Annotated in this window: 79 protein-coding genes and 3 pseudogenes; 29 read left to right on the forward strand and 53 right to left on the reverse strand. The window is 60.7% G+C overall.

Translation table 11 applies throughout. The features are described 5' to 3' along the window. Positions 1–332: 332 nt before the first annotated feature. From JQ600_RS31075 to JQ600_RS31100, 6 genes are all read right to left on the reverse strand, one after another. Positions 333–1,451 (reverse strand): cobalamin-independent methionine synthase II family protein, encoded by a 1,119-nt coding sequence (locus tag JQ600_RS31075; protein WP_212390917.1) that lies wholly within the window; start codon positions 1,449–1,451, stop codon positions 333–335. 24 nt (positions 1,452–1,475) lie between these two features. Then, positions 1,476–2,189: an ABC transporter ATP-binding protein gene (locus JQ600_RS31080; protein WP_212263991.1), complete on the reverse strand. Its 714-nt coding sequence runs from the start codon at positions 2,187–2,189 to the stop codon at positions 1,476–1,478. Beyond that, on the reverse strand, positions 2,182–2,934 hold the full coding sequence (locus tag JQ600_RS31085; protein WP_212263990.1) for an ABC transporter ATP-binding protein: 753 nt from the start codon (positions 2,932–2,934) through the stop codon (positions 2,182–2,184). The genes JQ600_RS31080 and JQ600_RS31085 overlap by 8 nt, the downstream gene beginning before the upstream one ends. After that, the gene (locus JQ600_RS31090; protein ID WP_212263989.1) at positions 2,931–3,962 is read right to left on the reverse strand and encodes a branched-chain amino acid ABC transporter permease; all 1,032 of its coding nucleotides are present in this window, start codon (positions 3,960–3,962) and stop codon (positions 2,931–2,933) included. Before JQ600_RS31090 ends, JQ600_RS31085 begins: the two co-directional genes overlap by 4 nt. A gap of 6 nt (positions 3,963–3,968) precedes the next feature. Next, on the reverse strand, positions 3,969–4,838 hold the full coding sequence (locus JQ600_RS31095; RefSeq protein ID WP_212263988.1) for a branched-chain amino acid ABC transporter permease: 870 nt from the start codon (positions 4,836–4,838) through the stop codon (positions 3,969–3,971). A 201-nt stretch (positions 4,839–5,039) separates the two neighbouring features. Then, on the reverse strand, positions 5,040–6,212 hold the full coding sequence (locus JQ600_RS31100) for an ABC transporter substrate-binding protein (RefSeq protein ID WP_212263987.1): 1,173 nt from the start codon (positions 6,210–6,212) through the stop codon (positions 5,040–5,042). A gap of 373 nt (positions 6,213–6,585) precedes the next feature. On the opposite strand from JQ600_RS31100, the gene JQ600_RS31105 reads away from it, so the two are divergent. The 5 genes and pseudogenes from JQ600_RS31105 to JQ600_RS31125 all read left to right on the forward strand — a co-directional run bounded on the left by JQ600_RS31105 (position 6,586) and on the right by JQ600_RS31125 (position 11,784). After that, positions 6,586–6,864: a hypothetical protein gene (locus JQ600_RS31105; RefSeq protein ID WP_212263986.1), complete on the forward strand. Its 279-nt coding sequence runs from the start codon at positions 6,586–6,588 to the stop codon at positions 6,862–6,864. A 185-nt stretch (positions 6,865–7,049) separates the two neighbouring features. After that, positions 7,050–8,183, forward strand: a pseudogene (locus JQ600_RS31110) (glycosyltransferase family 4 protein); the annotation flags it as partial. A 129-nt stretch (positions 8,184–8,312) separates the two neighbouring features. Then, positions 8,313–9,464: pseudogene (locus JQ600_RS31115) on the forward strand (glycosyltransferase family 4 protein); the annotation flags it as partial. 149 nt (positions 9,465–9,613) lie between these two features. Further along, positions 9,614–10,564, forward strand: coding sequence for an NAD(P)-dependent oxidoreductase (locus tag JQ600_RS31120; protein ID WP_212390918.1), 951 nt, complete (start codon positions 9,614–9,616; stop codon positions 10,562–10,564). After that, positions 10,561–11,784: a glycosyltransferase family 4 protein gene (locus JQ600_RS31125; protein ID WP_212390919.1), complete on the forward strand. Its 1,224-nt coding sequence runs from the start codon at positions 10,561–10,563 to the stop codon at positions 11,782–11,784. The genes JQ600_RS31120 and JQ600_RS31125 overlap by 4 nt, the downstream gene beginning before the upstream one ends. 29 nt (positions 11,785–11,813) lie before the next feature. Here JQ600_RS31125 and JQ600_RS31130 read toward each other — a convergent pair whose 3' ends face one another. The 3 genes from JQ600_RS31130 to JQ600_RS31140 are packed head-to-tail and all read right to left on the reverse strand — an operon-like array spanning position 11,814 to position 14,356. Then, positions 11,814–12,668, reverse strand: a complete 855-nt coding sequence (locus JQ600_RS31130; protein WP_212490257.1) for a class I SAM-dependent methyltransferase — start codon at positions 12,666–12,668, stop codon at positions 11,814–11,816. After that, the gene (locus tag JQ600_RS31135) at positions 12,658–13,227 is read right to left on the reverse strand and encodes a DapH/DapD/GlmU-related protein (RefSeq protein WP_212390921.1); all 570 of its coding nucleotides are present in this window, start codon (positions 13,225–13,227) and stop codon (positions 12,658–12,660) included. The genes JQ600_RS31130 and JQ600_RS31135 overlap by 11 nt, the downstream gene beginning before the upstream one ends. A 40-nt stretch (positions 13,228–13,267) precedes the next feature. Further along, entirely contained in the window at positions 13,268–14,356 is a 1,089-nt protein-coding gene (locus JQ600_RS31140) for a glycosyltransferase (RefSeq protein WP_212390922.1), read from the reverse strand. 185 nt (positions 14,357–14,541) lie between these two features. Between JQ600_RS31140 and JQ600_RS31145 the strand changes: the two genes are divergently transcribed. Next, positions 14,542–15,267, forward strand: coding sequence for a bifunctional 2-polyprenyl-6-hydroxyphenol methylase/3-demethylubiquinol 3-O-methyltransferase UbiG (locus JQ600_RS31145; RefSeq protein ID WP_212390923.1), 726 nt, complete (start codon positions 14,542–14,544; stop codon positions 15,265–15,267). A 2-nt stretch (positions 15,268–15,269) separates the two neighbouring features. Here JQ600_RS31145 and JQ600_RS31150 read toward each other — a convergent pair whose 3' ends face one another. From JQ600_RS31150 to JQ600_RS31175, 6 genes are all read right to left on the reverse strand, one after another. Next, positions 15,270–16,667 carry a hypothetical protein gene (locus JQ600_RS31150; protein ID WP_212390924.1) on the reverse strand — a complete coding sequence of 466 codons (1,398 nt, stop codon included), beginning with the start codon at positions 16,665–16,667 and terminating at the stop codon, positions 15,270–15,272. Positions 16,668–16,786: 119 nt separating this feature from the next. Continuing rightward, on the reverse strand, positions 16,787–18,625 hold the full coding sequence (asnB, locus tag JQ600_RS31155; RefSeq protein ID WP_212390925.1) for an asparagine synthase (glutamine-hydrolyzing): 1,839 nt from the start codon (positions 18,623–18,625) through the stop codon (positions 16,787–16,789). 3 nt (positions 18,626–18,628) lie between these two features. After that, positions 18,629–20,173 carry a lipopolysaccharide biosynthesis protein gene (locus JQ600_RS31160; RefSeq protein ID WP_212390926.1) on the reverse strand — a complete coding sequence of 515 codons (1,545 nt, stop codon included), beginning with the start codon at positions 20,171–20,173 and terminating at the stop codon, positions 18,629–18,631. Between the two features lie 52 nt (positions 20,174–20,225). Further along, the gene (locus tag JQ600_RS31165; protein WP_212390927.1) at positions 20,226–21,326 is read right to left on the reverse strand and encodes a DegT/DnrJ/EryC1/StrS aminotransferase family protein; all 1,101 of its coding nucleotides are present in this window, start codon (positions 21,324–21,326) and stop codon (positions 20,226–20,228) included. Between the two features lie 31 nt (positions 21,327–21,357). Continuing rightward, positions 21,358–21,822, reverse strand: a complete 465-nt coding sequence (locus tag JQ600_RS31170; RefSeq protein WP_212263976.1) for an acyltransferase — start codon at positions 21,820–21,822, stop codon at positions 21,358–21,360. Next, positions 21,819–22,880 carry a Gfo/Idh/MocA family protein gene (locus JQ600_RS31175; protein ID WP_212263975.1) on the reverse strand — a complete coding sequence of 354 codons (1,062 nt, stop codon included), beginning with the start codon at positions 22,878–22,880 and terminating at the stop codon, positions 21,819–21,821. The genes JQ600_RS31170 and JQ600_RS31175 overlap by 4 nt, the downstream gene beginning before the upstream one ends. A gap of 480 nt (positions 22,881–23,360) precedes the next feature. Here JQ600_RS31175 and JQ600_RS31180 point away from each other — a divergent pair, with 480 nt between their 5' ends. Continuing rightward, positions 23,361–24,269 carry an epimerase gene (locus JQ600_RS31180; RefSeq protein ID WP_312011086.1) on the forward strand — a complete coding sequence of 303 codons (909 nt, stop codon included), beginning with the start codon at positions 23,361–23,363 and terminating at the stop codon, positions 24,267–24,269. Positions 24,270–24,392: 123 nt separating this feature from the next. Here the strand turns inward: JQ600_RS31180 and purU are convergent, their stop codons facing one another. Beyond that, on the reverse strand, positions 24,393–25,256 hold the full coding sequence (gene purU, locus JQ600_RS31185; RefSeq protein ID WP_212390928.1) for a formyltetrahydrofolate deformylase: 864 nt from the start codon (positions 25,254–25,256) through the stop codon (positions 24,393–24,395). Between the two features lie 141 nt (positions 25,257–25,397). On the opposite strand from purU, the gene JQ600_RS31190 reads away from it, so the two are divergent. Continuing rightward, positions 25,398–26,249 carry a uroporphyrinogen-III synthase gene (locus tag JQ600_RS31190; protein WP_212390929.1) on the forward strand — a complete coding sequence of 284 codons (852 nt, stop codon included), beginning with the start codon at positions 25,398–25,400 and terminating at the stop codon, positions 26,247–26,249. 3 nt (positions 26,250–26,252) lie between these two features. Here the strand turns inward: JQ600_RS31190 and JQ600_RS31195 are convergent, their stop codons facing one another. The 3 genes from JQ600_RS31195 to JQ600_RS31205 form a co-directional block, all read right to left on the reverse strand. Continuing rightward, on the reverse strand, positions 26,253–27,209 hold the full coding sequence (locus tag JQ600_RS31195; RefSeq protein WP_283814750.1) for a GDP-L-fucose synthase: 957 nt from the start codon (positions 27,207–27,209) through the stop codon (positions 26,253–26,255). Continuing rightward, the gene (gene gmd, locus JQ600_RS31200) at positions 27,190–28,275 is read right to left on the reverse strand and encodes a GDP-mannose 4,6-dehydratase (protein WP_212263972.1); all 1,086 of its coding nucleotides are present in this window, start codon (positions 28,273–28,275) and stop codon (positions 27,190–27,192) included. Before gmd ends, JQ600_RS31195 begins: the two co-directional genes overlap by 20 nt. Before the next feature lie 306 nt (positions 28,276–28,581). Then, positions 28,582–29,256, reverse strand: coding sequence for a Crp/Fnr family transcriptional regulator (locus JQ600_RS31205; RefSeq protein WP_212263971.1), 675 nt, complete (start codon positions 29,254–29,256; stop codon positions 28,582–28,584). Positions 29,257–29,675: 419 nt separating this feature from the next. On the opposite strand from JQ600_RS31205, the gene JQ600_RS31210 reads away from it, so the two are divergent. From JQ600_RS31210 to JQ600_RS31250, 9 genes are all read left to right on the forward strand, one after another. After that, complete coding sequence (locus tag JQ600_RS31210; RefSeq protein WP_212263970.1) at positions 29,676–30,491, forward strand: ABC transporter ATP-binding protein; 816 nt, start codon at positions 29,676–29,678, stop codon at positions 30,489–30,491. After that, positions 30,488–32,419, forward strand: a complete 1,932-nt coding sequence (locus tag JQ600_RS31215; protein ID WP_212263969.1) for a long-chain fatty acid--CoA ligase — start codon at positions 30,488–30,490, stop codon at positions 32,417–32,419. The genes JQ600_RS31210 and JQ600_RS31215 overlap by 4 nt, the downstream gene beginning before the upstream one ends. Positions 32,420–32,687: 268 nt before the next feature. Beyond that, positions 32,688–33,581, forward strand: coding sequence for a branched-chain amino acid ABC transporter permease (locus JQ600_RS31220; protein WP_212263968.1), 894 nt, complete (start codon positions 32,688–32,690; stop codon positions 33,579–33,581). A gap of 6 nt (positions 33,582–33,587) precedes the next feature. After that, a complete protein-coding gene (locus JQ600_RS31225; RefSeq protein ID WP_212210107.1) occupies positions 33,588–34,661 on the forward strand; it encodes a branched-chain amino acid ABC transporter permease in 1,074 nt (357 codons plus the stop codon). A 55-nt stretch (positions 34,662–34,716) separates the two neighbouring features. Continuing rightward, positions 34,717–35,997 carry an ABC transporter substrate-binding protein gene (locus JQ600_RS31230; protein WP_212390930.1) on the forward strand — a complete coding sequence of 427 codons (1,281 nt, stop codon included), beginning with the start codon at positions 34,717–34,719 and terminating at the stop codon, positions 35,995–35,997. A 174-nt stretch (positions 35,998–36,171) separates the two neighbouring features. Continuing rightward, positions 36,172–37,011, forward strand: coding sequence for an ABC transporter ATP-binding protein (locus tag JQ600_RS31235; RefSeq protein WP_212390931.1), 840 nt, complete (start codon positions 36,172–36,174; stop codon positions 37,009–37,011). Positions 37,012–37,116: 105 nt separating this feature from the next. Continuing rightward, a complete protein-coding gene (locus JQ600_RS31240; RefSeq protein ID WP_212390932.1) occupies positions 37,117–38,343 on the forward strand; it encodes a phenylacetate--CoA ligase family protein in 1,227 nt (408 codons plus the stop codon). A gap of 399 nt (positions 38,344–38,742) precedes the next feature. Beyond that, positions 38,743–39,069 carry a hypothetical protein gene (locus tag JQ600_RS31245; RefSeq protein WP_212263964.1) on the forward strand — a complete coding sequence of 109 codons (327 nt, stop codon included), beginning with the start codon at positions 38,743–38,745 and terminating at the stop codon, positions 39,067–39,069. A 319-nt stretch (positions 39,070–39,388) separates the two neighbouring features. Beyond that, positions 39,389–40,582, forward strand: a complete 1,194-nt coding sequence (locus JQ600_RS31250) for a CaiB/BaiF CoA-transferase family protein (RefSeq protein ID WP_212390933.1) — start codon at positions 39,389–39,391, stop codon at positions 40,580–40,582. An 81-nt stretch (positions 40,583–40,663) separates the two neighbouring features. Here JQ600_RS31250 and JQ600_RS31255 read toward each other — a convergent pair whose 3' ends face one another. From JQ600_RS31255 to JQ600_RS31275, 5 genes are all read right to left on the reverse strand, one after another. Then, the gene (locus JQ600_RS31255; protein ID WP_211997455.1) at positions 40,664–41,485 is read right to left on the reverse strand and encodes an outer membrane protein; all 822 of its coding nucleotides are present in this window, start codon (positions 41,483–41,485) and stop codon (positions 40,664–40,666) included. Between the two features lie 158 nt (positions 41,486–41,643). Next, positions 41,644–43,161, reverse strand: coding sequence for a tripartite tricarboxylate transporter permease (locus tag JQ600_RS31260; RefSeq protein WP_212263962.1), 1,518 nt, complete (start codon positions 43,159–43,161; stop codon positions 41,644–41,646). A gap of 18 nt (positions 43,162–43,179) precedes the next feature. Then, the gene (locus JQ600_RS31265; RefSeq protein WP_212263961.1) at positions 43,180–43,722 is read right to left on the reverse strand and encodes a tripartite tricarboxylate transporter TctB family protein; all 543 of its coding nucleotides are present in this window, start codon (positions 43,720–43,722) and stop codon (positions 43,180–43,182) included. A 164-nt stretch (positions 43,723–43,886) separates the two neighbouring features. Then, positions 43,887–44,981 carry an S-methyl-5-thioribose-1-phosphate isomerase gene (gene mtnA, locus JQ600_RS31270; protein WP_212390934.1) on the reverse strand — a complete coding sequence of 365 codons (1,095 nt, stop codon included), beginning with the start codon at positions 44,979–44,981 and terminating at the stop codon, positions 43,887–43,889. Beyond that, positions 44,978–45,853 (reverse strand): S-methyl-5'-thioadenosine phosphorylase, encoded by an 876-nt coding sequence (locus JQ600_RS31275; RefSeq protein ID WP_212390935.1) that lies wholly within the window; start codon positions 45,851–45,853, stop codon positions 44,978–44,980. The genes mtnA and JQ600_RS31275 overlap by 4 nt, the downstream gene beginning before the upstream one ends. Before the next feature lie 162 nt (positions 45,854–46,015). Here JQ600_RS31275 and JQ600_RS31280 point away from each other — a divergent pair, with 162 nt between their 5' ends. Then, a complete protein-coding gene (locus JQ600_RS31280; protein WP_212390936.1) occupies positions 46,016–46,666 on the forward strand; it encodes a class II aldolase/adducin family protein in 651 nt (216 codons plus the stop codon). Positions 46,667–46,681: 15 nt separating this feature from the next. Here JQ600_RS31280 and JQ600_RS31285 read toward each other — a convergent pair whose 3' ends face one another. The 3 genes from JQ600_RS31285 to JQ600_RS31295 form a co-directional block, all read right to left on the reverse strand. Beyond that, positions 46,682–47,629, reverse strand: a complete 948-nt coding sequence (locus JQ600_RS31285) for a tripartite tricarboxylate transporter substrate binding protein (RefSeq protein ID WP_212264009.1) — start codon at positions 47,627–47,629, stop codon at positions 46,682–46,684. 224 nt (positions 47,630–47,853) lie between these two features. Then, complete coding sequence (locus JQ600_RS31290) at positions 47,854–48,651, reverse strand: enoyl-CoA hydratase/isomerase family protein (protein ID WP_211997449.1); 798 nt, start codon at positions 48,649–48,651, stop codon at positions 47,854–47,856. 37 nt (positions 48,652–48,688) lie between these two features. Beyond that, a complete protein-coding gene (locus tag JQ600_RS31295) occupies positions 48,689–49,888 on the reverse strand; it encodes an alanine--glyoxylate aminotransferase family protein (protein ID WP_212390937.1) in 1,200 nt (399 codons plus the stop codon). Between the two features lie 180 nt (positions 49,889–50,068). On the opposite strand from JQ600_RS31295, the gene JQ600_RS31300 reads away from it, so the two are divergent. The 3 genes from JQ600_RS31300 to JQ600_RS31310 all read left to right on the forward strand — a co-directional run bounded on the left by JQ600_RS31300 (position 50,069) and on the right by JQ600_RS31310 (position 55,599). Next, positions 50,069–53,080: an FAD-binding and (Fe-S)-binding domain-containing protein gene (locus JQ600_RS31300; protein ID WP_212490265.1), complete on the forward strand. Its 3,012-nt coding sequence runs from the start codon at positions 50,069–50,071 to the stop codon at positions 53,078–53,080. Continuing rightward, positions 53,073–53,501: a heme-binding protein gene (locus tag JQ600_RS31305; protein WP_212263955.1), complete on the forward strand. Its 429-nt coding sequence runs from the start codon at positions 53,073–53,075 to the stop codon at positions 53,499–53,501. Before JQ600_RS31300 ends, JQ600_RS31305 begins: the two co-directional genes overlap by 8 nt. A gap of 433 nt (positions 53,502–53,934) precedes the next feature. After that, the gene (locus JQ600_RS31310; RefSeq protein WP_212390938.1) at positions 53,935–55,599 is read left to right on the forward strand and encodes an Ig-like domain repeat protein; all 1,665 of its coding nucleotides are present in this window, start codon (positions 53,935–53,937) and stop codon (positions 55,597–55,599) included. Between the two features lie 52 nt (positions 55,600–55,651). Here JQ600_RS31310 and JQ600_RS31315 read toward each other — a convergent pair whose 3' ends face one another. The 6 genes from JQ600_RS31315 to JQ600_RS31340 all read right to left on the reverse strand — a co-directional run bounded on the left by JQ600_RS31315 (position 55,652) and on the right by JQ600_RS31340 (position 63,829). After that, positions 55,652–56,434 (reverse strand): enoyl-CoA hydratase/isomerase family protein, encoded by a 783-nt coding sequence (locus JQ600_RS31315; protein ID WP_212390939.1) that lies wholly within the window; start codon positions 56,432–56,434, stop codon positions 55,652–55,654. Between the two features lie 71 nt (positions 56,435–56,505). Continuing rightward, positions 56,506–58,599, reverse strand: coding sequence for a molybdopterin oxidoreductase family protein (locus tag JQ600_RS31320; RefSeq protein WP_212390940.1), 2,094 nt, complete (start codon positions 58,597–58,599; stop codon positions 56,506–56,508). 172 nt (positions 58,600–58,771) lie between these two features. Continuing rightward, on the reverse strand, positions 58,772–59,332 hold the full coding sequence (locus JQ600_RS31325) for an Isoquinoline 1-oxidoreductase subunit (RefSeq protein ID WP_409410688.1): 561 nt from the start codon (positions 59,330–59,332) through the stop codon (positions 58,772–58,774). Between the two features lie 79 nt (positions 59,333–59,411). Beyond that, positions 59,412–59,936 carry a (2Fe-2S)-binding protein gene (locus JQ600_RS31330; RefSeq protein WP_212390942.1) on the reverse strand — a complete coding sequence of 175 codons (525 nt, stop codon included), beginning with the start codon at positions 59,934–59,936 and terminating at the stop codon, positions 59,412–59,414. Further along, complete coding sequence (locus JQ600_RS31335; protein WP_212490258.1) at positions 59,933–62,707, reverse strand: xanthine dehydrogenase family protein molybdopterin-binding subunit; 2,775 nt, start codon at positions 62,705–62,707, stop codon at positions 59,933–59,935. The genes JQ600_RS31330 and JQ600_RS31335 overlap by 4 nt, the downstream gene beginning before the upstream one ends. Positions 62,708–62,737: 30 nt before the next feature. After that, positions 62,738–63,829 (reverse strand): hypothetical protein, encoded by a 1,092-nt coding sequence (locus JQ600_RS31340; protein WP_212390944.1) that lies wholly within the window; start codon positions 63,827–63,829, stop codon positions 62,738–62,740. A 312-nt stretch (positions 63,830–64,141) separates the two neighbouring features. On the opposite strand from JQ600_RS31340, the gene JQ600_RS31345 reads away from it, so the two are divergent. The 5 genes from JQ600_RS31345 to JQ600_RS31365 are packed head-to-tail and all read left to right on the forward strand — an operon-like array spanning position 64,142 to position 69,167. Continuing rightward, complete coding sequence (locus JQ600_RS31345) at positions 64,142–65,116, forward strand: tripartite tricarboxylate transporter substrate binding protein (protein WP_212390945.1); 975 nt, start codon at positions 64,142–64,144, stop codon at positions 65,114–65,116. Between the two features lie 27 nt (positions 65,117–65,143). Beyond that, positions 65,144–65,614, forward strand: a complete 471-nt coding sequence (locus tag JQ600_RS31350) for a (2Fe-2S)-binding protein (RefSeq protein WP_212390946.1) — start codon at positions 65,144–65,146, stop codon at positions 65,612–65,614. Beyond that, entirely contained in the window at positions 65,611–67,752 is a 2,142-nt protein-coding gene (locus tag JQ600_RS31355) for a molybdopterin cofactor-binding domain-containing protein (protein WP_212390947.1), read from the forward strand. Before JQ600_RS31350 ends, JQ600_RS31355 begins: the two co-directional genes overlap by 4 nt. Further along, entirely contained in the window at positions 67,749–68,456 is a 708-nt protein-coding gene (locus JQ600_RS31360) for a substrate-binding domain-containing protein (protein WP_212263943.1), read from the forward strand. The genes JQ600_RS31355 and JQ600_RS31360 overlap by 4 nt, the downstream gene beginning before the upstream one ends. 24 nt (positions 68,457–68,480) lie before the next feature. Continuing rightward, positions 68,481–69,167: a cyclase family protein gene (locus tag JQ600_RS31365; protein WP_212490259.1), complete on the forward strand. Its 687-nt coding sequence runs from the start codon at positions 68,481–68,483 to the stop codon at positions 69,165–69,167. A gap of 46 nt (positions 69,168–69,213) precedes the next feature. Here the strand turns inward: JQ600_RS31365 and JQ600_RS31370 are convergent, their stop codons facing one another. The 7 genes from JQ600_RS31370 to JQ600_RS31400 form a co-directional block, all read right to left on the reverse strand. Continuing rightward, on the reverse strand, positions 69,214–69,948 hold the full coding sequence (locus JQ600_RS31370) for a Crp/Fnr family transcriptional regulator (protein WP_212263941.1): 735 nt from the start codon (positions 69,946–69,948) through the stop codon (positions 69,214–69,216). A gap of 183 nt (positions 69,949–70,131) precedes the next feature. Further along, positions 70,132–71,196, reverse strand: a complete 1,065-nt coding sequence (locus JQ600_RS31375; protein WP_212490260.1) for a tripartite tricarboxylate transporter substrate binding protein — start codon at positions 71,194–71,196, stop codon at positions 70,132–70,134. Positions 71,197–71,424: 228 nt separating this feature from the next. Next, positions 71,425–72,264 (reverse strand): phosphodiesterase, encoded by an 840-nt coding sequence (locus tag JQ600_RS31380; protein ID WP_212390950.1) that lies wholly within the window; start codon positions 72,262–72,264, stop codon positions 71,425–71,427. Between the two features lie 8 nt (positions 72,265–72,272). After that, on the reverse strand, positions 72,273–73,334 hold the full coding sequence (locus JQ600_RS31385; RefSeq protein WP_212263938.1) for an ABC transporter ATP-binding protein: 1,062 nt from the start codon (positions 73,332–73,334) through the stop codon (positions 72,273–72,275). Further along, positions 73,331–74,116 carry an ABC transporter permease gene (locus JQ600_RS31390; protein WP_212263937.1) on the reverse strand — a complete coding sequence of 262 codons (786 nt, stop codon included), beginning with the start codon at positions 74,114–74,116 and terminating at the stop codon, positions 73,331–73,333. Before JQ600_RS31390 ends, JQ600_RS31385 begins: the two co-directional genes overlap by 4 nt. 3 nt (positions 74,117–74,119) lie before the next feature. Beyond that, on the reverse strand, positions 74,120–74,935 hold the full coding sequence (locus JQ600_RS31395) for an ABC transporter permease (RefSeq protein WP_212263936.1): 816 nt from the start codon (positions 74,933–74,935) through the stop codon (positions 74,120–74,122). A 128-nt stretch (positions 74,936–75,063) separates the two neighbouring features. Further along, entirely contained in the window at positions 75,064–76,071 is a 1,008-nt protein-coding gene (locus JQ600_RS31400; protein ID WP_212390951.1) for an ABC transporter substrate-binding protein, read from the reverse strand. 187 nt (positions 76,072–76,258) lie between these two features. Here JQ600_RS31400 and JQ600_RS31405 point away from each other — a divergent pair, with 187 nt between their 5' ends. Next, positions 76,259–77,410 (forward strand): zinc-binding dehydrogenase, encoded by a 1,152-nt coding sequence (locus JQ600_RS31405; protein WP_212390952.1) that lies wholly within the window; start codon positions 76,259–76,261, stop codon positions 77,408–77,410. 26 nt (positions 77,411–77,436) lie between these two features. Here JQ600_RS31405 and JQ600_RS31410 read toward each other — a convergent pair whose 3' ends face one another. The 3 genes from JQ600_RS31410 to JQ600_RS31420 are packed head-to-tail and all read right to left on the reverse strand — an operon-like array spanning position 77,437 to position 81,190. Next, positions 77,437–79,830 carry a xanthine dehydrogenase family protein molybdopterin-binding subunit gene (locus JQ600_RS31410; RefSeq protein WP_212390953.1) on the reverse strand — a complete coding sequence of 798 codons (2,394 nt, stop codon included), beginning with the start codon at positions 79,828–79,830 and terminating at the stop codon, positions 77,437–77,439. Continuing rightward, positions 79,827–80,309, reverse strand: a complete 483-nt coding sequence (locus JQ600_RS31415; RefSeq protein WP_212390954.1) for a (2Fe-2S)-binding protein — start codon at positions 80,307–80,309, stop codon at positions 79,827–79,829. The genes JQ600_RS31410 and JQ600_RS31415 overlap by 4 nt, the downstream gene beginning before the upstream one ends. Beyond that, positions 80,306–81,190 (reverse strand): xanthine dehydrogenase family protein subunit M, encoded by an 885-nt coding sequence (locus JQ600_RS31420; protein ID WP_212490261.1) that lies wholly within the window; start codon positions 81,188–81,190, stop codon positions 80,306–80,308. Before JQ600_RS31420 ends, JQ600_RS31415 begins: the two co-directional genes overlap by 4 nt. A gap of 184 nt (positions 81,191–81,374) precedes the next feature. Here JQ600_RS31420 and JQ600_RS31425 point away from each other — a divergent pair, with 184 nt between their 5' ends. Then, entirely contained in the window at positions 81,375–82,475 is a 1,101-nt protein-coding gene (locus JQ600_RS31425) for an LLM class flavin-dependent oxidoreductase (protein ID WP_212390955.1), read from the forward strand. Between the two features lie 23 nt (positions 82,476–82,498). Next, positions 82,499–83,374, forward strand: coding sequence for a polysaccharide deacetylase family protein (locus JQ600_RS31430; protein ID WP_212390956.1), 876 nt, complete (start codon positions 82,499–82,501; stop codon positions 83,372–83,374). An 8-nt stretch (positions 83,375–83,382) separates the two neighbouring features. Here the strand turns inward: JQ600_RS31430 and JQ600_RS31435 are convergent, their stop codons facing one another. The 10 genes and pseudogenes from JQ600_RS31435 to JQ600_RS31480 form a co-directional block, all read right to left on the reverse strand. Further along, positions 83,383–84,069: a TetR/AcrR family transcriptional regulator gene (locus tag JQ600_RS31435; protein WP_212390957.1), complete on the reverse strand. Its 687-nt coding sequence runs from the start codon at positions 84,067–84,069 to the stop codon at positions 83,383–83,385. Beyond that, positions 84,069–84,620, reverse strand: coding sequence for a flavin reductase family protein (locus tag JQ600_RS31440; protein WP_212390958.1), 552 nt, complete (start codon positions 84,618–84,620; stop codon positions 84,069–84,071). The genes JQ600_RS31435 and JQ600_RS31440 overlap by 1 nt, the downstream gene beginning before the upstream one ends. Positions 84,621–84,627: 7 nt before the next feature. Then, entirely contained in the window at positions 84,628–85,854 is a 1,227-nt protein-coding gene (locus JQ600_RS31445; protein WP_249133251.1) for an acyl-CoA dehydrogenase family protein, read from the reverse strand. A gap of 247 nt (positions 85,855–86,101) precedes the next feature. Then, positions 86,102–86,530: a GNAT family N-acetyltransferase gene (locus tag JQ600_RS31450; RefSeq protein ID WP_212490262.1), complete on the reverse strand. Its 429-nt coding sequence runs from the start codon at positions 86,528–86,530 to the stop codon at positions 86,102–86,104. Between the two features lie 544 nt (positions 86,531–87,074). After that, positions 87,075–87,674: pseudogene (locus tag JQ600_RS37475) on the reverse strand (phage terminase large subunit); the annotation flags it as partial. Further along, positions 87,595–87,840, reverse strand: coding sequence for a hypothetical protein (locus JQ600_RS31460; protein ID WP_249136180.1), 246 nt, complete (start codon positions 87,838–87,840; stop codon positions 87,595–87,597). The pseudogene JQ600_RS37475 and the gene JQ600_RS31460, both read right to left, overlap by 80 nt. Positions 87,841–87,848: 8 nt before the next feature. Further along, a complete protein-coding gene (locus tag JQ600_RS31465) occupies positions 87,849–88,013 on the reverse strand; it encodes a hypothetical protein (protein WP_212390961.1) in 165 nt (54 codons plus the stop codon). A gap of 515 nt (positions 88,014–88,528) precedes the next feature. Further along, a complete protein-coding gene (locus JQ600_RS31470; protein WP_212490264.1) occupies positions 88,529–89,590 on the reverse strand; it encodes a hypothetical protein in 1,062 nt (353 codons plus the stop codon). Next, positions 89,490–90,101, reverse strand: coding sequence for a hypothetical protein (locus JQ600_RS31475; protein ID WP_212390963.1), 612 nt, complete (start codon positions 90,099–90,101; stop codon positions 89,490–89,492). Before JQ600_RS31475 ends, JQ600_RS31470 begins: the two co-directional genes overlap by 101 nt. Positions 90,102–90,113: 12 nt before the next feature. Beyond that, positions 90,114–90,545 carry a hypothetical protein gene (locus JQ600_RS31480; protein WP_212263921.1) on the reverse strand — a complete coding sequence of 144 codons (432 nt, stop codon included), beginning with the start codon at positions 90,543–90,545 and terminating at the stop codon, positions 90,114–90,116. Between the last annotated feature and the right edge of the window lie 574 nt (positions 90,546–91,119).

The raw sequence follows: 91,119 nt of genomic DNA on the forward strand, positions 1-91,119 counted from the left end.
CGTGTGCACTTTGTTTTGTGCAAACCGCACGCGAGACCGCGGGTGCAGCGCGCACCCGGTCTTCCCTGCGCCCTCTGTTTGAAGAGGGCGGGAAGTTTCTGGCAAAGCTCGGGCGCAATGCGCCGCGAGAACGTCAAGGTGCGTTTAGTGCACGGTGCAACAAAAAGCACGGCCGTCGTCCCGGACTTGACCCGGGACCCATACGCCGCGGCAGTTATTGTCAAAGAAGGTCTCTAACGCCAGCGTTCTCACCGATAGGCCGCGGCGTATGGGTCCCGGCTCAAGGCCGGGACGACGGGTTGAGAGAGCCGGGACGACGCGGAGTTATGAACCTACTTCCCCCACACCTCGTTGGCGACATCGACCGCGAGCTTCAGCTTGGCCCACTGCTCTTCCTCGGACAGGATGTTGCCTTCCTCGGTCGAGGCAAAGCCGCATTGCGGCGATACCGCGAGCTGCTCGAGCGGCGCGAATTTTGCCGCCTCCAACAGCCGGCGCTTGATGTCTTCCTTGTTCTCGAGCTCGCCGAACTTCGAGGTAATGACGCCGACCACGACCACCTTGTTGCCCTTCGGCAGATAACGCAGCGGCTCGAAGCCGCCGGCGCGGTCGGAATCATATTCCAGGAAATAGCCGTCGTAATTGGTGCCGGCCAGCATGGTCTCCGCCACCGGCTCGTAGCCGCCGGAGGAAATCCAGGTGGAGCGGAAATTGCCGCGGCAGACATGGGTGGTGACGATCATGTCGGCCGGCCGCTCGGCCAGCGCGTAGTTGATGACGCGGGCATAGATCTCCTGCAGGCCGTCGGGATTGTCGCCGCGCTCGCGCGCCTTCTGCAACTCGTCCGGCGAGCACAGATAGGCCCACACGGTGTCGTCGAACTGCAGATAGCGGCAGCCGGCGTCGTAGAACGCCTTCACCGCCTTGCGGTAGGTCTTGCCGAGATCCTCGAAGAAGGTTTCCAGATCGGGATAGACGTCCTTGGAGATCGCCTTGCGGCCGCCGCGGAAATGCAGCACCGCGGGCGACGGGATCGTCATCTTCGCGGTGACATGCGCGGTGTCGCAATGCTTCTTCAGGAACTTGAAGTGATCGAGCATCGGATGGTTGTCGGGGAAGTCGAGCTTGCCGATGACGCGGATGGCGTCATGCCGGGTCTGGACGCCGGCGAACTGGATGCCCTGATCAGGGTGGTACAATTCGCAGCCGGTCAAATGGCTCAGAAAATCGAAATGCCACCAGGAGCGGCGGAACTCGCCGTCGGTCGCGAGCTTGAGGCCGAGCGAGGCCTGCTTGTGCACGACCTTTTCGATTTCCATGTCCTCGGCCTTGCGCAGGTCCTCGGCCGTAATCTCACCCTTCTCCAGTTTTGCGCGCGCCTCCTTGATGCGCTGCGGCCGCAACAGGCTGCCGACCTCGTCGGCACGGAACGGGGCTTTGGTTCGCTGCATGGTCTTACTCCCAAAGAAAGAAATCTAATGTGCGGCGCCGGCGACGCCGAGATAGCGTTCGAGCACCGCGGGATCGGCCTTCAACGCGCTGGAAGCCGCATCATGCACGATCGCGCCGCGTTCCAATATCACAACCCGGTCGGCCAACCCCAGAATCTTTTGGGCATTCTGCTCGACAATAATCGAGCAGATGCCCCCGGCGCGGGTAATGGTGCCGAGCGCCCGCAGCAGCTCCTCGACGATGATGGGCGCCAGCCCCTCGGTCGGCTCGTCCAGCAGCAGCACCTTCGGATTGAGCGTCAGCGCCCGGCCGATCGCCAGCATCTGCTGCTCGCCGCCGGAGAGCTGGTTGCCGAAATTACTGCGGCGTTCCTTCAGCCGCGGAAACATTTCGTAAACCCTGTCGACGGTCCATGGGCCGGGCTGGGCCACCGCGGTCATGTTCTCTTCCACCGTCAGCGAGCGGAAGATGTTGCGCTCCTGCGGCACCCAGCCGATCCCGGCCCGCGCCCGCTGGTCCGGCCGCATCGGCGTGATATCCACCCCGCCAAGCGCGACGGTGCCGCCGAAACGGCGCGTGATCCCGACGATCGAGTTGATCAGCGTCGTCTTGCCGGTGCCGTTACGCCCCAGCAGCGCCAGCACCTGGCCTTCGCCCAGCGTCAGCGACATGCCGGGCAGCACCACCGCCTCGCCGTAGCCGGCGCGAAGGCCGTTGATGGCTAGAAGATCAGACATCGGCGGCCTCGCCGAGATAGACCGCCTTGACCTGGGGATCGCGCGCCACCTCGTCCGGCGGACCCTCGACCAGCATGGCGCCGTTGACCAGCACCGAAATCCGGTCGGCGAACGAAAACACCAGATCCATGTCGTGCTCGATCAGAAGGACCGTAACGTCGCGCGGCAGGGCTGCGACCGCCGCCAGAATATCGTGGCGCTCGCTCTCGGGCACGCCGGCGGCGGGCTCGTCGAGCAACAGCACCCGCGGCTTGGTCGCGATCGCGACCGCGATCTCGAGCAGGCGCTGCTTGCCGTAGGGCAGCGTCGCGGTGAGCTCGTTCATGACGTCGAGCAGGTGAAAGCGCGACAGCGTCTCGGCGACCTCCTGGTTGACGTCGTCGCGCGTCCCCATCCGCCGCCACCAGTCGCCGCCGCGGCCGAGCCGTTCGGACACCGCAAGCCCGATGGTCTCCAGCGGCGTCAAATCGGCATAGAGCTGGTTGATCTGGAAGGTGCGCGACAAGCCGCGCAGCACCCGCTTGTGCACAGGCAGATCGGTGATGTCGCTGCCTTCGAGCAGGATGCGCCCGGCATTTGGCTGCAGCACGCCGGTGAGCAGGTTGATGACCGTGGTCTTGCCGGCGCCGTTCGGCCCGATCAGGGCATGGCGTGCGCCCTGCTCGACCCGCAGCGACAGATCGCGCGTGACCCGCAGGCCGCCGAATGATTTTTCCAGTCCTTTGGTTTCCAGCGCGATCGTCATGGCGCGTCACTTTCGGGAACGGCAACGACGGCTTTGCGCCCGGCGATTTTCCGGATCACGAGGTTCGGCAGCCACAACGCCCAGCGATGCATGCGGTCACGGCCGACCAGCACGATCACGACCAGCACGAGGCCGATCCAGAACAGCCAGTATTGCGGCGTGATGGTGGAGAAGAATTCCTGCAGCATCTTGAAGACAACCGCGCCGATCAGGCCGCCATAAAGATAGCCGGTGCCGCCGAGCACCAGCACCAGCATCAGATCGGCCGATTTTTCGAACGCGAACACGTCGAGCGAGGCCAGCGCCGTGGTCTGGGTGAACAGCGCGCCGGCAATGCCGGCGTAGAACGCGGCCAGCGTATAGATCGCGATCAGGCGGCGGTTGACCGGCACGCCGATGGCGGACGCCCGCAGCGGATTGTTCTTGATCGCGCGCAGCGACAGGCCGAATGGCGAGTTCACCACCCGGCGCGCGAGCAGGAACAGCAGGAACAGCACGATCAGCGAATAGAAGAAGCCGGTCTTGCCGAACATGTCGAAGGCGAACAGGCCAAGGATCGGCGCCATCTCGATGCCCTGCAGGCCGTCGGTGCCGCCAGTGATGTTGGAGAAACGCTCACCCAGCGCCTCCAGCAGCAACGCGATCCCGAGCGTCACCATCAACCGCGTCAGGTCGACGCCGCGGATCACCAGGAAACTGGTGAGAAAGCCGAGCACCATGGCGACGAGGCCGGCCGCGACCAATGCAATCACCGGTTCGGTGATGATGCCATGGAGCGCCAGCAGCCCGGCGCAATAGGCACCGACGCCGAAGAAAGCGGCATGGCCGAGCGACACGATACCGGCATAGCCAAGGATCAGATCGAGCGACAGCGCGAACAGTGCCAGTCGCAGGATGTCCGTCATGATCAGATAGCGCGACGGAAACAGGAATGCGCAGGCCAGCACCAGAACCCAGAACGCGATTTCGCCTCCGCGCCAGCGGGAGCGGGCCATGGCATGAGACGAGACTTCGGGAAGCGCGTTCATATCGGCTCACCGCGCCGCGGTGCGGCCGAACAGACCGTTCGGGCGCCAGATCAGGATCACGATCATGATGGTGTAGATGACGAATGGACCCATCTTGGGCACGTAATATTTGCCGGCGACGTCGCCGATGCCGAGCAGCAGCGAAGCCAGAAACGGCCCGGTGATGCTGGAGGAGCCACCGACGGTGACCACGATCAAAAAGTAGATCATGAACTTGAGCGGAAAATACGGATCGAGGCCAAGAATTTCGGCGCTGAGCGCGCCGCCCAGACCGGCAAGCCCGCAACCGAAGGCGAAGGTAAAGGCAAACACCTGCGGCACGTTGATGCCGAGGCCGCTGGCGGCACGGGGATCATCGACCGCCGCGCGCAAACGGCTGCCAAACCGGGTTTTCGCCAGGATCAATTGCAGCCCAACCGTGAGCAGGCCGCAGATCACGATGATCATCAGCCGGTAGCGGCCGATGCCGACGCCGAAGAAATCGAACTGGCCCTCGAGCGCCGCCGGCAGCTTGATGAAGATGCGCGACGATCCCATGATGTAATCGACCGCCGCCACCGACATGAAGGTGAGGCCGATCGTGAACAGCACCTGGTCGAGATGGCTTCGTGTGTAGAGATGGCGGTAGAGCGTGCGCTCCAGCGCCACGCCGATCACGGCGCTGACGACGAAGGCGAGCGGCAGCGCCGCAAAGAACGGCCAGCCGGAATTGTTGACCAGAACGGCGCAAACGTAGCCGCCGGTCATCGCGAACGCGCCATGGGCGAGATTGACGAAGTTCATCAGCCCCAGCGTCACGGCCAGCCCGCAGGCCAGCACGAACAGCAGCATGCCGTAGGCGACGCCGTCGAACAGGATGGTGAAGAGCGTGGTCATGAGATGGGCTTAGCCGAGATTAGCGACACGAAAGTAATTACACCGTCATGGCCGGGCTTGTCCCGGCCATCCACGTCTTCCTTTCGCTCGCCGAAGAAAGACGTGGATGCCCGGCACAAGGCCGGGCATGACGCAGAGCGAGAGCGGACGCGCGCCCCACGATGCGCAATTGCGCATCGGAGGATGACGCCGAAGCCGGCGTCACTTCTTCGTCTTGCCGGAATCCTTGACCGCCTCGAAGGTCGCGAATTCGACGTTGTAGAGTTCACCGTCGACCTTCTCTACCTTGCGGATGTAGATGTTCTGCACGATGTCGCGGGTTTCCGGATCGATCGAGATCGGGCCGCGTGGGCTCTCCCACTTCATGCCCTTCATCGCCTCGATCAGCCCATCGCCGTCGGTCTTGCCGCCGGTCTTCTTCAGCGCCTCATAGATAAGATGGATGCCGTCATAGCCGCCCACCGCCATGAAGCCCGGGCGCTGGTTATAGGCCTTCTTGTAGGCTGCGACGAAATCCTTGTTCATCGCCGACGGATGCGCGGCGGAATACAGATGCGCGGTGACGGTGCCGAGCGCCGCATCGCCCATGCCGTTGAGCAGATCGTCATCCATCACGTCGCCGGGGCCGATCACCTTGATGCCCGCCTTGTCGAGGCCGCGCTCGGCATATTGCTTCATGAAGTTGCCGCCCTGCCCTGCCGGCACGAACACGAACACGGCATCCGGCTTGGCATCCTTCATGCGCTGCAGGAACGGCGCGAAGTCCGGATTTTGCAGGGGCACCTTGACCTCTTCGACGATCTCGCCGCCGCCGGCGGTGAAGTTCTGCTTGAAGAAGTTCAGCGCATCGTTGCCGGGCGCGTAGTCGGAGGTCAGCGTCGCGACCTTCTTGATGCCGTTCTTGGCGGCCCAATCACCGATGATCGTCGACGATTGCGCCAGCGTAAAGCTGGTGCGCACGATATAGGGCGAACGCTCGGTGATGATCGAGGTGCCCGCCGCCATCACGATTTCCGGGACCTTGGCCTGGGTCGCCAGCGGCGCCGCGGCAAGGGCTGCCGGCGTCACGCCGAAGCCGGCGATGAAACTGACCTTGTCGTTGACGATCAACTCCTGGGCGAGGCGCTTGGTGTTGTCGGGGACCGCGCCGTCATCCTTCAGAATGACCTCAATCTTCCTGCCGGCGACGGTGTCGCCCTTCTGCTGCATGTAGAGTTTGACGGCGTTGTCGATCTGCTTGCCGGTCGAGGCCTGCCCGCCGGTCATCGGCAGGATCAGGCCGATCTTGACGGCGTCCTGCGCCTTGGCGGGTATAACAGCCAGCACACCGGCGACGGCGCCTGCAGCCAGCAGCAATTGACGACGAATAGACATGAATTTTCTCCCCCTGATCGGTCTTGTGCCTTGAGCCGAGTCCCCGGCCCTTGCCTCACCATAACCCAAATTTTCGGCCGGGTAGCGCCACGACATGGCGTCTCACCGCGGCTTGTTGTCAATCGGACGAAGGGCGCGTTTCCTTGGACGGGCACGTTCCCCGGCGGCGTCCCTGCGTCAGGTCGCTGGCAGTATTATAACACCGCCCCCGCTTCGAGACCCGCCGGCCGGCCCGACCGTCTCCGACCTTCGTTCCATTTGTACATTTGTACAAATAAAATGTTGGTGTCAACAAATAAGGGCAAGTCCTGCCCTGCCGTAAGGCGGCCTCAAATCCATCATCCTTAAAGGTCTAAGTTGTAACCTGCCGCCCATGTCGATCCCAGCCCGCCATATCCTTGTCCTCGTTGCCGTCGCGTTCGCGGCCTGCTCCCTGAGCGGCTGCGGGACCATCAACGAAAAAATTTCGGCCGGGGTCAGCGACGCCATTCCGGCCTGGGCCGGAGGCGTGCCGGCGGACGCGCCACCGCGGCCGGGCACCGCGAAGTACGACGAGTTCATGAGGGAACGCGAACGGAAACGCCTGCAGCCCGCCGCAGAACGCGGCGAGGAAGCAAAGCCTGCTTCATCCTCGCAGGACACAATTCGCTAACGAGACGATAAATACCATCTGCGAACCTTGGCAACAATGATGGCGTGATCCCTTCAGTTCGAAGCCCGAACGGCGTAGGGTGGCACGGCATTTCGACGCCCACGGCATCGATGTCCATTTCAATGTGGTATCAGCCCGAATGGGTGCGGGACCGCTCTAACAGCAGATCAAACGATGTGAGTTGCATGGCTTTCGCAACGACTACCGCGCGCCCGCGCTTGTTATACGTGGTAAACGAAGACTTCGCGTTTTTGCTCAACCGGCTGCCGATGGCGAGAGCTGCGCGCGCCGCAGGCTATGAAGTGCACGTGGCTACGCGCGTCGACAAAGGCGCAACAGCCATAGAAGCAGAGGGCTTCACGCTTCATCGGATCCCATTCCGCCGAGGCGGATTATCTCCATTTGCTGCAATACCGACCATCGCTGCGCTTCGACGGCTTGAAAGCAAGATCAGGCCGCAGATCGTTCATCACTCCGGTTTGCAATGCTGCGTGTATGGATCGATTGCAGCTTTGGGAAGAAGAATCCCGCTTGTTAACGCAATCACCGGCCTGGGCTACATCTTTACCTCGGTGACTTGGCGAACACGGCTTCTGAAACGAAGCATGGCTACTCTCCTTCCCTGGCTCTTCAACAGGGAGCAAAGCGTTGTTCTCGTCCAGAATCCCGACGATCTGTCCGCTCTCGAAAGCCTTGGAATAGAGCACGGTCGAACTGTCCTGATCCCCGGATCCGGCGTCGACACTGATGTGTTGCAGCCACTGCCGGAGCCGAGTGGCCCAATTACAATGGGGTTCGCCGGGCGCTTGTTAACCGACAAAGGAATTCGGGCGCTGGTAGCCGCCCACGGCATCTTGCGAGAACAAGGTCACGATATAAACCTGATCATTGCCGGTAATCCCGATCCAGCCAACCCCGCCTCGGTCCAGGTTGAAGAAGCGCAGGAATGGAGCCAGCGGCCGGGAATCACCTGGCTTGGGCACATCGACGATATCGTCTCGCTTTGGCAGCGTTGCCATTTTGCCGTCTTGCCATCGCATCGAGAAGGCCTGCCGATGAGTCTGCTGGAAGCGGCAGCCTGCGGCAGAGCGATGATTGCTACCGACGCTCCCGGCTGCCGCGAAGTTGTCATCCATGATCAGACCGGCGTCCTGGTGCCTATCGAGGATCCATTGGCACTTGCTGCGGCGATCCTTGGCCTGGCGAACTCGTCCCAGCTTCGCGACCGTTACGGACAAGCTGCGAGAAAGCTCGTCGTCGAAAAGCTGTCAGCCAAAATCATCGGGGCCTCAGTCGTCGAACTCTACGACGGGCTCACGCGAAATCGGCACCAGCATCGGGCGCCAGACGGATCGATACTGCCGATTCCCCAGGTGCAGAGCGCTGGGAAAATCCTGCTCGTTTCCCAGCATTATGCCCCGTTTCCGAGTACGACCTCGGCCTACATGACTGAGATCGCCGAGGAGTTGGCTCGCGACTGCGACGTCACCGTTCTGTCGGGCTCGCCCGGCTCCAACTCGAAGGCGCCCCCGAAGTCATCCTTCCCCACAATTATTGAGATAAAGAGCTGGTGGCCAGGAAAATCAGCGCTGGTTTCGAGATCGCTTGCCGCAGTCCTGTTCGCATTACAGGTGTTCTTTGCCATCCTGAAGCACGCCCGCCGCGAGGACGCCATCCTTTGCGTTACGACGCCTTTCACAGTTCCGTACGCCGTAACTGTAGCAGCGAGGCTCCGCAATATCCCCGCGGCACTTATTATTCATGACTTCTATCCGGACACGCTTGTCATGGCCGGTATTCTGCATCCCCGCTCCATAGTAACAAAAATCATGCGTTGGGCGAACTCTGTCTTGTTCAAATGGCTCGACGCTGTCGTCACCATCGGGCGCGACATGAATGTGCTGTTGATGGCCTATCCACGCATGCAGCCAAGCAAGATCGTCTTTATCCCGAATTGGCCAACGCTTCCTATTCAACATCGAGTTGTCACCGAAAATTCCTTTCGTATCCGCTGCGGAAGCAAATTTCTGGTGGCCATGTCTGGAAACGCGGGATTCACTCACGACCCCAACTCCGTGTTCGAAGCTGCTCGAATACTGGAACACAATACGGACATTCACTTCCTGTTTTCGGGCGAGGGCGTCGGCTGGACCACATTGAAGAAAAGGCAGGCGGCGACCCCCCTGCGTAACGTCACTTTGATTGAGCGCGTACCCGAAGCGGAGCTGGAAGAATTCTTGTCGGCTGCCGACATTTGGATAATCCCGTATCGTAAAAACAATACCGGCGTGTCTGTACCAAGCCGGATCTACAATCTGCTCGCTGTGGGACGACCAGTTATAATCTGCTCCGAGCCAGATGCGGAGGCTGCTCTTCTCGTGCAGGAACATGACTTGGGCTGGGTGGTACAACCCGAAGATCCTGCCGCAATTGCTCGTACCGTCGAGTTTGCAGCTTCGGCCGCCGGCAATACCCAAGAGAAGGGTCGGCGGGCGACCGAGATTGCCCGTAGCTATGCACGACCAACCGCGTTGAACTCATACCGGCAACTGATGCATCGGCTTCTGAACAAAGACGCTGCTGTGTCCGATGACAGATGAGATCGCTCGCAGCTCGGGACAAATCAGGGAACGCTAACGCCCCCGAAGGCATGACTTTTAGCTGTTGACTCTCGTAGAGGTTTATTTCTTATCCAGAGAGTGCGCTCCAATCAGCCATTCGAAACTTTTCACTCCAAGGCACGCTTGTTATGACTAAAGGTCTGGTTTTGGTAACGGGCGGGAACGGATACGTGGGCCGGGAGTTGGTGCGCCAGCTGATCGCCCAGCGAGATTGCGAAGTCCACGTATTGGACAATATGGCCAGCGGTGAACATCGTCTGGCGCAAATGGACGAGCAAGCTTTCGTACTGCACCGGCAGGATATCCGGGATGCGGATGCGGTTTCGGAATTGCTCAAGAAGATACAGCCGTCGATAATCTATCATTTGGCTGCAGTTCATTTCATTCCAGCATGCGAAGCCGAACCCGGGAATGCGGTCGCAATCAACGTGGCGGGAACCGTCAATCTGCTGAACGCAACCCCGGCCGGGACCAAGTTCGTCTTCGCTTCATCGGCCGCCGTCTACCGACCATTGCCCGACGCGCATCTGGAACGCGACGAAGACCTCGGCCCGGTCGATGTCTACGGCTACACAAAATTGCACGGCGAGCATTTTGTCAGGCATTACCACAACCAAAACAAGGTCCGCGGCATCATCGTCAGACTTTTCAACGTCGTCGGGCCCGGTGAGACCAACCCGCATCTCGTACCGGCGATCATCAGCCAGCTCGCTTCCGGTAACCACCAACTGGCCTTGGGAAACCTGTTCCCCCACCGGGATTACATCGACGTCAGCGACGTTGGTTCCGGATTCCGCGCGCTCGCCAGACACGATGATTTCGAGGGCGGCCCGCTGATTTCGAATCTTGGCACTGGCAACACACACTCCGTGGGTGACGTCGTCGCGACGATCGGAACAGCGGCCGGAGTGACGCTCGACATTCAACAGGACCCGCTTCGTATGCGCGCTGTCGATCGTCCGATGCTGAAGGCGTCAACCCAGAAACTGAAACAAATTACCGGCTGGACACCGTCTATTTCACTTGCCGAAAGCATGCATCGCGCATGGACAAATCGGATGGAGGATGGACTAACGTGACGGCCACCAAGCTGCGCGTTGGCGCGGTCGTCATCACACCACCGACATTCAAGGCAAGCGGAGGGGTATCGGCGGCGATCCAATTGACCGAGCGAATCGCAAAGCAGATCGACAGCCCGCTGTTGCTGATGGCCGAGGAAAACGGCGAAACCGTCGAGAACGGCCTGCGCATCGTTCGTCACAAAGCAGCAAATTCCCTCCTGCCCCTGCGGCGCGTTCTGCCCCGGCAAGCTGTCACTCTCGCATGGCGTGCGAATATCAAGCCGTGGCTTCGCGAGGGACGGTTCGATGTGGTTCATTTTCACAATCCACATCCACCGGGTGCGCTCAAGGCTGCGGCGCGGGCCTGCGACGAGCTAAAAATCCCCTACGTTATTTCAACGCACGGGTTCATCGAATTCAATGAATTCTCACAAGGCTTTGGTGCCCCTGCCTGGCAAAAGCCCTTGCTGGAATTGCTGGTGCGTCGGCCGGTGGTACACGTGGCGCAGAACGCAGCGAGAGTCCTGATGCTCTCGCCCCAGGAGGAACCCATTCTATCCGGCATGGGGGTCCATCCTCGCAATCTTCGCGTCGTATCCAATGGCGTGGACCCCTACTTCACGATTCCTGTTTCAGAGGCCGAGCGGCAACGACTGGTCGCACGCTTCGCTCTTCCGACGGACCGTCCACTCATGCTGTATGTGGGTAACCACACGGCAAACAAGGGCCTGGACGTACTGCTCAGGGCCCTGCCCCTGATGCGCGAAAAGGCTGTGGCTGTTGTCGCCGGTGCTATCCGCTCGCAGAAGGAGCATGCGCAGCTGCTTGCTGACAACGGCATGCCTGCCGGCAGTGAAAAGATTCTATTCACCGATTTCATCACCCGCGAAGAATTGCGCGCCCTCTATCAGAGCGTCGACTTGTTCGTCTTTCCTTCGCGCGCCGATACGTTGCCACTTGTCATTCTGGAAGCCATGGCCAGCGGCCTGCCGGTCGTTTCGACCTTGATTGGCGGAATTCCATTCGAAGTTTCCGCCGACACAGGGATCTTGATGAAGCCCGGCGATCCCGCGGCACTCGCTTCGGCGCTGGACCGGCTGTGTGCCGACCAACCGCTCCGCAAGGCGATGGGCGATGCCGGACGCGCACGTGTCACTCAGCTCTTCAACTGGGAGAGATCGGCAGAACAGGCCGTGGCCATCTACGACGATGTCGTTTCCAACAAGACGTCGCAATAGTTCTTAATGAGAGATGGCCGACATTGGCTTCATTGCCCCGGCTTGTATCCCACAAACGAATAGAGTCGACCGGGCCGGTTGTCGAATTGTTCGGCGATCAACAGCATGAACCTGAATATGCGGTCATGACTCAGGAGCGCCCGCCAGCCCGGGAGGGGAAGCTTGGCCGAAAGCCGTGAGACTACAGCCGATCGCAAGCTGTCAATGGTGTAAGGAAACAAGTTGATCGGGCTTGTAAGGGGCGGAAGTATCTCGAGCGGCTCAAAGCCGGCAGCGCGCAACGCGCCAACGTACCGATCAAGACGAAAGGCGTTTTCACCGCCATAGAGCCGATGCAGCGGATGCTGGTCCAGGAACTTCTGAAGGTCGGAATCACGGCTAATGACGTGTTCGCGGGCGGCAACCGCAATGCCACCCGGTTTCAGCACGCGATAGATTTCACGGCATGCAGCTTCCAGATTGGTCGTGTGATGAAGCACCGCTCGCGCAAACACCACATCGAAGCTCGCATCAGCAAACGGCAGCCGCTCGGAAACTTCCTCGACGATGTCAATGGCAATTCCGGCATCGCGTGCGAGCATGCGTATCGCCGCGGCGCCAACAATCTTGCTCGGGTCGGGCTCAAGCGCCGTGACTGCGAAACCATCACGGGCCAGTGCGTAGCTGGCGATACCACGGCCAGCTCCGATATCGAGCGCTCGGCCACGACGACCATGCAAAATTTTGGAGACGGCGCGCCACTCTTCCGATGCATGGTAACGCGCCGCGGCATCCACCAATGGGTCATCGTAGTATGCGTCGCGCGCAACTTGCTGCTGCTCGGGTTGATTTCGAAACCAGACGACCGCCTCTTCCCAGGACGACAGCTTGGGATCAGCGTTCATCGGGCGATAGCTCCCTGACAACGACCGCGGGATTTCCCGCTGCGATCGAGAACGCCGGCACATCCCTGGTCACGACCGCCCCGGCCGCGACGATCGCACCTTGCCCGACGGTGACGCCGCGCAGCACAAAGGCACCCGCGCCTATCCAGGCGTCGTCGTGAATCGTAACAGGCTGCTCGCCCAACGCCAGCTTACGCGGATGGCCACGCTCAAATATTTCCTTGGCCTGCTGGTGTCGTTGCGAGGCTTGCAGCGGATGCGTAAGGTTATCGAATATGTTGACGGAATGAGAGATCAGAACGCGATGTCCGATTTCGATCGATACCGCGGACCAAATGCGAGTTCCGTCTCCGACATAGCACCAATCGCCCAGCACAATTCTTCCCCCGTGCCCGAACGTCATCAGCTCGCCGCGCACAAATGTATCGCTGCCAATCAGAATACGATCGGAGTCGCCGGCGGCATTTTTGATGCGTGCCGCTTGACTGAGGCGCGACCTGGCACCGACCCTGCAGGTTGCACGCCCCAGGATCTGCTGGGCTAGACGATGAAGGTTCATGGAGTTCAACTGCGCTATTGGCCGGGAGTAATTAGCACGATCATAACTGCCCGACGAGATCAACAAAGCTCTTCCATTGCAACGGCTTACTGTAGGCGGCGGTGACCCTTTCGCGACCGAGCGAGGCAATCCTCGACGATTCATCCCCGTCCGCCAGCCGCTCCTCGATGAGGGTAAGCGCTTCCTCGGGCGAGCCATAGGTCGCGATTGTGACGCCAGGTTCCATCGCCTCTGGGTACCGGCCGTCATCTGACACCAGCAAGGCACCGCACCCCATGGCCTCGAAGCATCTCATATTGCCGCGATCCGCTCCCGCCATATCGATCGCCCCGTTGAGCACGATCTTGGATCGCCCGATGAGATCATAGAGCTGCCGTCCAAAGACCGGTGGTCTGGCAATTTTCGATATGGCGCGAGGACGGCGATGCTTCTTCAGGGGCGGCAAAAACCCGAGAGCGGTTTCGGCGAGCTGCGTCAGACGCGATGCGTCAAGGCAGAACACCACGTTCCGTCTCTCGGCGAGTGCAGCGACCCGCTCCAAAATGCCCGCACGACGCGAATGGTGTCGGGAGTAACCGCCAACGAACAACACGTCGATAGGTCGATCGCCGCGACCATATTGATCCATCAGCGGATCAATCGCCGGAAAAAACGGCGCAACACTGCAGCCTTTCCGTCGCCAGTCATCAAGAATAGAGGGGAAATTACTGACAACAGCATCATAGGCCGACAGATCGACGCCACCCGACGGCGCAGCGCGCCAGCATACGGCTTTCCTTACACATCCGGGCAGCTTGCGAACAAAGCTGCTGCTGTAGCGGATCGGATCCAGATTGTAGAACACGTCAGCGCGGTGATGTTCGATCTGCGCCAGAAGAATGTCCTCCGACGCGCTCGCCGATGCCATTCCGTGCTCGCGCGCCCAGTACGTCTGCAGCGTCTTGTCATTGGCATTGGTAAAAAATGCATCGGGCGACCGATCGATGACCGGCTGGAGGAAATGCAATACACCGAACCTGTCGTCCATGAATACGCGCAGCCGATCGTCGAAGCTAACAGCCCCGGCCGCAAGACCATCAAAATGCTGCAGGTAAGATGGGTAAAGAGCGCTATTCTGAAATAACCGCATTCAAGGGGGTCCACGAAAGGATGCCCTCAGATAGCAAACTGCACACGAATAACAACACTCAACGCGCCTATAGCTCACATACAGCAACCGACCATTGGTGCGACCGCAGTTGACACCCCCATGTGCTGCTGCGAAATAGGCCAGTTTTCGCTTCAGGCGGCGGGTATACGAGACCGGAATAGCGCATGAGCAGCAAGAATACCGTGGGCCACCAGCTCGAAACAGAGTCGATCTATTCCAACGCGGAGTATCTTGCGCACAATCCCACCTGGCATGCCGAGGATTCAGCCTGGAAGGCCGGCAAGATATGCAGCACCCTGCGCAGAAACAATCTCAATCCTTCCCGGATTGCAGAAATCGGCTGCGGCGCGGGCGAGATCTTGGTGCAGCTCAAGGCGCTCCTGCCCGAAAGCACTTTCGTCGGCTATGAGATGTCCGGGCAAGCCTTCGAGCTGGCGCGAAAGCGCGAACGTCCCGGCGTACACTATGTCAACACCAACATGCTGGACGAAAACGTCCACTTCGACGCCCTGCTGTGCATTGATGTGTTCGAGCATGTCGACGACTATATCGGATTCATCAAATCGATCCGCAGCTACGCGGATTACAAGGTTTTTCACATCCCGCTCGATCTATCGGTCTTTGCGGTGGCGCGGAGCGATACGCTGCTGGACGCACGGCGACGCGTGGGGCACCTGCACTATTTCACCAAGGAAACTGCGATCGAGACGATCAGGTACTGCGGCTACGAGATAATCGACACCGATTTCACCGCGCGAGCAGTTGAACTTGACAGCAGCAGGTTACGCACCAACCTGATGAAGCTACCGCGCGCGCTGTTATCAAAAGTCTCGCCGGATCTTGCCGCCCGTATTTTGGGAGGCTGGTCGCTGATGGTGTTGGCCAAGTAGACTTACGTGCCAATTCCTGCCGGTTTCGCATCCAGCCTCGAGTTCCTATTCATAATTTTTATTATTCCGACAATGCCCCCCGCGACGAGCGGCGCAAGCAACAATCCTCCCGATAGAAATGCGGTGTTGAGTGCGCTCACGAGCAGCGTGAGAACTCCACCGAAGGCCGCAGCCATCATCGCAATACCGACCGCGGTTTTACCCTTTACCAGATAGATCAAGTCAATCAGCCGACAGGCAGCGCTCGCCAGCGCGCTGAATACGATCACACCGCCATACGAAAAATCGACCCAGGCATCGGCAATGAAGAGCGCGTTGCTGGTGGCGTCTTTGGTATTGTGCCAAAGCTGCGAAATGATCGTAAACGCAGGGACGTAGTCAAGTCCCATCATCGCTGCCAGCGGCCTGATATTCGCGCCCCAGGTGTGAGGATACTTGGACGGAAAAGCGCCGAACGTCTCGAGAGCCGACTCGCTTGGCACTTCAAATATCCGGTAATACAGAAATCCCAAAGCGCCGAAATTGTCGTAGACGGATATCGTGAGCCTGACGACGACGTACAGGATCAGAATGATTGCAGAAAGGACGACAAGGGCGCTCCGCCAGGTCAGCTTGTTGCGAAACACAAGCAGGCCGGCCACGATCAACTGAACAAGGAAAAACGCAGGAGGCGCCTTGCTCAGGGTCTCGGATTTTCCGATCAAGACCGCAACAAGAAGCAAGCCCGCCACCAATAGCAGACCCCATGAGCGGTTGACCCAGCCCGACAGCAGTCCCCATACGACCAACATCGGGGCCACTGCACCTAACGCAATGCGATAAAAATAGTTTGGGCTCCCCCCGTTGTTCAGACGGAACGCAGCCCTTGCTGCCTCGTCTCCGGTAATGGACAAAAACGATCCAATGGTCCCAAGGTGGCCCTCGCTGAAAGAGATCCAAGCCAGGAACAAAGTCAAACAGACTGCGATCACCAGCAACACCGGAGTCCCGCCGACGCTGTCTCTCAGGGCTTGTGAATTCCAGTCGGCTAATGCGATTTTTAAAGACGCAGCCCGCCCTGGAATCAGGCGGTCAACAATTTCGACCCCGGCAACGACGCCGACGAACATCAAAGCAATCGAGATATTCATCGCAACGATGATTGCGCCGAAATCGGATGAGGCTGACTGAATCATGCTGTACATGACCGATTTGCCCCCCTCCGAGCCGGACAATCGAGCGATCAGCATCGCCTTTTCGCCCGATGACAGCAGGAAGCTGAGATATGCCGGTCCATAAATAAGAAGCAATGAGGCCAGCAACATCGTGGTCGCGGTCAGAAAGAGCCGCAGCCTGGCGCACAGATAGACTAAGGCACCGCATATCGCCAAGGCTGTCAACACATAGCTTGCCACGAGCATGGTTACCTCGGCCACTGTCGGCGCTGCATCGAGCGCCGGGGAGTCGATGGAACTTCACAACCAGGAAGCAGCGAGCGGGAGTGAAGGGATTAGAAATAATCTTCTCTTTCAAGACGCCATCACGGCAGGCGATCCAGTACCCACTTCATATGGAGATAAGGCCAGATCCGTCCCGCCGACTCCCAATCCCACGACCTGTCACGATTCAGTTTCAAAACTGCTTTCTCGAACGCCGGCTCATCGACCAGTTCCGTGAAGGCCTCAACCTTCTTTGCCAGCAGGGATGCAGTCCAGGAAGAAAGCGGACCGTTCAACCATTCCGGCATCGGCGAATTGAAGCCGATTTTTCGCTTTGCGGTCCGGATTGATTCCGGCATGCAGCCGGCCATGGCTCGACGCGCAATCAACTTCGAGTATCCGTCGGCGTACTTGGCCTCTTCCGGAAGGGCAACCGCATAGGTCACCAGCCGCCAATCCAGAAAAGGCATCCGCACTTCTATCCCGTGCGCCATCGACAGGCGATCGAAGTTGCGCAGGATTGTCGGCAGAACGGTTCCATGGAGCATACGATAGAGCCTGCGATTGAACGAACCCCACTCGGTCGGCAAACGGTCCTCATCACCAACCACCGCGAACCTCCGTGGAAGCGAGGAAAGCCCGCCCCGCAGAAAAAAATGGCCTCGTCGCTTGAGCAGCGCCGCGCGCGCGAAATCCACCGCGTTTGCCAAAAACGGCCAGCGCTCCATGATTCCAGAAAGAACGTTACGCATCCAAAACGCCGCTGTACCACCCGCCTGCAGATAGCCCCCCATCAATTCATCAGCACCATGGCCATCGAGCGAAACAAGCACTTTTTGGCGACGCAGTTCCCGATAGATCAACCAGACGGCCGTTGGCAGGCCAATGTAGACCTCGTCCATGTCTTCGAGCACGCGATCGAAATCCCGCAAGGCGTCGTCATCACCGATTTGCAGTATCGTGGGCTCAACACCGGCCCAGGCCGCGGCTTCCTCGGCCTGTGGCCGCTCGTCGTTGGGAGATCCCGGAAACGACGCGACAAAGGCGTGCCGCCACGCATGATTGCCGCGCGGCCCCATCCCCTTCTTCTCGGCTTCGGACATCGTACAAATGATGGCAGAGGAATCGAATCCACCGGACAGGCAAGTGCCAATCGGCACGTCACTGCGCATGCGCAAAGCCACGGCATCTCGAAAAATCTGGCCGAAACGTTCGACCCGCTCAGCCTCGGTGGAAGGTAACTGGGGCAGATGATCCAGCGTACGCCACCAACGCGCAACGCTGGTACGGCCGCCCCTTATCCAAAGATGGTGCCCTCCCTGCAACCGCTTGATTTCCCGGTGCAGGGTCCGCTCGCTTCCTTCAATGCCAAAGGCATCGACCATGATCCGGCGCGCAGCATCTGCATCAATGTCGGTAGGCACCAATCCGGATCGAACAATGGCGCGCATTTCCGACGCAAACACCAGGCGGCCGTCCGAAATCGAGTAAAGCAATGGTTTGATGCCGAACCGGTCGCGGGCGAGAAAAACGTCGCCGGATACCTTGTCCGCGATCGCCAGGGCCCACATTCCGTTGAAGCGCAGGAGCATGTCCGGTCCCCACGCCTGCCAGGCAGCGAGGATAACTTCCGTATCGGACTCGGTGCGGAACGGGACGCCCGCGGCTTGCAACTCTGCCCGCAATTCTAGGAAATTGTAGACCTCGCCATTGTAGACGATGACAAAACGGCCATCTCCCGAATGCATCGGCTGATCGCCACGGGCGCCGGGGTCAATAATCGCTAAACGCCGATGTCCGAGCGCGATCCGCTCGTCATCGCTGAACCAAAATCCAGCACCGTCGGGACCGCGGTGAGCGATCAGGCCGGTAATTTTCTCGATGGCAGATGGAGCGACAGCTTCGCCGCGCAGATCGACGATACCAGCAATACCGCACATGAATCAGAAACTCCGGGCGGGAAGAAACCGTGTTACGATGCGATACAGATCCCGCCGGCAAATTGCTCCATAGGGGCCGATGCTGGAAACGGCAATGACCGCCATCAGGATCGCCGCGGCCGAAAGAACGTAATAGCCGGCAACCTCCCACAAAGCGGCACCTTGATCTATCCCATAGTTCGTAATCCAGACTCGCAACAGGATTGCACCGACGACCCCTACTCCAATCGGCATCAGGACAAAATGCAAAACCCGCAACCCGATGTCCGGCAAGGCGAAACTTCGCCGCAGCAGCAGCGTCATGAAAACCATCTGGGCCAGTGCGCCGGCACATGCACTCCAACCCGCCGCCGGCCATCCAAAATAGGGAAGCGCCATCGCACTAGTTCCGAGGGTGAATAGCGCAGTGACCAGCGATATCGCGGCGTTTGCGCCCGTCCTGCCCTTCGCCAGGAGATAGAACGTGAAAACGTTGGTACCGCTGCCAAGGATGCCTGCCAAGGCCAGCACGATCAGCACGCGCTGGCCTTCGGCCGCAACTTCCGGGCCGGTCCATAGGTACAGCACATTACCCGCCACAGGAATAAGAGCTCCGAGCGCGGTTACGGCCAGCACGTTCAGTATCCATGATGCACGAAAAAACAGGTCGCCGACGCGCTCGTCGCTCTCGCCCTGCAATGCACTGAAAAATGGAAACAGAATCTCGCCGATCTTGAGAACACCAATGTAAATTGCTTCCTCCGCGCGCAGCGCGATCGAATAGTATCCGACGTTTTGCGGCTGAAGAAACATGCCGAGCAAATAGCGTTCCGCCTGTCCGGCGACCAATCCACCGCCCTGCGCCAGCGCCTGCCATTTGCCGATGTGCAGGAGAGTTAGCAGTGATCTGGAATGCAGCGCTGGAAACGCCACCACATCTGGGCATAGCAGCCGCGCCAGCAGCATCGACAGCAGGAGATTGACTGCAAAACCGATCATTTGACAGGCCACGAAAGTCGACGCCTGCGGCCAGTGCGGGATCAATAGAAGCATTGAAAGTGTCGACGCCACGCTGCCTGCGACGCTCACCAGAGCCAGCCGCGCGTAATCCTGATGGGCCGTGAACAGCGCCAGGCACACGCCGGCGATGCACTGGAAAAGCCACCCCACGGCACCGAAAGCGAACGCAGCGAAAAGATCGCCCGCCAGGTCACCGCCCAGATGAAAAACGCGCTGCGCAAAGGCCGGGCCGACGAGCCAAAAAAGGCCCACAAGTGGAATTCCTACCGCCAGGCTGAGAAACAGAGCCGTTGCAAAAAACTGTCGGGTCTCATGGCGCGCTGCCGTGGCGAGCGTTCGGGCAAATTCGCGCGTCGACATCATGGCGAGAGAGCCACTGAAAATGAGCGCAGGCGCAATGGTGGCGACGACAAGCCCCGCCATCCCGAAGGATGCAACGCCCAATTTACCGACGACAAACGGCAAGATCAGCAAGTTCAGCCCGACGCTGACGAGGAATGCCATGGCATTCCAGGTCGAATTTGCCAGCAGTCGGGAGCCGCTTTTCATGAGAATTGCGCAGCCATTTCATAATCGATATCGCCTGCACTGCGCAGCACGACTAACCGAAGGCGCGAATGAGATCGACCACGGTCTTCTGTTGCGGCGCCGTGATTTCCGCAAACATCGGCAATGACAAAATCCGGCTTTGAGCCCGATGCGCATTCGGAAACTGCTCTGGACGATGCTCCAATCGTCCATAGGCCTCCAGAAACGGAAGAGCCACCGGGTAGTTGACGGCGGTTTGCACGTTGTTTGCGCTCAGGTGGGCGGCGAGCTTGTCGCGTTCCGGATGCTGGATGGTATAAAGATGATACACATGGGTGCGGTCCGGAGCCACCTGAGGAACAACAACGTCTTCGATCTGATTGAGGCCGGCATCATAAACCGTTGCCGCCGCCTGCCGAGCCTGCGTCCACCGCGTGAGATGTGGCAACTTTGCCGAAAGGATAGCGGCCTGCATGCCGTCGAGACGACTGTTGATGCCCTCGATACGATGCTGATGTTTGACAAGGCCACCGTGTCGCGCCAACATTGCCATTCGTTCGGCAAGATCCGCGCGACCGGTAACAATTGCGCCAGCGTCTCCCATCGCTCCGAGATTTTTCCCGGGATAGAACGAATAGGTCGCAGCGTCCCCGAACGTGCCGACTTGCTGGTCTCGGTATTCGGCCAGATGAGCCTGAGCGCAGTCTTCGATCACCCACAGTTTGTGTCGACGCGCGATCTGCATGATCGCGTCCATGTCGGCCGGCTGACCGTAGAGATGGACCGGAATGATTCCCACCGTCCGCGGCGTAATGGCATTTTCGATCGCGGCCGGATCGATCGTGTAGGTGCCGGCGTCAGTGTCACAAAAGACGACGTTCGCGCCGGCATGCGTAATCGTGGCCGATGTGCTGATCCAGGACCACGCGGTCGTAATCACCTCATCGCCGGGCGAAACTCCCAAAGCCCGCATCGCGACGTAAAGAGCGTCCGTTCCGTTCGCGCAAGACACGCAATGGGGGGCGCCGACGGCGGCCGCAAACGCAGTTTCGAAATTGTCGACGTATGGACCACGTATGAAGGAGCTGTCACGAATGACGGCGGCGATCGCGGCATCGATTTCCGACTTGATGCTTTCATATTGCAGATGGAGGTCGGCGTAGGGCACGGCCATGGGATGGAGCCTCATTTCGAACCAGTAGCTGTCAATGGCGCCGAATTAGACGCGCCGGATTTCCGGCGTAGCTTCCGGGCAACGTAATGTCCTTGGTAACGACCGCGCCGGCCCCGATCACAACATTGTCGCAGATCTCAACCGGAAGAATTGACGCCCCCGACCCGATCGATACGTGATTTCCGATTTTCGTGTGGCGCCACAACTCTTTGCGGCCTCGCGCCGGGCCACCCGTCGAAAACGTGTCGTTGATGAACATCACCCCATGACCAATGAAGCAATCGTCGCCGATCGTGACAAGCTCGCAAACAAACGCATGGGACTGAACGCGCGTTCGCGATCCAATCCGTACTGATTTCTGGATTTCGGTGAAGGGGCCAATAAAGCAATCGTCGCCAATTTCGCAACCGTAAAGATTGCACGGCTCGACGATGATGACACGAGCACCGAATACCACGTCACGCATGCCCACCTGTCGGATTTCGGGCTCGTTCATGGCAGTTCGCCGAGACGGCATAATTGCGGAGCAAACTTTAAAGAGACTTCCTTGCCGGTCTCAATGGATTCATACAACGCAGATATCAATTCAAGGCTCTTTCGACCCTGAAGGCCATCGACAAGCGCGGGACCCTGATCGTTGAGGCATTTGACGACATGTTCGTAATAGGCCTGGTGGCCGAAACCATAGACGTTTGGCGGATTAACCGAGAACCTTTCGACAACCTCTCTGTCTGAATCAAGCTCCTTTGAGAACTGCCAGTGCCGGATCTTGTTCACGGCAAACCCGGCAATCTCAACTGCTCCCCCTTCACCGAGTATTGACAACGAGCCTTCGAGATCCGTTGGCCTGACTGCCGTTGTCGCCTCGATGATTCCGAGCGCACCGTTCTTGAACTTGAGCGTCGCCACTGCAGTGTCTTCGGCTTCGATGTTCACCAGCGCGGTTGCTGCCCGGGCGTGTACGCTGACCACGTCGCCGAAGAACCACTCGAGCATATCAACATGGTGACTTGCCTGGTTGGCCAGAACGCCTCCATCATAGGCCCAGGTTCCACGCCATTTATCCTGATCATAATAGGCCTGATCACGACACCAGCGCACCCTTACGGTTCCCAGGATCAACCGTCCGAAGCGACCGGCCTCGAGCGCTTCGCGCGCCTTGATCACGGGGACATTGAACCGGTTCTGCTTCACGACGAAAAGCTTGACGGCAGCAGCATCGCAGGCGTTCATCATGACATCGGCGTCTTCGAGCCGGAGCGCCATCGGCTTTTCGACGATGACATGCTTGCCGGCCTTGGCCGCGGCAATGGCGTGAGCCGGATGCATCCCGCTGGGCGTCAACACCGAAACCGCCTGCATGTCCTTGTGGTTCAGAAATTCATCAATGCTGTAGAACGCCGGCACGCCAAACCGCGAGGCGATCGTGTCGGCCCGCTCGCGCACGACGTCGCAGACTGCAACCAATTTGGCCCCAGCGATATGGCCGCCGCCAAGAAGATCAGCGTGACGCTTTGCGATACGTCCGCACCCCAGCAAGCCAAATTTGATCACTGATCACCCAATTTGCGGTTCGCCACGAAGAGCTTTCGAAGTCAATTCGGGACTACTCGATCCCGTGCGACACGGGTATCGCAAAATCAACTTGCCCACCCCGCCGAACCATTTTCATCGGATAGCCGAAGCAGCTATGTTTTTCAACAGCTTGCATCGCTTTTAGGCTCCTGGTTACCAGTATTGCGGGTCAGGCCAAGCGCGACCGCACTGACATCAATGGTGAAGCACCTGCGACGCAGGGCGCCCTTGGACACCTACCGACGCGCAATGGGGCAACGGTCTCATTATACCACATCGCACCGCTGTACGAAGCGCTCCTTTCAACACCCTTAAGTTGCATTGTCGATAACACTCCTATCGCGCACGTGATTTCAAGCCTGGATCGCTCCTTCCGCCCTATGCCGCGAAATGTGACCGGTCTATACCGGCTGAAGAGCGGAACAACGGAGATAACTCTCGACCATCGACCGGTCGCGGGTGCTTGAATTCTGGGAGCGGTATGATTTGCTAGGATTGGATGAACCAGCTGAACACAACAAAACTGAGACGAAGAGTCTGGTTATAGGAGCTACCGGCCTTGTCGGCGGCTACATCGTTGAACGCCTGGTCCGCAGCGGTCAACGACCCCTTGCCTTGTCAAGGGCACCGCAAGATGGGACGGGGATCGATTGGTTTTTGGGTGACCTTGAAAAACCTGAAGCTTTCAAATTTCCACCATTTACGACCCTGTTTTGCACGGCGAGTGCTGCGCTGTTGTCCAGCGCTCTGCCATATCTATTGAATCCTTCCCTGAAGCGAATTGTTGTCTTCACCTCGACAAGCGTCCTTACAAAAATTGATAGCGAGATTGCTTCCGAACGAGCAACCTTGACCAGGCTAGCCGAAGCGGAGCGAAACATCGAAAGTATCTGCTCACAGGCCGGCATTGAATGGACCATATTGCGGCCGACACTCATCTATGCCGAAGGACGGGATCGCAATATTACGCCACTATCGCGGCTTATTCGGAAATTTGGCTTTATGCCTCTCGTCGGGGGAGCGCAGGGTTTGCGGCAGCCTGTGCATGCGGAGGACTTGGCCATCGGAGCGGTCTCCGCAGCATTCAGTCAAGCCGCTGCAAACAAGATATACTCGTTGCCCGGCGGCGAAACCCTCACCTACCGCGAGATGATCGGTCGAATTTTTGACGGGATGAAGTTGCCGCGACGGACACTCTCAATACCACCAGTCTTGTGGCGAGCAGGATTTGTCGTCGCCAAGCCATTGTTCCCAAGCGCTAACGCCGCAATGGGCATCCGGATGATGAAGGATATGGCCTTCGATTCAACGCCTGCGGTACGCGACTTCGGATGGAAGCCAAGAAATTTCTTTCCGACCTTCGACTAGGGTCGACTAGAGCCTTTTCCGTTCCGATGGAATCGGGGCTCTAGATTTTTGATTTGACGCATTTTCTTGACGCGAACCGGTGTCCACTTCGCTGGAAAACGCTCTAGCCGGATAGCTCGCTCATCAGTCGCCAAATACCACTGTCTTCCGGCCGTTGAGGATCACACGATCTTCGAGGTGATGGCGTATCGCGCGGGCCAGCACGCGGCGCTCGATATCGCGGCCCTTGCGCGAGAGATCTTCCGGAGTATCGCGGTGGCTGATGCGCTCGACGTCCTGGTCGATGATCGGGCCTTCATCGAGGTCGCGCGTCACATAGTGTGCGGTCGCGCCGATCAGTTTGACGCCGCGCTCATGCGCCTGGTGATAGGGCCGAGCGCCTTTGAAGCCCGGCAGGAACGAGTGGTGGATATTGATGCAGCGGCCCGAAAGCGCTTCTGACATCTCGTCCGAGAGAATCTGCATATAGCGCGCCAGCACCACGAGGTCGGTGCCGCTGTCCTGCACCAGTTTCAGGACCGCCTGTTCCTGCTCGCGCTTGGTCTCCCTGGTGACCGGCAGATAGTGGAACGGGATCTTGCCGAAATCGAGATTGTCATAGGTCTCACGCGGATGATTGGAGACGATCGCGGTCGGAATCATCTCCAGTTCGCCGGTGCGCCACCGATAGAGGATATCGACCAGGCAATGATCCGATTTGGAAGCCAGCAACATCACCCGGCGGCGGCTGGCGCGATCGCGCATCTGCCAGTCCATGCCGAAGCGGTCGGCGATCGCGGTAAAGCCGGTCTGCAACGCCGCCAGTTCGACCGCGAGGTCCGCGGCGGTGAACACCACCCGCATGAAGAATTTTTTGGTTTCGATATCGTCGAACTGCTGGGCGTCCAGAATGTTCTGTCCGTTATGGGCGAGAAAGGTCGACACCGCGGAGACGATGCCGGGGCGATCGGGGCAGGACAGGGTCAGGACGAACTGATGGTCGGGCATGGCGCGGGCTTGATTACAATTCTGGCAGAGACGTGGAACGCTCATTTGGCGCCCTGCTCTATCACCACCAACCGGCTTGCGCCAATCCGGAAACCGGGGTCATGATGAACAAAGCACGACGATTGGCGTTGGAGCGAGGCCATGGCTGACAGACTGAACGGCTACCGTATCCTGATCCTGGAAACGCGCGAGGAAGCGCAGTTTTCCCGCCTGCTCACCGAGCAAGGCGCGGACGTGCTGCAATGTCCGATGTTCACCATTCACGACGCGCCCGATCCGGCGCCAATCGAGGCCTGGATCAGGCGGTTCGTTGCCGCGCCTTGCGACGATCTGGTGCTGATGACCGGCGAAGGTCTCCGCCGGCTGATGAAAGTCGTGCGCCACATCGGCCTCGAACCGGAATTCGTGGCCGCACTTGGCAAGGCCCGCAAATTCGCGCGCGGCCCCAAACCGGGCCGTGCGCTGCGCGAAATCGGGCTGGAGCCGCAGGTGACGACGGAAAAGCCGACATCCGAAGGCATCGCCGAGATGCTGTCGCGCATCGACCTGCGCGGCCGCCGTCTCGGGCTGCAGCTCTACCCGGACAAGGATCACAGCGTCCTGGTCGGCGCGATCAAGGCGCAGGGCGCCGAGGTCGATACCGTGCTGCCCTATGTCTATGACGCGCAGGCCGCCGACGCCAACATCGTCACCGCCATCGACGAGATGGCCGCCGGCCGCATCGATGCGATCGCGTTGACCAATCTGGGCCAGATTCGCCGCCTCATCGAGGTCGCGCGGGCGCGTGGCTGCGAGGATCGGTTGCGCGATGGGCTTGAACGAACGCCAATCGCCTCGGTCGGACCGGCGGTGTCGAACGAACTCGCGGCCCACGGCTTGCGCACCGACATCTATCCGGCCGATGACGCTTTTTTCATGAGACCATTGATATCGGCGATGGCGACGGCCCTCGGCAAAGCCCCACCGCGCGCTACCGTAGCGAAAGCGCTCTGAGCATTACTCGGCCGCCTGCTGCGATTCGTTCAGAAAGGCCTGATAAGCCAGCTTGAGGCCGTCCTCGAGCGTGGTGCTGGCGCGCCAGCCGAGCTTGGCGAGCCGGCCGCTATCGAGCAATTTGCGCGGCGTCCCATCCGGCCGCGAAGTATCGTAGCTGATCTCGCCGGCATAGCCGACAGTCGCGGCAACGAGCCGGGCGAATTCGGCGATGGTGATGTCGTCGCCGAGCCCGATGTTGACGAGGTCGCCGCTGGAATAGGTTTTCATCAAATGGATGCAGGCGTCGGCAAGATCATCGACATAGAGGAATTCCCGCCGCGGCGTGCCGGTGCCCCAGACCACGATGTTCCTGGCACCCGAAACCTTCGCCTCGTGGAAGCGCCGGATCAAGGCAGCGACGACGTGGCTGTATTCGGGATGATAATTGTCGCCGCGGCCGTACAAATTGGTCGGCATCACGTTGATGAAGTCGGAGCCGTACTGGCTGCGATAGGCTTCGACCATCTTGATCCCCGCGATCTTGGCAATCGCGTAGGGTTCGTTGGTCGGCTCCAGCAGTCCCGTCAGCATGGAATCTTCGTGCAACGGCTGCGGGGCCAGCTTGGGATAGATGCAGGAGGAGCCGAGGAACATCAGTTTTTCGGTGGCGTTGACATGGGCCGCGTGAATGACGTTGGTCGCGATCACCAGATTGTCGTAGAGGAATTCAGCCCGCAGCGTGTTGTTGGCGACGATGCCGCCAACCTTTGCCGCCGCCAGAAACACTGCTTGCGGGCGCTTGGCGGCGAACCATTTGTTGACCGCGGCCTGGTCGCGCAGATCGACTTCGGCGCGTGCGATCGTCAGCAGTTCGACGTCTTCCTGTGCGAGCCGGCGCACCAGCGCCGCACCGACCATTCCGCGATGCCCGGCGACGAAAACCGTCTTGCCCTTCAGCTCAAACGGAACTCTTGCCATTGGCAACCTCTCGTCTTGCGGTCGCAAGATCGCCTGCGACCATTTCCTTGACCAACTGGGCGAACGGCGTCTTCGGCTTCCAGCCGAGTTTCTCCCGCGCCTTACTGGCATCGCCGATCAGAAGATCGACTTCGGTCGGCCGGAAATACATGGGATCGATGCGCACGACGATCTTGCCGGACTTCTTGTCGATGCCTTGCTCATCGACCCCCGCGCCGCGCCATTCGATGGTGCGACCCACTTCCGCGAACGCCAGTTCGACGAATTCGCGCACCGAGCGGGTCTCTCCGGTCGCAAGCACGAAATCGTCGGGTTCATCGATCTGCAATATCCGGTGCATGCCTTCGACGTAATCGCGCGCATGACCCCAGTCACGCTTGGCCTCGAGATTTCCGAGATGCACCACTTCCTCGAGGCCGGCCTCGATCCGGGCCACGCTGCGCGTGATCTTGCGCGTTACGAATGTTTCGCCACGGATTGGGCTTTCATGATTGAACAGGATGCCGTTGCAAGCGAACATGCCATAGGCCTCGCGGTAGTTCACCGTGATCCAGTAGCCATAGAGCTTGGCAACGGCGTAGGGCGAGCGCGGATAGAACGGCGTAGTTTCCTTCTGCGGCACTTGCTGAACCAGGCCGTAGAGTTCCGAAGTCGACGCCTGGTAGAACCGCGTTTCCTTTTCCATGCCGAGGATCCGGATCGCCTCAAGCAAGCGCAGAACGCCAATGCCGTCGGCATTGGCGGTATATTCCGGGCTCTCGAAGCTGACGGCGACATGGCTTTGCGCGGCGAGGTTATAGATCTCCGTTGGCCTGATCTGCTGCATCAGCCGGATCAGGTTGGTGGAGTCGGTCATATCGCCGTAATGCATCAGGAACGGCACGTTGCCGGCGTGCGGATCCTGATAGAGATGGTCGACCCGCGCTGTATTGAACGAGGACGAGCGGCGCTTGATGCCATGCACGGTGTAACCGAGACCGAGTAGATACTCGGCCAGATAGGCACCGTCCTGGCCGGTGACGCCCGTAATCAGCGCGACGCGCGGCTTCGAATCTTGATCCGCCATTTTCTCTCCAACACCCCGGCGCCGCCTCAAGGCAGCGCGAACGCCAGTAAGTTCCCCGGCCGCCGGACACCCAACCCTTCCGGGTACGTCCGCAGGGCCGGCAAAGCCCCTCGCAGCCCCATTCGCCCAGCCGAACCGGACGCGCAAGGGGCTTCAACCACGCGGCGCAGGCCATAGCATCCGGCCCCGGCGGAGTCTAATCCTAAAACCGTTTGGAATCAGACCTTTAGGCGTCCAGTGCGGGCCAGACCGCCGGTAAACCTATTCCAGTTAGAAACACGACCCGCGGTGCGCGGATTTCCGGCGTCATTCGCCATAGCGGCGTAACCGATCGAGATCGATGATGGTCACCCCACCATATTCGAGCCGGAGCAGGCCTTCCTTCTCCAGCCGCTTCAGGCACTGGTTGGCATTTTGCCGCGAGATGCCCGACAGCGCCCCGATTTCCTCCTGCGTGATCTCCAGATGCGGCGTGAGGTCGGGATACAGAATGGGATTGAACAAGGAAGCGATCGACCGCGCCAGGCGCGCGGTCGCGTCCAGCGTGCGGCCGTATTCGAGCAGCCCGATGAACTGCCCCAGACGCTCGTTGAGTTGCCGGACCAGGAAGCGATTGAATCCGACGCTGTTCTCGAACAGCCAGATGAAGGTCGTACGGTTCATCATCGCCAGACGCGTGTCGCGCAACGCCACCACGTCGTAGCGCCGGGGCTCGTTCTTGAGCACGGAGCCTTCTCCGAACCAGGCGCCCGCCGTCAGGCCGGCAAAGCTGGCGGCCTTGCCGCCGCGGGATACGATCCCCATCCGGGCGAGACCCGTGACAACGCCGGTCCAGTATTCGAAGGGGTCGCCGCGCATGAAGATGAATTCATTGGCGCGGTAGGATTTTTCGACGATGCCGGCGCGCGCGAGCTCGATCTCGCGATCGTTCAATTCGCGTGACCAGGATGCGATGCGTTTCAGGGAATCCGGAGCAATCATGATCTCATCAACTATCGCCTGCGACCTCTGTCTTCGTCATATTGCACTGCAACAGCAGCCCCGGGTACCCGTTCCGCGCGATCGGTGGAGGACCGCAAGCACGTTACGCCGTCGAAATTTGCTGGCCAATTGTCAGGCACATGACATTTCAACGTAACGCTTTCCATTATTGAGAGCCACCTCGCGCCCAGCCGGCTTACGGCCCAACCGGACAAGCTGGTGGCGCACGGGAAACGACGGAGATTGCGGGTGCGGCGTTACCGCGCATGTGATCCCGGCGAGCAGGACGACGAAGGCATCGCGCGGCGCGCGGCATCATTAGTCGGATGGCTTGGCGGTACCCGTCGATGTAGGATCGCGACGACCATTGCGAACGATAGATAAAGAGCGCTGCCTAAGCGCCGTATCTGGAGGAACGAGTGGCTTACACGTTGGAAGTGCGCGGGGTATCACTGCGCTTTGGTGGCGTCCGCGCGCTGACCGAAGTCAGTTTCGGCGTGAACGATGGCGAGTTGTTTTCGATCATCGGCCCGAACGGCGCCGGGAAAACCTCGATCGTCAATTGCATTTCGGGCCGCTACAAGCCGACCGAGGGTCAGTTGTTCTATCGCGGCAAGGACATCACCGGCCTCAATCCCAATGCGCGACCCTCGCTCGGCATCGGCCGCACCTTCCAGAATCTGGCGCTGTTCCACCATATGAGCGTGCTCGACAACATCATGGTCGGGCGGCACCATTTGCTGAAGAACAACTTCATCACGGGATCGCTGTACTGGCTGACCGGCGCGCGGCGCGAGGAACTCGAGCACCGCCGCAAGGTCGAAGAGATCATCGACTTCCTCGACCTTCAGTCGGTGCGCAAGGCGACCGCCGGCACCCTGCCCTACGGCTTGCGCAAGCGCGTCGAACTGGCGCGCGCCATGGCGCTGGAGCCGCAACTCATTTTGCTCGATGAACCCATGGCCGGCATGAACTTCGAAGAGAAGGAAGACATGGCGCGCTACATCGTCGATCTCAACGAAGAGTTCGGCATGACCGTGATGATGATCGAACATGACATGGGCGTAGTGATGGATATCTCCCATCGCGTCATGGTGCTGGATTTCGGCCGCAAGATCGCCGAGGGCGACCCGGCCGCGGTGCTGGCCGATCCCCACGTCAAACGCGCTTATCTCGGTGAAGAGGACGAAGCCCTGGTCGATCCGGACGACACGCCGGCGGAGAGCGCGGCATGATGGATTACGCCGGACGCGCCGCAAAGGCCGACACCTATCCGAAGCTACTCCGCCTCAACGCGAAGGAGCACGGGGGCGAGATCGCGCTACGTGAAAAAGATCACGGGCTGTGGCGCGTCTTCACCTGGAACGACTACCAGACCCGGGTGCATGATTTCGCGCTGGGCATGGTCGAACTCGGGCTCGGCCGCGGCGACGTCATCGGCATCATCGGCGACAACCGGCCGGACTGGATGGCGGCCGAGATCGCCACGCACGCCATCGGCGGCATGAGCCTTGGCCTCTATCGCGACGTGCTCGATGAGGAAGCCGCCTATTTGTTGAGCTATGGCGAAGCCAAACTGGTGTTCGCCGAGGACGAAGAACAGGTCGACAAGCTGCTGGCGCTTGCCGAGCGCGTGCCCAACCTCAAGCACATCGTTTATTCCGATCCGCGCGGCATGCGGAAATACGACGACCCGCGCCTGATGGAAGCGGACAAGTTAGTGGCGATGGGGCGCGACCGCGCCGCGCGCGAGGCCGGCCTCTATGACCGCCTGGTGGACGCCACAAAAGGCGAGGATGTCGCGATCCTCTGCACCACGTCAGGCACCACGGCCAATCCCAAGCTTGCCATGTTGGCCGCCGGGCGCGTGCTCCGCCATTGCGCGACGTATCTCAGCTTCGATCCGAAGGGGCCGGATGACGAATACGTCTCGGTGCTGCCGCTGCCCTGGATCATGGAGCAGGTCTACGCCCTCGGCAAAGGGCTGCTCTGCCGGATGAAGGTCAACTTCGTCGAAGAGCCTGAGACCATGATGCACGATTTCCGAGAGATCGCACCGACCTTCGTGCTGTTCGCGCCGCGGGTCTGGGAATCGATCGCCGCCGATGTCCGCGCCGGCGTGATGGACTCCTCGCCGCTCAAGCAAAAGCTCTATGACCTCGGCATGAAGGCGGGCCTGGCGGCGCTGGCCGAGGGCAAGCAGTCCCTGCTCGCCGACCAACTGCTGTTCCGCGCCTTGCGCGACCGCCTCGGTTTCACGCGGCTGCGCTCGGCCGCCACCGGCGGCGCGGCGCTCGGGCCAGATACGTTCAAATTCTTCCAGGCCATGGGCGTGCCGCTGCGCACGCTCTACGGCCAGACCGAATTACTCGGGGCCTACACGCTGCATCCGGCCGGCAAGGTCGATCCGGATACGACGGGCGTGCCGATGGCATCCGACATCGAAATCCGCGTCGACAACCCCGACATCAACGGCGTCGGCGAAATTGTGGTGCGTCACCCCAACATGTATCTCGGCTATTACAAGAATCCGGAAGCCTCCGCCGCCGACATGAAGGACGGCTGGATGCATTCCGGCGACGCCGGCTATTTCAACGACAACCAGCAGCTCGTGGTCATCGACCGCATCAAGGATCTCGCCGAGACTTCGCGCGGCGAACGCTTCTCGCCGCAATATCTGGAGAACAAGCTGAAGTTCTCGCCCTACATCGCCGAGACCGTCGTGCTCGGCGCCGGCCGCGACGCGCTGGCCGCGATGATCTGCATCCGCTACTCGATCATCTCGAAATGGGCGGAGAAGAACCGCATCTCGTTCACGACCTACACCGACCTCTCCTCGCGCCCCGAAGTGTATGAACTGGTGCGCAAGGAGGTAGAATCCGTCAACGCCACGCTGCCGCCGGCGCAGCGCATCTCGCGCTTCCTGCTGCTCTACAAGGAACTGGACGCCGACGACGGCGAGCTCACCCGCACCCGAAAAGTTCGCCGCAGCGTCATCAACGAGAAATATGCCGGGATCATCGACGCGATCTATGGCGGCAAACGCGACATTCCCGTCGATACCGTGATCCGCTTCCAGGACGGCACCACCCAGCGCATCCGCACCACGTTGCGGGTGGTCGATCTCGGCACCAACGCGCCACTCGCGGAGGCCGCGGAATGAACACCCAGCTCAAATACATCGCGGTGCCAGTTGGTGCGCTCTCTCCCCTTGTGGGAGAAGGCTACACCGCCGCTCAAAACACACTCATTAGGGTGAGGGGTCTCTCTCCACACATGCGTATGCGGAGACAACCCCTCACCCGTCTTCGCTTCGCCGTAGCCGATGCAAAGCATCGGCGTCCTCTTTTAGAACGGCGGCCCGTGGCCGCCTTTGCCTCTCCCACAAAGGGAGAGGGAAAGAAGAGCGCGCCTCTCACGAGTCAATTCGCATGAACACCCAGCTACTGATCCAGCTCCTGGTCAACGGCCTCGTGGTCGGCACGCTCTATGGCGTGGTCGCGATGTCGTTCGTGCTGATCTACAAGGCCACTCAGGTGGTGAATTTCGCGCAAGGCGAATTGCTGCTGATCGGCGCCTGGGTGTGCTGGTGGCTGCTGACGAAATACCAGGTGCCGTTCTATCTGGGCATGCCGATCACGCTGGTGTTCATGTTCCTGTTCGGCATCGCCATCCAGGTGGTGATCCTGCGCCCGATGGTCGGTGAACCCATCATCTCGGTGATCATGGTGACAATTGCGCTGTCCACCGTGTTCTCCGCGCTGATGAAATGGATATTCGGCGTCAATCTGCAGCCGTTTCCGCGCGTCTTTACCACCCAGAACGTCAACATCCTCGGACTGCAGGTGCAGACCGTCTATTTGATGAGCCTTGCGGTTTCGCTGGCGATGATGGTGGGCATGGCATGGTTCTTCCGCCTGTCCAAATACGGCCTCGCGATGCGCGCCACCGCGTTCAACCAGCAGGTGGCGCAGTCGCTCGGCATCTCGGTCAAGAGCGTGTTCGCAATGGCATGGGCGATCTCGGCGACGGTTTCAGCGGTGGCCGGCGTCGTGGTGGCGGTCGTCAACGGCGTCTCGGCAGGCCTTTCAGCCTATGGCGTCAAGGTGTTTCCGGCGGCAATCCTCGGTGGCCTCGACAGCGTCGGCGGCGCCGTGCTCGGCGGCATCATCATCGGCCTCTTGGAGAACTTCGCGCACTTCCTCGACAGCGAGTATCTGCACTGGGGCAATCTGTACGAAATCGCGCCGTTCTATGCGCTGATCATCATCCTGATGATCAAGCCCTATGGCCTGTTCGGCACCAAAGACATCGAGCGGGTGTAATCCATCATGGCAACCCAGACCCTGATCCCCGCCGGCGACTTCCGCACCACCTATGCGGCGGACACCACCGTGTTTCCAACCAGGACCAGCCGCAACGCGATGATCGTCGGCATCATCCTGATCTGCTTTGCGCCGCATGTTCTCAATGAATACACCCTCAGCCTGCTGATCCAGATCGGCATCTTCGGCATCGCAGCCCTCGGCCTTAACATCGTGGTCGGGTTCACCGGCCAGATCTCGATCGGCCACGCCGCCTTCTTCGGGTTCGGCGCTTTTACTTCCGCCTATCTGTCGAACCGGTTCGGCATCCCGGTGTTCTTCTGCATTCCGCTCGCAGGCGTGGTCACGGCAGCGGTCGGCCTGATCTTCGGGCTGCCCGCGGCGCGCCTGAAGGGACTCTATCTCGCGATCGCAACGCTGGCCGCACAATACATCCTGCTGGATTTCTTTGCGCGCGCCGAATGGTTCACCGGCGGCAGCGTGCCTGCGAGCGCGGAGCCGTTCTCGATCTTCGGCTACTCGCTGCGCGGCGATAAGAAATATTTCTACGTCGTGCTGGCTTACGTCATCGTCTGCTATCTACTGGTGACCAATTTGATCCGTTCGCGAGACGGCCGCGCGCTGGTTGCGGTGCGTGACCACTATCTGTCCGCCGAGATCATGGGTATCAACCTCACCAAATACCGCACGCTGTCGTTCGGCCTCGCCGCCTTCTTTGCCGGCGTCGGCGGCGCGCTCTATGCGCATTACAACCAGGTGGTCTCCAACGAAGGTTTTGGCATCGACCGCTCGATCATTTTTCTCGCGATGATCATCATCGGCGGCATCGGCTCGGTCATGGGCACGCTGATGGGCACGGCCTTCATGGTCTTGCTGCCGGAATCGATGGAATGGCTCAGCGTCGCGCTGCGCGACAGCCCGATCGACCAATTCCTGGGATTGAAAAACAACATCGCTTTCCTGCGCGAGATGGCCATCGGCATCATCATCATCATCTTTCTGGTCTTTGAACCGGACGGGCTCGCGCACCGCTGGCGGCGCATCAAGGCTTACTGGAAACTCTACCCGTTCTCGCATTGAGGAAGGAACGGGACCGACGACAAAAGACCTCAACAAAAGACCCGGAGGAAATATAATGACGATGAAGATTTTATTGAGCACCGCTTCGCTTGCGCTCCTGCTCGGCGTTACTTCAGCCAGCGCGCAAGCCCCGATCTCGCTGGGCCATCTTGCCGATTACTCGGGCGCCACGTCCGACGTCGGAACGCCGTTCGGACAGGGCGTCGCCGACACCTATGCCTGGATCAACAAGAACGGCGGCATCAACGGCACCCAGGTCAAGGTCGATACCGTCGACTACGGCTATCAGGTGCCGCGCGCCATCGCCCAGTACAAGAAATGGTCGGGCGCCGACAAGGTTGCAGCCATTCTCGGATGGGGCACCGCCGACACCGAAGCCCTCACCGGCTTCCTCGCCGAAGACAAGATCCCCGACATCTCGGCGTCCTACGCTGCAGCGCTTTCGGACCCGACCGGCGCCGGCGGCAAGGCCAAGCCCGCACCCTATAATTTCTTCTATGGCCCGAGCTATTCGGACGCCGTTCGCGGCATGTTGACCTGGGCTGCCGAGGACTGGAAGGCCAAGGGCAAGCCGGGCAAGCCGAAATTCGTCCATATGGGCGCCAACCATCCCTATCCGAACGCGCCCAAGGCCGCGGGTGAAGCCATCGCGGCTGAACTCGGCTTCGACCTGCTGCCGCCGATCGTGTTCGCGCTGACGCCGGGTGACTACAGCGCGCAGTGCCTGACCCTGAAGAGCTCCGGCGCCAACTACGCTTATCTCGGCAACACCGCAGGTTCGAACATCTCGGTCCTGAACGCCTGTAAGGCTGCCGGCGTCGACGTTCAGTTCCTCGGCAACGTCTGGGGCATGGACGAGAATGCCGCCAAGGCCGCCGGCGCCGCCGCCGACGGCGTGGTGTTTCCGCTGCGCACCGCCGTGGCCTGGGGCGGCAACGCTCCCGGCATGAAAACCGTGATGGACATCTCCAAAATGTCCGACGCGGGCGGGACCGCCTACCGTCCGGTCCACTACATCGCCGGTGTCTGCACCGCGCTCTACATGAAGGAAGCCGTCGAATGGGCTGCCAAGAACGGCGGCGCCACCGGCGAGAACGTCAAGAAGGGCTTCTACCAGAAGAAGGATTGGGTGCCGGCCGGCATGGACGGCGTCTGCAATCCGTCAACCTGGACCGACAAGGATCACCGCGGCACGCTGAAGGTCGATCTCTACCGGATGAAGGTCACCGGTGCGACCGACGCGCCGCTCAACGATCTCGTCAAGAACGGCGCGATCAAGCTCGACAAGGTGAAGGTCATCGACTTGCCGCGCAAGGCCGAATGGCTGGGCTGGTAATCTAGCGGGTTGCCTCCGGGCAACCTTAACACTCCGCCGTCATCCCCGCGAAAGCGGGGATCCAGTACGCCGCAGCCCATCCGCAAGATCGCAGGCGGCTCTGGAATACTGGATCACCCGCCCCAGTGCGCAATTGCGCACAAGGCGGGTGATGACGGCAGCAGGTGATCAGACATGACAGAAGCAACTCAAATTGATCGCGCACCGGCGGCGGCGCCAACCACCGCGCCGCTGCTCGATGTGCGCAACATCGAGGTGGTGTACGACAACGTCATCCTGGTGCTGCGCGGCTTGAGCCTCGACGTGCCGAAAGGCGCGATCGTGGCACTGCTCGGCGCCAATGGCGCCGGCAAGTCGACGACGCTGAAGGCGATCTCCGGCCTGCTCAAGACCGAAGACGGCGAGGTCACCCGCGGCGAGATCGTGTTCGACGGCGAGCGCATCAACGGCATCGATCCCGACAAGATCGTCCGCCGCGGCATCTTCCAGGTGATGGAGGGCCGCCGCATCATTTCAGACATGACGTCGGTGGAGAACCTCAAGCTCGGCGCCTTTACCCGCACCGACAACGAGGTCGGCGCCGACATCGACATGGTCTTTCGTTATTTCCCGCGCCTCAAGGAGCGCACGGGGCTCGCCGGATACCTCTCCGGCGGCGAACAGCAGATGCTGGCGATCGGCCGCGCGCTGATGGCGCGCCCGAAGATGATCCTGATGGACGAGCCGTCGATGGGGCTGTCACCGCTGCTGGTCAAGGAAGTGTTCGGGATCATCAAGGAGATCAACCGCGACCTCGGCGTCACCATCCTGCTGGTGGAGCAGAACGCGCGGGCGGCGCTCTCGGTCGCGAGCCACGGCTACATCATGGAACAGGGCAAGGTGGTGCTCGACGGCTCGGCCGACGAATTGCGCGACAATGAGGATGTGAAGGAGTTTTACCTCGGCGGCGCCGGCGACCAGCGCAAGAGCTTCAAGAACCTGAAGAGTTTCAAGAGACGGAAGCGGTGGCTGTAACAGCCGTCATTTCGGGATGCGCCTCTTGGCGCAGGCCTCAGATGCGCAATGCACATCATAGCCCGCGCTTCGCGCGCCCCGGGATGACGAAAGAAAGACTGACTCATGACCGACCATTACGACGCCCTTGAAACGCGTGAGCCGATCCAGCGCGAGGCGGAGTTGTTCTCGCGGCTGCCGGACGTGCTGCGCCGGGCGATGGCAGCGCCTGCCTATGCCGAGCGCCTGAAGGGCACCGATCCGGCTTCCGTGACCGACCGGGCCGCACTGGCGCGCCTGCCGGTGCTGCGCAAGTCCGAACTCCCTGCCCTGCACAAGGCCGCACCACCCTTTGGCGGGCTCGTGGCGGGCCTCCCGGGGTCGTTCGGACGGTTGTTCACCTCCCCGGGGCCGATCTTCGAGCCTGAGGCTGTTCATGCCGACCCCTGGCGCGGCGCGCGGGCGCTGTTTGCAGCCGGCTTCCGGCCCGGCGACGTCGTGCTCAACACCTTCAGCTACCATCTGACGCCCGGCGGCTTCATTTTTGACGCCTCGGCGCGGGCGCTGGGCTGTGCCGTCATCCCGGCCGGCCCCGGCAACACCGAAGCGCAGTTCGAGCTGATCGAGGCCTATCGGCCGGTCGGCTACAGCGGCACGCCGGACTTCCTCAAAATCCTGCTCGATGCCGCCGCAAGCGCCGGGCGCGACGTCTCTTCGATCAAGCGCGCGCTGGTGTCCGGCGCGGCCTTTCCGAAATCGCTGCAGGACGAGGTCAAGGCGCGCGGCGTCGATGCCTACCAGGCGTTCGGCACCGCCGACCTTGGCCTGATCGCCTTCGAGACCGCGGCCCATGACGGCATGGTCGTGAACGAGGACCTGATCTTCGAAATCGTGCGGCCCGGCACCGGCGATCCCGTCACCCCCGGTGACGTCGGCGAGATCGTCGTCACCTCGCTCGATCCGCACCACCCCTGGATCCGGCTCGCGCTTGGCGATCTCACAGCAGTGCTGCCGGGGACAAGCGCCTGCGGGCGCACCAACATGCGCATCAAGGGCTGGATGGGGCGGGCCGATCAGACCACCAAGGTCAAGGGCATGTTCGTGCGGCCGGAGCAGATCGCCGAGATCGGCAAGCGTCACCCCGAACTAGGACGGTTGCGCCTCGTCGTGACGCGATCGGGCGAAAGCGACCTAATGACCCTCAAGGCAGAAACAGCCAGTCCGAATGCCGGCCTCATGGAAGCGGTTGTCACAACACTCCGAAACATAACAAAACTCGGAGGTATCGTGGATTGGGTCGAGCCTAAGTCATTGCCAAATGATGGAAAGGTGATTGTCGACGAACGCAGCTAACGCGAAGTCCGTCAACCGACAAGCACAATTTCGACGAGCACTTACAAGCAAAGAGGCGGCTCTGGGAACCAGCCATGGAGCCAGTATAAAAACTTGAGAAATACCAACACGCCTATGAAATGCATCTTCCTCGTCAACTCAATTGCCGCGCGAATTATTGCGGCGTTCTTCTTGACGAAGCGGCCAGCGAGAGGAAGGCGTTCCACGCGCAACGTGACGGATGCGTCGTAATTCAGCCACCGCTCCGGCGCACTATGCCACAGCCATACCGCACATGGACCGTTTTAATCGTCCGCCGCTCTCACATTGACGTTCATTCTCATCGCTTCTGCTCATGGCTCCTGGAACGTTTCCGCCTGCTCCGGATTGGCGCTGGACGGTGCAAGCTGAATCGGAAAAATGCAAAAAGTGCTGCGCAAGAAGGCCGTGCAAAGGGCGTTTACGATCTCTCTACTGGCTGCAACAATCTTGCTGTCGGATTCGGATCGTATGCTTCAGAAAGGTCATTTCTCCATGGCCAAAGCTGTCGCTTCGGATGAAAAGCCTGGCACTGCCACCAAAAGTACCACGCCCCCTGCACGCGATCCCAAGCTGGCAGTGGAGGAGGAATATCAACTGGCGCGACGACTGAACACGGTTCAGTCACTGGAGCTCTTCATCGCAAGGCATCCGGACGATCCTCTGGCAGCGAAAGCGCGAGCCGATTTGCGACGACTATCGCGCTAGAGAGGGATGATTGGGTTGGGCCGTGACGGCGGGTCATTCTGTTATCGTGCCCCGGACGCAACGCAGCACGAGAGCGGCGAGCCGGGGCCCATGCTACTTCGGGGTTGTTTTCGCGATTTTGTGTCCGGGCCTTGCGGTGCACCGCCCGTAGCGCGCCGAAGACGCGCGTGAACGCGCTGCGTCCGGGCTCGAGGTCGCGTGTGCTGGCAGCGACATGCTATGCATCCCGGCGCGGACACCATCCGCGATGATGGCATGACAAGCCCATGCATTTCGCCGATAATTTGACCTCGACCAATTGTAGGCTGGAGACTCCTTGATGCCCTCCCCGCGCGCCTCGCAGGCCCTTTCCCGTTTCACCGTCCTCGACCTGACCCGCGTCCGTTCGGGGCCGACCTGCGTGCGGCAGCTCGCCGACTGGGGCGCCAATGTCATCAAGATCGACGCGCTGCTGGAGGACTCGGCCGGCGAACAGCCGGGCGGCCCGCGCCAGGGCTCGGACTTCCAGAATTTGCACCGCAACAAGCGGGCGATGACGCTCAACCTGAAGGACCCGAAGGGCCTCGAGGTGTTCAAGCGCCTTGCCGAGAAGGCGGACGTCGTGGTCGAGAACTTCCGGCCCGACGTCAAGGCCAAGCTCGGCATCGATTACGAGAGCCTGCGCAAGATCAACCCCCGCATCGTCTATGGCAGCATTTCCGGGTTCGGGCAGGACGGCCCCTATCACAAGCGGCCGGGCTTCGATCAGATCGCCCAGGGCATGGGCGGGCTGATGTCGGTCACCGGCGCCCCCGGCGAGGGCCCGATGCGGGTCGGCATTCCCGTGGCCGATCTCACGGCCGGGCTGTTCTGCGCCCTCGGCATCCTTACCGCGCTGCTCGAACGCGACGTCTCCGGCGAAGGCCAGTGGGTGCAGACATCGCTCCTGCAGGCCCAGATCTTCATGCTGGATTTCCAGGCCGCGCGCTGGCTGATGGAAAAGGACGTGGCCAAGCAGGCCGGCAACAACCACCCGACCAGCATTCCAACCGGCGTCTTCAAGACGTCCGACGGCTATATCAATATTGCCACCACCGGCGGGCGGATCTGGGAGCGCTGCGCGCAGGCGATCGGCGCGCCTGAACTCCTCACCAATCCCGACTACGCCACCTCTCCCGCCCGCTCGAAGAACCGCGACGCGCTCAATGCTGCCATTGGGAAGCTCACCGAGAAGAAATCCACCGAGACCTGGGTCAGCGAGCTCAACGCCGCCGGCGTGCCCTGTGGCCCAATCTACTCGATCGACCAGATGTTCGACGACGACCAGGTCAAGCATCTCGGCATCGCGCAGCACGTGCCTAACGACGAAAACAGGCACATCCAACTGGTCGGCCAGCCGATAACTTTGTCGCGGACGCCAAGCAGCATGGCGGCACGTCCGCCGGAGTTCGGTGAACAGACCGAAGAAGTGCTTGCTGAATTCGGTTTCGGCAAGGAAGAGATCGCCGATCTCAGGCAACGCAAGGTGGTCTGAGCGGCATCAGCACGGCTGGAACTCACCACACGAAAAAGCCCCGGAAAACCGGGGCTTTTTTTATTCCTATCGTTCTGTCGCTCAGTACTTGGCGACGACCGGACCCGCGGTGAACTGGTAGTTGATGCCGGCGCGGGCAACATGGTCATGGAACCTGACGGTGGTCTGATTGGCCGTTCCGCCGAAGTAGGTCTTCGAGCCGAAGTCCATATAGAGATATTCGAGCTTCGCCGACCAGTTCCTGGCGAATTTCTTCTCAAGGCCGGCTCCAACTGTCCAACCCACACGCGTCTCACTTCCGGACACCGTGGTCCCAATGACCGTGAACGGTGCGCCGATGGTGACGTTGCTGTTGCCGTCGAACAGCTGGAAGATCCCGGTCGGCGTCGTCGCCACCTTGACCTCACCAACCGCCAGACCGCCTGTCGCGTACAGCAACAAACTCGGGTCAACGAGGACGCCGCCACGGGCCCTGAAGGTTGCAAACCAGGGCAAGCTCGTGGTGGTGTCGGCGAACAAGGTTGCACCTATGTTGCCGACTCTGATCGCTCCGAGTTGATCACGCGATCCTCCGCGTTCCCCCGTACCCTGGATGTCAGCTTCAAGTCCGACCACCCAGGTGCGATCCAGCTGCCAATTATAACCGATCTGCGCGCCGCCGAGACCGCCATCGACATTCTGCCCAAACGTGGTGATCCCAAGCGGTGCACCCGGTTCGAACGTGTTACGCGCCCTGCCCCAGCTATAGCCGCCGTTGAGACCGACATAGAACCCGGTCCAGTTGTAGCCGGGATCGACGATCACGGGAGCCTTGGTATACGGCCGCGGGGCCAGGTCGGCAGCGAAAGCGCTTGTCGTGAGCAGCGAAACAATCGCGGCGCCTGCAATCAGAATGCGATTCATGGGGGATTCCCTAAAACGTGAAATTGAACTGGAACCAGTATACAGAAACGGATGCCGTATCCTGTTACCCGGGAGCAACAAGTGGACACAATTGAGTTCCATCGGCGGATTAGCCGGCGTCAGGGTGAAAAAACACCAAATCCGCCCTAAATATCTGGCTAGGCGTTACTTTTTGACGTCCGCATCAGCCGGGCGAAACTGCCAAATAGCTTGTCGATCACGGGCCAGAACAGGAGAACGATCGCCAGTGTTGTAATCGAGCCAACAAGGCCGTTGGACCAGAACACCTTCATGTCTCCGCCGGATCCGATCATCGACAGGCGGAACGCATCCTCCGCCCGGTTGCCGAGTACCAGCGCCAACGTGAACGGCGCGAGCGGTATTCCGATCTTCTTGAAGACGTAGCCGACGACGCCGAAGCCAAGCATCAGCCAGATGTCGAACATCGCATTCTGGATGGCATAGGCACCGATCGCGCAGGACACCACGATCATCGGCGCGACCGCTGCGAACGGCACCCGCAGGATCGAGGCAAAGATCGGCACCGTCGTCAGCACCAGCACAAGACCGACCACGTTGCCGAGATACATCGAGGCAATCAGGCCCCAGACGAAGTCCTTGTGTTCGACGAACAACAATGGCCCGGGGTTGAGGCCCCACACCATCAAGCCGCCGAGCAGGATTGCCGCAGTGCCGGAGCCGGGAATACCGAGCGCCAGCATCGGCAGCAGTGCTGCCGTACCCGAGGCATGCGCCGCCGTTTCCGGCGCAAACACACCTTCGATGCGGCCCTTGCCGAAACCGTCCGGGTCCTTGGAAAAACGCTTGGCGAGATTGTAGCCCATGAACGAGGCCGCAATCGCGCCACCCGGCGTAATGCCGAGCCAGCAGCCGATGAACGACGAACGAAGCAGCGTCACCCAATATTTCGGCAGGTCTCTCCAGACCGACAACACGACGCGCAGACTGATCCCGGCGGCGTGTCCGCGCAACGCGAGGCGCTCTTCCATCGTCAGCAGTATCTCGCTGATGCCGAACAGGCCGATGACCGCGACCAGAAAATTAATGCCGCGCAAGAGGTCAGTCGAACCAAAGGTCATGCGCAACTGGCCGGACACCGTGTCCATTCCAACGCCGGCGAGCAGCAGACCGAGCGACATCGAAATGACAGTCTTGTGCTTGGCCTCGCGGCCAAGCCCCACAAAGGAGCAGAAGGTGAGCAGATAGACCGCAAAGAATTCAGGCGGGCCGAACTTCAGCGCAAAGGACGAGATCATCGGCGCCAGAAACGTGATCAACAGCACCGCCACCAGCGAACCGATGAACGAGGAAGTAAACGCCGCAGTCAGCGCTTCCGCAGCCCTGCCCTGCTGCGCCATCGGATAACCATCGAAGGTGGTCGCGACCGACCAGGCCTCGCCGGGAATGTTGAACAGGATGGACGTGATGGCGCCGCCGAACAGCGCGCCCCAATAAATGCAGGACAGCATCACGATGGCCGAGGTCGGATCCATCGTGAAGGTCAACGGCAGCAGGATCGCCACACCGTTCGGCCCGCCAAGTCCCGGCAGCACGCCGACGAAAATGCCGAGCACCAGCCCGACCATCATCAGGACGAGCGTCTTCCATGTCAGCAGGACGGCAAAGCCGTGCATGAGTAGACCGAAGGCTTCCATCAGACTACCTGCGATCTACTAACGGCCGAGGGCCGCTTCGAGCGGGCCCTTCGGCATGATGACGTCAAACGCGATGTCGAAAGTCACGAACATCACAGCGGTGAACACAAAGGCCGTCAGCAGCGACTTCCACAACGCGATCTTGCCGACCACGCGCATGAAGGTCGAAACCAGGAGGAAGCTCGCGACATAGAGTCCGAGAAATTGCATGGCCAGACAGAACAGCAGCGTCGGCACGAACACGGCCATGACGCGGCGAAGCTGGGCCTGCGTGACGAAAGTCTCGGCGGCTTCCTTGCGCGACAGGAAAGCGGTGACGAGACCATAGAGGCTGGCACCACCGAGGATGACCGACAGATAGAACGGAAAATAACCGGCCTGCGGGCCGGTGGAGTCCCAGGCGGCGCCGGTGCGCCAATTGTCCCATCCGAGCGTCAGCGCGAGCGCCAGAAGGAGCAATGACACCACGACGTCGACGATGCGGACGCTCGTCACGACAGGTGAATTGACCTCAGGCGCGGTTGGATCGTCGACGACGATTTCGATGTCGGTATTGGACATTGGATGAGATCTATCCCGGCTGACTGACGTGGCATACGGGATACAGTGCTGGTGTTGGCCGCGTCAATGTAACTTCAGCGAATGCTTTGGTTTGACGCGTGTTCTCAACGCGAACCGGCTTCCACCCTCGGATCAAGTCCGAGGGCATGCTTCGCGCGAAAACGCTACCGGACCCGATCGGGAAACGTGCTCGCAAGTGCAGCACGTTCAGGCCTCAGCACACCACGCTCGGTGATCAATCCGGTTACCAGCCGCGCCGGCGTGACATCGAACGCATAATTGGCGACCGGCGATCCCGCAGGCACCACCCGCACCGTTTCGATACGCCCATCGGTGGTGCGGCCGGTCATGGTCGCGACTTCATCGGAAGCGCGCTGTTCGATCGGAATCTGCTTTATTCCGTCGTCGATACTAAAGTCGATGGTCGGCGACGGCAGCGCAACATAGAACGGCACGCCGTTGTCGTGCGCGGCGAGCGCCTTCAAATAGGTTCCGATCTTGTTGCAGACGTCGCCATTGGCAGCCACCCGGTCGGTTCCGACGATGGCCAGATCGACCATCCGGTGCTGCATCAGGTGGCCACCGGTGTTGTCGGCGATCACCGTATGCGGGACACCATGGTGGCCAAGTTCCCACGCCGTGAGGGAGGCGCCTTGATTGCGGGGCCGGGTTTCGTCGACCCAAACATGGAGCTTCAGGCCCCGATCATGCGCGAGGTAGATCGGAGCCGTCGCGGTACCGAAATCGACCGTCGCCAGCCATCCAGCGTTGCAGTGCGTCAGGATGTTGACCGTCTCTCCCGGCTTGGTCGCGGCAATCGCTTCGATCAGCGCCAAACCGTGCTGTCCTATGGCCTGATTGATCGCGACGTCCTCCTCCGCGATTTCAGTGGCGCGCTTGTAGGCCGCCGCGACACGTCCTGACGGCGGCAAGGGCCGCAGCATCCCGTGCATTTCATCGAGCGCCCATTTCAGGTTGATGGCCGTCGGCCGGGTCGCAATCAGCATCTTGTAGGCAAGGTCAAGCGCGGCATCGGAGGCATCGGCGCGCATAGCCAGCGCCATGCCATAAGCGGCGGTTGCGCCGATCAGCGGCGCGCCGCGCACCAGCATGGAACGGATGGCTTCGCCGGCGTCCGCCGCACTCGTCATCCGCGCGATGACGAAATCATGCGGCAGCCGTCGCTGGTCGATCGCCCCGACCGACCATCCATCGGGCTCGAGCCAGATGCTGCGAAAATGCCTGCCATCGACCTTCATGAACGCAACACCCTGCCGGCCACCGCGTCGAGCTTGCTGAGCAATGCGGGATCTCGCGCCTCCGGCGCCGTGATCAGCGCGGTATCAAGGGCCCGATCCGAGCCGATCGGACACGGTTCGTGCTCGCGCGGGAAATCCCTGGCAAGGCGCGCAACCAGGCCCTTGGCCTTTTCGGCATTCGAGTTCAGCACGCGAATGATGTCCTGAACCGTCACGGCGTCGTGCTGGGGATGCCAGCAATCGAAATCGGTAACCATCGCCACGCTGGCGTAACAGATCTCGGCCTCACGGGCGAGCTTGGCTTCCGGCATGTTGGTCATCCCGATCACCGAATAGCCCTGCGTCTTGTAGGTCAGGCTCTCGGCAAGGCTGGAGAACTGAGGGCCTTCCATACAGACATAGGTGCCGCCTTGCACGGCCGCGATGTCCTCGGCCTTGGCGGCCTCCGCCAAATGCACCAATAGACGCGGTGACACCGGATGAGCCATCGAGACATGGGCAACGCAGCCTCTGCCGAAGAATGAACTTTCGCGCTTGTGGGTGCGGTCCACGAATTGATCGACGAGCACGAATGTGCCGGGTGGCAGATCCTCCCGGAACGAACCACAGGCCGAGAGCGAAATCAGGTCGGTAACCCCTGCCCGTTTCAGGACGTCGATATTGGCGCGGTAGTTGATGTCCGAAGGCGACAGAACGTGCCCTTTGCCATGCCGGGGCAGAAATACGATCGGCAGCCCAGCGATGACACCATGCCTGACGGGCGCAGAAGCCTCACCCCAAGGGCTTTCGATCGCCTCGTCGCGGACATTTTCCAACCCCGGCAGATCGTAAATGCCGGATCCGCCGATAATGCCAAGCACGGCATTCGTCATGATTGCTCCCAGAATGTTTCCCGGAGCGACCGCTCCGGCTTGTTCCCAGCACGCTTGGATGTTCGACTATACTGCGACGCAATAATCAACCATTGTTCGCCTACTGCAAAGGCCCTCTGGCAGGGCTGGTGATTTGACGCTGCAGCGATCAGGAGAAAGTAGATGTCGGCCACCAGCGAGCGGAAAAAGCGCCAGTCCATCATCGACGCCTGCCGCAGCATGAATGCGCTTGGCATTAATCAAGGCACGTCCGGGAATATCAGCCTGCGGCATGACACCGGCCTGCTGATCACGCCGACCAGCGTGCCCTATGAAACGATGCAGCCGGAGCAGATCGTGTTCATGGGTCTGGACGGTTCGTTCGACGCGGCGCAGCGACCGTCGAGCGAGTGGCGGTTTCACCTCGACATTCTGAAGGCACGGCCCGAGGTCAACGCGGTGGTGCACGCGCATCCACCCTATTCGACGATCCTCGCGATCATGGGTCTGGAAATCCCGCCGATCCATTACATGATCGCGGTCGCCGGCGGCGACACCATCCGCTGCGCGCCCTATGCGACGTTCGGCACGCAGGAACTGTCGGAACACGCCGTTCGGGCGCTCGAGGACCGCCTAGCCTGCCTGCTGGAGCATCACGGCATGATCGCCATCGGACCTTCGCTGTCGAAGGCAATGTGGCTTGCGGTGGAGGTCGAAGCGCTGGCGCGGCAATACCACGGCTGCCTTCAGATCGGCACGCCGCGCTTGCTGCCCAAAGCAGAGATCAAGAACGTTCTCGGCAGGATCGCTGGATACGGTCCTGCCGGGAAATAACGCGCTACGGCAGGCTTACTTCGCCACGAAACCGGCTTCGTTCATCAGCGAGGTGTTGAGCTTGTCATCCTCCTCGAGGAACTTCACCATGTCCTTGCCGGTTAGGAAGATCGGCTTCAGCGCCTGCTTTTCCATGTATTCCTTGTACTCTGCGGTCTGCGTCACCTTCTGGAACAGATCGACATAGAACGCCTGTTGGTCCGGCGTGACCTTGCCCGGCAGGAACATCGCGCGCAGCATCAGATACTGCACGTCGAGCCCTTCTTCCTTGCAGGTCGGGATATCGTTCCAGGATTGCGTCTCGGTGACCTTGGTCTTGTAGGCGATACGCTCCTTGTCGAACACGCACAGCGCGCGGACCTGGCCGGCGCGCCAGACCTCGAGATTTTCGGACGGATTGTTGACGTTGGATTCGGTGTGGTTGCCAACCAGTTGCGTCGCGGCTTCGCCGCCGGATTTGTACGGCAGATAGGAGAACTTCGCGCCTGTCCTCTGCTCCATGAACACGGTGAGCACGTGATCCTCGCGCTTGGAGCCGGTGCCGCCCATCTTGAACGGCGAACTCGCAGCCTTGGCGGCCGCAACGAATTCCTTGACGGTTTTCGGTCCGGCGGCATTGTCCCACAGCACGAACTGATCGAGCGCAACCACCGACACCGGCGTGAGATCGCGCCAATTGAAGGGAATCTTCGCCGACAACGGCAGCATGTAGATCAGCGAATAGGCGATCAGCACCTTGTTGGGGTCGCCGTCGCTGGATTTCATATACATCAACGCCTCGGCGCCGGAGGCTCCGCCCTTGAGCGAGACCACGATCGGCTGCTTCATCAAATTATTCTTCTGGATTGCCGCCTGCATCATCCGAGCCATCTGGTCGGAGGCGCCGCCGGCACCTGCTGCGACCACGATTTCAACCGGTTTGGTCGGCTCCCAGGCAGCGAACGCCGGTACGCTGACGATCATGGCCGCCAAGGCGGCCGTGGCTTTCAGAATCTGTCCCACGTGTTTCTTCCCTATGTCTTTGTTTTAATTATAGAAACGCAAACACACACGGTACCATTGTGCGGATTTAACAACGCCAGTTCAAGTCGAACCGGCCCACGCTGCCTATGACTTTCGCATGAGCCGAGCAAACCAGGTTCGCGACGATACGGAAACCCAATCGTGATTGAAGCTAGGCCCGAACCCTATTTGCCCTTCCAGTTCGGCGTACGCTTGTTGAGGAAGGCATCCATTCCCTCGCGAAAATCCTCGCTCATGTAGGCGCGCAGGATCAGATCCCGGCCTTCCTCGCGCGACAAAGTGCGGCGGATACGAAGCACCGCTTCCTTGGCGGTTTCCATCGTGATCGGCGCATGACCAGCAACGAGCTTGGCGGTTTCATCGGCGCGGCGCTGCAGCGTCGGAACGTCAGGGACGACCTCGTTGAGCAGACCGAGTGACAGCGCCTCGGGCGCCTCGATCAACCGCGCCGTGAAAATCAGGTCCTTGGTCCGTGCCGGCCCGACCAACGCAACAACCCGGCTGATGTTGGACATCGACAGGCAGTTGCCCAGCGTGCGCGCGATGGGAAAGCCGATGCGCGTCGTTGCGGTGCCGATCCGGATATCGCAGCAGGCGGCAATCCCGGCGCCGCCACCGGTGCAGGCACCAGCAATGGCCGCAATCGTCGGCACCCGGACCTTCTCCAATGTGCCCAGCACGCGGTCGATCCGCTCCTCATATTCGAGTGCGTCTTCCGCGGTCTTGAAGGCACGGAACTGCGAAATGTCGGTACCCGATGCGAACGCCTTTTCCCCCGTGCCGGTCAGGATCATGGCCTTGATCGAGCGATCCTGGTTGACGCTCTCGCAGATCGCCGCCATCTGCTCATACATCGCAAAGGTCAGCGCGTTTCGCGCCTGCGGCCGGTTGAACGTCAGCCGGGCGATACCGTCCTCGACGGAATAGAGCAGGTCTTCAGTTGCAGCTACCGGTGCGTTCATCGCAGTTCTTTCCGTTCTTTTCGTTGTTGGGACCGGTTCAGGCGACGGCGATCTTTGGAATGGAAACCACATCGCGTCCCTTGAGCACTTCCATCGCCGCCAGCACTCCCCCGCCTCGATGCGGCACCTTCGCGAGATCGAGACCCATTTCGACGCCCGACAGCGTGCCCATCAGCATCAGATCGTTGAAATGGCCGATATGGCCGATCCGGAACACCTTGCCCTTGATCTTGTTGAGGCCGGTGCCGAGCGACATGTCGAAGTTTTCCAGCACCACTTTGCGGAAATTGTCGGCGTCATGGCCATCCGGCATCACCACGCCAGTCAGCGCCGGCGAATGTGCGCCCTGTTCCTGGCACTGCGTTTCCAGGCCCCACGCCTTGATGGCCGCACGCGTCGCAGCGCTGTGGCGCTTGTGGCGCGCGAAGACGTTTTCCAGCCCCTCTTCCTCGAGCATCTTGACCGCTTCGCGCAGCCCGAACAGCAGATTGGTTGCCGGCGTGTAGGGCCAGGTGCCCGCCTTGTTGATCGCGATGACTTCCTGCCAGTCCCAATAGGAACGCATGGCCGGATTGGCCTTCGCGACCGCGAGCGCCTTTTCCGACACCGCGTTGAAGCCGAGACCCGGCGGCAGCATCAGTCCCTTCTGTGACCCTGCGACCGACACGTCGATGCCCCAGGCGTCGTGCTCATATTCCAGTGAGCCGAGACCGGAAATGGTGTCGACCATCAGCAATGCCGGGTGTTTGACACGATCGAGGATCTTGCGGACTTCGAGCGGATAGGTCACGCAGGCGGTCGATGTCTCGTTGTGGACGACGCACACGGCCTTAATCTTGTGCGCCTTGTCGGCCGACAACCGCGCCTCGATTTGTTCGAGATCGGCGCCGTGGCGCCAGTCACCGGGCATGAAATCCACGTCAAGCTTGAATTTCTCGGCGATGCCGCGCCACAGCACGGCAAACTGCCCCGTCTCCGCCATCAGCACCTTGTCGCCGGGCTGCAACGTATTGACGAGGGCTGCCTCCCAGGCACCGGTGCCCGACGACGGGTAGATGATCACGGGCTGCTTGGTGCGGAACACCCGCTGCATGGCCGCCAGCACCGCGTGGCCGATCTCGGCGAATTCGGGACCCCGATGATCCATGGTTGGCATGTCCATGGCGCGCAGCACCCGGTCCGGTACATTGGTCGGTCCCGGAATCTGCAGAAAATGCCGTCCAGAGTGCACAGTCATGGGGCGTCCTTCCCGGTCTTGTCTTACGAGTATTGGCTTCACGAGCCGCTCGAATATCACTATTCGGCGGGCTTGTCCCCCGCCCGGCGGGGCCCGTCAATGCCCAAGAAGCGGGGCTTTGCCTTGCCAAGGCGGACCCCGGCAGGCAAGACACTGACGTTCACTCACGAGACCAAGGCAATGGCGGCAACAGGGGCCGAAAAGTCACAAAATTCGGCTGAAAACAGCGCCCTCGCCGTGCGTCTTGCTCGCGAGATTACCGGCGACGTCTTCTTTGACGCGTTCAACCGCGGCCGCTACGCGACCGACGCATCGTTCTACCAGATGATGCCCCTTGGCGTCGTGGTCCCCCGGACCATGGACGAGGCGTTGCGGAGCCTGGCCATCGCAAAGGATGCCGGCCGAATCGTCACCCCGCGCGGCGGCGGCACCTCGCAATGCGGCCAGACCGTCAATGAGGGGATCGTCGTCGACTTTTCCAAACATCTGAACCGTGTCCTCTCGCTCGATGTCGAAAATCGCACCTGCGTTGTCGAACCCGGCATCGTGCTCGACGACCTCAACCGCCAACTCAAGAAGCACGGGCTGTGGTTTCCGGTCGACGTCTCGACGGCGTCGCGCGCCACCATCGGCGGCATGGCCGGCAATAATTCCTGCGGCGGACGCTCGCTCCGCTACGGCACCATGCGCGACAATACGCTGTCGATGGATGCGGCCCTGGCCGACGGCACGCTGCTGCATTTTGGCGAGGTGCCGCGCGATCTCGCGCGCGTGAATTCACCAGATAGCGGGCTCGCGCTGTTTCGCGACATGCTCGATCTCGCCAAGCGCGAGGCAGCCGAGATCGCCGAAAGATTTCCGCAAGTGCAGCGCCGCGTCGGCGGTTACAATCTCGACGCGCTGGTACCGCGCAACGCGGCGAACAACATGGCGCACCTGCTGGTAGGCTCCGAAGGCACGCTGGCCTTCACCACGCAGGTCGAGCTCAAGCTATGGCCGATCATCCGCAACAAGGTGCTGGGCGTCTGTCATTTCGGCAACTTCTATGAGGCGATGGACGCGGCCCAGCATCTGGTAAAACTCCGCCCGATTGCAGTCGAACTGGTCGATCGCACCATGATCGCGCTGGGCCGCGAGATCGCGATGTTCCAGCCAATCATCAGCACCGCCGTACGCGGCAACCCCGATGCGGTGCTGATCGTGGAATTCGCCGAGGAAGATCAGGCTGAAAACCACCGCCGCCTGAAGCAGCTCGGCGAGCTGATGGCCGATCTCGGCTTCGGTTGGGACAAGCCGCAGCGCAAATGGGGCGGCGTGGTCGAAGTCACAGAACCCGCGCTGCAGACCGGCATCGCCGACTTCCGCGCCGCGGGCCTCAATGTCATGATGTCGATGAAGCAGGAGGGCAAGCCGGTCTCCTTTGTCGAGGACTGCGCGGTGCCGCTGCCGCATCTTGCCGACTATACCGAACGCCTCAACGGCATTTTTGAAAAGCACGGCACCCGCGGCACCATGTATGCGCACGCCTCCGAAGGCTGCCTTCATGTGCGTCCTGTGCTCAATCTGAAGCTGGAGAAGGATGTCAAGGCGATGCGCGCCATCGCCGAAGAGACCTTCGAGATGGTGCGCGAATACAAGGGCTCGCACTCCGGCGAGCACGGTGACGGCCTGGTCCGCTCCGAATTCCATGAAGCGATGTTCGGTTCGCGCATCGTTGCCGATTTCAGGGAGGTCAAGCATCGCTTCGACCCGGACAATGTCCTCAATCCCGGCAAGATCGTCGATCCGCCCAAAATGGACGACCGCTCGCTGTTTCGCTATCCGCCCGATTATCGTATCGGCGAACTGAAAACGGCGCTTGATTGGTCGGCTTATCCCGGCGCCGGCGGCGGCTTCCAGGGGGCCGTCGAGATGTGCAACAACAACGGCGCCTGCCGGAAGCTCGAAGGCGGCGTGATGTGTCCGTCCTACCGTGCGACCCGCAACGAGAAGGACGTCACCCGCGGCCGCGCCAATACGCTGCGACTGGCGATCTCCGGTCAACTCGGACCGAACGCGCTGGCTTCCGACGAGATGATGGACACGCTGAAACTCTGCGTCTCCTGCAAGGCCTGCCGCCACGAGTGCCCGACCGGCGTGGACATGGCCAAGATGAAGATCGAGGTGCTGGCGGCACGCGCGGCAACGCATGGGCTTTCACTGCGCGATCGGCTGGTGGGGTACCTGCCTCGCTATGCCGGCCTCGCGGCCCGCTTCGCTCCGCTCGCCAATTGGCGCAATGGCAGCCCGTTGCTGCGCAAGCTGTTGGAAAAATTCGCCGGCATCAGTGCGCAACGCGCCCTGCCCGCATTCCGCCGCGATGTGTTCCGAACCGATGCCGAGGCCTTCGGGCCGGAGAGTGGCCGCGAAGTCGTGCTGTTCGCCGATACGTTCAACCGTGCCTATGAGCGGGAAAATCTCGATGCCGCGCTGCGCGTGCTGGTCGAAGGCGGATACCGCGTCCACATTCCAAAACCGGCAGACCACGCGCGGCCGCTGTGCTGCGGGCGTACGTTCCTCTCTGCTGGTCTGGTTGATCAAGCGCGAGCCGAATTGGACCGGCTGGTGGCAACCTATGCGCCGTTCGCCGCGCGCGGCGTTCCAATCGTCGGACTGGAGCCGAGTTGTCTTCTGACGCTGCGCGATGAGCTGCTTTCCTTGCGCTCCGATAACGACGCCAAGAGCATTGGCACGCATGCGCTGCTGTTCGAGGAATTCCTGGTTCGCGAGGCGGAGGCCGGCCGTCTGCGGCTGCCGCTTGGTTCGATGCCTGCCAAGGCGCTGGTTCACGGCCACTGCCATCAGAAATCATTTGGTGCGTTCAAGCCGGTCGAAAAAGCGCTTCGCCTCGTGCCCGACCTGAACGTCGAGATCATCGAGTCCAGTTGCTGCGGCATGGCCGGCGCCTTCGGCTATGGTGCCGACACCTATGAGGCTTCGATGCAAATGGCCGAACTCTCACTGCTGCCGGCCGTCCGCGGCGCCGACCAAGCCACACTGATCGTTGCCGATGGCACCTCGTGCCGGCATCAGATCAAGGATGGCAGCGGGCGATCCGCCCTTCACGTCGCACGCGTTCTGGCGATGAGCCTCGACCGCGCAAAGTCCAATTCACCTCTCTCCTCACATGCAAAGGAACCGATCCATGGCTGAACTCACGCTCGACGTCGCCCGTAAAATTCTAGATGCCGCGCTTGCCAAGGGCGTCGAGAAAAAACTGAAGCCGCTGGTCATCACCATTCTCGATGCACGCGGCTGCGTCAAAGTCACCGCGGCGCAGGACGGCACCAGCCTGATGCGGGCCGAAATCGCACACGGCAAGGCCTATGGCGCGCTGGCGCTGGGCATGGGCTCACGCGCGCTGTTCCAGCGGGCGCAGGAGCAGGCCTATTTCGTCAGCGCGATAAACACGATGGCGCAAGGCCGCCTTGTTCCGGTGCCCGGCGGGGTGCTGATCCAGGACGGCGGCGTTTTGCTCGGCGCTGTCGGTGTCAGCGGCGACACCTCGGACAATGATGAAGTCTGCGCCGTCGCGGGCATCGAGGCCGCTGGGCTTAAGGCCAACGCCGGATAAGTGCAGGCCGTCACAGGCCGAACACCATCCGAACGAGGCGTTCAGGAAGCGGCTTCTCAAAGCGCGCTCGATATTTGTTGCCGAAGCGCAACATGCCTGAAGCGATTGTCAAAACCCGCCCTGGCCGCATTGATCGGAGTTCCGACTCCGATACCATCGACTCATAATTAAGCAATTTCCTACGATGGGTTTGGGGGCTGACGTGCTGGGAATGGGGAATGCACGCCGCTCCAAGCGGCGGCTTGGGAGTTCGAATGCCGCTTGGGCGCTGACGCTCGGGTTATGCGCGAGCCTTTTGGCGCCGGCAGCCGCGTTCGCTTCAGCTGGATGTGATGCCGTAAACGGTGGCACGCTCAATTTTACGAAAACGGTGGGCGGCACCGTCAATAGTCCACCCGTCAATGCTGCTTTTTCAGCCGGCGAAAAGTTGACATTGACCGTTACTAATCCGGGCAATGCTGCTTCTCTCAATACGCCAAATTCGCTGGTCCTGAGGCTGGGCGCCGCGGCAGTGAACGGCAATTCGATTGCCAATGGAACGACGCTGAGCCTGACCGCGAACGGCACCGAAGTATTCGCACAATCGGGGGTCGGCGAGACCGCCGCCGCCAGCATAACCATTGCCGTCGTCTGCCAGGCCGTAGCGGCTGCAACAACGACGACGGTGACCTCATCGCTCAATCCATCCGCCGTCGGCCAATCCGTCACCTTCACCGCTACCGTCAGTGGTACCGGCGGCACACCGACGGGAACGGTGAACTTTCTCGACGGCGGCGCCGTGATCGGTAACGGCGCACTCGCAGGAGGCGTCGCAACTTTCACGACCGCAAACCTTACGCAGGGAAACCACAGCATCACCGCCGCCTACGCTGGTGCAGGAAGCTTTACCGCGAGTACGTCGGCGGCTTTGACTCAGGCGGTCGGCGGCACGGCTGACAGCGCCAAGTTACAGGCGCTGCAAGCGATGGCCACCAAGGTTGTCGCGCAGAATTCCGGTTCGGCGATATCGGGCGCGGTCGACAGCGCCATATCAGAGGGCTTTGGCGGCGGCGGTCCGCCCGCCACTGTCAGTGGCGGAGGCGTTCGCTTCAATTTCGCGGCTGACCCGGACGGAAAGCCGGATACCATCGCGCATGCTGCGGATCCATTCAGCAGCGCCGGCGGCTCGTTCGGAACGGCGCGCAGCTTTGCACCGGAACAACGGGATCGCGTGAACGATGCCTTCGGCGCGCTGGCCTATGCCGGCGGTTATGCCAAGGCACCACCGCGTCGGGTCGAACAGCGGGATTGGTATGGCTGGGCCGAAGTCCGTGGCGCCCACCTGGATCGCTGGGGGACCGGTGGATTGGGCGTGGTGACCGGTGCCTCGTTGCTCTCAGGCGATCAAGTCAACCTGCTGGCAGGGGTTACCCGCAAGCTGACGCCGAATTTCCTGATCGGCGTGCTCGGCGGCTACGAGACCTTCGATTATCGATCCGACGCGCTGCAGGGACGGTTGAAAGGCGATGGTTGGACGGTTGGTTCGTACCTGGGATGGATGCTTGCGCCGAACATTCGCTTCGATGCAGCGTTCGCCTATTCCGGCATCGGCTATGACGGCAGCGCGGGCACTGCCTCCGGTCAATTTGGCGGACAACGTTGGCTGCTCTCCAGTGGACTAACTGGCACTTACCAAAGTTGGGGCCTGCAGATCGAGCCCTCCGCGCGGATCTATGCGTTGTGGGAGCACGAGAATGCCTACAGAGATACGCTTGGTATCCTGCTGAGTGATCGCAACTTCGCAGTCGGCCGCGCCAGTGGAGGCGTGAAGCTGTCCTATCCCGTGGCCTGGATATCGACAGCCACGCTGGTCCCTTATGTAGGGGTCTACAGCGATTACTATTTCAATTCGGACAATGTGACACTGGTTGCGGCTGTCCCCGCAATTCCTGTCATCAATGTGTTCGATGGCTGGTCGGCCCGCGCAATCGGCGGGTTAGCTGCAAAGTTCAACAACGGAGCACAGGTTGCGATCGGCGGTGAGCGTAGCGGCATCGGAGGCAGTTTCGGCCTCTGGACCTATCGCGCACGCGCCTCCGTATCGTTCGGAGCGCAATAACGCTGACCGATACACACTGCACGATCAGCGGTCGTGCAGATAACCGAGAAGCTCACCGCCCCGGCCATGACGGTTTGCGCTTCTCGCCAAACGCCTTGAGGCCTTCCTTGGCGTCTTCCGTCATGGCCAGCAAGGCAATCTGGCTTTCGGTGTAGGCGATGCTTTCGTCGAACGACATCGAGGCGATGGCGCGCATGGCATATTTGCCGCGCCGGATCGCTGTCGGCGATTTGTCGACGATACGGCTGATCAGCCATTCGACCTTGGTGTCGAGCTCGGCTGGCGGCACCACGTAATTCAGCAGCCCGGCGGCCTGAGCCGCCTTCGCATCGAACGGCTCGCCCGTCAGCGCCCATTCATTGACGAGGCGCGGTGGCGCCATCGATTGCAACAGGCTCATCACCTGCATCGGAAATACGCCGACCTTTACTTCGGGCAGCCCGAAAATCACGTGATCGGCGGCCACCGCCATATCCGTCATGCACAACAAGCCCATGCCGCCGGCCATGCAGACGCCTCCTACCCGTGCGATCGCAGGCTTGGTGGCATTCTGCGACAGCCGCAACAGATCGGCGTAGTCGACATTCGGCTTGGAAAAATCCATCGAGAAGGCAGCGCCGCTGTTCTGCAGGTCGGCGCCGGCGCAAAACGCCTTGTCACCCGCCCCCGTCAGCACGATGACGCGCACTTCCTTGTCGTCATGGGCGTCGCGATACCCCCTGGCGATGCCGGCGACGACGTCGGCATTAATGGCGTTGCGCTTGTCCGGCCGGTTGATGGTAATCCAGAACGCCTGTCCGCGCTTCTCGCGTATTACGCTGCTGTTGTCGGTCATTGTTCCGCTCGCCCGTTTGCCATGGATTGGCGAACATTTGCGGCAGGATGACGCCGGACTGCAAGCAGGATTTACGCCGAGGGCGTCGCCTTCTTCACCCAGACCTTGTTGTCATGGAACGCCGCACCGCCCACGGGGGCGACCGCCTCGGCTCCGGTCAGCATGTTGATACCGCGACCGCCGATATGGGCCTTGTTCGGCTGAATGGATTCCGCGATCAATACGCCGCGTCGCAGCCCGTCGAACAGCTTAACCGTCAAATTCGTCTCGCCTCTCACGTTGCCGAGTGTGACGACATCCCCATCGGAGAGCCCGAGCGTAGCGGCATCATCGGGGTGCATCATCACCGAGGGCTTGCCCTCGCGCGCGATCGACGAAGGCGTTTCGTTGAAGCTGGTGTTGAGGAAGCTGCGCGCGGGACTGGTGGCGAGCCGGAACGGATGCGCCTCATCCGCCTCCTCGATGATGGTCCAATGGTCTGGCAACGACGGCATCTGTGCCCAGGGGCCCAAGGCGTTGCCGAAGGGCGGGTTCGCCCAGTCGGCCTTGAAGTGGAACTTCTTGTCCGCATGCGCAAAACCGTCGAGGTAATGCGAGGTACGAAAATCCGGCTGGAGGTCGCGCCAAAGATCCGCCTCCAGGGCCGCGATATCGCCATGACCGCTCTTCTTCAGCGTCGCGTCGATCAATTCGCGCGGCGACATCGTAAAGCCGGGATGCACGGCGTTAAGCCGACGGCCGAGGCCCTGCAACACCTCGTGGTTCGAACGGCACTCGCCGGGCGGATCGATCAGCCTGGCGCCGACCGAGATATGCTGATGTCCGCCACCGTAATAGAGGTCGTCGTGCTCCATGAACATGGTCGCCGGCAGCACGATGTCGGCCATGACAGCCGTCTCGGTCATGAACTGCTCATGCACCACCATGAACAAGTCTTCGCGCGCAAAACCCTGGTGCACCAGCGCCTGCTCCGGCGCGACCGTCATCGGGTTGGTGTTCTGGATCAGCATCGCCTTGACCGGCGGCCCGCCCTTCAAGGCTTCTGCGTCGCCGGTCAGGATACGGCCGATCTGAGACTGGTCGAGCCAGCGGGTGCTGCGATCGAGCGCATCGTGGCCCTCGATGATCGATTCATCGAACTTCCAGATCGCAAAATTGTTGAAGAACGCGCCACCGCCCTCGTGTTGCCAGGCGCCGGTTACCGCCGGAATACACAGCGCCGCATGCATCTGCGCCGCACCATTACGGCTGCGCGTGAAGCCATAGCCCAGACGGAAGAACGAACGCTGGGTCTGACCGACGAGGCGCGCGAATGCCTCGATCTCCTCGACCGGCACGCCCGAGATAGACGATGCCCATTCCGGCGTACGGCTCGCAAGGTGCGCTTCCAGTTCATTCGGGCAATCGGTGTAGCGATCCATATATTCGCGATCGGCGTAACCTTCCCGGAACAACACGTGCATGACGCCGCAGGCGAACGCACCGTCAGTGCCAGGCTTAAGCAGGATCTTGATATCGGCCTGCTTCATGGTGTCGTTGTTGTAGACATCGATCGCAGCGATCTTGGCGCCGCGCTCCTTGCGGGCGCGCATCGCATGCGTCATCACGTTGACCTGGGTGTTCACGGGATTGGTGCCCCAGATCACGACAAGGTCGGACACGCCCATCTCGCGCGGATCGACGCCGGCGATCTTGCCGGTGCCGATGGCAAATCCGATACGGGCGACGTTCGCGCAAATCGTCGAGTAGAAACGGGAATATTTCTTCACATTGGCAAGACGGTTGATGCCGTCGCGCATGACCAGGCCCATCGTGCCGGCGTAATAATACGGCCATACCGATTGAGCGCCGAATTCCTGCTCAGCCTGATCGAAACGCGCGGCGATTTCATCCAGGGCGTCGTCCCACGAGATCCGCGCAAACTGACCGGAACCCTTGGGTCCGGTGCGACGCATCGGGTGCAACAGCCTGTCGGGGTGATGAATGCGCTCGGCATAACGTGCGACCTTGGCGCAGACAACGCCGGCGGTGTAGGTCTGCTGCTTGGAGCCGCGCACCCGGCCGATGCTGCGGCCGTCGATCACCTCGATGTCGAGCGCGCAGGCCGACGGGCAATCATGCGGACAGGTGGAGTGGCGGATGTCGACCTTGGCATGCTGGTTCATGGCTCGATAGGTAACATCAAAATCCGCCGTCGCCGAGTAGCTTTATCATCGGGCACACCGGCGAAAACGGAAGCCAAGCCATGCATTAAGCGTACGATCGGCTGCCCATTGGCGTAGATCGCCTGCCCATCAATCTAGCGCGCGCTACAATGCACGGTCTTTCGCGCAGGTGTTACTGCGCGGGACAGGCCGCGCCGGTTTTCACCCAGGCCTCGACCAGCGCGCCGGCCTGCTTTTGCGTACCGGGCGCGGGGCTGCGGCCAGCGCCCGGGGCCCAGGCCCAGCCGACGAGCGTATCTTCGCCGATGTGATGGATCAGATCCTCGGGCTTGCGACCGCCATTGCGCGCGGGATCCTTGAGCTGCGTGCAAATTTCGGCAACCGTCTTGCCCTCCCATGCCATTTCGCGCGGCGCGAGATGCCATTCCGGGTGACCCGGCATGCGGCCGGGCTCAAAGTTCGCATTCTGATGGCAGATCGAGCAGCGCATCGCCGGAAGGCCGTGGCCATCGATGCCGCGCGCGACTGGTGGCTGATGCAGCCGGCTCTCATCGCCTTGCCGCGGACGGTCAGTCGCCGGGTGGCAGTTGGTGCAACGCGGATGGGTGAGCACCTTGCCGAGTTCAGTGAACATCGCCGCCGATCGTGCGTCCGTATCGGCGATTGATGCAAAGCTCTCAGGGCTGGCAAGGTTCTGGGGCGCAGTTTCGGAAACCGCGTAGCCCCCAAGCATGCTCGTCGCCACGGTGAAGATAGAGACGACAAGCTTAAATCGCAGTTCCGATTTCATGTCGCTTGGTCCTCGCGCCCAGTCATTGGTTCGCCACGAGATAGCGCTTGGAATCCGCGAGGATCACGTCACGTACCGCTTCGTGATATTTGATATAGCCGGTGCAGCGGCAGATGTGTCCGTCGAGCGCTTCCGCGATGGTTTTTTCGAGTTCCGCGCGTGCGACCGGCGCCTTCGCCAGACGCTCCAGCAGCACCTGTCCCTCGTTCAGGAAACCGGCGGTGCAATAGCCGCACTGGAACGAGAAGTGCTCAATGAATGCCTTCTGCAGCGTCGTAAGCTCGCCGTTCTTCGCATGTCCCTCGACCGTGCGGATGACCTTGCCGTCGAAACTCACCGCAGAGACGACGCAGGTCGGGCTGGTGAAACTCGTTCCATCGGGATTGTCGACGATGACGGCGCAACTCAAGCACTGCCCGGCGCCGCACCCAAACTTGGTCCCGGTCATCCCGAGATACTCGCGCAGGAAATCGTTCATCGAGAGATCGTCGCGAACATCCGTCGGTCCGTGCGCGCGGCCGTTGATCGTGATGCTCAATCTGGTCACGCGAGCACTCCCTTGAGCAGGCTGGCGGTCACCGGCAGGGATTGGAAGCGGCGGCCGGTGGCGTCGAAGATAGCGTTCAGGATCGCCGGTACGACCGGAACCATCACGACTTCCGCCATGCCTTTCGGCGGCTCGTCCGGCGTTAGCGGCGGCAGCACCTCGATTTCGAGATCGCGAAGCGGCAGGTCCGATCCGCGCGCGACAAGATACTGCCCGAGATTCCATTGGCCGTTGCCGGGACCGCCCTCGTAAGGCGGCAGGTTCTCCAGCAGGGCATAGCCGACGCCCATCGCAAAGCCGCCTTGCGCCTGGCCCAGCACCACTTCGGGCACCAATGCGCGACCGCATTCAAATACATTGTAGGCCTTGGCGATACGCAGCACACCGGTCGCGCGCTCAATCTCGACGCGGACCAGCGTTCCGCACATCGAGGTATAGGTGTTGCCGCTCTGGTTGTTGACGGCTGGCGGGAATCTGACGCTGACCCGATCAATCCGGGCGAACTTGCCGTTACCCTTCCGTACCGCCAGCGCATCGATCTCGGCACGATATTGTTCGCCGTTAAACGGAAAGCGCGCACGCGACCACTCCCAGCGGGAGAAGCTGTGCGCCATGGCGCCGGTCACCAGATTGCGTGCATACGCCTTCGCGGCCAGTGCCGACAAGGGCAGCGCCGCAAGACCGGACATAACAAGCTGCCCGTCTTTCCATTGCGCCTTCGCCCAATCCTTGGCGCGCGGGTCGTTCGGAGCGATGTTCCACAACTCAAGCGCCGCTGGCCACAGACCGAAGCGGAAGATTACACGCGCCGCCTCGGCCGCCGAATGGGTTCCAACATGCGCGCCGACCGAGGCGCTGGTCGCCGTACTGATGGCGGGCACCCAGCGCGGGTCTTTCTCTGCCCGGTCCTGCGTCTTCTGATCCATCATGTAGGGATCGCCCGACGTGACCAGCCCGAGGACATCATAGCTATCGACGCGTGCCACCGAAACTTCGTCGGCGACGACGCCGAGATGGATCGCCACCCGGTTGGCCAGCGCGGTGCCAATGCCGTTGCCCATCTCGACATGGTCGCAATAGATCGTGATCTTGCCCTCGGCCGAGAGTTCGACACGCCCCAGCGAACAATCGGCGCCGGCGCCGTAGTCCTTGGTCACGCAGGCGAGCCCGGTGCCAACGAGAGTGCCAGGCCGCGCGGCTGATTTTTGCTGCGCGCGCTGCTGCCAGATCGGATGCTTCTCGAGCTTGTCGAGCATTTCCGTGGTGCGGACCGAGACGCTGTAGCGATTGCCGCACATGGTCCGGCCGTCGGGCTTGAGCGCGTTGCGGCGCCGGAATTCAATCGGATCGAGCGGCAAGGCAGCTGCGACTTCGTCGATCAGCACTTCCAGCGCGGTCATACTCTGCAGCGTGCCGTAACCGCGCATCGACCCGGCCGTGACGCCGCGGGAATGCACCACAACCGTGGTCACATCGACTTTGGGAATGTCGTAGATGCCGATCGCTGCAGTCGCGGCAACGGTTGCCACGTTGACAGAAAAGTTCGCAAGGCCACCGCCATCGAGCACATGGTCGGCGGCGAAGGCCGTGATCTTGCCCGTGCTCCGGTCGACCCCGATCCGGGACCGCATCTTGAATGGATGGCGCTTAATGCCGGCCTGAAACTGCTGATAGCGGTCATGCGCCAACCGGACCGGACGGCCGGGAAAGAACATCGCCGCCAGCGCCACGTAGAGGACGAACGGGGTGTGGTCGCGGCCGCCGAACCCGCCGCCGACATAGGTGAACTGGGCATTGATACGAGCAGGCTTGAATGGAGCGCTCGCCTTGCCGAGCATATGCTCAATCGATTCAGCCGCCTCGTAGGGAGACTGCACGCCAAGGACGAGTTCCAGGCTTTCGCTCTTGCTGTTGTACCAGGCAAGCCCGGCTTCCGGCTCGAGGAACATCGGATCGACGGATTGGGTTTCGAACTCGCGATCCAGCATCAGCAGATTGGAATTTTTCGCTGCGAGCTCGCTTCGAATTTGTTCGCCATGGACCGCAGCCTTGGAGTAAGGCGCCGGCGTGTCCTTTGCGAGGGGCGACCACACCGGCAGGGGCGAGATCTGGGAGCGTCCTGGGCTGACCCAGCCCGCCTGGACCGGCGAATAGACATCGGGCGCATCGGGCGTTGCGCCGGCCACCCGCGTGAAGCGATAGGCACCGTAGTTCGGTATCGCGACCGGGCCGGTCTCCTCGCCGAACTTGACGAACGTCCCGTATCGCAACGCCAGCCGCGCCCGGTCGAAGGTGTCAAACGTCTCGAAGATCAACAGCGCGACCGGCTGTCCCATATAAATCGGCGTCTTGCCGACCGGACAGAACAGGTCGCCGGTGTAGAATGCTGGAACGCGCGTGCCGATCTTGTCGAGGTCCGCCGCGGTTACGACCACCGACGGCTTGAGCGCGCCGCTCAGCCGCGCGAGATCCATTCCGACATAGACATGCGTGGCATCTGGCGCGCGAACCAGGATCGCGTGCGAGGTGCTTTGCGGCCAGCCCGGCAGGTCGGACGCGCGAAAATCCGACGCGTAGAGTTTCGCGCCGGTAACCTTGGCGACGCCGTCAATGCGGCCAGCACCATTGGCCGCTGGGTTCCAGCCCTCGCGTCCCGGCAGAGAGGCACGTGGGGGCAACCCGGCCGCTTCCGCCGATCCCAGCCGCGACAGGCTGAGGGCGATGCCGCTTGCCGACACCCATTTCACAAATTCGCGCCGCGAAGGCCGCATGTTCCTACCTGTCGGTCAACACTATCGGAACTACTTCAGATCGGCGATCGACGCGGGGCCCGGCCCGGGTGTCACCAATGTCGGCCATTGCTTGGAGCCGAACGGCACGACGGGCGGCAGGAACGGCGTCATGCCGCGCTTGCCGGTTTCCGCAACAATCGCGACACGCGCGTCGCCCCCCATCAGCTCGTAGTCCATCAGATGATAGTTGCCAAAGAACAGCGAGCCGACCGAACGATCCGCAATGATGCGGGTCAAGGATTCCAACATATCCGCCGGTGTCGTCGTGAACGAAACCGTCTCGATCAGTAGCAAGCGGCTGTTGATCGCGTCAGGGCCGAAGAATTGCGCCAGGACGCTGAACAGCACGTTGTTCTGGCGCGCCACATAGATCGTGTTGCTCGCGGCATAGGTCTTGTCCCAGTCGGCGCCGAGTTGCTTCTTCCAGTCCGCCAGCACCGTCATCCAGTGCCCGACTTGTGTCTGCGCCGCCCAAGCCACGTTCTTCGCCAGATACGGCGCCTGCTTCTTGCCGAAGGCTTCGAGCGTGGCGAACGGAACGACGCCCTTGGCAACGCACTCGTCCATGAACGCGAGGTTGTTCTGCAGGATGGTCCGATTGTTGTCGCGCCAACCGGGCTCCATCGGCGTGGCGTCGAGGCCATCGAGCGCCGATTGCATGCGGCTGCGATAGGCCAGCATCGCCCCGCGCCAGGATTTGTCATCGGGATTGTCGACATAGGGGCCAACGACCTGGGCCAGTGCCATCGTGCTGTGGCCGACCGATTTGAGCAGTTGATAGACGATCGGCACCTGTGGCGCATCCATTGGCGCCATACCCGGCCGGTACAGGATCATCCGACCGCCGGCGCCCGAGAACAGGGCGAGAATCACCGGATGCTTGTCCAGAATGTTCTTCTGGAAAATCTTTGCTGCATTGCCATAAAGCTCGAACATGCCGGTGTTGAGCGCCAGCACATCCCTGGTCGCGATATCCGCGGCGGTCGCAGCTGATTTACCCGAGATCGGCGCCATATAGGCCGGAAGGGTCTGGGCATTGGTGACGGTATTACTGCCGGCGAGCAGAAGGGTAGCAACAGCCATGCAGGGGAAGAACTTCATGTCACATTCCTCGCGACGGGGTGTCCTGGATCAGCAATCAGCTTCCCACTCTCAATGATTCTATTTGCGTTGGCCACGGCCAGCGTCGCCTCGATGCTGCAGATGGTTGCGGCTTGATTGATGCAATACGTCAAATGGGACGAGGGCACTCCCGGAAGGGGCTGAGGATCAATTGGTCAAACAAGCCAGCAGCGCGACGAATGTCGCATCTGAAGGTACTGGCGATCACCGCGCGGATCGCTAGACTTCCGCTGAAGCCAGATTGGGCCGGCAACAGGCCAGGCAGAACAAGTCTGGGTTCGGGAGGTTGAAATGATCCGCTTGAGAGTGGCGCTTGCGCTGGCGGCAACGCTTTTCGCACAGGCTGTTCTTGCGACTACAGGTCTGGCCCAAGACTATCCCTCGAGGCCGGTCCGGGTGATCGTCCCGTTCGGCGCCGGTGGACCTGCCGACGTCACCGCCCGCCAAATCGGCAGTATCCTGCAGGAAAGCTTCGGCCAACCCTTCGTGATCGAGAACCGCACCGGCGCCGGCGGCGTCATCGGCACGCTCGAGGCTGCCAAGTCACCGCCTGATGGTTACACGTTGCTGATGATGTCGAACACCCAGACCGCCAACGAGTCCCTGGTGCCGCAGCGCAAATATGAGCTGATGCGTGATCTCGCGCCGATCGCACCGGTCAACTATTCCGACCTCGTGATCGTGATCCACCCAAGCGTTCAGGCAAGGACGCTGCAGGAATTCATCGCGCTGGCCAAATCGCAGCCCGGCAAACTGAATTATGCGTCGTCCGGCCAGGGCACGCCGTATCACATGGCCGGCGAGCTGTTCAAGACCATGGCCGGCGTTGATCTTGTGCATGTGCCCTACCGCAACAGCGGCGAGGCGCGTAGCGGCGTGATTGGCGGCCAGGTGCAGATGATGATCGACGCGGTTCCGACGATGGCGCCCAATGTCGCGGAGAACCAAGTGCGCGCGCTGGCGACCACCGGCAAGACGCGCTCCACCGTGCTGCCCAACGCGCCGACGACGATCGAGGCTGGCGTTGCTGGCTATGAGGCGACCATCTGGCTGGGATTGATGGCGCCGGCAGGAACGCCAAAACCGGTCATCGACAAGATCAATGCCGCCGTGAACGCCGCGGTGAAACGGCCGGATGTCGTCAAGCTCTGGACCCAGCAGGGCGCGGTTCCCATGGCGATGACCCCGGAAGAGTTCGACAAATTCCTGCGCGGCGATATTGTGAAATGGGCCGAGGTCGTCAAGAAGTTCGACAAGCCCCAGTAAAGTAGCGCCAGCCAAGGCCCACCCGCGATGCCGAGCGTTCGATTTCGCCTTAATGGCGTGGAGACCGACGTCGACGCCGATCCCGATCGGCCTCTGCTGGACATTTTGCGCGGGCGGTTCGGCATGACCGGTCCGCATTTCGGCTGCGGCGCGGGTGAATGCGGCGCCTGCAACGTCATGATCGACGATCGCGCCGTGGCGGCCTGCGATACACCGCTGTGGTCGATAGCGGACAAGGACATCACGACCATCGAGGGCTTGGGGACTGCTGAGCGACCGCATCCATTGCAACGCGCCTTCATCGCCGAGCAGGCGCTGCAATGCGGTTATTGCGTCTCCGGAATTCTCATGAGCGCGGCCGCGCTGCTGAAACGAAATCCCAAGCCCGGCAGCCGAGAAGTGAAAGAAGCGCTCGACGGTAACCTTTGCCGTTGCGGCTCACATAACCGCATGGTGCGGGCAGTGCTGCGCGCAGCGGGCGAGACGGCGGCGGAATGAACCAGCCAGCGCCGCCCCCGTCCCCGCCCAAATTGCCGGTGAATCTCGCGGCAAACCCGAAACTGTCATCCTGGTTGAAATTTTCGCCGCAGGGACAGGTGACGGTCTCGCCGGGCAAGGTCGAGATCGGGCAAGGTATTGTAACGGCTCTGGCCCAGATCGCCGCCGACGAACTCGACATCGATATTGGGCGCGTGCAGATGATCCGCGCGTCGACGGCTGTCAGCCCCAACGAGGGCGTGACTTCAGGCAGCCTCTCCGTGCAACAATCGGGACGCGCGATGCGGCATGCCTGCGCCGAGGTACGCCAGATCTTTCTTCAACTGGCATCGGAACGGCTGGGTGTCGACATCGCTTCGCTCGGTGTCGAGGACGGCACCATTTCAGGGCCGGGCAATGTCACGACGAGCTATTGGGAGCTTGCGGAAGAAGTCTCGCTCGATCGCGACGCGACGCCTGATGTGAAGCCGAAACCGGCCACACGCCGCGCGCTCGCCGGAAACTCGGTGCAGCGGATCGACATCCCCGACAAGGTCTTCGCGCGGGCGCGCTTCATTCACGATTGGACATTGCCGGAAATGCTGCACGGCCGCGTGTTGCGGCCGCAGAACGCGCGCGCGAACCTCGCCGGGCTGAAAGACGGCAATGTCCGGACGATAGCAGGCTTCGTCGCTGTCGTGCGCGATGGCAGTTTCGCGGGCGTCGTTTGCGAAACCGAGCATGGCGCGGAAGCAGCGCTGCAAGCCCTGCGCAAGGGGGCGGTCTGGGCCGACGGCGCCCCCCTTCCCGACGAACGCGATTTAGCTGCATTCCTGAAGGCCGAACCCTCGGAAACAACGGTCGTCGACAAGCGCATAGCATCGTCGCCCGGTGCCAAGAAGCGGACCCTTCAACGGCAATATACCCGCCCCTATATCGCCCACGCCTCGATCGCGCCTTCCTGCGCCATGGCACAGTGGAATAGCGACCGCGTCCACGTCTGGACCCACAGTCAGGGCGTCTATCTCCTGCGCACCGATCTGGCGCTGGTTCTCAAACTGCCGGCCGAAAACATCATAGTGGAACATATGGAGGGCGCCGGCTGCTATGGACATAACGCGGCTGACGACGTTGCGCTCGACGCGGTATTACTAGCCAAGGCCGCCGGCGGCCGGCCGGTGCGGGTGCAATGGTCGCGCGAAGGCGAGATGTCGGATGCCCCGTTTGGCGCCGCCATGACGATCGAGATTGAGGCCGATCTCGACGCAGAGGGCGAAATCACCGACTGGCGCCATTCCATATGGAGCAACGGCCATGTGGCACGGCCGGGGCGCGCGGCGCAACCGGCGCTGCTGGCGGGATTCGAACTGGAAAATCCGTTTCCGCGGATGATCTCGACCAATCCACCGCAGGCCAATGGCGGCGGCGGCGATCGCAACGCCGTACCTCTCTATGACTTCCCATCCTGGCAGATCGAAAGCCATCGCCTGACGACGATGCCGATCCGCACCTCCGCGCTGCGGACACTCGGCGCTCAAGGCAATGTATTCGCGATCGAATCCTTCCTTGATGAGATCGCCGCCGAGCGCGGCGAAGACCCAGTCGCATTCCGGCTGCGTCACTTGACCGATGAGCGGGCAAAGGACGTGATCCGCGCTGCTGCAAAGCGCGCCCGGTGGAAGCCGGAGAAGCAGCCCGGCATTGGCTACGGCATCGCTTTTGCCCGCTACAAGAACACCGGCGCCTATTGTGCCGTAGTCGCCGAGATTGAGGGCGCCGACGATATCCGCGTCCGAAAATTGACCCTGGTGGTCGACGTCGGTGAGGCCATCAATCCTGATGGCGTCATCAACCAGATCGAAGGCGGCGCGATCCAGGCCACGAGTTGGGTGTTGAAGGAACGCGTCCGCTTCGACCGGCAACGCATCACCAGCACCAATTGGACGGAATATCCGATCCTTCGCTTCAGCGAGGTGCCGGAGGTCGAAGTCGAACTGATCCAGCGGTCGGAGATGGACCCCGTCGGTGCCGGCGAAGCTGCCCATGGCCCGGTTTCGGCGGCCATTGCCAACGCCGTGTTCGACGCGCTCGGCGTGCGCGTGCGCCATCTTCCAATCACGCGCGAAAGTATCATCGCTGCCATGGAGCAGGCCCCGTGAGCAACCTGAACATCCTGAGCGGCGGCGCAGCACAGGGACTGGTCGGCAGCCTGGCTTCGAAATTCAAGGCGCAGACCGGTTTCGATATCGCGGGAGAGTTTGGCGCGGTTGGCGCCATGGCCGACAAATTGCGCAAGGGCATACCGGCCGACATCGTCATTTTGACCGCAGCGATCGTGGCCAAGCTTGCCGAGGAGAAGCTGGTGGTCGCCTCGTCGATCGCAAATGTCGGCTTGGTCGAGACCGCCCTGGCTGTTCGCGCCGGCGATCCCCGGGTTACGGTCAAGGATACCGTCGGCTTGCGCGAATGCTTGCTTGCATCGGACGCGATCTACGTGCCGGACACGGTAGCCTCGACCGCCGGCATTCACGTTGCGAAGGTTCTGGCGCAACTCGGCATCACCGATAAAGTCGCCGCACGACTCAACATCTTCCCGAACGGCGCGACTGCTATGCGCGAAATGGCGGCATCCGATGCGCGACGTCCGATCGGCTGCACGCAATCGACCGAGATCATCAACACCAAGGGCGTCAGCCTGTCCGGGACGCTGCCACCCGGTTGCGAACTCGCGACTATGTACACAGCTGGCGTCGCTACCAGGGCTGCCCACGCTCCCCAGGCGCAGGAATTGATCGGCTTGTTGATCGGCGCAGGGCAACAAGAACAGCGCGAACGCTCAGGGTTTATCAGCATTCCGAAATAGCCGCATCTTCCAAAGGGTTCTATCGTGAAAATCATCGACCTGAGCCGAGAGCTCTATCATCGTACCCCGAGCTATCCGGGTCACCCACCTGTCATCCATGGCGTCTGGAAGACCCACGAAGAATCCCTTGCCGAGTCCGGTAACGTGCACGTACTTGCATCGATGTTCATCTCAATGGTCGATCACGCCGGCACCCACATCGATGCGCCCCGGCATTTCGGCAAGAGCGGTATATCGATCGACCAATATCCGCTGGAGAAATGCATTGTGCCGGGTATCTGCCTCGACCTGCGCCACATTCTGCCGCGCGCCGAGATTACGCCCTCCGATCTCGATGTGGCGGTGAAGAAGGGCGACCTGCCGATCCCGAGAGGCGGCACCGTACTGCTCTGCACCGGCCACCACGAACGCACGTTCCCACGCAAGGAATATTCGAACGACAATCCCGGCGTGAATGTCGCCGCGACTGAATGGCTCGCACAACAGGGCGTCGTGCATTTTGGCATCGACTCGATGCGGCCTGGTCCCGAAGGCGACGTGAACGCGCTCGTTCACAAGGCCTGTCTCGACCTCGACATCACCCACATCGAGAGCCTGTGCAATCTGGAAGCGCTGCTCGGTAAAGGCCGGTTCACCTTCATCGGCCTGCCGATGAAGTGGCGCGGGGGCACCGCCTCCCCGATCCGCGCTGTGGCCATGTTCGACCTGTGAGAATAATATCGCGAAATGCGCCGGAGAATTAGCCGGCCGCACGCCGCTATTCGCCTTCGTCGCCAGATCCGGCTTCGGCCAAAGCCTGCAGCGGCTCGGCCTTCAGTACAACGATCGCGCCGTGCTCGAGCCGCACCCAGTCGCGCGCCGCCCACGCCCGCAACTGCTTATTGATGCTTTCTCGCGTCATACCGACCATCTCGCTGATTTCCTGCTGGGTAATCGCAATAGTTCGGCCCTGCGGTTCAAGCTTGTGTTTCTCGGTTAAGCGAAGCAACGCGCTGGCCAACCGTCCCGGCAAATTTTGAAGGATAACCTGTTCGACCTGATCGCTAGTCCAGCGAATCCGCGTGCACAACAGTTCGATGAACTTCATCGCAAGGCCCGGCTGGCTGCGCACGAAAGGAATGAACTCGCGCCGGTCGATCGTGAAGAGCTCGCAAGCGGTGTTCGCAGTCGCGTCTGCCGAGCGAACAGAACCGTCAAGCAGCGCGATTTCGCCAAAAATCTCCTCCGCCCCGATCAGGTTCAGGATTGCGTTGCGGCCATCGGGCGACGAAATACTGATCTTCACCGTGCCGGAGATCACGGCAAACAGGCTGTTGCCGGGATCTCCCTTGGCGAAGATCGTCGCTCCCCGCTTCAGCGTGACGTGTTTGGCGTAACGGCAGAGTTGATCGAAGGCTTCGGGCTCAAGGTCGACAAAATAGGGATGCTTGCGCAAAACCGACAGTTTGCTGCTCGAAAATCCCTGAGCTTCACCCGTCCTTTGTTGAGGCACGCCAGTCAAACTCCAGAAACTGTTCGGGATGTAGCTCTTCCGTAATCAACGCCGGTTGGCTTTTCAACCGGAAAGCATCCTACTGCGTCGATTTAGCGGCCAAAACTCAAAGGCGGCCCAGGCATTAACGCTCCGATAACCCTGGAACCCGCGATCGGATGGTACGGGCATCGAGCTATCCCGTCACGCGGAAATAGCCAGACGCCATTGAGGCACCAATTTCGGCCTGTAACGGACTTCGCCGGCGCAACGCAGCGCCGACCGCTTCGCTCCGGCGGCTTGTTCGTTCGCGATACCCATTTCCTTGATCACGCGCGCGTATTTGGCAAGTTGATCACGCGTCATGACACGCAATTCTTCCGACGAACTGCCGCGCACCGCAAATCCCAGTTCCTCCAGCTTGCGGCGTACTTCGGGATCACCGACCGCCTTCAGCGCCTCGGCGTTCAACCGAGCGATGATCGCCTTCGGCGTGCCGGCAGGAGCAAGAATCGCAAACCATGAGTTGAAGAAGAATCCTGGCAAGCCGGATTCAGAGACGGTCGGCACATCGGGGAATTGCGCCAATCTTTTCTCGGTAGTCACTCCGATCAGTTTGAGTTGGCCGCCGCGCACCAGGGCAGCAACCGTACCGAGCCCCTGGAAGCCGACTGGAATCTGGCCTGCGGCGACATCGGTTGCAGCTTGCGTTGCGCCCTTATAGGGCACGTGGGTCAGCGATATGCCGGCCGCGGAAGCAAACATCGCCATGGCCAAATGCTGCGGGCTGCCCGGGCCACCCGAGCCATAATCGATCTTGCCAGGTGCTGCTTTCGCAGCTGCGATCAGATCCGCCGCGCTCTTGAAGCTGGCCCGATTGCTGGCGACCAGCCCCCACTCCACGGTTGCAACCAGCGATACCGGTTCGAAGTCCTTCAATATGTCCCAGCGCATCTTGGACTGCAGGTTGGGCACCATGGTCATGATGCTGTCGTTGAAGCCCCCGATCGTGTAGCCGTCCGGTTCAGCCCGCGCGACCTGCTCCGCCCCGATCATCCCTGAGGCGCCAGGCTGGTTCAGGATCACGAATTGCTGGCCCATATTGTCGGCCATTTTCTGCGTCACGATCCGCGCCGCAACATCGACGGCACTCGCTGCAGCCAGCGGCACAATCATCTTGATAGGCCGGTCCGGATAGGACGTCTGTGCGATCGCATTAGAGCTCAGGAGCAGCGCGAGCGCCGGAATCAACGAATGGAGAAGGCGCATTTCATGATTCTCCTCAAGCGGTCAGCATTTGGGATATGGGCCACATCTTCCGGAGAATGATTGCTCCTCCACATCCGCCTTGGCAATCTGGTCGGCAACGAAATGAAGCATGAGCCAGTGCGTCAATCGACATGCGGGGCAAGAAGGATGGCCGGGCAACGAGGGAAGCTATCGATGGCGGAGCGACAATTTTGGGAAACGCCGCCGAAGGGTAGACTTAAGAGCCTCCTAAAGCAATTTCCCATCTGGCCCGAAAAACGGATGCGGACCGTCAAACGTTCCAATCGGCACCTGATGGGTGACGATGCTGCCGAAGTCCTCGCCCGGAAACCAGGTGTGGAGGTGGAAGGCCGGCGGCTCCACCTTGAACGAGGGCTCGCGGAGTTCAGCAAGGTCAAGATCGACCGCGTGGTTCGGCGCCGGGCAGATCGTAGTCGGCACGCCCGCGAACATCGTCAGAGCCGCACGGTGAACATGACCGGCCGAGATGAGTTGCACGCGCGGATGACGCCGAACGATGGGGGCGAGTTCGCTGGCGTTGAGGAGATTCTGGCGATCCATGTGCCAGATTCCGGCTTTGAACGGCGGATGATGCAGGAACAGCAGCGCTGGCCGATCCGGCGAAGCAGCCAGTGTCGCGTCAAGCCAGCGCAGCGTGGGCTCTTCGAGTTCGCCATGGGGCTTTTGGTGTACGCTTGAGTCCAGCAGCAGCAGATCCAGCCCGCCGATCTCAATCTTCTGATTGAGCGGCCCAGACGCCAAGGCATATGAAGCAGAGGGAAACGCATCGCGCATCAGCTGACGCGAATCGTGATTGCCGGGAATGCCGGCGAACGGGAGTTTCAATGGCGTCAGTAGCCGCTTGAGGTACTGATATTCCTCAGCCGTCGGCGTATCTGCCAGATCACCTGATATCACTACAAAATCAGGCACCGGCTGAAATTCGTTCAACGCCGCGACGCAACGTTCAAGCGCCCGGGCAGTATCGACCCGGCCATAGGCGAGCGTGCCCGGCGGCTTGATATGCAGGTCGGAAATCTGGGCGATACGAACCGGTTTTGGCGACACTGGCGTTCTCAACTTTCGGACGGCAGCAAACGAACGGCTTCCGGCGAAATCAACAGCCCGACCCGTTCGCCGGCCTTGGCTTGTACCGTATTCGGCGCATCAACAGTAAATAGCCTATTGGATACACCACTTATGACCAGGCGTTGCCGATCGCCAATAAAGCTGATGCTGTCGATGACGCCGGAAAGCGGGGCACTCCCCGTCTCCACTACGCGGATCGTTTCGGGACGAATCATGGCGACCACGGTCGGAAAATTCGCGTCGATCCCGATCGCCTGCCGCCCGCCCGGTAAAACGAGATAACCGTTCTCGATCGGGGACTCGATAATATTAGCGGCACCTATGAATTCCGCCACGAAGCGACTTTGCGGCGTGAAGTAGATCTCCCGCGGCGTACCGATCTGGGCAATCGTTCCCTTCTGCATGACAACAACACGATCGCCGAGTTCCATCGCTTCGGCTTGGTCGTGCGTTACATAAATTGTGGTGATGCCAAGCGCGCGCAGCAGGCGGTTGAGTTCACCGCGTAGCCGATCGCGCAGCGCCGCGTCGAGCGCCGTCAAGGGTTCATCAAGCAGCAGGATCCCCGGCCGGATCGCGACTGCTCGCGCCAGCGCCACGCGTTGGCGCTGCCCTCCGGAAAGCTGGTCGATGCGGCGATTCTCCAGCCCGGCAATATTGGTCAGCGCGACCAGTTCGGCGACGCGCGCCGCACGCTCCTTGGCCGGCACACCGCGGATCTTCAAGCCGTAGCCGATGTTGTCAGATACGCTCATGTTGGGAAACAACGCATAGGACTGGAACACCATACCGACGTTGCGCCGTTCGATTGGCACCGACGTCATATCGTTGCCGTCGAACAATACCTTGCCACCGGCATCAGGCAATTCGAGGCCCGCGATGATGCGGAGCATCGTGGTCTTGCCGCAGCCGGACGGACCTAGCAACACCAGCGTCTCACCGCGCGCAATATCGAGCGTCGCGGGCTCCAGCGCGCGCGTTCCATCGATAAACGTCTTGCCGCAGGCCTCAATACGCACCGAGGCGCCATGTCCTGCTGACGCGTTCATCTCTTCTGTTCCTTCTCGGCAAAGAATTGCATGGCCACCAGCAGCGGGATGATCATTACGAAGAATATCAACGTATAGGCCGAAGCCACCTCGAGCCGCATCGAGGCGTAGCTGTCCGCAAGTCCGATGGGCAGCGTCTTGGTCAGGGGCGTATGAAGCATCCAGGTCAGGTTGAATTCGCCAAGCGAAAGCGTCACCACCATCAGGCTGCCGGCAAGTATCCCGGGCACGGCATTCGGCACGATAACGTCGCGGAAGCGCCGCCATGGTGATGCGCCGAGCGACGCCGCACCTTCGTCGAGCGTCTTGATATCGACCGTTGCAAACACCGCCATCACCGATCGCACCATAAAGGGCATGGTGAAAATAACATGCCCCACCAGGATGAAGAGCCAAGAACGGCGGAAGTCGCTGAAGCCTTGGTAGGTGAGCAGCAATGCCAGGGCAATTGCCAGACCTGGTATCGCCAGCGGCAGCGTGATGATCTCCTCGACGATGCGCGACAGCCTCCCTCCCCGCACGTGCAAGGCGTAGGCTGCGGGAACACCAATGGCCAGCGTCACGGCGAGGGTAGCAAAGGCGATCACGAATGACAGCAGGATAGTGCCGGCATAGAGCTGCCAGACCTGGACGACCCATTGCAGGGTTACGCCGGACTGGATACCGCGAAAATAGTTCACGGTAACGCCGGCGGAAATCGACAGGATTGCGGGCACCACCAGGAATGCGGCGACGATCAATGTAAAAATGAGCTGGCCGGTGAAGATCAGACGATCACGCATGGCTCATCCAGCCGCCGCAACTGCGCTGCCGCTGAAGGAGCGGGCGAGCGCCAGGATGAACCAGGTAATGATGCCGAGCCCGACCGACAGCGCGGCCGAAGTCGAAAAATTCGCAGCCAGCGTGAACTCGGTATAGATCAGCATCGGCAACACATCGATGTTGGTCGCCAGCGTAAACGCCGTACCAAACGCCCCCATCGCCGTCGCAAAGGCAATCGCACCGGAGGCGACGAAGGCCGGCGCCAACGCCGGCAACACCACATCGCGCTGCACCGCCCATGGACTGGCCCCCAGCGAACGGGCTGCCTCTTCCAAACCAACATCGAGCTTCTGCACCGCGGCCATGATGGTGAGAATGACGCGCGGGATCGAGAAATAGAGATAACCGAGGAACAGCCCGTAGATCGAGTAGGCAAAGACCAGCTTCTCGCCCAACACGCGGTTGGAAAGATCACCGATCAGCCCCTGGCGGCCGGCGAGCAGGATGATCAGGAAGCCGATAACCACGCCGGGAAACGCCAGCGGAAAGGTCAGCATCGCAATCAGTACGGCGCGGCCGGGGAAGCGATGCCGCTGCAGGAACATTCCAGCAATCGTCGCCACTATCAGCGTCACAATGGTGGTCGCGGCTGCCAGCGCCACCGTATTGATCAAGGTTGCGCGGTAACGCGGCTCGGTCAGGATCGCCAGATAGCCCGCGGCGCCCTGTGGGCCTTCCGCCCCGGTCACGACCAGCCGCGCCATCGGGAGCAGAAAAAACGCTGCCGTCACCACCGCAAGCGGCAGCAGGCACAACCAGACAAAGGATCTATGCGACATCAGCAGAAGGCGCCCCGGAGCTTCAGTTCTGACGAATCAGAACCGCAGCTCTACTTCGTCGACGCGTTTTCTTCACGCGAACCGGTACCACTTCGCTCGAAAACGCTCTAACCGGACGCCATATTGCCTCAGCGAACCTCGGCGAGATAGCGGTCGACGAAGCCTTTTTGCATGTTTTCCATCTGACCCCAGTCGACATTTTTCGCGCGCGTGTAGTCGCTGTCGGGCAGGAACTTCTTCTTCACGGCCTCAGGCAGTTCGATCGGCCGCGCGGGACGCAGATAGGCGTTGGTCCAGATCGCCTGCCCCTTGTCGGACAGAAGATAGTCGAGAACCTTCTTGGCCTTGTCCTTGTGCGCCGCATTCTTGACGAGGCCAACGACGTAAGGAAACACCACAGAACCTTCGCAAGGGATCACAAACTCGAAATTGCCTTTCTCCGAGTATTTCGCGCGATAGGCGTTGAAATCGTAATCCAGCAGGATCGGCATCTCGCCCGAAACCACACGGGCATAGGAAGTCTGCTTGGGGACGATCGGGTCATTCTTCTTCAGGTCCTTGAAGAAGCTGATCGCGGGATCAAAATTGGCCGCCGAGCCGCCAAGCGCCAGATTGATGGCGACTGCACCGACGTACCCGACCGCGGCTGAAGACGGGTCGAGATAGCCGACCATACCCTTATAGTCGGGCTTCAGAAGGTCCTTCCAGCAGGCCGGCACCGGTTTGCCACCAAGCGCATCCTTGTTCACGAACAGGCCAAGCGTGCCGGAATGAATCGTGGTCCAGAAGCCATCGGCATCCTTCAGGCCGGCTGGGACCTGATCCCAGTTGGCGGGCTTATAGGGCTCGAGGGCATCCTGCGCCTTGGCCTTCATGCCGAAGGTGACGCCGAAATAGCCGATATCGCCGACGGGATTGCTTTTCTCGGCCAAAATCTGCGCGAGCGCCTGACCGGAGTTCTTGTTGTCGTGCGGAATATCGTAATTGAGATCGGCCTTGATCGCCTTGAGCATCGAGGCCCAGTCCGCCCATTCCGGGGGGCAATTATAGCAAATGACGTCGGCCGCTTTGGCAGATTGCCCGGGCGCGATCAGCGCTAGCGCCAGCAAGACAAGAACAAAACGGACGGTCTTCATGGATAACTCCGGTTTCGAGCGGCCGAAAAAGATATCAGCACCAACCGGCGACCAAGTATAGGCTGCGCATGAAGGTTTTGCGACAGTCTATTGCTATGCAGCAAACGGCTGCAGCCGCGCTGTAGCCGTCCGGGAATTTCGTCAGCCGACGATTTCAGCTAGGCTTCGACATGAGAGGAGACGCTTCATGTACCAGCCCGCCGGCGTCAAGACTTCCCCCGACCTACCCATCCCTAACCAAATGAAGGCCTGGGTACTGGACGACCCGGACCACCTCTCCTTGCGCGAGAAACCGGTCCCCGTTCCCACGCGCGCGGAAGTGCTGGTCCGGATCGATGCGGTTGCGATCTGCGCAACCGACCTTGAGATCATTCATACAGGCTCGCCGGCGAGCATTCAGGGTGGCCTGCCCTTCAACAAGAATTTCACGCCGGGCCACGAATACATGGGCACTGTCGCAGCGCTCGGACCTGACGTCGACGAATTCACGATTGGAGAAAGGATCAGCGTGGAGATCCACGCTGGTTGCGGCCAGTGCAAGCGCTGCCGCCAGGGCATGTACACCTCGTGCCTGAACTACGGAAAGCCCGAGAAGGGACATCGCGCCAACGGTTTCACCACCGATGGCGGTTTTGCCGAATACGCCGTCAACCACATCAACACGCTGGCACGCGTACCAGATACGATGAGTGACGCGGAGGCGACGCTGGTCGTCACCGCCGGCACCTCAATGTATGGCTTGACCGAATTGGGAGGGTTGGTTGCGGGCGAGAGCGTCGTGGTGATCGGCCCGGGGCCGATCGGACTGCTCGCGGTCGCCGTTGCCAAAGCGCTCGGCGCGAGCCCGGTGATCTTGACTGGAACGCGCAACAAACGGCTCGCAATCGGTCAGGAACTAGGCGCCGATCGCGTCATCAATATCAACGACGAGGACCCAGTCGAAGTCGTTAAGCAACTTACCGGTATCGGCGCCGACTACGTCGTTGAATGCGCCGGAAGCGAAACTACAATCAATCAAGCCATTCACATGACCAATCGCGGCGGAAAAATTTGCCTTGCCGCGTTCCCACATGATCCCGTCACGATGGATCTCGCACATCTCGTAAAGAACAACATCTATGCCTACGGCATTCGCGGCGAGGGCCGCAGCGCGACCCGCCGTGCCATGGCACTCATGGCGGAAAAGCGCTTCGATGCGACGAAAATCCATACACATACGTTTCCACTCGGCGATCTGCCAACCGCGCTAAGATACGCGCGTGAGCGTGTTGACGATGCCATCAAGGTGGTCGTCACCAATCGGCAGGCGAGTTCGATCGCGAACGTTGCAGCCGAGTGAACACTGGCTTTCGCTGGCACCGTCGTTCAGATTCTCCCCAGCGCAGTCAGGATCATCTGAGGCGTCAGCGGAATCTCCGTGATTATTGCCCCAAACGGCCTGAGCGCGTCATTGACCGCATTGGTCACGGCGGCGGCCGCCCCGGCCGTACCAGCCTCGCCCGCGCCCTTGGCGCCCAATTCCGATTCCATCGTGGGCGACACCACATGGCCGATATCAATATCCGGCATTTCGCCGGACATCGGGACCAGATAGTCGGCCATGTTAGCGTTGGTGAGCTGGCCACGTTCGTCATAAACGCATTTTTCGAACAGCGCGGCGCCAAGGCCCTGCACCACCCCGCCCCTGATCTGCTCGTCAACCAGCTGCGGATTGATGATCGTGCCACAGTCCTCGACCACCCAGTGCTTCAACAATTTAACGAAGCCGGTGTCGGTATCGACCTCCAGCCATGAGGCCTGGACACCGTTAGTAAAGGCGAAGGGATATTCTCGCGGGACAAAATGCCGTGTCGCCATCAGCTCCGCCTGAATACCCGGTGGCAGCGTATCGGGACGGAAATAAACGATCCTCGCCAATTCACTCAATTCAATGCGCGGCGCGCCATCGCTGACGTTCACAACGCTATTGCTGACGATGTCGAGATCGCCGGGTGACGATTGCAGGATGGCGGCGGCGACATCGAGGATGTTCTTGCGCAGGACCTTGGTGGCCTGAAGTGCGGCCTCACCGCCGATGCCGGCCCCGCGCGAAGCCCACGTGCCGCCGCCATAGGGCGTGTTGTCGGTGTCCCCCAGAATGACGCGAACGCGATCCATCGAGACGCCGAGGACGCTGCCGACGATCTGGGCGGTGAGCGATTCCGATCCCTGCCCCTGCTCGGTGATGCTGGTTTGGCAGACTACGGCTCCCTGGGCATCAAGCCGCACCGCAACGCCATCCTGCGACGATATCTTGGCGCCGCCGACGCCATAGAATGCCGCGCTGGGATTGGTGACTTCGATAAAGCTGGCGATGCCGATACCGCGATGAATGTTTTTGGCTCGCAACATTGCCTGTTCCGCGCGCAGCGCGTCATAGTCCATCATCTTGATAAGTTTCGCCAACGCGGCATGATGCGACAATTGCTCGAAACGCAAACCCGAAGGCGAAGCACAGGGGTAAGCGTCGTCGGCAATCAGATTGCGACGGCGAATTTCGACGGGATCCATGCCGATCTTCATCGCCGCCAGATCGACCAGACCCTCAGTTACTGAACAGGCGATCGGATGCCCGACCGCACGATACTGACACATGACGTTCTTGTTCTGGAACACGACGCGGGCGCGGGCGCGGTAGTTCTTGGTCACATAGGGCCCACCGACCAGGTTGACGACCTGATTGGCCTCGATGGCGCTCGTTCGCGGATACATTGAATACGGCCCGATACCCGTGAGATCGTCAATCTCGAACGCGGTGATGATACCATCGCGTTTGACTCCGATCTTTCCCTTGCAGCGATGGTCGCGCGCATGGATATCGGTGTTAAAACTCTCGACCCGGTCGGCGACGAATTTGACCGGCCGCCGCAGCAGTTTCGACAGTGCGTAAGTCGCCATTTCGTCGGCGTAGACGTGGACCTTGATACCGAAGGAGCCGCCGACGTCCTTGCAGACCACGCGGACCTGGGACTCCTGAAGACCGAGATGCAGCGCCGCAATATTCTGCACCATATGCGGCGCCTGCGTGCCCTGATAGATCGTGAGTCGCCCTTCGGCAGAGTTCCAGTCGGCAACTACCGAACGAGGCTCCAGCGTCACGCCGGTGTGCCGCCCAAAAATGAATTCTGCTTCCACCACCTCGTCGGAGGCAGCAAAGGCCGCGTCGACGGCGCCTGCGTCATGATTACGCTCGAAGGCCAGATTGTCGCCGAGCGCGGGATGGATCACGGACGTTGTGGGATCGAGCGCAGTTTGCATGTCCGTCACGGCGTCGAGTTCCTCATACGCGACGGAGATATGTTCTGCCGCGTCCTCGGCAGCGGCGCGGCTAGTTGCGATGATTGCCGCGACGGCTTCGCCCTGCCAGCACACCCGATCAACCGCGATCGCGCTTTGCGGCGCAGATTTGAGACCCTTCAAGTGCGAGAGCACCCCAACCCACGGCGTGATAACCACAGCAATTTCCTGGCCGGTGACGACGGCAATTACACCCGGCATGCGTTCTGCCGCCGCTGCGTCGATACCTGTGATTTTTGCATGCGCGTGCGGCGAGCGCAGGAACACAACATGCGCCATGCGCGGCAGTTCGATGTCGCTGACATATAACCCGCGTCCCTGCATCAGCCGGTCGAGGTTCGGCCGCGGCACGGTCTTGCCGATATAGGAGTTCGGCCGGTCGAGCACCGAAAACGCGTCACGATTCGCAGGTTTGCGTGTCATGTCGCGCGTCCTGCGCGCAACCGCGCTGTCGTCTCAATCGCATCAATAATCGCTTGATAGCCGGTACAACGGCAATAGTTGCCGGAAAGATGCTCACGAATCTTTTTCCGATCCGGCTCCGGAGTCTGCTGCAGCAAATCCTGCGCCGCCATCAACATTCCCGGTGTGCAGAAGCCGCATTGCAAGGCGTTACGATCGCGGAACGCGGCCTGCAGATCCGCGATTTCACCGCTGTCGGACAAACCCTCTATCGTTTCGACCGAGCCTTCTTGGGCTTGTACCGCCAGTATCAGGCAGGAGCGCACGATCTCGCCATTGAAGCGCACCGTGCAGGCACCGCAAACCCCGTGCTCACACCCGACATGCGTACCGGTCAACTTCATATGCTCACGCAGGAAGTCGGCCAGGTTCAGCCGCGGCAACACATGGGTGTCGATACGCTCGCCATTGACTTCGAGGAAAATGGGCACAGGGGTCATCGCGCGGGTACCCCCGACTGCAAGTCGGCACGGGAAAGCAGCGTGGACACGCAACGCTGAAGTAATACTTTCGCGAGGTGCCGCCGCATGGCCGGAGTAGCCTGCTGATCCTCCTGCGGATCCAGCTCTTCGCCCAGTACCGCGGAGGCGTTGGCCAGGACTTCCGGCGTGACGGCGACGTTAACAAGTTTTCCGGCAGCCCCGGCGAGCAAAGGCCGGTCGCCCACGGCAAAGAAACCGAGGCGGAGATCAGTGAACTGCCCGTCTACGATGGTCGACTGCGCCGCTAAGCCGACAATGGCATAGTCGCCATGACGGCGGGCAAATTCATGGAAGAAGTGCACGGAATCTTTCCGCGCGACAGGCAGTTCGACGGCAACCAGCAGTTCCTGTGGCGAAAGTGCCGTCTCGTAAATGCCGGTGAAGAATTCTTGAGCAGGGATTCGCCGCTCGCCGCGTGGCCCGCAAACGATGACGGTTGCGCCCAGCGCCACCATGCAAGCCGGCAATTCGGAAGCCGGATCCGCGTGCGCAAGGCTGCCGCCGAGCGTGCCGCGGTTGCGGATCGCCGGATGCGCGACATGGGAGGTAGCGTCCCTCAACAGAGGAGCATGGGTCGCGATTTCGGGAGATCTCAGGACGTCCACGTGACGCGTCAGCGCACGAACGGTTAAGACGTCGCCTTTCACAACTATCCCGCGAAGCTCAGCCAATTCACCGATATCGACAATGAATTCGGGGGAGATCAGGCGCAGATTCATTGCCGGCATCAGGCTTTGGCCGCCGGATAACACCTTGGCCTTGTCCCCGTACGCGACCAACAGTTCCAGCGCACTTGGGACGCTGGTCGGGCGGGCATAAGCGAAAGCCGAGGCTTTCATTTCGGCGTAACCTCCCCCTGCCGGATATCGGCATTTTCTTTGGATTAGACGGCGACAATTTTTAAAGGTCAAGTTTGTTTATCGAGTGATTATTTCGGTGCCTGCGACTTTGGGACTTGTTATCATTTTGCGACCGACGCACGTTTCCTACCAAACAAAAAGCCTGCCCTTGGGGGATCAGACCATGAAGCTCGGGTTCTTCACGATGCCCATCCATCCTGTCGGCAAGGATTGGCGGCTGTCCCTCAAAGAGGATCGCGAAGCCTTCCTGCTGGCCGACGAGCTCGGGTACAGCGAAGCTTATGTCGGCGAGCACGTCACCGACAAAGCCGAGAACATCACATCCTGCATCGCATTCATCGCCTGGCTCGCCGCGGCGACCAAGCAAATCAAGCTTGGAACCGGCACCATCAACATGCCGAACACTCATCCGGCGGCGCTTGCAGCCTCGATCGCGATGCTCGATCACATGCTCGACGGCCGCCTGATTTTCGGTATCAGCCCCGGTGGGTTGCTGTCCGACGCTGAAGTTTTCGGTAATCTCGACGCAGATCGCAACGCGATGTTCCTGGAGGCGATCAATCAGGTCCTTGATATCTGGGCAAGCGAGCCTCCGTATAACCTCCAAGGCAAGTACTGGAATGTATCGGTACAGAAGACCCTGATTGAGGACATTGGTCAGGGGTTCATCGCGCGCCCGCTACAACGGCCGCATCCACCGATCGTAGTGACGGCAGTGGCGCCGTTCTCGAAAGGCGTGACCGAAGCCGCTGCGCGCGGCTGGGATCCGATTTCGGCGAACTTCCTGATGCCGGCTTGGGTCAAAAGCCATTGGCCTAAATACGCTGAAGGCTGCGAACGTGTCGGCCGCCCCGCAGAGTCGGCGAACTGGCGGGTCGCCAAAAGCGTGTTTGTAGCCAAGGATGCTACAACGGCAAAAGCCTATGCTACCGATCCGAACGGTCCATATGTCTATTATTATCGCTCGCTATTCACCAAGTTGAAGCGTGGCGGCCGCATCGAATTGTTCAAAACGCGCCGTGATCAGCCCGACGAGGAAGTGACGCTCGAGTCGATCTGCGACAAACTCATCATTCACGGCACGCCAGATAGCGTGGCCGACCAACTGCTGGCTTTTCAGGAGGAGACTGGGCCCTTTGGCACGCTCCTTTATGCCGGCAAGGACTGGAAGGATCGTGAGCTTGGACGCCAGTCGATGATCCTGATGGCCGAAAAAGTCATGCCGCGCGTTAGCGCAGACATGTCCGGCAAGGCGTCCGGATAGATCAATCATCCAAGGAATCTGCCGTGGCTCTTAGTGATCGTATCCCCTATCAGGCCCAAATCGATCGACCAAAGTTGACGCTTCCCGGCGGCAAGAAGCTCGCAGTGTGGGTGATCCTCAACGTAGAGGAATGGCGGATCGAGAACGCGATGCCGCGGACGGTGTTGAGCCCGCCGATGGGACAGACGCTGCTGCCTGACGTGCCGAATTGGTCCTGGCATGAGTACGGCATGCGGGCCGGCTTCTGGCGGCAGTTCAAGGTGCTGACCGACCGCAAGATGCCGGTAACGCTGGCCCTGAATGCCAATGTCTGCAATTCCTATCCGCGCGTTGCGTCCGCCGCGCTCGAGGCCGGCTTCGAGTTTATGGGCCACGGATTCCTGCAGGGGCCGATGCACAAGCTCGACAATCAAGCCGATGCGATCAAGCGCTCCGTAGAAACAATCGCAAAATTTACCGGCAAATCACCACGATCATGGGAGAGCCCGGGCCTCACCGAGACCGAGGAAACTCTCGATCTTCTGCGTCTCAACGGCATCGAATATCTAGCGGATTGGGTCATCGACGATCTGCCGCAGGATATCGCCACGCCCCACGGCACCATCACGACGATCCCTTATTCGGTCGAAACCAACGACATCGTCGTCCATGCGCTGCAACATCAGCCCTCCGAGCAATTCCTGAAGCGTGGCATGGATCAGTTCGACCGGCTCTATCTCGAAGGCGAATCGAACGCGCGGATCATGGCGATCTCGATCCATCCCTATATTACGGGGGTTCCGCATCGCATCAAATATCTGGAAGCGCTGCTGGACTACGTGATCAGCCATGACGGCGTGGCACTGATGACCGCAAGCGAGATCGGCGACTGGTATCGCGCGGAAACAGCCGGAAAATAACAGCTGGCTTATCCCACCACCTTGATTGGTGCGCGGCGGACATCCGGCGAGGTTTCATTGACCCGATCGAAGCCGGCCAGAAAGACATCCAGCGCATCGCTGATGATGCGATCCTTGTCTTCGAGCACCGGCGATTCGTAGATGTATTTGCGGACGCCATAATAGAAGATGCCGCCGTGAAAGACCCAGGCCAGTTCGAGTTCGGTCGCACTCGGCTTGTTTTGCACGATAAGCCCCGCTTCATGACGGCACTCCCGGATGATCCGGGTCAGGATCTTGTCCTTAACCATGCCGACATACCAGCGATTGATGTCCAGACCTTTCAAGCCCGAATAGAGATAGATGCGAAGCCATTTCCGGGTGAAGATCGCGTCGGTATAGGCGCGATAGAATTCCAGCAGCCGGTCGCGAAGCGGCCGCGAGCGGTCGGTCAGCAGTTTCTCCCAGCCGGTTTCCAGCGGGTCGAGATAGACCGTGCGATAGACCTCCTTGATCAAGTTGTCCTTGCTTGGAAAGTAACGATAGAGCAGCGGCTGCGTTACGCCAAGCCGCCGCGCCAGTGCCCGCGTTCCACCGCCAAATCCTTCTTCCGAGAAAAATTCAGTCGCCTTCGCAACAATTTCCCGGCGACGATCGTCGGGCGAGAGGCGCCTTTGTTTGGTGCCAGCACGTTTGGGCTGACCTTTCCTGCTCATCAGGATTTGCCGTCGTCGCCGGCAAGGAATCGGCCGAATCCGCCGCGTGCAAACAACAGCGGCTCCTGCCCATTATAAGTATAGGCCTCGACGGCTCCCAGAAAGATGATGTGGTCACCCCCGTAGTATCGATTGGCGGCACGACACTGAAAATTTGCAACGCTGTCAGCAAGCACCGGCGCGTTGCCGAGCCCCGGCGTCCAGCTCACGCCGGCGAATTTGTCGCCGGAGGATTTTGCGAATTGCGAGGCCAGCGTCTGCTGAGAAGCACCGAGAACATTGACTGCGAAATGGCTGGCGTTCTGGAAGATGGTCAAGCCCTGCGAGAACATGCCGAGGCTCCACAGGACCAGCGGCGGATTCAGCGAGACTGAGGCAAAGGAGTTGCAGGTCACGCCATACGGCTTTCCGTCAGCCGCCATCGCTGTAACGATAGTGACGCCGGTAGCGAACGTACCGAGCGCATTACGAAAATCCCGGGGATCGATCGCCGAGTTGTCGCTGGCGAACTCGTTAGCGGGATCGGCCGGATGTTTGGGTGCGTCGGACATCCTCGCCTCAGAGCGTCAGGTTTTCGGACGGCAGGCCAAGCGCTACACGTCCATAATTGGTTCCCGCCGCATCGAAATTGAACGCGAGGTGCGAATTCACCGCGTGGGCATCGCGAAACTGCCGCTGCAACGCACCCGACGTAAACAGACTGCGCGCGCCGCTTGCAGCAAACAGCAGCGACACGGCCTCAGTGCAGAGGTTGACAGAGAACGCGCCGTCACGCCGCAATCGCGTCTTGTCTGCTATATCCGGAACGTGACCACGTCGAGCGTCCACCATCGCTTCGATGCAGTTCGTGCGCATGACCAGCCGCGCCGCGTCGATCTTGGCGGAGGCCTCCGCGATCTTGATCTGGGTCGTCTGCATATCGCTGAGCTTGGCCCGATTGTAGGTCGAGGCGCGATGACGTGCGAATTCGACATAATCATTCAAACAGGCCTGTGCATTACCCAGACCGACGCCTGATAATACATAGGGGAACAACGAGAATACCGGCAGCGCATAGAGGGCGTTTGGATTGACGGCACTCCCCGGGGTTGGCCCGCCGGTAAGATCGCTGACGGCGATCGTCATCTGCTCGGCGATGAAGGCGTCCGTGACCCTGACATCGTTCGATCCGGTACCGCACAGGCCGGTCGCGTTCCAGGTATCGTTGATCTTGTAGTCGCTCTTGTTGAGCAGGAAGAGCCGGTATTCGATACCGTCGGCGTCATCGTCGGACGAAACCACGCTGGCGAGCATGTTCCAATCGCAGGATTCGACACCTGAGGAAAACGGCCAGTGGCCATTGAGCACATATCCGCCATCGACTTTTCTGGCTCGGCCAGCCGGAAAGATGAATGACGAGGCGATCAACGCATTGGCGTCCTTGTCCCAGACGGCGTCCTGCGCATGCCGGTCAAACATGCCTAGCATCCAGTGATGGCTTGCAAGATTGGCAAAATTCCACGCTACGGAAGCATCCGCCTGCCCCAGCGCATCGGCGCAATCGACCAGCGCAACATAGTCGAGTTCGGCGCCGCCGACGCGTTTGGGCTGTATGATCCGGAACAGGCCGGCATCGTGTAAATCTCGCTCGGTCTCCGGTGGCAGGCGCCGCAGTTCTTCGGTCCTGGCAGCACGCTCCCGCAATTTCGGGATCAGCGCTCTGGCGCGGGCAACCATAGCGGCATAGCTGTCCGTACCCGGTCCCGCGAGCGAACTTGCATCTGGCCTGCGGCCGTCCCCTGGCATTGGCGTTTCCTTGCCCAATCCGTCGTTGCGAACTTGAAGCGGTTGGGCCTGGCCAGTCTACCGCCTCACCGCCAATGATCAAGGCGCGCGGAACATGCCTCTTCCGCCAAATTGGGCTGGTGCCATGTGATCTTTTGCGTCGCGCCAGACGGATCCGTTGGCTATGCACCCGTGCTAAAACGAAAAAGAGCCCGGCGGCCGTCAGGCCACCGGGCGAGGAGTACTTCGAAAGAATGCTGGACGCTGGCTATCCAATGAGCTTGCGCCAATAAAGCGTATTTGGCCAAGCCCATGGGACTGGCGGCTGAAACAGCCGGTAGCCGGCGCGAATGAAATTATTGGCTGACGACAGATTATCAGTCGTGTCGGAAATGACCGAGCACCATCCGTTGAGCCGCGCACGCCCCTCCACGGCGCCCATCAAACGAAGTTGCAACCGGCGTCCCCAGTGCTTCTTCAGCACGCCAACCCGGCAGAAATAGCCGGCATTGGACACGTGGGTTGAAGGAACAACTCCCGCAAAGCCAACTGGCTCCGTCTCGTCACGAGCGAGCCACCAATGCCCATGATCGAACTTTAGTATAGGGGCACAATCCAAGAATGTCAGCCGATGAAGTTCCAGGAGCGTATCAGCTATCTCATCGTCGTGCCCGTCAACCTCACGAATCCGGTACATTGGCCCCACCTGATGCTGAAATTTGAGTTGTCGACGGATCGCATTCAGCAAACCGTCGGCAATGAATCTGGACGCCACATCGATGACCGTGGCTACACAACATACGCTGAGATATTCCGGTCATGGCGCATCTCCGCGATCACCTGCCAAGCGTAGCCTTGATGCCGAGCCAGACCGCACCGACAAATCCGGTGACAATCACGGTGATGACCGCCTTGAAAGTATAGCTCTGAGCCTGTTCGACACTTCTGCGCCAGCGACGCAGATGCTGAAGATCTGCCCGCATTTCGGCTCCCACCCATTGCACGATCCAGATCGTGAAGGCATCCGCCGTCGCGCCGGAGCCACCGATATCGATGAAGGCGCGGAGCGGCAACAGCGGATCGGCCGAGACCTTGCCGATGCGCCCGTCGCTTCGCGCCTGCGACAGCATCCCGGCGAAGTACGCGCCTTCGAACGCGCCGATGTAGTCGCCCTCCCAGATGTGGTCATAGCGATCCGGATAGAGCGACAAATCGAGTTGCCGCTCCTCCTCCAGCACGGAGGGAAACCAGGGATTGTCACGCCAACTCGCCTTGATCACGCACGCACCCGGCGGCTGGCGCGTCCGCAGGAAATCGTCGATCGCGTCGGACTTCCGGCGCGGATTCCAGCTCGCCCACAGCTCCGAGCGTTCGGCGCGGATCGTCGGACGCAGCAGCGACAGGCTGCGCGCGCTCAGATTCTGCGCCTCGTCGATCCAGGCAATACGAAACCCTTCCAGTGATTTTATCGAGTCGGCAGTGTGATCCTGCATACCCCGGAAGATGACGATTCCATCTCCGGGCGTTTCGATCTTGTCGCTGTAGAGCTTGAAGCCGCTGCCGACGCCGAGCGCGGCGATCTTGCTCTCGATCAACCGCTTGCTCGACTGCGCCAATGTCCGTTGCGCCTCGCGAATGCAGACCGCAAGCGTGCCGCGCTCGGCCTGGCAGGTCTCGACCAGAAGCTCGCCGAAAAAATGCGATTTTCCGGATCCCCTGCCGCCAAAGGCTGCGCGGTACCTGCTGGGCCGAAGCAATGGCTCAAATACTTTCGCTGTGGGGATCGTCAGGATTGACGATGAGCCGCTCGATCCGTTCGGGAGGCTTGTTCGAACCGTCATTACCGCTCTCCGATGGTTGCGCGGCCTTGCCCCAGCCGCGATCGAGGACCGCGTTGGCCGCCGAGATGCGCGCCGCAGGCGTCGCATCCTTGCTATGCATGATTTTGACGAGGACGTTGATGGCCGTCTTGGTCTGGCTCCGTGCCAGTGAGCGGATGTCTGCCAAGGGTTTCCTCACCGCGTCTCGTCATGATCCGCCGTGACGTATTCGCACGGCGTAAGGTCGGTCGGGTCCGCCGCAGGCTCGTGCACCGCGGAGCGGAACGCGATCGTCGGGAAATCGGTCTGTTCATGATCATGCCCGGGGCGCGGGATGAACTGGATGATTTCGGCACTCATGAGGGATCCTCCCATACCGCGATTGCAATCAGGCCGATCAGCGCGAGCGATATCAGATACGCCGTCATCGGCTTCTCTCCGGGAAAAAATGCGCGGCATGATCGCTGGTGTGCAATCATTTCGGGCGCGAACCGTATCCCTGCTGCAGGGGCCGCTTGCGGACGTGACCTGGGCCACGCCGCACGCCGGCGCGTTCACGCGTGCCGGCTAAGGATGATCTCAAAGGTTCGGACGACGGCGCGCCTGCGACGCCTCAGGCGACGGGCGTTGGGAGTTGTGGCGTCGTGACAAGCGGCCGCCGTCCGATTGGAAAATTTCAAACAAAAAGCCCGCGGCGGATTTCTCCGCCCGGGCTCTGCATGATTTTCGCGATGATGATATTCAGCCGGTGATTTGCCCGACGTGTCAAATTCTTTTTCAGGCCGTCAATCAATCGCAGAAAATCAGGGAACATCGATGCGACAGGACTCGCCTGACAATAAGGCGCGAGCCGACGGGAATTTTGATCTTCAAGACTACCGCTGCTGGGCGGCGAGCAAGAGCTTGAGCAGCACGCCGGGCGGCGGCGCATCCGGATTGTCGGGATCGAAGCCCGTAAGTGCCGCGATCCGGCCCGCAAGACCGCCCATCGGAATTGGACTGTCCGAGGGAGCGAGCGATGCTCCCGGTGCGCCACGCTCGAATATGGGAGCCTGCGGTTCGTTGGCGCTCAGCTGGTTCAGATGTTGAATGTACTCCAACAACGTGGAGGCCGTTGGACCCTGGGATTGCCCCGGCCTGGACGAAGAGCTGCTTCCACCGGCTGCGCGGGACAAGGCATCGTTTCCGCTGACGAAGGCGTTTCGGCGTTGCGGCGGCGCCGCCCGCATCGGATGCAGCGGATCGAGGCCCGCCAGAGCCGCAGCCCAGTCGATGCGGCCGCTAGAGGCGTTCAGTTGATCGGGAAGAACGAACTGCGCGGCCGGAGCGCCGGTGTCGAAAACGGACGCCGGCGGCGGATTGCCATCCCGCCGGCTGACATACCGCATCGGCTTGGTGCCGATGCCAGGCGCTTCGGAAAAGTCTGTCGATCCCCGGATCGGTGGTGGTGTCGTCCACAACGGCATCGGCTTGTCGTTGAATATTCCGGGTGGCTTGCCGGGTTCAGCCGGCGGCAGGGGTAAGTTCGGATTGCGCGGCGTGACGCCGGCAGGAGAAGAGGTCCAGTTTCCGAAGCGGTTATCGAGTGAATTCTGAAGGTGGGGAGAAAGACCCTCGTTGGACGGAACGAACGGAACGGGTGGTGCACCGACATCGAACGTAGATACCTCCGGCTTACCCGCGACGCGTCGACCCAAATACGGTACAGGCTTGCGGTCAGCGTCCCTCGGTATTTCCCCGACGCCCCTCACCCACGCGGGCAGATTTGGATTGGTGCTTTCCGCAGTAGAGCTTCCGAACCGGCGATCGAACGACTCTTGGCGATCGCCCGCAGGGCTAGCATTCGCCGGGACGAACGGCGTAACCGGACCGCGCAAAGGTGCTGCCGCCTTGTCGAGGGGATTTTCCAAGCGCCGATCGAAACCTGGAACCTTCACCGGGTGCGTTTGGCCGCTTACGGGATCGACGGCAAAAAAAACGATCGAAAATCTCAGGAAACACCGTTCCCGGACCTAAAAATCCCGCCCTCTTCAAGGCTCCCGCCGCAAACGAGTTGCTGTTCTGCGATAAGGGACGATACTCGTACCCTATCGAATTCACCTCATCGCCAAAGCTCGTCATCCGCTCCCACTGCGAACGCAGATTGTCAGCCTCAGCGATAAGCGTAGATGGCAGGTTTGACGCAAGGCGGATAGCATCTCGCTTCTCGGCTCTGAGACGCTTAAACGGCGAATCTGTATTGTTTGCACCATTGGACCGGCCTTCCTCTTGAACGAATGCTAAAAACTTAGCGACGTTACGATCGAACTTCTGCTCCGGCACCCCCTCAAGCGTGTGATGTTTTCCTTCGGAATCGATGTAGTTCAACACGATATGATGCCCGAGCACCGCCCCTTGATAAGGCAACGCGCTCGCATTGGTGAAGGTCATAAAAATTCGTTCAGCCAATCTTTGACTCCTTTACTTCTTCACCCAGCCAACAAACGGAGGGTCCGATTTCTTCTTCAGGGGGTAATACGAAAATCCAACAGTTACATCGTCGCTTGAGAACAGAACAATAAATTGCTTCGCTTGCGGATTGTAATTGATCGACTGGAGAAATCGCGATCGCCAAGTTACAAGCAACAAGGCATCCGTGTCGCAATCCACAAACGACGGATGTCGATTATTGAGATCCACGAACGGCATGATCCAATTCTTTTCCTTTGCAAGAAGTTGATCCACCTCTGCGACATAGGAAGATACTTTTTCGATGCAGGAGGCGGGATCGGCGCGCGCAATCGGTGCTTGCACGACGCACAGCAACATTGCCGCCCAGACTGCAAAACTGCTGTTCGGCCGCATCACAGTGCTCACCGCCCGCTGCATAAACGTACCAAACTCTTTCGTCATATCAGGCCTCCACGCCCCAGATGCACGGCCAATTAGAAATCGCGTAGGCAGACTATGGATTATCCTGTTCTTTTCGTGCGCCTTCTCATTAGTTCACGTTGATGATTTCAGGATATTTTGTGCAGGCCGGTTGCTTGACACGTCCGACCTTACCCCCTGGTGGTCGGAAATCTCGCTTCACCATGATCGTTTCGGGGCGCGGGACGAACCGGGCGACGCCGGTCGGCACTCATGAGGCTACCTCCCATACCGTGATTGCAATCAGGCCGATCAGCGCGAGCGAGATCAGATACGCGATCATCGGCTTCTCTCTGGAAATAGAATGCGCGGCATGATCGCCGGTGTGTGATCATTTCGGGCGCGAACCGTATCCCTGGTGCAGGGGCCGCTTGCGCCGTGACCTTGGCCACGCCGCACACCGGCGCGTTCGCGCGTGCCGGCTAATGATGATCTCAAAGGTTCGGACGACGGCGCGCCTGCGACGCCTCAGGCGACGGGCGTTGGGAGTTGTGGCGTCGTGACAAGCGGCCGCCGTCCGATTGGAAAATTTCAAACAAAAAGCCCGCGGCGGATT

Source organism: Bradyrhizobium sp. AUGA SZCCT0176, assembly GCF_018130145.1.
Lineage (GTDB): Bacteria > Pseudomonadota > Alphaproteobacteria > Rhizobiales > Xanthobacteraceae > Bradyrhizobium.

Excerpts from the sequence above, each read along its gene's own strand:
- JQ600_RS31335 (WP_212490258.1), bottom strand. The coding sequence starts at position 62,707 with ATGCGGCCTTCGCGGCGCGAATTTGTGAAATGGGTGTCGGCAAGCGGC.
- JQ600_RS31340 (WP_212390944.1), bottom strand. The coding sequence starts at position 63,829 with ATGAAGTTCTTCCCCTGCATGGCTGTTGCTACCCTTCTGCTCGCCGGC.
- JQ600_RS31135 (WP_212390921.1), bottom strand. The coding sequence starts at position 13,227 with ATGAACCTTCATCGTCTAGCCCAGCAGATCCTGGGGCGTGCAACCTGC.
- purU (WP_212390928.1), bottom strand. The coding sequence starts at position 25,256 with ATGCCCGACCATCAGTTCGTCCTGACCCTGTCCTGCCCCGATCGCCCC.
- JQ600_RS31080 (WP_212263991.1), bottom strand. The coding sequence starts at position 2,189 with ATGTCTGATCTTCTAGCCATCAACGGCCTTCGCGCCGGCTACGGCGAG.
- JQ600_RS31425 (WP_212390955.1), top strand. The coding sequence starts at position 81,375 with ATGAAGCTCGGGTTCTTCACGATGCCCATCCATCCTGTCGGCAAGGAT.
- JQ600_RS31215 (WP_212263969.1), top strand. The coding sequence starts at position 30,488 with ATGATGGATTACGCCGGACGCGCCGCAAAGGCCGACACCTATCCGAAG.
- JQ600_RS31290 (WP_211997449.1), bottom strand. The coding sequence starts at position 48,651 with ATGAACGCACCGGTAGCTGCAACTGAAGACCTGCTCTATTCCGTCGAG.
- JQ600_RS31315 (WP_212390939.1), bottom strand. The coding sequence starts at position 56,434 with ATGACCGACAACAGCAGCGTAATACGCGAGAAGCGCGGACAGGCGTTC.
- JQ600_RS31300 (WP_212490265.1), top strand. The coding sequence starts at position 50,069 with ATGGCGGCAACAGGGGCCGAAAAGTCACAAAATTCGGCTGAAAACAGC.
- JQ600_RS31275 (WP_212390935.1), bottom strand. The coding sequence starts at position 45,853 with ATGACGAATGCCGTGCTTGGCATTATCGGCGGATCCGGCATTTACGAT.
- JQ600_RS31445 (WP_249133251.1), bottom strand. The coding sequence starts at position 85,854 with ATGCCAGGGGACGGCCGCAGGCCAGATGCAAGTTCGCTCGCGGGACCG.
- JQ600_RS31170 (WP_212263976.1), bottom strand. The coding sequence starts at position 21,822 with ATGAACGAGCCCGAAATCCGACAGGTGGGCATGCGTGACGTGGTATTC.
- JQ600_RS31240 (WP_212390932.1), top strand. The coding sequence starts at position 37,117 with ATGACCGACCATTACGACGCCCTTGAAACGCGTGAGCCGATCCAGCGC.
- JQ600_RS31255 (WP_211997455.1), bottom strand. The coding sequence starts at position 41,485 with ATGAATCGCATTCTGATTGCAGGCGCCGCGATTGTTTCGCTGCTCACG.
- mtnA (WP_212390934.1), bottom strand. The coding sequence starts at position 44,981 with ATGAAGGTCGATGGCAGGCATTTTCGCAGCATCTGGCTCGAGCCCGAT.
- JQ600_RS31130 (WP_212490257.1), bottom strand. The coding sequence starts at position 12,668 with ATGAACGCTGATCCCAAGCTGTCGTCCTGGGAAGAGGCGGTCGTCTGG.
- JQ600_RS31320 (WP_212390940.1), bottom strand. The coding sequence starts at position 58,599 with ATGAACCAGCATGCCAAGGTCGACATCCGCCACTCCACCTGTCCGCAT.
- JQ600_RS31075 (WP_212390917.1), bottom strand. The coding sequence starts at position 1,451 with ATGCAGCGAACCAAAGCCCCGTTCCGTGCCGACGAGGTCGGCAGCCTG.
- JQ600_RS31160 (WP_212390926.1), bottom strand. The coding sequence starts at position 20,173 with ATGAAAAGCGGCTCCCGACTGCTGGCAAATTCGACCTGGAATGCCATG.
- JQ600_RS31415 (WP_212390954.1), bottom strand. The coding sequence starts at position 80,309 with ATGACCCCTGTGCCCATTTTCCTCGAAGTCAATGGCGAGCGTATCGAC.
- JQ600_RS31480 (WP_212263921.1), bottom strand. The coding sequence starts at position 90,545 with ATGACGAAAGAGTTTGGTACGTTTATGCAGCGGGCGGTGAGCACTGTG.
- JQ600_RS31235 (WP_212390931.1), top strand. The coding sequence starts at position 36,172 with ATGACAGAAGCAACTCAAATTGATCGCGCACCGGCGGCGGCGCCAACC.
- JQ600_RS31265 (WP_212263961.1), bottom strand. The coding sequence starts at position 43,722 with ATGTCCAATACCGACATCGAAATCGTCGTCGACGATCCAACCGCGCCT.
- JQ600_RS31295 (WP_212390937.1), bottom strand. The coding sequence starts at position 49,888 with ATGACTGTGCACTCTGGACGGCATTTTCTGCAGATTCCGGGACCGACC.
- JQ600_RS31400 (WP_212390951.1), bottom strand. The coding sequence starts at position 76,071 with ATGAAGACCGTCCGTTTTGTTCTTGTCTTGCTGGCGCTAGCGCTGATC.
- JQ600_RS31465 (WP_212390961.1), bottom strand. The coding sequence starts at position 88,013 with ATGAGTGCCGAAATCATCCAGTTCATCCCGCGCCCCGGGCATGATCAT.
- JQ600_RS31150 (WP_212390924.1), bottom strand. The coding sequence starts at position 16,667 with ATGCTCGTGGCAAGCTATGTGTTGACAGCCTTGGCGATATGCGGTGCC.
- JQ600_RS31305 (WP_212263955.1), top strand. The coding sequence starts at position 53,073 with ATGGCTGAACTCACGCTCGACGTCGCCCGTAAAATTCTAGATGCCGCG.
- JQ600_RS31105 (WP_212263986.1), top strand. The coding sequence starts at position 6,586 with ATGTCGATCCCAGCCCGCCATATCCTTGTCCTCGTTGCCGTCGCGTTC.
- JQ600_RS31165 (WP_212390927.1), bottom strand. The coding sequence starts at position 21,326 with ATGGCCGTGCCCTACGCCGACCTCCATCTGCAATATGAAAGCATCAAG.
- JQ600_RS31395 (WP_212263936.1), bottom strand. The coding sequence starts at position 74,935 with ATGTCGCATAGATCCTTTGTCTGGTTGTGCCTGCTGCCGCTTGCGGTG.
- JQ600_RS31120 (WP_212390918.1), top strand. The coding sequence starts at position 9,614 with ATGACTAAAGGTCTGGTTTTGGTAACGGGCGGGAACGGATACGTGGGC.
- JQ600_RS31390 (WP_212263937.1), bottom strand. The coding sequence starts at position 74,116 with ATGCGTGATCGTCTGATCTTCACCGGCCAGCTCATTTTTACATTGATC.
- JQ600_RS31345 (WP_212390945.1), top strand. The coding sequence starts at position 64,142 with ATGATCCGCTTGAGAGTGGCGCTTGCGCTGGCGGCAACGCTTTTCGCA.
- JQ600_RS31205 (WP_212263971.1), bottom strand. The coding sequence starts at position 29,256 with ATGATTGCTCCGGATTCCCTGAAACGCATCGCATCCTGGTCACGCGAA.
- JQ600_RS31375 (WP_212490260.1), bottom strand. The coding sequence starts at position 71,196 with ATGCGCCTTCTCCATTCGTTGATTCCGGCGCTCGCGCTGCTCCTGAGC.
- JQ600_RS31190 (WP_212390929.1), top strand. The coding sequence starts at position 25,398 with ATGGCTGACAGACTGAACGGCTACCGTATCCTGATCCTGGAAACGCGC.
- JQ600_RS31280 (WP_212390936.1), top strand. The coding sequence starts at position 46,016 with ATGTCGGCCACCAGCGAGCGGAAAAAGCGCCAGTCCATCATCGACGCC.
- JQ600_RS31140 (WP_212390922.1), bottom strand. The coding sequence starts at position 14,356 with ATGCGGTTATTTCAGAATAGCGCTCTTTACCCATCTTACCTGCAGCAT.
- JQ600_RS31195 (WP_283814750.1), bottom strand. The coding sequence starts at position 27,209 with ATGGCAAGAGTTCCGTTTGAGCTGAAGGGCAAGACGGTTTTCGTCGCC.
- JQ600_RS31405 (WP_212390952.1), top strand. The coding sequence starts at position 76,259 with ATGTACCAGCCCGCCGGCGTCAAGACTTCCCCCGACCTACCCATCCCT.
- JQ600_RS31225 (WP_212210107.1), top strand. The coding sequence starts at position 33,588 with ATGGCAACCCAGACCCTGATCCCCGCCGGCGACTTCCGCACCACCTAT.
- JQ600_RS31250 (WP_212390933.1), top strand. The coding sequence starts at position 39,389 with ATGCCCTCCCCGCGCGCCTCGCAGGCCCTTTCCCGTTTCACCGTCCTC.
- gmd (WP_212263972.1), bottom strand. The coding sequence starts at position 28,275 with ATGGCGGATCAAGATTCGAAGCCGCGCGTCGCGCTGATTACGGGCGTC.
- JQ600_RS31350 (WP_212390946.1), top strand. The coding sequence starts at position 65,144 with ATGCCGAGCGTTCGATTTCGCCTTAATGGCGTGGAGACCGACGTCGAC.
- JQ600_RS31260 (WP_212263962.1), bottom strand. The coding sequence starts at position 43,161 with ATGGAAGCCTTCGGTCTACTCATGCACGGCTTTGCCGTCCTGCTGACA.
- JQ600_RS31085 (WP_212263990.1), bottom strand. The coding sequence starts at position 2,934 with ATGACGATCGCGCTGGAAACCAAAGGACTGGAAAAATCATTCGGCGGC.
- JQ600_RS31220 (WP_212263968.1), top strand. The coding sequence starts at position 32,688 with ATGAACACCCAGCTACTGATCCAGCTCCTGGTCAACGGCCTCGTGGTC.
- JQ600_RS31420 (WP_212490261.1), bottom strand. The coding sequence starts at position 81,190 with ATGAAAGCCTCGGCTTTCGCTTATGCCCGCCCGACCAGCGTCCCAAGT.
- JQ600_RS31440 (WP_212390958.1), bottom strand. The coding sequence starts at position 84,620 with ATGTCCGACGCACCCAAACATCCGGCCGATCCCGCTAACGAGTTCGCC.
- JQ600_RS31245 (WP_212263964.1), top strand. The coding sequence starts at position 38,743 with ATGCAAAAAGTGCTGCGCAAGAAGGCCGTGCAAAGGGCGTTTACGATC.
- JQ600_RS31435 (WP_212390957.1), bottom strand. The coding sequence starts at position 84,069 with ATGAGCAGGAAAGGTCAGCCCAAACGTGCTGGCACCAAACAAAGGCGC.
- JQ600_RS31230 (WP_212390930.1), top strand. The coding sequence starts at position 34,717 with ATGACGATGAAGATTTTATTGAGCACCGCTTCGCTTGCGCTCCTGCTC.
- JQ600_RS31410 (WP_212390953.1), bottom strand. The coding sequence starts at position 79,830 with ATGACACGCAAACCTGCGAATCGTGACGCGTTTTCGGTGCTCGACCGG.
- JQ600_RS31095 (WP_212263988.1), bottom strand. The coding sequence starts at position 4,838 with ATGACCACGCTCTTCACCATCCTGTTCGACGGCGTCGCCTACGGCATG.
- JQ600_RS31450 (WP_212490262.1), bottom strand. The coding sequence starts at position 86,530 with ATGTACCGGATTCGTGAGGTTGACGGGCACGACGATGAGATAGCTGAT.
- JQ600_RS31090 (WP_212263989.1), bottom strand. The coding sequence starts at position 3,962 with ATGAACGCGCTTCCCGAAGTCTCGTCTCATGCCATGGCCCGCTCCCGC.
- JQ600_RS31100 (WP_212263987.1), bottom strand. The coding sequence starts at position 6,212 with ATGTCTATTCGTCGTCAATTGCTGCTGGCTGCAGGCGCCGTCGCCGGT.
- JQ600_RS31325 (WP_409410688.1), bottom strand. The coding sequence starts at position 59,332 with ATGCTTGGGGGCTACGCGGTTTCCGAAACTGCGCCCCAGAACCTTGCC.
- JQ600_RS31385 (WP_212263938.1), bottom strand. The coding sequence starts at position 73,334 with ATGAACGCGTCAGCAGGACATGGCGCCTCGGTGCGTATTGAGGCCTGC.
- JQ600_RS31285 (WP_212264009.1), bottom strand. The coding sequence starts at position 47,629 with ATGATCGTCAGCGTACCGGCGTTCGCTGCCTGGGAGCCGACCAAACCG.
- JQ600_RS31145 (WP_212390923.1), top strand. The coding sequence starts at position 14,542 with ATGAGCAGCAAGAATACCGTGGGCCACCAGCTCGAAACAGAGTCGATC.
- JQ600_RS31355 (WP_212390947.1), top strand. The coding sequence starts at position 65,611 with ATGAACCAGCCAGCGCCGCCCCCGTCCCCGCCCAAATTGCCGGTGAAT.
- asnB (WP_212390925.1), bottom strand. The coding sequence starts at position 18,625 with ATGTGCGGTATTGCTGGTATCGTCGATCTGCGCGGCGAAGCTGTCGCT.